The following is a 114,294-nucleotide window of genomic DNA, read 5'->3' on the forward strand; positions in this document are numbered from 1 at the left end:
CCCGGACGGGCGCCCGGGGGCCACCCCGCAGTCCGTCGCGCACGCACGGCAGCTGGGCCTCTCCTGAGAGTCCGGCCCCGCCGGGTCCGCGCGGCGGTCCGGCACGGCGGCACACCTCACGGCACGGCACCACCGCAGGGCTGAGCACCACCGCAGGACCACGCACCACTGCAGGACCACGCACCACTGCACGGCATCGACGCGAAGGAGAACCACCCATGGCAAGCGAGTCGTCGTTCGACATCGTCAGCAAGGTCGACCGGCAGGAGGTCGACAACGCGCTCAACCAGGCCGCCAAGGAGATCATCCAGCGGTACGACTTCAAGAACGTCGGTGCCTCGATCGCCTGGAGCGGCGAGAAGATCGTCATGGTCGCCAACTCCGAGGAGCGGGTGAAGGCGATCCTCGACGTCTTCCAGACCAAGCTCATCAAGCGGGGGATCTCGCTCAAGTCCTTCGACACGGGCGACGGCGAACCCCACGCGTCGGGCAAGGAGTACCGCCTCGAGGGCACGATCGTCGAGGGCCTCAGCAGCGAGAACGCGAAGAAGATCGGCAAGATCATCCGCGACGAGGGCCCGAAGGGCGTCAAGTCCCAGATCACCGGGGACGAGCTCCGCGTCTCGGCGAAGTCGCGCGACGACCTCCAGGAGGTCATCGCGCTGCTCAAGGCCGCCGACCTGGACGTCGCCCTGCAGTTCACGAACTACCGCTGAGCTCGACCGCGACTGGGCCGGGGCGCAGCCGCCCCGGCCTGCGCCGTCCGGACGAGACGGTCAGGCGAGCGGGCGCCCGGCCATCGACTCGAGCCGCGAGATCCGCTGCGCCATCGGCGGGTGCGTCTGGAACAGCATCGCCATGCCCGCGCCTCGGAACGGGTTCGCGATCATCAGGTGCGAGACGTCCACGAGGCGCTGGTCCTGCGGCAGCGGCGCGCGCTTCACGCCGTACTCGAGCTTGCGCAACGCCGACGCGAGGGCGAGCGGGTCGCCGGTCAGCTTCGCCCCGTCCTCGTCGGCGTCGTACTCGCGCGTGCGGCTGATCGCCATCTGGATGACCATCGCGGCGACCGGTGCGAGCAGCGCGAAACCGATCGCGGCGATCGGGTTCGCGTTCCGGTCGCGACTCCCACCCCCGCCGAAGAACATCAGGAACTGTGCCAGCGACGTGATGAGACCGGCCACCGCAGCAGCGACCGAGGACGTGAGGATGTCGCGGTTGTACACGTGCATCAGCTCGTGCCCGAGCACGCCGCGCAGCTCTCGCTCGTCGAGGAGCTGCAGGATCCCCTCGGTGCAGCAGACGGCGGCGTTCCGCGGGTTGCGGCCCGTCGCGAAGGCGTTGGGCGCCGCGGTGGGCGAGACGTACAGGCGGGGCATCGGCTGACGAGCGGACGTCGACAGCTCGCGCACGATCCGGTACATCGCCGGGTACTCGATCTCGCTGACCGGCCGCGCCTGCATGGCCCGGATCGCGATCTTGTCCGAGTTCCAGTAGCCGTACGCCGTCGACACGAGGCCGAAGCCGACGAACAGCAGCAGCATCGTCGAGCTGCCGCGCCCGAAGATCGCCCAGACGCCCAGGAGCACGGCCCAGAGCACCCCGAACAGGGCTGCGGTCTTCAGACCGTTGAAGTGCTGGTGACCCATCGCGTGCTCTCTCTCCTCCTGCCCGCGGTGCTCACCGGTGGTGAGCTCGACGCTGCGGGCCCTCTCCTGCTCAACGCCCGCCCGTCCGGGCCGGTTCCCCACCGGCCGACGGATCAGCCGCCCACGGTCTCCCCGAGCTCGATCGCGACCATCTCCTCACGAGGCACGACCTTGATCCGCTCCCGCCCGTGCGGCGCCCCGAGGTTGCGCTCGTGCGCGTCCAGCAGCTCCCAGGCCGACCACTCGACCGGCCTCACCCCACGAGCGCGCAGCGCGTCCACGATCGCACCCGGGTCCCGCTCGGGTGCGGTGAGGACGACACCGCCGTCCGCGTCGGTGACGTCCTCGACGAGGTGCTTGATGGTCTCCGACGCGTCGGACTTCGTGTGCCCGATCAGCCCGACCGGTCCGCGCTTGATCCAGCCCGTGGTGTAGACGGCGGCGAGGTGCTCACCGCCGGGATCGACCACGCGACCCTCCCGGTTCGTGATCACCCCCGCGGCGTGGTCGAACGGGAGATCCGGCAGCGGGGACCCGAAGTACCCGACGGCGCGGTACACCGCCTGCACCGGCCAGTCGTGGAACTCGCCGGTGCCGGTCACCGAGCCGTCGCCGGTCAGCACCGTGCGCTCGGTGCGCAGACCGACCACGTGGCCGTCCTCGCCGAGGACCTCGGCGGGTCGGTGCAGGAAGTGCAGGTGGATGCGCCGGCTCGCGGTGCAGTCCTCCGGCTCCTTGAGCGTCCAGTCCGTGAGGGTCTTGACGACCTGCTTCGTCTGGTTCGACGAGTGGATCGCCGACATCGACCCCTCGTCGAAGTCGAAGTCCTCGGGGTAGACGAGGACGTCGACGTCCGGCACGTGGCCGAGCTCGCGCAGCTCGAGCGGGGAGAACTTGACCTGCGCGGGCCCGCGCCTCGCGAAGACGTGGACGTCGGTGACGGGAGAACGCTTGAGGATCTCGTAGACGTTGCCCGGCACATCGGTCGGCAGGAGGTCGTCCGCATGCTTGGCCAGGATGCGCGCGACGTCGAGCGCCACGTTGCCGGCGCCGAGGACGGCGACCTCGCGCGCCTCGAGGGGCCAGGTGCGCGGGACGTCGGGGTGCCCGTCGTACCAGGACACGAAGTCCGCGGCACCGTACGAGCCCTCGAGGTCGATGCCCGGGATCGGCAGCGCCGCGTCCCGGATCGCCCCCGTCGAGAAGATCACGGCGTCGTAGTACCGGCGCAGCTCGGCGAGCGTGATGTCCGTGCCGTAGTCGACGTTGGCCAGCAGCCGGATGTCCCCCCGCTCGAGGATCTTGTGCAGCGCGACGATGATCTGCTTGATCCGCGGGTGGTCCGGGGCCACGCCGTACCGTACGAGTCCGAACGGGGCGGGGAGCCGCTCGAACAGGTCGATGCTGACGTCGACGCCGGCCTTCGAGAGGATGTCGGCGGCGTAGATGCCCGCCGGGCCGGCTCCGACGATGGCGACGCGCAGAGGACCGAGGGTGCTCACGTGGGAGAGTGCCTTCCAGTTCCGGGAGACAGCCACGACGCGCAGTCGCGCGGTGGCCGTGCGGGCCCCGGTCCGGGTGCCTGTCGATGTGCGCAGTCGGCGAACCGAACGCCCGCAGCGGGTGCTGCAGCCCAGTGTACGGCTGTGCGCACGGCGTACCCGGGGAACGCCCATCTGACGGAACGGGTACCGGGAACGTCCGACACGATGCGGACAACATTCCGGACCGCGCCACCCGGACCGTACCGTCAGCGCATGAGCGCAAGCGGGTCGACCCCGCGACGGACCCCCGGTCGGACCGGACTCGCCCTCGGCCTGAGCGCTTACCTCATGTGGGGCGGGTTCCCGCTCTACTTCCCGCTCCTCGCTCCGGCGGGTTCGGTCGAGATCATCGCGCACCGGGTCGTCTGGTCCCTCGTGGTGTGCGCGGTCCTGCTCACGGCCACCCGTGGCTGGGGCCCGTTCGTCGCCGCGGTGCGTCACCGCCGCACCCTCGCGCTGCTCTCGCTCGGCGCGGCCCTGATCGCCGTGAACTGGCTCGTGTACGTCTACGCCGTGCTCTCCGACCAGGTCGTCGACGCCTCCCTCGGGTACTTCCTCAACCCGCTCGTCACGGTCCTCCTCGCCGTCTTCGTGCTCGGCGAGCGCGTGCGACCGGTGCAGTGGGTCGCCCTCGGTTTCGGCGCGCTCGCGGTGGTCGTGATCGTGATCGGCGTCGCCCGCCTGCCGTGGGTCGCCCTCACCCTGGCCACCTCGTTCGGCCTGTACGGGCTGATCAAGAACCGGGTGGGACGGACGGTGAATGCGCTCGCGGGGCTCGGTGTCGAGACCGCCGTCCTGTTCCCGCTGGCGCTCGCCTACCTCGTGTGGTTGCAGGCGACGGGGACCGGGCACTTCACCGGGTACGGGTCCTGGCACGCCGTCGCCCTCATGTGCGCCGGGGTCCTGACGGCGACTCCGCTGCTGCTCTTCAGCGGCGCGGCCCGCCGCCTCCCGCTGCGCACGATCGGCATGCTGCAGTACCTCACCCCGATGCTGCAGTTCATCCTCGGGCTCGTCGTCTTCCACGAGCAGATGCCGGCCGCGCGGTGGGCCGGCTTCGCGCTGGTCTGGGTAGCGCTCGTGATCCTCACGGTCGACGGGTTGCGCACCTCGCGGCTCGACCTGCTCGCGCAGCGCGCGGCGAACGGAGCACGGATCGAGGACTCTCCGGCTCTCGACCGCACGACCGGGAACGTCCCGCCCATCGACACCTCGACCGGCATCACGACCGGGGACGGCCCCGGGCCTGCGGTCGGTCCGTCCGTCAGGAGATGACCGCACTCGCCAGGATCGTGCGGATCTCGTCGAGAACCTCGTCCGCCTGAGCCGCGGAGCACGTCCCGGTGAGCTGGATCGCGTCGGTCGCACCGTCGTGCTCGACGAGCACGACCCGGACCGACTGGACGAGCGTGCCGACCTCTGGATCGGTGAACCGGCCGTCGATCCACGACGACGGCCACCCGCCCAGCTCCCCGGAGCCCCGCGCCGACTCCACGTAGCCCGGCAACCCGGCGAAGGATCGCGACAGGGCCTCGTCCACCGGGGCAAGCGTGCTCCCGGGGTCGAGGCGGGCGATCGCCAGCACGATGTTCGCCCGGAAGGCACCCGGTCCGGAGTCCCGCACGAGCGCGAGCGGTGTCGTCGGGGTCCGCAACGGCGACCACCGGTCGGCGTAGTGCAGCGAGATCGTCGGGTACCCCGGGAACTCCGGGCTCGGGTACGTCGCCTGACCGGCCACGGTGCTCCTCGTCTCGACGGTTCGGGGGCAGCGCCCGGCTGTCAGGCCGAGCGATCGACGAGCGACTCGGCGAACGCGGCGAGCGCGTCCTTCACCGAGCCGGCCGGCAGCGGGGCGAGCAGCTCCACGGCCTCGTTCGCCCACCGCACGGCCTGTTCCCGGGTCTCGTCGACGACCGGGTGCGTCCGCAGCGCCGCGACTGCCTCGTCGAGAGCGGCGTCGGTCGAGAGGTCCGACTCGAGCAGCGCGACGAGGTCACGGTCGGCGGTGCTCGCGCCATCGGCACCGGCCCGCGCGCGCAGCAGCAGCGCCGGCATCGTGGGGACCCGTTCCCGCAGGTCGGTGCCGGGCGTCTTGCCGGTCATCGAGCCGGTGGAGGTCAGGTCGATCACGTCGTCGGCGAGCTGGAACGCCACGCCGATCTTCTCCCCGTACCCCGTCACGGTGCGGACGACCGATGACGGGCAGCCGGAGAACATCGCACCGAACATCGCCGAGGTGGCGATGAGCGAGGCCGTCTTGTCCGCGAGGACCTGCAGGTAGTGCGCGACGGCGTCCTCGCCGGGCCGGGGACCGACCGTCTCGTGGAGCTGACCGAGGCAGAGCCGCTCGAACGTGCTCGCCTGGATCCGCACCGCCTCCGGCCCGAGACCGGCGACCGTCGCGGACGCGCGCGCGAACAGCAGGTCACCGGTGAGGATCGCCACCGAGTTGCCCCACACCTCGTGTGCCGCCGGTGCCCCGCGCCGCAACGGCGCCGAGTCCATGACGTCGTCGTGGTACAGCGTCGCCAGGTGCGTGAGCTCGACGACGACCGCAGCGTCGAGCACCTCCGGCCGTTGACCGTCACCGAGCTGCGCCGTGAGCAACGTGATGAGCGGGCGCAGGCGCTTGCCACCGGCGTTGACCAGGTGGCGCGACGCCTCGTCGGCCAGGGCGTCCGCGTGACTCACCGAGTCGCGCAGCCGCTCCTCCACCAGCTGGAGCTTGGTGGTGAGCAGCTCGGCGAGCTCGGGGTCGGCGAGCGGGATGGCTGTCGGGGACGTCACGAGATGAACTTCGCCGCCTGCTGCACCAGCTCGAGCACCGGCGACGGGAACACACCGAGCAGCACGGTGAGCGCCGCGCAGACCCCGATGACGACCCCGGTGAGGCGGCCCTTGACCACCGTCGTCCCGGCCGCGGCCGAGGCCTCCACGTCGTCCGTGAAGTACATCAGCACGATGATCCGCACGTAGAAGAACACCGATGCCGCCGAGACGAGCACACCGACGACCGCCAGCGGGGCCGCACCACCGGACACCGCCGCCGAGAACACCGTGAACTTCCCGATGAAGCCGGCCGTGAGCGGGATGCCCGCGAACGAGAGCAGGAACAGCGAGAAGGTCCCGGCGATCCACGGGTGCCGCCGCCCGAGCCCGGCCCACTGCGAGACATGGGTGGCCTCGCCGAGGACGGACTCGGTCTCGCCGGCGCCGGAGTCCCCGGCCGCACCGACCAGCACCGGCGCCGCCGCCTTCTCCCGCACGAGGGTCACGACGGCGAACCCGCCGACCGTCGCCGCCCCGTAGGCGAGCAGGTAGAACAGCACGCCCGAGATGCCCTTCTGGTCGAGGGACACGACGCCTGTCAGCACGAACCCGGCGTGCGCGATCGACGAGTACGCCAGGATCCGCTTGACGTCCGTCTGCACGAGGGCGATCACGGTTCCGACGACCATCGTGAGGATCGCGACGCCCCACAGGGCCGGCCGCAGGTCCCAGACCAGGCCGGGCAGCACGACGTACACGATGCGGAGCATCGCCCCGAACGCCGCGATCTTGGTGCACGCAGCCATGAAGCCCGTGATGGGCGTCGGCGCGCCCTGGTACACGTCGGGGGTCCAGGAGTGGAACGGCACGGCGCCGACCTTGAAGAACAGCCCGACGAGGACGAGGGCGGCACCGGCATAGAGCAGAGGGTCCATGCCGGTGACGGTCCCGATCGCCGTCGCGATGTCCGACAGCCGGATCGACCCGGCGAACCCGTACAGCAGGGCGGTGCCGAACAGGAAGAACGCCGACGCGTACGCCCCGAGCAGGAAGTACTTCATCGACGCCTCCTGCGACAGCAGACGACGCCGACGCGCCAACCCGGTCAGCAGGTAGAGCGGGAGCGACAGGACCTCGAGCGCGACGAACAGCGTGAGCAGGTCACCCGCCGCGGGGAAGATCATCATGCCGCCGGTGGCGAAGAGCACCAGGGGGAAGACCTCGGTCTGGATGAGCCCCTTGCGCCGCGCCAGCTCCTCGTAGTCGGAACCGGGGACGCCTGCGGCCTGCGGGGAGAACGCGTCCTCGCCGTTGGTGCGGTCGGCGATGACGAGCAGCGACAGCAGCGCGAGCGCGGCGACCGCCCCCTGGATCACGAGGGCCGGTCCGTCGAGGATCATCGAGCCGCCGAGGACGACCGTGCCGCCCGTCGTCCGCACACCGTGCCACAGGAGGACGGTGGCGATCAGGGCGCCGACCAGTGCGACCAGCGAGAGCGAGAGCTGCACGGGCCGGCGCAGCCGCGCCGGGACGAACGCCTCGACGAGAACGCCGATCACGGCGGCACCGAGCACGAAGATGACCGGCGACAGCTGCGCCCAGTCGACGTGCGGGGCGGTGAAGGTCCCGGTCACTTCGCGCTCCCTTCCGAGGCGGTGGCATGGGAGGCAGGGACGTCGGTCATGCCGACCTGGACGAGCGACACCTTCGCCGGTTCACGGACCAGGTCGAGCGCCGGGGCCGGGTAGAACCCGAACACCAGCATCAGCGCGATCAGCGGGGCGACCACCCAGATCTCACGACCGGAGAGGTCCGGTGTCGACGCGAGCTCGTCACGCACCGGCCCGGTGAACACCCGCTGGTAGGTCAGCAGGATGTACAGCGCCGCGAGCACCACACCGACCGAGGCCACGATCGCGGCCGGGTGCGAGCGACCGAAGCTGCCGACCAGCACCATGAACTCGGAGATGAACGGTGACAGCCCCGGCAGCGCGAGCGCGGAGAGCCCGACGGTGAGGAACGTGCCGGCCAGCACCGGGGTGACCTTCTGCAGCCCGCCGAAGTCCGCGACGGACCGCGACCCACCACGCCGGACGATCAGGAACCCGGCGAGCAGGAACAGCGCCCCGGTCGACAGCCCGTGGTTGACCATGTAGAACGACGACCCGGCGATCCCGACCGACGTGAACGTGAAGATGCCCAGCACGATGAAGCCGAAGTGCGAGACCGACGTGTAGGCGATCAGCCGCAGGAGGTCCTTCTGACCGATCGCGAGGAGTGCGCCGTACACGATCGACACGACGGCGAGGACCACCACGAACGGCGCCGCCCAGCGGGAGGCGTGCGGGAACAGCGGCAGGCAGAGCGTGAGCATCCCGAACGTGCCGACCTTGTCGAGCACGCCGACGAGCAGCACCGACGTCCCGACGGGTGCCTGCTCCGCCGCGTCGGGCAACCAGGTGTGCACCGGGAACATCGGAGCCTTGATCGCGAACGCCAGGAAGAACCCGGCGAAGAGCAGCCGTTCCGTGGTCGTGGACATCGTCAGCCCGACGAGGTGGTCCGTCAGGAAGCCCTGAGGTCCGCCCGGACCCTGGTAGTACAGGCCGATCACGGCCGCCAGCATGACCAGGCCACCGGTGAGGGAGAAGATCAGGAACTTGACCGCGGCGTAGCGTCGCTGGGCGCCGCCGAAGGACCCGATCATGAAGTACACCGGGATCAGCATCGCCTCGAACAGCAGGTAGAAGAAGAACACGTCACGCGCGGCGAACACGGCCACGATGAACGCCTCGAGCACGAGCACGAGCGCGAGGTAGCTCGGCAGCCGCGGTCCCGGGCCGGAGCCGTCGGCCCCGTGCTCCTTCCACGCCGCGAGCACGACGACGGGCACGAGCACGAGGGACATGAGGATCAGCGCGAGACCGACACCGTCGACACCGACCGCGTAGCTCACGCCGATCGCCGGGATCCACGAGTGCGTCTCGACCAGCTGGTGGACACCTGCCGTGCTCATGTCGAAGTGCGTCAACGTCACGACACCGAGCGCGAGCTCGAGCAGCGTGAAGCCCAGCGCCACCTGTCGCGCCTTGCTGCGCACCGAGGCGGGCAGCAGCGCGACGGTCACGGCCCCGAGCAACGGGAACACGATGAGCGCCGTCAGCCACGGAAAGCTAGAGGGTTGCATGGTTCGGGGTTCTCCCTCAGATCCGTGCGGCCAGGACAGCGCCGACGAGGACGATGAGACCGATGAGCATGGTGGCGGCGTACGAGCGTACGTACCCGTTCTGGACTCGGCGGAGCAGGGAACCTGCACCGACCGTGAGGCGGGCGAGGCCGGTGGCCCCGCCGTCGACGACCTGGTGGTCCCCGAACACGAGCGAGCGGGTGAGGTACGTCCCGGGCGCGACCAGGAGCGCGTCGTTGACGTCGTCCTGGTAGAGGTCCTTCCGTGCCGCGCGCGTCAGCACGGAGCCGCGCGGCGGGACGACGGGGACGAGCACCGCGGCGTACTGGCGCCAGGCGAGCAGGATGCCCAGGGCGACGAGCGTCAGGGTGATGGTCATGAGGACCGGGACCGGCAGCACCGGGTCCGCCTCGTGGGCGACGTGACCGGTCACCGGCTCGAGCCAGCCGACGATCCCGCTGCCGAGGCTGAGCAGCCACCCGATCGCGACCGACCCGATCGACAGGATGATCATCGGCACCGTCATCAGCCGAGGCGACTCGTGCGGGTGCTGGTGGCTGAGCTCGGCCGTCGTCCCGGCGGCCAGGGCGGGCGGCGTGCCGGAGCCGTCGTCCCAGCGGCGGGTCCCGTGGAAGGTCATGAAGAAGAGACGGGACATGTAGAAGGACGTGATCCCGGCACCGAGCAGGGCCACGCTCCCGAAGACCCAGGCCTGCCACGGCGATCCGGCGACCGGCACGAACGCCGACTCGATGATCTTGTCCTTGCTCCAGAACCCGGCGAACGGCGGGACGCCGAGGATCGCGAGCCAGCCGAGGCCGAACGTGATCCAGGTGACCTTCATGTACTTGGAGAGCGCACCGAAGCCGCGCATGTCCACCTGGTCGCCCATCCCGTGCATGACGGAACCGGCGCCGAGGAACATCCCCGCCTTGAAGAAGCCGTGCGTCACGAGATGGAAGATCGCGAACGCGTACCCGATGGGCCCGAGACCCGCGGCGAGGATCATGTAGCCGATCTGCGACATCGTCGAGGCCGCGAGGGCCTTCTTGAGGTCGTCCTTCGCCGACCCGACCACGGCCCCGAAGACGAGCGTGATCGCGCCCACGATCACCACCACGAGGCGGGCCGTCGGCGCGGCGTCGAACAGCGGTGCCGACCGGACGACGAGGTACACGCCGGCGGTCACCATCGTGGCCGCGTGGATGAGAGCCGACACGGGCGTCGGGCCGGCCATCGCGTCACCGAGCCACGACTGCAGCGGGAACTGCGCGGACTTGCCGGTCGCGGCCAGGAGCAGCATCAGCCCGATGGCCGTCAGGGTGCCCGGCGCGGTCCCGGCGACGTGGCCGTGCACGGTCGCGAAGTCGACACCGCCGTAGGTCGCGAACATCAGCATGATCGCGATGATCATGCCCAGGTCGCCGATGCGGTTCGCGATGAATGCCTTCTTCGCCGCGACGGCGTTCGGCGTCTGGTGGTTCCAGAACCCGATCAGCAGGTACGACGCCAGGCCGACGCCCTCCCAGCCGAAGAACAGCAGCAGATAGCTGTCGGCGAGCACGAGCAGCAGCATCGCGGCGACGAACAGGTTCAGGTAGGCGAAGAACCGGCGCCGGTCGCGGTCGTGCTCCATGTACGCGACCGAGTACACGTGGATGAGCGACCCGACGAAGGTCACCAGCAGCACGAAGGTGAGCGAGAGCGGGTCCAGCCGGAAGCCGGCGTCGACCGTCAGGTTCCCGGCCGAGAGCCAGCTGAACAGGTGCAGGTCACGGACCCGCTCCGCGGCCGGCAGGGACGTCAGCGAGAGCATGATGCCGAGGCCCAGCAGGAACGAGAAGGACGACGCCGCCACGCCGAGCCAGTGGCCCCAGCGGTCCGCACGCCGACCCGCGAGCAGCAGGATCGCCGCGCTGGCGAGCGGCACGGCGACGAGCAGCCAGGCGCCCGACTGGAACGCGCCGGTGGCAGGGGCGGTCTGGACCGCCAGGGAGAAGAGGGGGTGCACCGTCGTCCTCTCAGCTCTTCAGCAGGTTGACGTCATCGACCGAGGCCGAGCGGCGGGTACGGAAGATCGAGACGATGATCGCGAGACCGATCACGACCTCGGCCGCGGCGACGACCATCACGAAGAAGGCCATCACCTGCCCGGTCAGGTTCCCGTGCATCCGGGAGAACGTGACGAGCACGAGGTTGGTCGCGTTGAGCATCAGCTCGATGCCCATGAACACGATGATGGCGTTGCGGCGCAGCAGCACCGTCGTCGCGCCGATCGTGAACAGGATGCTCGCGAGGACCAGGTAGTTGGTCAGGCTCATGCCTGATCCTCCGTCCCGGGTTCGAGGGTGGGTGTCGGGGTCGCGGACGGGAGCGCAGGTGCCTGGAACTGCTCGATCCCGAGCTCCTGCCCGCGGATGCGCAGGACGCGCGAGACCGACTCCTCGAGCGGCTGCCCGAGGTGGTCCAGCGCGGGGACGTCGAGGGCGTTGTGCCGGGCGTACACACCCGGTGCGGGCAACGGCGTGAGCGAGCCGCCCGCCGCGACCCGGGCGTCGGCACGCTCCTTCTGGCCGATGCGCGGGGTGAGCCGCTGACGGTGCGTGAGCACGAGGGCGCCGAGGGCGGCCGTGACGAGCAGCGCGCCGACGACCTCGAACGTGAACACGTAGTGCCCGAAGATCATCTTGGCGACGGCGACCGGGTTGCTGTCGGCGTTCGCCGACGTGAGGCCGGTCATCGACGGGAGGGTCGCCCGGGTCACGACACCGACGAGCACGATGCCCAGGCCGATGCCCGCGAGCCAGCCGATCCACCGCTGGGCCTTGATCGTCTCGACCAGGGAGTCGGACGCGTCGACGCCGATCAGCATGAGCACGAAGACGAACAGCATCATGACCGCACCGGTGTAGACGACCACCTGGACGACCCCGAGGAACGGGGCGTCCTGGGCGACGTACAGGAACGCGAGCGAGATCATCACGACGATCACGCTCATCGCCGCGTGGACCGCCTTGCGGGCGAAGATCAGCCCGAGCGCCGCGATCACCATCACGGGTGCGAGGCACCAGAACAGGACGGCCTCGGCGCCCGACGTCGTCACCGTCTGGGCGGCGGCGGAGAGCAGTGCGGCACTCATCGGGCGGTTCCTCCTGCCGTGCGCGACGCGGCTGCGCGGTCCGCCCCCGCCAGCGTCGGGTCGTCGGGTCGGTTCTCCCGGACCCACGCGATCTGGTCCGCGACCGGACCGAGCACGTCACCCCGGTAGTACTCGGTGTCGGTCGTGCCCGGCACCATCGGGTGCGGCGAGGCGAGCATGCCCTCCCCCATCGGGGCGAGCAGGTCGGACTTCTCGTAGATCATCCCGGCGCGCGTCGGACCGGCGAGCTCGTAGTCGTTGGTCATCGTGAGCGCACGCGTCGGGCAGGCCTCGATGCACAGCCCGCAGAAGATGCAGCGCAGGTAGTTGATCTGGTAGACGCGGCCGTAGCGCTCGCCCGGCGAGAACTGGGCGTCCGGCGTGTTGCTCGCACCCTCGACGTAGATCGCGTCGGCCGGGCAGGCCCACGCGCACAGCTCGCAGCCGATGCACTTCTCGAGACCGTCCGGGTACCGGTTGAGCTGGTGCCGCCCGTGGTAGCGCGGCTTCGTCGGGACCTTCTCGAACGGGTACTGCTCGGTCACGATCGGCTTGAACATCGACGAGAACGTCACGCCGAACCCGGCGACCGGCGCCAGCACCTCGGCCAGCCCTCGGCGCGGCGGGATCAGGGACTGGTACTCGGCGTCGGCGGCGTCGAAGGTGACCTCCCCCGCCGCCGGACGCGTCGCGGGAGCCTTGCGGGCACCTGCCGACGGCGTCGCGGGCCGCGGCTTCCGCGGCGCCTGCGGCTTGCCCTTGCGCTGCTCAGCCACGCTGCACCTCCTGGGCGTCTGTTCCGGGATCGATCGCCGGTGCGACCGCCGCAGCGGCACGCGCCCTGCGCGGGGACGGCGGCAGGACCTGGCCGGGGAGCGGCGGCACCGGGTAGCCGTCCGCGAAGGCGTCGAACTCGACGGGTTCGGACGGCCGGCCGCTCGCCGGTGGTTCCTTCTTCTCCGGTATCAGGTAGGACACCGCGACCGCGACGAGCACCACCACGCCGAGACCGACGAGGATCGTCTGCAGGTTGAGGCTGCTGAACTGGCGCACGCCCTGCACGGCCGCGACGCACACGACCCAGCCGAGCGAGACCGGGATCAGGAGCTTCCAGCCGAACTTCATGAACTGGTCGTACCGGAGCCGCAGCAGCGTCCCGCGCAGCCAGACGAAGAAGAAGATCAACGCCCAGAGCTTGACGAGGAACCAGAGCACGGGCCACCAGCCCGTGTTGAACATGCCGTGGTTGATCGCCGAGATCGGCCACGGTGCGCGCCAGCCACCCAGGAACAACGTCGTGGCGACCGCCGAGACGTTGATCATGTTGATGTACTCCGCGAGGAAGAACCACGCGAACTTCATCGACGAGTACTCCGTCGCGTAGCCGCCGACGAGCTCACCCTCCGCCTCCGGGAGGTCGAACGGGAGCCGGTTCGTCTCGCCGACCATCGAGATCACGTAGATCACGAAGGCCGGGAGCAGCGGGAACGCCCACCACAGCGAGCGCTGCGAGCTGACGATCTCCGAGGTCGACATCGAGCCGGCCATCACGAACACGCTGACCAGCGACAGGCTCATCGACAGCTCGTAGCTGATGACCTGTGCGGTCGAGCGGACCGAGCCGAGGAGCGGGTAGGTCGAGTTCGAGGACCAGCCACCGAGGACGATGCCGTACACCCCGACCGAGGCGGCCGCGAGGATGTAGAGCACGGCCACCGGGAAGTCGGTGAGCTGCAGCGGGGTGAGGATCCCGAAGATGTGCACCGACGGTCCGAACGGGATCACGGCGAACGTGAGCAACGAGCAGAACACCGCGATCATCGGCGCGACGATGTAGACGACCTTGTCGGCCGCCTTGACGGTGATGTCCTCCTTGAGCAGGAGCTTCATCGCGTCGGCGAGGGACTGCAGCAGACCGAAGGGTCCGTGCACGTTGGGGCCCGGGCGCAGCTGCATGCGACCGACCACGCGGCGCTCGAACCAGATCGCGATCAGCACGCTCGTGAGCATGAAGATGACGATCACGACCGCCTTGAGCAGCCAGATCCAGAAGTTGTCGTGACTGAAGTCGGCGGCGACGCCCGCCTGGGCGCCCGACGGGTCCGCGGCAGCGACCAGGTTCAGCCCGGTCAGGTGCTGTGCGGCGAGAGCCACCACGCTCATGCCCGCCCCTCCTCGTTCTCGTCGTCCGACGTCGTCGATCCGGAGCCTGCCTGGCCCTCGGTCGCCGTGGCCTTCTCGGCGTCCGCGACCTCCTCCGGCACGGTGACTCCGGCTGCGGCCGGCGCGAGCCGGACGATCGCCCCGGCGTCGACCCCGAGGTCGGACCGTACCGCGCACCCGGGTGATCGCGTCGGCAGCCACACCACGTGGTCCGGCATGTCCGTCACGACGAGGGGCACGACGACCGCGCCGGCCTCGGTGCTGACCTCGACCGCGGCACCGTCGGCGACCCCGATCGCCGCAGCCGTGGCCGCCGACGTCCGGGCGACCGCACGCCGTGCCGTCCCGGCGAGGTACGGCTCGCCGTCCTGGAGCCGTCCCGCGTCGAGCATCAGGTGCCAGGTGGCGAGGACCGCATGACCGGGCTCCACCGGGGCCGGCGACCCGCCGGCGACCTGCGGGGCCGGGGTGCGCGCGCCGTCCCACGCACCGAGCTGGTCGAGCTCGGCGTGCACCTGGGTCAGCGTGCGGAGCCCGAGCGAGGTCCCCATGACGTCCGCGAGCTGGTCCAGCACCCGGTGGTCCGGCATCGCGGCCGAGGCGAGGGCTGCCGGGAACGGCCGCCGCCGCCCCTCCCAGTTCATGAACGTGCCCGCCTTCTCGACGGGCGGGGCGACCGGGAGCACGACGTCGGCGAGCTCGGTCACGGCCGAGGCTCGCACCTCGAGCGACACGACGAACCCGACGCTGTCGAGCGCGGCGAGCGCACCGACAGGATCCGCCAGGTCGGCCGGGTCGACACCACCGACGACGAGCGCCCCGAGCGACCCGTCGCGTGCGGCGGCGAGGATCGCCGACGTGTCACGTCCCGGTTCGGCCGGGATCGTCGGGACGTCCCAGACCGCGGCGATGTCGACGCGAGCAGCCGGCTCGGCGACCGGACGCCCGCCCGGGAGCAGCCCGGGGAGGGCGCCCATCTCCACGCCACCACGCTCGCCCGCACGCCGCGGGACCCATGCCAGCCGTGCACCGGTGCGCTCGACGAGCCGCAGCGCGGCCGACAGACCACCGGGGACGGTCGCCAGACGCTCGCCCACGAGCACGACCGCTCCCGGCGCGGCGAGAGCACCCGCGGCGGACACCAGGGTGTCGTCCGGGGCGCCGTCGACGATCGCGTCGAGCACCTCGGCCTCGGTCCCGGGGGCGGCGGCGAGCAGCGTGCCGTTCATCCGCTCGAGCCCGCGCGAGGCGAAGGGAGCGATCGACAGCACCCGGGTCCGCTTGGCGAGCACACCCTTGCGCAGGCGCAGGAACGTGACGCCGGCCTCCTCCTCGGCCTCGAGCCCGACCAGCAGGACCGCCGGCGCGTGCTCGAGGTCGTGGAACGTGACTCCCAGGACGTTCCCGGCGACGGCGTGCCCGAGGAACGCGTCCTCTTCGGCCGAGTGCGGGCGCGCGCGCAGGTCGACGTCGTTCGTGCCGAGCACCACGCGGGCGAACTTCCCGTACGCGTAGGCATCCTCGATCGTCAGGCGCCCACCGGGCAGGACACCGACCCCGGCACCACCACCGGCGACGGACGCGGCACGAAGGCCGTCGGCCGCGACCTCCAGCGCCTCGACCCAGCTCGCCGGCCGCAGCTCGCCCCGGGTGCCGTCCGGTGCGACGTCACGCACGAGCGGGCCCGTGAGACGGTCCGGTGCGGACTGCCAGGCGAACGCGAAGCGGTCCTTGTCGGTGATCCACTCCTCGTTGACGACCGGGTCGTCACCGGAGAGGCGGCGCAGCACCACGCCACGACGGTGGTCGATCCGGATCGCCGAGCCGCTCGCGTCGTGCTCGCCGACACCGGGCGTGGACACCAGGTCGAAGGGCCGCGAGCGGAACCGGTACGCCGCGCTCGTCAGGGCACCGACCGGGCAGATCTGCACGGTGTTGCCCGAGAAGTAGGACGCGAAGGGCCGCCCCGACTCGTCCTCGGTCGCCGCGCCTGCCGGTCGGTCGGCCCCGGCGTAGCCGAGGACCTCGGGCGCGAATGTGCCGATCTGCTGCTGGGCGCCGCGCTTCTGCAGGTCGATGAACGGGTCACCGGCGATCTGCTTCGAGAACCGGGTGCACCGCTGGCACAGGACGCACCGCTCCCGGTCGAGCAGGATCTGCGTCGAGATCGAGATCGGCTTCGGGAACGTCCGCTTGACGTCGACGAACCGGCTGGTCGCGCGGCCGTTGCTCATCGCCTGGTTCTGCAGCGGGCACTCGCCGCCCTTGTCGCACACCGGGCAGTCGAGCGGGTGGTTGATGAGCAGCAGCTCCATCACGCCGTGCTGAGCCTTGTCGGCGACGGCCGAGCTGCGCTGCGTCTTGACGACCATGCCCGGCGCGACGGTCATCGTGCACGACGCCTGGGGCTTCGGCATCGGGCGGAGCGACCCGTCGGGGCCCGGCATCGCGACCTCGACGAGGCACTGCCGGCACGCACCGGCCGGCTCGAGCAGCGGGTGGTCGCAGAACCGCGGGATCTGGATGCCGACCTGCTCGGCGGCACGGATCACGAGGGTGCCCTTGGGCACCGAGACCTCGAGCTCGTCCAGGTAGAACGTCACCAGGTCGGCCGGTGGCGTCACGTCCGAGCCGCCTGCCCCGGGCGCGGCGCCCGGCTGCTGCTTCGGCGTCGTGATGGTCATGCGTGCACCGTCCCTGCCATGCGGTCCGCCTCGTGGCGTGGGGTGTAGTCGAACAACGACGTGCGCTCCGGCGGGAAGAGCACAGAGGCCGGGGTGTGGAGCCCCGCCTCGAACTCCTCCCGGAAGTACTTGATCGCCGAGGTCACCGGTGACGTGGCACCGTCGCCCAGGGCGCAGAACGCCTTGCCGAGGATGTTGTCGCACGTGTCCAGCAGCAGGTCGATGTCGTCCGGGGTGCCCTTGCCGTGCTCGAGTCGGGTGAGCACCTGCTTCATCCAGTAGGTGCCCTCACGGCACGGCGTGCACTTGCCGCAGGACTCGTGCGCGTAGAAGTCGGTCCAGCGCGCGACGCAGCGCACCACCGAGGTCGTCTCGTCGAAGATCTGCAGCGCGCGGGTCCCGAGCATCGACCCTGCCGCGCCGACGGACTCGTAGTCGAGCGGGACGTCGAGGTGCTCGGCGGTGAAGATCGGCGTCGACGAGCCTCCCGGCGTCCAGAACTTCAGCTCGTGGCCCGCACGGATGCCGCCGGCCATCTCCAGCAGCTCGCGCAGCGTGATCCCCAGCGGGGCCTCGTACTGACCGGGGCGGGCGACGTGACCCGACAGCGAGAACAGGCCGTGACCGGACGACTTCTCGGTCCCCATGGACCGGAACCACTCGACACCGCGCGTGACGATCGCCGGGACGGACGCGATGGACTCGACGTTGTTCACGACCGTGGGCCGCGCGTACAGGCCGGCGACGGCTGGGAACGGCGGCTTGAGTCGCGGCTGGCCGCGCAGCCCCTCGAGGGAGTCGAGCAGTGCCGTCTCCTCGCCGCAGATGTAGGCACCGGCGCCGGCATGCACCGTGACCTCGAGGTCGTACCCCGTGCCGAGGATGTTCGTGCCGAGGTAGCCGGCGGCGTACGCCTCCTCGACGGCCGCGAGCAGCCGTCGGTAGACGTGCAGCACCTCGCCGCGCACGTAGATGAACGCGTGGTGGCAGCCGATCGCGTACGAGGTGATCGCCACGCCCTCGATCAGGTGCTGCGGGCTCGCGAGCATGAGCGGGACGTCCTTGCAGGTCCCGGGCTCGGACTCGTCGGCGTTGACCACCAGGTAGCGCGGTCCGCCGTCGGGCGCGGGCAGGAAGCTCCACTTCAGGCCGGTCGGGAACCCGGCACCACCACGTCCGCGCAGGCCCGAGTCCTTGACCATGCTGACGATCTCGGCCGGGTCGCGCGTGACCGCGGCGCGCAGTCCCGCGTACCCGCCATTCGCCTCGTACGCGGCCAGGGTCCAGGACCGGTCGGCGTCCCAGTGCGCGCTGAGGACGGGGGTGAGTGTCGTCGCCATCAGGACTCCTTCGCCTTCGTCGTCCTGGTCGAGGGCTTCTTCGCCGTCGGCGCGGTCTCACCCGGAGCGACCCAGGCGTTCTCGCGCGCGACCTCGAGGCCGGCGAGCGTCGCAGCACCGGCACCGACGCCCTCGTCGGCCCGTCCGTCCGAGAAGCCGGCGAGCACCCGTGACATCGCCTTGAACGAGCAGACACTCGAGGCGCCGCGCGTGGGGGCCACCTTCTCGCCGGCGCGGAGCCGGTCGACGGTCTCGACCGCGCTCGCCGGGGTCTGGTTGTCGAAGAACTCCCAGTTGACCATCATCACCGGCGCGTAGTCGCACGCCGCGTTGCACTCGACGCGCTCGAGGGTGATCGCGCCGTCCTCGGTGGTCTCGTCGTGGTCGATGCCCAGGTGGTCGCTGAGCTCCTCGAAGATCGCGTCCCCGCCCATGACCGCGCACAGCGTGTTGGTGCACACACCGACCGTGTACTCGCCGTTGGGGTGCCGCTTGTACTGCGAGTAGAAGGTCGCGACCGCGGACACCTCCGCCTTGCTGAGGTCGAGCACGTCGGCGCAGAACTGGATGCCCGCCGGGCTGACGTACGCGTCCTCGCTCTGCACGAGGTGCAGCAACGGCAGGAGTGCCGAGCGGGGCTCCGGGTACCGCGCGATGATCACGGCGGCGTCGGCGCGCAGGCGCTCGACCGTCGCCTCGTCGTAGCCGATCGCGTTCTCGGTCGACATCAGCGGTCCACCCCTCCCAGCACAGGGTCGAGCGAAGCCACGGCGACGACGACGTCGGCCAGCTGACCGCCCTCGCACATCAGGGACATGGCCTGCAGGTTGTTGAACGACGGGTCGCGGAAGTGCACCCGGTACGGCTTGGTCCCGCCGTCGGAGACGACGTGCACACCCTGCTCGCCGCGCGGGTGCTCGACCGTCTGCCAGGCCTGGCCGGCCGGCACCCGGAAGCCCTCGGTGACGAGCTTGAAGTGGTGGATCAGGGCCTCCATCGAGGTGCCCATGATCTCGCGGATGTGGTCGAGGGAGTTGCCCATCCCGTCGGTGCCGATCGCGAGCTGCGCGGGCCACGCGATCTTCTTGTCCGCGACCATCACCGGGCTGCTCCCCCGCTGGCCCATCGCCTGCAGCCGGTCGGCGGCCTGCTCGACGATCCGCATCGACTGGTAGCACTCCTCGATGCGGAGCACGACCCGGCTGTACGCGTCGGCCTCCGTCGAGGTCGGGACGTCGAAGTCGTAGGTCTCGTAGCCGCAGTACGGGTCGGTCTTGCGGACGTCGTACGGCAGGCCGGCCGAGCGCAGCACCGGGCCGGTGATCCCGAGCGCCGTGCACGCCGCGAGGTTGAGGTGCCCGACGCCGACCATGCGGCCCTTGAAGATCGGGTTCGCCAGCATGAGGTCCTCGAGCTGGCGCAGGTAGTGCCGCACCGTGACGAGCGTCTCGCGGATCGTGTCCAGCGCGCCCGGCGGGATGTCCTGCGCGACGCCACCCGGCCGGATGTACGCGTGGTTCATGCGCAGGCCGGTGATCATCTCGAAGACCTTGAGGATCTCCTCGCGGGCCGTGAAGGCCAGGATCATGATCGTCGTCGCGCCGAGCTCGTTCCCGCCGGTCCCGAGGCACACGAGGTGCGACGAGATCCGGTTGAGCTCCATCATGAGGACCCGGATGACCGATGCCCGCTCGGGGATGTCGTCCGTGATGCCGAGCAGCTTCTCGACCGCCAGGCAGTACGCGGTCTCCTGGAAGATCGGCGCGAGGTAGTCCATGCGCGTGCAGAAGGTCACGCCCTGGGTCCAGGTGCGGAACTCCATGTTCTTCTCGATGCCGGTGTGCAGGTAGCCGATGCCGCACCGGGCCTCGGTGACCGTCTCGCCGTCGATCTCGAGCATGAGGCGGAGCACACCATGCGTGGACGGGTGCTGCGGGCCCATGTTGACGACGATGCGCTCCTCGCCGAGGCGAGCGGCCTCCTCGGCGATCTCGGACCAGTCGCCGCCGGTGGCCTCGAACGAGGGGACGTCCTGCGTCGAGCCGTGCGAGAGGCCAGGGGTGGCGTGGGGGGTGGCAGCCATCAGTTGTACGACCTCCTCTGGTCCGCCGGCGGAACCGTCGCACCCTTGTACTCGACCGGGATCCCGCCGAGCGGGTAGTCCTTGCGCTGCGGGTGCCCCGGCCAGTCGTCGGGCATCTCGATCCGCGCGAGCGCCGGGTGACCGTCGAAGACGATCCCGAAGAAGTCCCACGTCTCGCGCTCGTGCCAGTCGTTCGTGGGGTACACCGCGACCGTCGAGGGGACGTGCGGGTCGGCGTCGGGCACGGCGACCTCGAGGCGGAGCCGACGGCCGTGCGTGATCGACGTCAGGTGGTACACGGCGTGCAGCTCGCGACCGACCTCGTGCGGGTAGTGCACGCCCGAGACCCCCAGGCTCATCTCGAAGCGGAGGTCCTGGTCGTCGCGAAGGTGCCGGCAGACCTCGACGAGGTGGTCGCGGACCACGTAGACCGTCAGCTCGCCGCGGTCCACCACGATCTTCTCGATCGCGGCGCCGAACCCGGTGGCCGGGCCGCCGTCGGCCGGTGGCTCGTCGAGGAGCTCGGCGAGGATGTCGACGACCTCGTCGAACCAGCCGCCGTACGGCCTCTCGCTCGGTGCGGCCACCGCGATCTCGCGCACGAGCCCGCCGTAGCCGGAGGTGTCGCCCGAGCCGCGCGCACCGAACATCCCGGTCCGGGTGTCGACGACGTCGAGGGTCTCCCGGCTGCCGCGCACCGGAGCCTGGAGCTGCTGGGACTGGTCGGTCTCCGTGCTCGCCGTCTCGGGGGTCTGCTCGGGGGTGGGCGTGTTGTCCTCGGTCACCGCAGGAGGCCCTTCATGTGCGACGTCGGGGTGGCCTCGAGCGCGGCGGCCTCGGCGGCTGCGGCGGCGTCCTTCCGGTTCACGCCGAGCGGCGAGGCCTGGATCTGGGCGTGGAGCTCGAGGATGGCGTTGATCAGCATCTCCGGGCGCGGCGGACAGCCCGGCAGGTAGATGTCCACCGGCACGATGTGGTCGACGCCCTGGACGATCGCGTAGTTGTTGAACATCCCGCCGGACGACGCGCAGACGCCCATCGACAGGACCCACTTGGGCTCGGGCATCTGGTCGTAGACCTGCCGCACGACGGGGGCCATCTTCTGGCTGACCCGACCGGCGACGATCATGAGGTCGGCCTGGCGCGGTGAGGCGCGGAAGACCTCCATCCCGAACCGTGAGAGGTCGAACCGCGACGTGCCCGCAGCCATCATCTCGATGGCGCAGCAGGCCAGACCGAAGGTCACGGGCCACAGCGATCCCTTGCGGAAGTACCCCGCGAGGGATTCGACACTCGTCAGCAGGAACCCCGAGGGGGCCTCTTCGATACCCATGTCAGCGCTCCGCTCTCATCGGCTGTCGGGCGTCCCGCAGGTCCGGCAGGTTCTGGTGGTCAGGGGTGCTCACCGGGGTCAGTCCCACTCGAAACCGCCTCGGCGCCACTCGTACACGAACGGCACGGTGATGAGCACGAGGAAGCCGATCATCGCGACCAGGCCGAACACGGCGAGGTCCGCGAAGCTCACGGCCCACGGGTACAGGAACACGACCTCGATGTCGAACACGATGAACGTCATCGCGACGAGGTAGTACTTGATCGGGAACCGCCCACCGCCCACCGCGTGCGGGGTGGGCTGGATGCCGCACTCGTAGGCCTCGAGCTTGGCGCGGTTGTAGCGACGGGGCCCGATGATCGCGCTCGCGCCGACGCCGCCGAGAGCAAGGACGGCGGCGACACCCATCAGGACCAGCAGGGGGACGTAAGGGTTCATCGGTGGGCTCTCCCGAGGGCGGCTGGAGTGCATCGTGCGGTGGTGCAGGGGTCGAGGACGTCGCGTGGTGCGGGCCCGGCGCGTCGGATCATGCCGGGGCCAGCTTCGTGAGCCCCGAGATGACCCGGTCGACCATATCCCCACCGCGCGGTTCGTAGCAGTCCGACAACAGCTTCAGCGTGAACCGCATGATGAGAGGCCGCGGCAGACCGTACCGCGTGCAGACGCGCATGACCTGAGGGTGCTCGATCAGCTTGACGAACGTCCGGCCCAGCGAGTAGTACCCGGCGAGCTCGTCACGCATGGCCTGAGGGTAGGTCGCGAGGGCACGTTCGCGGGCCGCCGCGGTCCCGCGCGCCGCCGCCTGGGCGACCGCCTGCGCCGCGAGCCGTCCGGCCATGATCCCGTAGGCGATCCCCTCGCCGTTGAACGGGCTCACCATGCCGCCCGCGTCGCCGACGAGCATGAGTCCGCGCGCGTAGAGCGGCAGCCGGTTGAACCCCATCGGGAGCGCGGCCCCACGGACGGGACCGAGCTGGTTCTCGGGGGTGAACTCCCACTCGGCCGGCGCGTTGGCCATCCAGGTCGCGAACAACGACTTGTAGTCGATCTTCGTGGCTGCTGCCGTCGAGCTCACCGAACCGAGGCCGACGTTGGCGGTCCCGTCGCCGAGGGCGAAGATCCAGCCGTAGCCGGGCATGAGGTTCGACCGTCCGGGCGGACCGTCCCAGAGCTCGAGGTGGCTCTCCATCCACGGGTCCTGGTGCCGGGGCGTCGTGAAGTACGTCCGGACCGCGACCCCCATCGGGCGGTCGTGGCGCTTCTCGATGCCGAGGGCCGTCGCAAGCCGTGAGGAGACACCGTCGGCCGCGATGACCACCGGGGCACGGTACGTCACCTCGTCACCGGTGCGTCGGCCGTCGTCGTCGACGGGACGGGCGGTGACGCCGACCACGCGGCCGGTGCGGTCGTCGACCAGCGGACCCGTCACGTTGGTGCGCTCGATCAGCTTGGCGCCGGCAGCGCGCGCGTGCTCGGCGAGCAGGTGGTCGAAGGTCATCCGGGTCTTCGCCAGCCCGAACGAGGGGTAGCTCGACAGCTCGGGCCACGGCAGCTCGAGGCGGTGCCCTCCGCCGATCACCCGGAGGCCGGCGTTGCGGATCCAGCCGTCCTCCTCGCGGATGGGCAGACCCATCGCGACGAGCTCCTTGACGGCGCGCGGCGTCAGCCCGTCACCGCAGACCTTGTCCCGGGGGAACGCGGCCTTGTCGAGCAGGAGGACGTTCAGGCCCGCCGAGGCGCAGTAGTAGGCGGCAGCAGACCCAGCGGGTCCCGCGCCGACGACGATGACGTCCGCGTCATCGCTTCCTGCTCGCACCACGGTGTCGCCTCACTTGTGAAGACGTTCACGTACTAACCCCACGAGAGTCTAGCTGCGCCCTCAGACCATGTCTGCGAAGGCTTACCTACTTTGACACGGCCTTCTGCCGTGACTATGCGGTGGCGCTCGGCGACGGACCGCGGATCACTCCGGACGGACACCCCGGTGGAGCGCGACGATCCCGCCCGAGAGGTTCCGGTACTCGACATGTCCCCAGCCCGCCGCCTTGATGAGGCGACCCAGCGCCTGCTGGTCGGGCCAGTCGCGGATCGACTCCGCGAGGTACACGTACGAGTCCGACTGACGTGCGACCGCTCGCGCGACCCTCGGCAACGCCCGCATCAGGTAGCCCGAGTACACGGTGCGCCACGGCGCCCAGGACGGCGTCGAGAACTCGCACACCACGATCCGTCCGCCCGGCCGGGTGACGCGCAGCATCTCCGCCAGCGCCGTCGGGGTGTCGACGACGTTGCGCAGCCCGAACGAGATCGTGACCGCGTCGAAGGACTCGTCGGCGAACGGCAGACGGGTGGCGTCACCCGCGGTGAACGCGAGGTCCGGCCGCCGGCGCTTGCCGACCTGGAGCATCCCGAACGAGAAGTCGCAGGGCACGACCTCGACGCCCGCATCGGCCAACGGTTCGCTCGACGTCCCGGTACCGGCGGCGAGGTCGAGGACCCGCTCACCCGGCGACGCGCCGATCGCGTCGAGGGTCGCTCGCCGCCAGGCGCGGTCCTGGCCGAGCGAGAGGACGTCGTTGGTCAGGTCGTAGCGCCGCGCGATCCCGTCGAACATCGACGCGACCTCGTGCGGCTTCTTCTCCAGGCTGGCGCGGCTCACCGACAGATTGTCTCAGCCCCCGCACCCACCCCACGCCCACCCCCACCCACCCGACACCCACCCATCCGCCGAGATCGCACATGGCGGCCGAGATCGTGACGTCTGATGTCCGATCTCGGCCGCCATGTGCGATCTCGCGGGGTGTGACAGGGGGCTGGCGGGTGGGGGGCATGGTGGGGGGTCGGGGGAATTAGCATGGGGACCGATGAACGCGCAGCCCACCTGGTCGTCCGACGACGTACCGCGCCCGCTCCTGGTGCGGACCGTGGCGATCGACACCCTTCCGCTCGGCCCGGCCGGACTGCTCGACCTCCTCCCGGCCGACGCTCCGCTCGCCTGGGTGCGGCGAGGGGACGGGCTCGTCGGCTGGGGCGAGGCGCTGCGCATCACGACGAGCGGCGCAGGACGGTTCGCCGACGCCGAGCGCGCCTGGCACGGGGTGCTCGCCCACTCGGTGGTCCGGGACGAGATCGGGCTCCCCGGCACCGGACCCGTCGCCTTCGGCTCGTTCGCGTTCGACCCCACGTCGGACTCCGGCGGGGTGCTCGTCGTCCCGCGCGTCGTCGTCGGCCGCCGCGGCGACCGCACCTGGCTCACGACGATCGAGAGCGGTGCGACGCTCTCCCCCGGACCCACCCTCGACACCGTGGTCGGTCGCCGCACCCCGGTGACGGCCCCCGGTGACGTCAGCTACAGCGACGGTGCCGTCCCCGCAGCGGGCTGGACGGACGTCGTGGCTCGCGGGGTCGCGGCCATCCGCGCCGGAGCGGTGGACAAGGTCGTGCTCGCACGCGACGTCGTCGCGACCGCAGCCGAACCGGTGGACGTGCGCTGGGTGCTCGGCAGGCTCGCGGCCGACTACCCGTCCTGCTGGACGTTCTCGGTCGACGGGATGCTCGGCGCGACGCCCGAGCTGCTCGTGCGCTCCGAGAAGGGGCTCGTCACCTCACGCGTGCTCGCCGGCACGATCCGCCGGACCGGTGACGACGACGCGGACCTCGGCCGGGCGGCGATCCTCGCCCACTCCTCGAAGGACCTCGAGGAGCACGAGTACGCCGTCGCATCCGTCGCGGACGCGCTCGCGCCGTTCTGCTCCTCGACGAACGTGCCCGACGTGCCGTTCGTGCTCACGCTCCCCAACGTGCTGCACCTGGCGTCGGACGTCACCGGCGTCCTCGCGACCGGCCGTCCCGGTGAGCCGGCGCCGTCGAGCCTGAGCCTCGCCGCGGCGCTGCACCCCACCGCGGCGGTCTGCGGCACGCCCACGGCTGCCGCACGCGAGCTGATCCGGCAGATCGAAGGCATGGAGCGGGCCCGGTACGCCGGACCGGTCGGCTGGTTCGGTGCCGACGGCGACGGCGAGTGGGGCATCGCGCTCCGTTCCGCCGAGATCGACCCGACCGATCCGCGCCGGCTCCGGCTGTTCGCCGGGTGCGGCATCGTCGCTGCCTCCGACCCTGCCGCCGAGCTCGCCGAGTCCGAGGCCAAGCTGGTGCCCATGCGGCACGCGCTCGCGAGCGACTGACCTCACCGCAGACGCGTCCGCCGGCAAGGACCGCCGCGATCGCGCGCAGCACCGTGCGCGACCTACACGCACGATCCGCGTGCACGAACGTGATCACGACCGGACGACGGTACGACCCGGCGACGGCATGACCGACCTGATCGCCGCACAGCGACCGGCCCCACCGCACGGCGACCGGCCCCACCGCACGGCGAAGGCCGGCACCCGTGACGGGTGCCGGCCTGCCGAGCCGGGAGTGCGTGGCGGGGGACGGCCCTGCACTCCCGGGCCACGAACCTCGCGGGTGGCGGTCTCACGCCGCGAGGGAGGCCGTCAGTGCCGATGCACTAGCCCTGGCCGAAGAAGCCGAACGGGTCGAAGAACCCCTGCCCGCCCTGCTGCGTGCTCCCGTTCTGGTTGCTGCTCCCACCGTTCTGACTGCCCGATGACGACGCCGCGGTCTCGGCCTTCACGGCCAGCGTGACCTTGACGTCGAGCGCCTTCCCGCCTCGTACGACCGTCAGGTCTGCCTGCTGGCCTGCCGACATCGCCCGCACGTAGCCGGTCAACGACTCGGCACCGGCCACCACCTTCCCGTCGATCGCGACGACCACGTCGTTGACCTGGAGACCCGCGTTGGCAGCCGGGGAGCCGGAGCTCACCTCCTTGATCACGGCGCCCTGACGGGTCACGCCGTCAGCCGTCGCGGTGCCGTCCTGGAGCGAGACCCCGAGGAACGCGTGCTTGGCCGTTCCAGAGTCGATCAGCTGGGACGCGATGTTCTTCGCGAGGTTCACCGGGATCGCGAACCCGAGCCCGATGGATCCCGACTGCCCGCTCGTCTGCGACAGCGTCGCGATCGACGACGTGATGCCGATGACCCGACCCTGTGCGTCGAACAGCGGACCGCCGCTGTTGCCCGGGTTGATCGCCGCGTCGATCTGGATCGCGTTCGTCACGACGGCGGACTGGGGGCTTCCGCTCTCGGAGGCGGAGACGGGGCGGTCGATCGCGGAGACGATGCCCGTGGTCGCCGTGTTCGCCAGGCCCAGCGGGTTGCCGACCGCCATGACCGGGTCGCCGACGACGACCGTGCTCGAGTCACCGAGCGCCGCGGGCGAGAGGTCGCTCGGCGGGTTCTTGAGGAGGATCACCGCGAGGTCGGTCGTCGGGTCCGTGCCGACGATCGTCGCCGGGTAGATGCGGCCGTCGTTGAGCGTGACCGAGACCGTGTTGTTCTGCGCACCGGAGACGACGTGGTTGTTGGTGAGGATGTGTCCCTTGGCGTCGAGGATGATCCCCGAGCCCTCGGCCTCGCCCTGCTGCGTCGTGACCTTGATCGCCACGACGGACGCCGACACCGCCGCGGAGACCTTCTGCCAGTCGGGGTTGCTCGACGTCGACCCGGCGACCGGGACCGTCTGCGTGCTCGTCTGGCCGATCGAGGCGATCGAGGCCGGGCTCGTGTTGCTCGAGTGGTCGAACGCGCCGACCAGCCCGGCGGTCGCCAGGCTGGCCACGAGCGCCGTGGCCGCCGCGGTCCCGATCAGCGGCATCCAGAACCGGCGCTGACGCGCGGTCGTCGGCGAGGCCGGCGCACCACCGGCGCCTGCGAGCGCCGAGTCGGCCGCGGCTGCGCTGCCCTCGGTCGACGGGACACCGAACGGGCCGAAGCTGCCGGGCGCGTGCTGCTGACCGCCGGGCAGGGCGAACGGGTTGTGCGGCGGCGTCGCGGGGGCGGGCTGCGGGTAGGGGTACGGCGCCTGCTGCGCCGGCGGGTACGAGGCGACCGGCTGCGGGTACGGGGTCGGCTGCTGCGCCTGGTGCGCCACCGGCATCGGCTGGGTCGGCTGCACCGGTGGGGCGACCGGCGCGTGCGGTGCGACGGGCTCCGTCGGCTGGCTGACGGGGTGGGCCTGCTGCTCGACGGGTCGACTCACGCCGTCGGTGTGCGCCTGCGGAGTCGACGGCTGCTCGGGCTGGCCTGCGGTGTTCGAGTTCTCTTCGGTCATGGTGTCCTCCTTGGTGCCTCCATCAGACCCCGTCGCTCTGAACGAGCACCTCAGGTTTCCTGAGAGCCTGCTGCGAATTTCGTTGTCGGCACCTCGACGATCGCCGCCCGTATGCCGTCCGCGAGCATCGCTCCGAGCTCGCGACGGCCGGATCGGTCGACCCTCACCTCGACGACGCCGATCCCCGGCCCGGGTACCGCGAGCGCGACGGCGAGGTCCTCGGCGTCCCGCGCGAGCTGGTGCCGGATCCCGTACCCGGCGCAGAGTGCCGCCAGGTCGGCGCCGTGCGGAGTGCCGAACACGCGCTCGAAGCTCGCCGCGTGCTCGGCAGCTCCGTGCTCGAGCGTGGTGAAGATCGATCCGCCGTCGTCGTTCGCGACCACCACCTGGAGGTCGGGCTCGCGCTCGAGCGGCCCGCGGAGCAGCCCACCGACGTCGTGCAGGAAGGTCAGGTCGCCCATGAGGGCCCGCACGCGACGACCCGGCAGGCCGAGAGCGACCCCGACGGCGGTCGAGACCGTCCCGTCGATGCCCGCGAGGCCACGGTTCGCGAGCACGACCGGCGAGGCCGACCAGTCGGCGACCAGGTCGAGATCGCGCACGGGGTTGCTCGAGCCGACGACGAGGACGTCGTCGGGCCTCGTCGCCTGAGCCACCGCTCGCGCCACCCCCGGCCCGGTGAGCCGCGGCGCCGACCGCGTGCCGTCACGGGCCTCCGCGCCGTCGAGCACGCGCGCGACCGCGGCCAGCGCCGCGACGGACGCCTGCTGCCACGCGTCGAGCCAGCCGTCCGACGCCGGAGTCGCTCCCCCGCCGCCTGCCGGACGATGATCCGCTCGGAGCCAGGCCGCCGGCACCGCGGGGAGGACCAGCGCGGCACGCCGGGACGGATCCGTCCACGGTCCACCGCCCGGTGCGACGACGACGACCTCGACGTCGTCGCGCGCGAGCAGTGCCTGGACGGGGCGCGACAGCGTCGGTCGACCGAGGACGACGACGCGGCGGACCGTCCGGCCGAGTGCGGAGTCGAGCAGCGCGCGGTAGGCGCCGATCGCCGGCGCGGAGCCGCGCGCACCTGAGGACGGCTCGGCGAGGAGCGGCCAGCCCTGCGCCTCGGCGAGCGCCCGCGCCACCGGGCCGGCACCGTCCCCGGCGACGACGACCGTCCGGTCACGACCACGCTGGAGGATGTCGAGAACGGGATCGACGGCCACGGGCTCGTCACGCACGGCGACGCCCGCCGTGACGACTGTCGGGCGCCCAACAGGGGGCTCGTCGGGCCACGGCGTGCCGTCGGGCACGAGCGGGTCGCGGAACGCGAGGTTGAGGTGGACCGGTCCCGGGTGCCCCGTCCGCGTCCCGAGCGCCTCGGCCATCGCACGGCCGACGAGCTGCCGCAGGTCGCGGGACTCGCCGGCCCGGCCGGACGGTGCGGGGACGTCCACCGCGAAGCGCGTCGCCGTGCCGAAGATCCCCACCTGGTCCGTCGTCTGGTTCGCACCGGTGCCACGGAGCTCGTGCGGGCGGTCGGCCGAGAGCACGACGAGCGGGAGCCCGCTGTGGTGCGCCTCGAGGACGGCCGGGTGCAGGTTCGCGACTGCGGTCCCCGAGGTCGTCACCACCGCGACGGCACGCGGTGCGCCCGTCGCGACCGCCGCCTTCGCCAGACCGAGGGCGAGGAAACCCGCGCTCCGCTCGTCGATGCGGACGTGCAGCGCGAGGTGCGGCGCACCGGGCGGCGGGACGGCGGAGGCTGCTGCGGCGAGTGCGTGCGCCAACGGCGCACTGCGGGAGCCCGGGGACAGCACGACGTCGGTGACGCCGTGCGCGGCGAGCTCCTGGAGCAGCACCCGCGCTGCCTGCATGGCCGGGTGGGACGTGGCGCTCACGCGTCCACCGTGCCCTGCACCGCGTCGAGCCGTGCCGACCACCGGGCGATCAGGTCGACGTCGGCAGCCGCCGCGGCGGCACGGTCGGGGGCGAGGTCCGGCCGCCGCACCGGGATCGCACCGTCCACCGGGAGCAGCGGGTCGTCGACCACGTCGGCGGTGAAGAGCTGTGCGGTGGCCAGCCCGCACGCGTACGGGAGGTCGGGCAGGGCGGCGGCGAGAGCCACCCCGGCAGCGAGCCCGACCGACGTCTCGAGCGCCGAGGACACCACGACGGGCAGCCCGACCTGCTCGGCGAGCGCCAGGCACGCACGGACCCCGCCGAGCGGCTGCACCTTGAGGACGACGACGTCGGCCGCCTCGGCCCGGACGACCGCCATCGGGTCCTCGGCCCGGCGGATCGACTCGTCGGCGGCGATCGGGATCTCCAGCCGTCGGCGCAGCACCGCGAGATCCCCCACGGCCGCGACCGGCTGCTCGGCGTACTCGAGCCCCCCGGCCGCACGGTCGAGGACCGGGAGCCGGGCGAGCGCCGTCTCGAGGTCCCAGCCGCCGTTGGCGTCGACCCGGATCGCACCGTCCGCCCCCAGGGCGTCCCGCACCGCCTCGAGCCGTGCGATCTCCTGGCCGATGTCCTGCCCGCGCTCGGCGACCTTGACCTTGGCCGTCCGGCAGCCGCCCGACGCCGTCACGAGGCGATGGGCGTCCGCGGCGCCGACGGCGGGGATCGTGACGTTGACGGGCACGCGGTCACGCACCGGCGCCGGCCAGCCCTCGTCGGCCGCCTCGAGCGCCGCACGCAGCCACGCGGCCGACTCGTCGTCGTCGTAGTCCCAGAACGGCGAGAACTCGCCCCAGCCGGCCGGCCCACGCAGCAGCACGCCGTCACGCACGGTCAGACCGCGGAACCGCGTGCGCAGGGGGATCGCGTAGGTCAGCACCTCACGGGCAGGACGGGCTCCGATCACGGACCCAGGCTATGCGCTCCCGGACGGGCCCGATGCCGTACCTACTGGTTAGGGTGGGCGGCGTGAGCGACGTCCCGCCTCCGGTGTCCCAGACCTTCGACCCGAGCCGCTGGCGTGCCGTCGCCGGTTTCGAGGACCTCACCGACCTCACGTACCACCGGGGCGTCGACCGCACGGGCGACGAGCGCGACCTGCCCGTCGTGCGCGTGGCCTTCGACCGGCCCGAGGTGCGCAACGCGTTCCGGCCCCACACGGTCGACGAGCTGTACCGCGTCCTCGACCACGCGCGGATGACCTCCGACGTCGGCACCGTGCTGCTGACCGGGAACGGCCCGAGCCCCAAGGACGGCGGCTGGGCGTTCTGCTCGGGCGGGGACCAGCGCATCCGCGGTCGCGACGGCTACCGCTACACGGACTCCCCTGCGGCGGAGACCGCCGACCACGTCGACCCCGCACGTGCGGGGCGGTTGCACATCCTCGAGGTGCAGCGCCTGATCCGCACGATGCCCAAGGTCGTCGTCGCCGTCGTCGGCGGCTGGGCGGCAGGCGGGGGGCACTCGTTGCACGTCGTCGCCGATCTCACGATCGCGAGCCGCCAGCACGCGCGGTTCATGCAGACCGATGCAAATGTCGGGTCCTTCGACGCCGGCTACGGCTCCGCGTACCTCGCCCGGCAGGTCGGCCAGAAGCGGGCACGGGAGATCTTCTTCCTCGCCCGGGAGTACTCCGCGCAGCAGGCCCTCGAGTGGGGCGCGGTCAACGACGTCGTCGACCACGACCAGCTCGAGGAGACCGCGCTCGAGTACGCCCGCATCATCGCGACCAAGTCGCCGCAGGCGATCCGCATGCTCAAGTTCGCCTTCAACCTGGCGGACGACGGCCTCGCGGGCCAGCAGGTGTTCGCCGGTGAGGCGACGAGGCTCGCCTACATGACCGATGAGGCGGTCGAGGGCCGGGACGCGTTCCTCGAGCACCGCGACCCGGACTGGTCGGGCTTCCCCTACGCGTTCTGACCCGGCGGTCAGCGCGCGGCGACCAGCCAGCCCAGGACGCCGACGAGCTGGCTCGCACCCCAGGCCAGACCGACCACCAGACCCAGCAGGATGACCAGGGCGACCACGAGGGGGACGGCCTCCCGCAGGTCGTGCTCGATCGGTTCGTGATCCGGGTGGTGCGTGATCGTGGACATGGCTCCAGGCTCGCGCGCTGGGGCCCGTCAGCGGATCGGCCCGCGGGCTGGACCTCCGGCCGCGCGCGTCATCCTCCGGGTGGGTGCTCCGGGTCCGGCCTCATCCCGTGGGGCGAGGGGTACCGAGGGCGCGTCGACCGAGCCGCGTCGGACGGCTGCTGGCGATCACCGACGACCACTGCCGGCTACTGCCGGCGAACTCCGGCTACTGCTGGCCACTGACAGCTCAGGACACGCTGACCGATCCCGACGAGCGAGGCACGAGCTCGATCCAGGTGTTGCCGGGCGCGAGGGTGATGGGCGCTCCATCGACACCGGTCAGGACGACCGGCTTCGCGACCGACTCCTTGGACCACTTCGCGGCGATCTGCTTGCCGCCACTGAACACGAGCGCCTCACCGGTGTCGTTCATGACCGTCTCCGGCACCGGGTTGCCCGCGGGGTCCCGCGTGCCGGTGTCGGCGAGCCGGACCCGCAGCACGACGACGTTCGTCGCGGACAGGCGGGTGCCGGTGGACGTCACGGCCGGAGCAGTGCCCTCCGAGCGCAGGAACGCGTTCTGCGCCGCCGACCAGGTCCAGATGGGGTGCTCGACCCCGGACATGTGGATGTCGATCGTCACCGCGGGTGTGCCCGACGCGACGGCGGACGCCTGCTCGGCGGTGGCCGCGAACGCGAACTGCGGACCCGGTGACGCCGAGTGGTTGGCGTCGGCGAGCGACCAGAACGTGCTCGGCGTGCCGAGGACGTTGTGCGGGGCGCGCCGGGTGCTGGTCCGTGCGAACCCCTTCGCCCCGAGGTCCATGCTGATGATCTGCACACCGGCGGCCTTGATCTCGTTCACGAACGAGGGCTGCCCGCCCGAGAACGCGATCAGGCCGTGCATCGGGGCGCTGATGCCGGCGTCCATCGGTCGGACCGAACGGATCGGACCGACCTTGTCGGGCACGACCGACTGGTAGACGGCCGCGTACCGGGTGATGCCCCCCTCGACGACCTCCTCCCAGACCATGTCGGCCTGGTCGAGTCCGGTCTGCGGGCGGGCCTCGGTCGAGTTCTCGATCTTCACCGTGAGCGCCGGACGGGTCACGACGTCGGCCGACGCGACACCGGTGAGCGGCCACGTCGGCGGGACGACGGGGGTCGGCGGTGCGCTCTTGTCCGGGGAGATCGACGGGCCGACCGTCTGGTCGACCGTCGACGGCGCCGTGGGCGTCGAGCCGCACGCGGCGAGGGCGACGGCCACGCCGACCGTCAGCAGGGCCGCCACCGGACGACGTGACGGGCTGACTGCGCGGGTCGCGGAGAAGAGCACGAGCGGACTCCTAGAGGGTGCAGCCGAACGGCACGGATGTCACGGTCACTCTACGTCGCGACCTAGGCTGGACCGGTGAGTCGCGCGCTGATCCCCGTGCCGGTGTCGGCATCCCGAGCGCTCGACCTGCTCCCGATGCTCGCCTCGGCGCTCGACGGGGCCGGGCCCGCCGTCGCTCCGACGGACCCGGCAATGCCCGGCACGTCGCTCACCGGCCTCGAGGTCCCGGACGACGTCGCCGTTGTCCTGCGCACCTCCGGGTCGACCGGCGCGAGCCGAGCGGTCATGCTCGGTGCGCGCGCGCTGCGCGCCTCGGCGGAGGCGACCGCAGAAGCGCTCGGCGCGACGTCCGCCGGGAGCACCCAGTGGCTGCTCGCCCTGCCGCCGGTGCACGTCGCCGGGGTGCAGGTCCTGGTGCGCTCGGCGCTCGCCGGCACCGTCCCGGTCGTGATGGATCTGTCGGACGGGTTCCGCGGTGCCGCGTTCGTCGCGGCCGTCGCGGCGATGACCGGGGACCGGCGGCACACCTCGCTCGTGCCCACCCAGCTCGTCCGGCTGCTCGACGACCCTGACGGTCTGGCCGCCCTGCGCTCGTTCGACGCGGTCCTGCTCGGCGGTGCCGCGACGCCACCGGCCCTGCTCACCCGCGCGCGGGCGGCCGGCGTGCGCGCCGTCACGACCTACGGGATGACCGAGACCTGCGGGGGCTGCGTGTACGACGGCCGCCCGCTCGACGGCGTGCGCGTCGACCTCGAGCCCGACGGCCGGGTGCTGCTCGGCGGCCCCGTGCTCGCCACGGGGTACCTCGGCCGTCCGGATCTCGACGCCGAGGCGTTCGTCATGAGACGTGGCGAACGCTGGATGCGCACCTCCGACCTCGGCGAGCTCGACGACGCCGGGACGCTGCGGGTGACCGGGCGTGCCGACGACGTGATCATCACCGGTGGCCTGAAGATCTCTCCCGCCGCGGTCGAGCAGGTGCTCTCCGACCTCGACGACGTGGCCGAGGTGTGCGTCGTCGGGCTCCCCGACGACGAGTGGGGCCAGGCCGTGACCGCGGTCCTGGTGCTCCGACCGCGTGCGACCGCACCGACGCTCGCCACCGTCCGCGCGGTGACCACCGAGCGGCTCGGTGCACCGTCCGCCCCGCGCGACGTCGTCGTCGTCGACCACCTCCCGCTGCGCGGCCCCGGCAAGACCGACCGGCAGGCGACGGCACGCCTCGCGCGCGAACTGCTGGCACACTGACACACCGCGGGCCCCCTTCGGCGCCCCGGACACGACGACCTGGCTGACGAACGGAGCCCGATGGCCACCTCTGGCGAGTGGGTCGCCGGTGCGCGCCCCCGCACCCTCCCGGCAGCGGCCGCGCCGATCCTCGTCGGGACCGGTGCGGCGTCGCAGCTCGGCGGCGCCCGTCCGGTGCTGGCGCTCCTCGCCCTGGGCGTCGCGCTCGCGATGCAGGTCGGCGTGAACTACGCGAACGACTACTCCGACGGTGTCCGCGGGACCGACCTGGACCGGGTCGGTCCGCTCCGGCTGACCGCCGCCGGTCTGGCCTCCCCCGCTCATGTGCGACTCGCCGCGTTCGCCGCGTTCGGGGTCTCTGCCGTGTTCGGTGTCGCGCTCGTCGCGTTGTCGGGCTCGTGGTGGCTGCTCGCGGTCGGAGTGGCGGCGATCGCCGCGGGGTGGTTCTACACCGGGGGTCGGAGCCCGTACGGGTACCGCGGGCTGGGTGAGGTCGGGGTGTTCGTGTTCTTCGGCCTGGTCGCCGTGCTCGGGACGACGTACACCCAGGCTGACCGGATCTCCTGGCCGGCGCTCGCCGGCGCCACGGGCGTCGGGATGCTCGCGTGCGCGCTCCTGATGATCAACAACCTGCGCGACATCCCGACCGATGCGGTGGTCGGCAAGCGCACGGTGGCGGTCCGGATCGGTGACCGCCGGGCCAGGTGGACCTACGCCGCTCTGCTCTCGGTGCCGATCCTGCTGGGGGTGGCGTGCGCGCCGGCGGCACCGTGGGCGCTGCTGGTGCTCCTGCTGTCAGCGCCGGTCGTCCTGCTCAGCACCGCCGTCGTCGCCGGGGCGCACGGCCGCCTGCTGATCAAGATCCTCGGGTTCACCGGCATGCTCGAGCTCGCCTACGGTGCGCTCCTCGGTCTCGGCCTCGCGCTCTGACGCCCTGATCTCAGCGGTGGGCTCGGCCTCGACCTCAGCGGTGGGCTCGGCCTCGGGGTCGGGCTCGGCGGCGTCGACGATCGCGTCCTCGACGGCCGCGTCCTCCTCGACGTTCGCCGGGAACCGGTGGCCGGCGGCCCGCGCCTCGGCACGTGCCTGCACCTGCTCGGCGATCCGCAGCGCCGCACGGTCGCGGGGACCGGCCAGCAGGACGTAGGACAACGCCCACGCCAGGAACGCCGCGAGCAGGATCGACAGCCACGAGCCGAAGCCCAGGGACCAGAGCAGCCAGACGCAGAGCCCGAAGAGTCCCAGGCGGAGCAGCGAGTAGATCACGATCGGCACGGAGCCAGCGTACGTCGAGCCCCGGTGACCGATGCGTACGCTGTGACGATGAAGAACCTCGGTGCGCTCCTGCTGATCGGGCTCGTCGTGTACTCGGTCGTGGACGTCCTGAGCAGCGACGAGCACGAGCGGATCGGACTGCCCCGGTGGGCGTGGGTCGTGCTCCTGCTCCTCGTCCCGCTGGCCGGGTCGATCGTCTGGATCGTCGTGAGCCGGACCCAGCGCGCGAGGCATCAAGACGATGGCCAGGGCGGCCGAGTGCTGCCGTCAGCCCCGGTGGCCCCTGACGACGACCCCGAGTTCCTCTGGAAGCTCGAGCAGCAGCGACGTGAGGCGGAACGGACGCAGCACCGTGGTCTTCTCGACCAGGAGGGCGGCGACCGCGGCACCGACGAGACCGGCAACCGCGAGACCGGGAACCGGGAGGCGGGGCCCGACGCCGGCGACCGACCGCGCAGCTGAACCGGTCACGATCCGCGCCCGGCCGCGGCCGGTCACGGCCCCGAGCGCTGCCCCGCCGGTTGGCCGGTCAGAGCCCGGAGCGACCCGTCGGTCAGATCCCCGAGTAGGAGTGCCGTCCCGTCACGAACAGGTTGATGACCGTGAAGTTCGCGATCACCGCGGTGAAACCGACGAGGACGAAGTACGCCGCCCGGCTGCCCGCCCAGCCGCGGGTGGTCCGAGCGTGCAGGTACGCGGCGTAGACGACCCAGACGACGAACGTGCCGATCTCCTTGGGGTCCCAGCCCCAGTACCGACCCCAGGCGTGCTCGGCCCAGATCGAACCGGCGATCAACGTGAACGTCCACAGGACGAAGCCGATCGCGTTGAGCCGGAAGGACAGCGCCTCGAGCGACCGCGAGTCGGGGACGGTGTCGATCCAGCCCCAGCGGCGCCCGGCGAGCCGCGTGGAGCCGGCCTCACGCCGGGCGCGCATGAGCTGGAGGACGCTCGTCGCGGCGGCGACGGCGAAGATGCCCGAGGACGTGATCGCCACGCCGACGTGGATGATCAGCCAGTAGCTCTGCAGCGCGGGCTGCACGCCCTCCGCCCGGATGTAGAAGACGTTGACGCCGAGGAACAGGGCGAGGGCGGCGGCACCGGTCACGAGCACCCCGAGGAACGGGATCTGGTTGCGTCGCTGCACGAGGACGAGCACGGCGATCGCCATCGTCGAGCCGACGAGGGTGAACTCGTACATGTTGGCCGTCGGCCAGCGCCCGGCGGCGATCCCCCGGAGCACGACTGCCACGACGCCGAAGAGCAGCCCGAGGTACGTCATCGACCGCGCGATCCCGGCAGCCCGGCGGCCGGTGGCCGGCACGACGACCGCGCCGTCGGGCGTCGAACCGGTGCCGCTCCCCGCTGCGGGGGGCGCCACCGACGGGGCGTTCGAGCACGGCGGTGCGTCCGACGCCGACGGCGATCGGTGCCGCCGCCGGGGTGACGGCGGCCACGGCCGTCTTCGCCGCGCGTGGCCTGGCCTCCGCGATGCGCGCCAGCACGGTCGTGTAGGCCACCAGTGCGATCGTGTACGTCAGGCCGGCGGCCCAGACGAGCAGCGTGCTCAGCTCACCCACGTTCATCGGTCTTCCTCCGGGTGCTCGTTCTCGTGCGCGGTGCGTGCGTTGCGCACCGCGTCCGCGTCGTCGCCCACCGCGACGTCGCGTGTCGTGTCGTCCTCGGCGATCCCCAGGCCCTTGCCCACCACGGTGAGGACCCGGTCGAGCTCCGGCTGCAGGCCGATGTCGTCCCCCTCGCGCCAGCGCCGCAGCGGTCACCACTGTACGACCCTCTCCGGCGGCGCTGGCGCGGAGCCAGATGCGACGACGGGGCGTGAACAGCGACGTGGCGAGCCCGGCCAGTGCGAGCAGCGCGAACACCAGGACCTCTGCGAGCGCGGGGTCGTACCGCAGGTCGAGCGCCACGTAGCGCGGCAGCGCCTTGAACGTCAGCGTGCCGAGCCCGTTCGGCAGGTCGACCGTCTCGCCGGGCTGCACCTTGAGCGACACCGCCTGCCCGTCGGCGCCCATGACCTGCTTGAGGTGGCTCGTGTCGAGCTTGTAGACGTTCTGGGGCACGCCGGTGTCGAGCCCGAGGTTCCCGGTCCAGACCGTCAGCACGAGGAGCGGGTTGGCCGGCTGGGGCGCGACGGACTGCCACACGCCGTCGGTGTCCTGCTGCGCCGTCGGCAGCAGTGCGGCACGGAACCCGATCTGGTCGCCGCTCGTCACGTCGGGGACCTTGATCACGCCGAGCGAGGTGTAGACCGCGTTCTGCGGCAGGAACGGCACGGGTCCGGAGAAGGCCACGTTGCCGGCGGAGTCGCGGACGACCACGTCGGGCGCGTACCCGTTGCCCTGGAGGTAGATGTTCGCACCCGCGACGTTGAGCGGGTGGTTGACCTTGATCTGCTGGGCGCTCGCCGAGCCGTCGGGCTGCGTGACGGTGACGTCCGCGGTGAAGTCCCGCGGCTGCAGGCTGGTCGGGGAGAACCGGGCCGAGAACGAGTCGAGGCGCAGGGTGAACGGCACCAGGCTCGACGGGTTGAAGGCGGTACCGCGCTCGAACGTGTCGTAGTCGACCACCGCGTTGGCGAACCCGTGCCCCTGCACCACGAGCGCCTGCCCGCGGTAGTGCAGCATCTGGCCGACGGCGATCGCGATGAGCAGCCCGATGAGCGACAGGTGGAAGACGAGGTTGCCGGTCTCCCGCAGGTAGCCGCGCTCCGCGGAGACGGTGGCGTCGCCGCCGTCGACGGCGACGTCGACGCGGAACCGGGGCAGCAGGCGCCAGGGGCCCCTCAGCGCAGCGGCCGCGGCCTCGGCGACCTGCTGCGGCGTCGCCGTGGTCGTCAGCCCACCCTGCGCGGGGAACCGGTCGAAGCGGCGCGGCACCCGCGGCGGGCGTGCCCGCAGCGCCGCGAGGTGGACCCGGGTGCGGGGCACGATGCACGCGATGAGCGAGACGAACAGCAGCAGGTAGATCGCCGAGAACCAGACCGAGCTGTACACGTCGAACAGCTGGAGGCGTTCGAGCCACGGACCGAGCGCCGGGTGGTCCGTCAGGTAGGTGGCGACCTTCGCGGGGTCCTGCGCGTGCTGCGGGAAGATCGTCCCCGGCACGGAGGCGACCGCGAGCAGCATGAGCAGCATCAACGCCACCCGCATGCTGCTGAGCTGACGCCAGATCCACCGCAACCAGCCGACGACGCCGATCCGGGGCACCTGGACGTCCTGCGTCGCGTCCGGGTCCGGGGACGCGAGGTCGTCCGCGGCGTCCCGTGCCGCGACGTGCGGCGCACCCGCGCCGCTGCCCGCGGCGTCGGTGGACTCGAGGCCACCGTCGGGACCGGCGCCAGGAGCCGGCGATGACGCGGCGACGCCGGGATCGGCGCCCGCAGCCGCCTCCTGGGTCTGGTCGCCGATGCCGGTCGTGAACGCGTCCTCGAGCCCGTCCGGCCGGTAGCCGCTCATCGCACTCCCCTCGATCGTGTCGTCATCATCGCCTGCCCACCCGTGACACCACCGCACACCCTGCCGTCCGGACCTGTGCGTCCCGGCCGGCGGGCAGGTGCCGGTACCGGTCACACCACCGGGACGAAACCACTCTGACCTGTGACGATGCTCTGGAGCCAGTGGGCCCAGCTCCCCCAGAGACCGGTCACGAGCGCGACTCCGAGGATGACCAGCATCACACCGCCGGCACGCATCACCGCGAGCCGGTGGCGCCGCAGGAACCCGAGCACCCGCGCGCTGCGCTCGAAGCCGAGCGCGATCGCGACGAAGGGGAGCCCGAGCCCCACGCAGAACGCGACGGAGAGAAGCGCTCCTCGGCCGGCCGATCCGCCGTCGAGGGACAGCGCGGTGATCGCCGTGAGCGTCGGGCCGATGCACGGCGCCCAGCCGAGCCCGAACACCAGGCCGAGGAGCGGTGCACCCCAGATGCCCGCGCGAGGGCTGACGTGGACCCGGCGGTCCTGCTGCAGGAACGGCACGAACCCCATGAACGCGACGCCCATCAGGATCACGACGACGCCCAGCACCCGGCTGATCGGGTCCTGCCACTCCTTGAGCAGACCACCGAGCGAACCGGCGAGCGCCCCGAAGACCACGAACACCAGCGAGAAGCCTGCGACGAACAGCGCGACGCCGGCGAGCAGGCGCCGACGTCCCGGGCGGGCACGGTCGACGGCACCACCGCCGAGCGGACGGGTACCGACGGTCGCCCCGGACATCCCCCCGAGGTACCCCAGGTAGCCGGGGACCAGCGGGAGCACGCACGGCGACGCGAACGAGACGAGGCCGGCGAGGAGGGCGACCGGCACGGCGAGCAGGAGCGACCCGGAGAACGCGGTGCTCGCGAAGCTCGACCCGAGGTCACCCCAGAAGTCTCCGGGAAGGACGAGGCCCGGCAGCGGGGACGACAAGGCGTAGGCCACGCCGGAACCGACGATCATGGGGTCGCGCTCGCCCCGGGCGACTCGGCGAGGGCACCGTCGACCAGCACCTTGAGGGTGCTCTCGTCCGCCTGACCGAGCACGCGAGCGGCGACGCGCCCCTGGCGGTCGAGCACGACGGTCGTGGGGACGGCCTGGATGGGCACCGAGCCCTGCAGGGCGGCGACCGCCCGGCCGTCCGTGTCCTGGATGCTCGGGTACGGCACGGAGAACGTGCGCTGGAAGGCCTGTGCGGCTCCGGCGTCGTCGACCCCGTTGATGCCGATCCAGTGCACACCGGCCGCGGACTCCTGGTTCGCGAGGCGCACCAGTCCCGGGGCCTCGGCACGGCACGGCGGGCACCCCGCGTACCAGTTGTTGATGACGACGACGTCGCCTCGCCACTGGGCGATGTCGACGGCCGCGCCCTCGAAGTCCGTCCCCTTCAGGTCCACCGGTGCGCCCCGGTCGGCCACAGCCCAGGTCTTCACGCTGCCGTCGCCGGACTGGTAGTTCTGGCCGATGACGTCGCTCGGATGCGCTGTCGGCGAGGCGATCGGCCCGGACTCCGAGCACGCGGCGACCGATCCCACGAGGGCGGCCGCGAGCGCGGCTGCGACACCGACGCGCGCCAGCGGGATCCGGATCATCCGTGCGCGCCTCATGCGCCGGCCACCGTGGCCGCGCCCGGCAGCAGCTCCGCGGCCGGCTCGCTGTACCGCACCTGGACGAGGCGGTCGCCGTCGAAGTCCAGCGAGGTCATCGACGCGAGCGAGCACTCGCGACGCCGGGGGTCGTGCCAGAGCCTGCGGTGCTCGACCGAGAGCCGGGTGACCCAGATCGGGAGCTGGTGGCTCACCAGCACCGCCTCGTGACCGTCCGCGAGCTCGCGTGCGGCGTCCACTGCGGCCAGGACGCGGTCGGCCTGCTCGCGGTAGGGCTCGCCCCAGGACGGGCGGAAGGGGTTGACGAGGTGGCGCCAGTGCTGCGGGTGCCGGAGCGAGCCGTCACCGACGCCGAAGGTCAGCCCCTGGAAGTAGTTGGCGGCCTCGATCAGGCGGTCGTCGGACCGGACCGCCAGGCCGAACGCCTCCGCGATGGGGGCGGCGGTCTGCTGGGCACGCTCGAGCGGCGACGCGACGACGACGGTGACGTCGGCGCGGTTGCGGTCGGCGCCGGCGAGGTGCTCGGCGACCTTCCGGGCCATCGCCTGGCCACGATCGGAGAGCCGGTAGCCCGGTAGCCGGCCGTAGAGCACGCCTTCAGGGTTGTGGACCTCGCCATGACGGATGAGGTGGACGGTGGTCGCAGCCATGCCTCAAGTCTCGCAAACGTCGAGGGGTGCTCGGCGCCGTCAGCGTCCGAGTGCCGCCGCGACGGCCGCCATGGCCTCTCCGAGGGTGCGGAACTGGTCGTCGTCGAGCACGTCGACGAGGCTCTCGCGCACCTGCGCGACGTGCCCCGGTGCGGCCGCCTCGAGCCGCGCGAAGCCGACGTCGGTGAGGCGGCAGTTCACGCCGCGACCGTCGGCGCTGCAGGTCTGCCGCTCGACGAGGCCGCGCTTCTCCATCCTCGCGACCGTGTGGGTGACCCGGCTGCGGGAGTGCGCGAGAGAGTCGGCGAGCACGGACATGCGCATGGTGCGGTCCTCGGCCTCCGAGAGCCGCACCAGCACCTCATACTCGGCGAGCGACAGACCGGACTCCGCCTCGAGCTGGCGCCCGAGCGCCTCGGACAGGCGCGCGGTGCCCTCGAGGTAGGCCCGCCAGCACCTCTGCTGCTCGGGGGTCAGCCAGCGGACCTGATCCACCCCGGTCACTTCGCGGTCCTCGGTCACGGCGTGCGGGGTCATCGGTTCCTCTTCGTCTCCTCGGTCGGCGCCCAGGTGGCGTCGGGCGGCCTCACACGATCCGTCCATCTTGGTGGACGGATCGGCTTGCGCGACGCACCTTAGTGTAGTAGAAATATCAACTATCCGGTGGTTGAGTCTTCAAGTATACGCCCGGGACTCGACCCACCGCCCGCATCGCACCCACGACCCGAGGAGAACGCCATGACCACCCTGACCACCACCGAGCTCCCTGCCGGCCTCACCTCCGGCACCTGGAACATCGACCCGTCCCACACCGAGGCAGGCTTCACCGTCCGCCACGCCGGCATCTCGAAGGTCCGCGGCTCCGTCGCGGTCACCTCCGGCGCGATCACGGTCGGCGCGACGCTTCCCGAGTCCACCGTCTCCGTGACCCTCGACCCGGCCACGATCAGCACCGGCGACGCCGGCCGCGACGGCCACCTGAAGAGCGGCGACTTCTTCGAGGTCGAGACCTACCCGACCTGGACGTTCACGTCGACCGCCGTGCGCGTCGAGGGCAGCGCGCTCGTCGTCGTCGGCGACCTCACGATCCACGGCGTGACGCAGTCCGTCGAGCTGACGACCGAGTTCAACGGCACCGCGACCGACCCGTTCGGCAACCTGCGCGCCGGCTTCTCGGCCGAGACCGAGATCTCCCGCAAGGAGTTCGGCCTGACCTGGAACGCCGCGCTCGAGGCCGGTGGCGTCCTCGTCGCGGACAAGGTCAAGATCGTGATCGACGGCTCCGCGATCAAGGCGGCCTGACCCCCGCAGCGCCCACGACAGGGCCCGGACGGTCAGTGACCGTCCGGGCCCTGTCGCGTCCCGGCCTCACGAGTCATGCGTCGGGCAGCTGCCGTCGGCGCCCGTGGAACGCGAGGATCTGCAGCTCCGCCCCCACGTCGACCGTGCGCAGGTCCACCCCGTCCGGGACCACGAGGTCCCGCGACGAGAACGACAGCACTCCCCCGACCCCGGCCCGCACGACCAGGTCGCAGACCCGTTGCGCCGCCGACGTCGGGACGGCCAGGACCGCGATCGTCGCACCGAGCGTGCCCACCAGGTCGTCGAGGTCGTCCAGGTGCCGGACGGTCATCCCCGCGACCTGGGTGCCGACCACCGCCGGGTCGACGTCGACGAGGGCCACGACCGTGAACCCGCGGTCACCGAAGCCCGCGTAGTTCGCGAGGGCGTGACCCAGGTTGCCGATGCCGACGATCACGACGCGCTGCCGGCTCGTCACCCCGAGCGCCGCCGCGATCCGCCCGCGCAGGTGCGTGACGTCGTAGCCGACCCCACGCCGGCCGTGCGACCCGAGGAACGACAGGTCCTTGCGGAGCTGCGCGGATCCGACACCGGCCACCACGGCCAACGTCGCCGAGGAGGTCGTGACCACGCCCTGCGCGTCGAGCCCGTCCAGCGCGCGCAGGTACCGCGGGAGGCGGTCGACCGTGGCACGCGGCAACGGCCGTGCGATCTCCACCCGGGCGCTGTGCACCGGTGCGCTCATCTCGACCCCCTTGTCGTGGCGCCTGAGACGCCCACCACCCACCCGTCGATGTCGGTCGCCCGACGCCGGCCACCCGATGTCAGGCGCCCGATTTCAGGCGCCCGGCCCGCCCGCCGCGAGGGCCCGCCGCACCCGGTCGGCGTCGAGCCTCCAGTAGCCGCGCCGGACGCCGTCGACGACCACCACCGGAACCAGGTCCGCGTACTCCTCCGCGAGCGCCCGACCGGCGGGGCCGGTCTCCCGGATCGCGTCGATGTCGATCGTGACCCAGTCGGTGGTGCTCTCCTCGCAGACCGACCGGACCACCTCGACCGCGGCCTCGCACAGGTGGCAGCCGTCGCGGACGTACAGGACGACGCGACTGTCCGCCTGCGGGCTCCGGGTCTCACTCGTCGGCACACGGCAAGAGTACGCAGCCTCGATACAGTGGACCGTGTGCCCGCCGATCAGGTCGACCCGCGACGCGGTGCCGACACGCCCGATGCCGACCTGACCGAGGTCGGGCCCGGGAGGACCGCCGCGTTCTTCGACGTCGACAACACGATCATCCGTGGCGCGAGCGCCTTCCACCTGGCCGTCGGACTGTACCGGCGGGGCTTCTTCACCCCGCTGGACATCGTCGAGTTCTCGGTGCACCAGGCGCGGTACCTGATCTTCGGGGAGAACAAGCAGCAGATCGACCAGGTCCGGTCACGCGGCCTGTCGATCATGGCTGGCCGGTCGGTCGCCGAGGTCGCCGCGATCGGCGAGGAGGTCTACGACGAGGTCCTGTGCCTGCGGATCTTCCCGGGCACGCAGAAGCTCCTGGACGACCACCTCGCCGCCGGGCACCAGGTCTGGCTCGTGACCGCGAGCCCCGTGGAGATCGGCGAGCTGATCGCCCGGCGTCTCGGCGCGACGGGTGCGCTGGGCACGGTCGCCGAGCACGAGGACGGCTTCTACACCGGCCGACTGGTGGGCGACCTCCTCCACGGCGAGGCCAAGGCGCGCGCGGTGCGGACCCTCGCCGAACGCGACGGCCTGGAGCTGGCGGACAGCTACGCGTACGGGGACTCGATCAACGACGTCCCGATCCTCTCCGCGGTCGGTCACCCCTGCGCGATCAACCCCGAGCCTCGCCTCCGGCGCTACGCACGGACGGTCGGGTGGCCGGTGCGGGAGTTCCGAGGTCGACGTCGCACCGCACGCCGCAGCGCGAACGCGGCGAGCCTCGCCGGCCTCGCGTGGGTGGCCGGCCTGATCCTCCGCTCGCTGCGACGGACGTTCCGCCGATGAGCGTCGCCCGTGTCCGACCCGCCTCGGTGCCCGATGCCGAGGACCTCGCGGAGCTCGCCGCGCTGACCTTCCCGCTCGCGTGCCCGCCACACACCACGCAGGCCGCGAAGAGCGCCTTCATCCAGGACGTGCTGTCGGCGGCGAGGTTCCGCGAGTACCTCACGGATCCGGCGCGCGTGGTCCTGGTCGCGCAGGTCGCCGACGGACCCGGCACCGCACCGGTCCCGCTCACCGACAACGCTGACCTCGCGGGGTACGCGATGCTCGTCGACGCCGAGCCCGGCGACCCCGACGTGCGCGCCGTCGTCACGGTGCGACCGACCATCGAGCTCAGCAAGTTCTACGTGCACCCGGACCACCACGGCCAGGGCGTCGCGAACGCGCTGATGCGCGCCGCGCTCGACGTCGCGCGCCGTCGCGACCGGGCCGGCATCTGGCTCGGCGTGAACAACGAGAACGTGCGCGCCCAGCGCTTCTACGCGCGGCACGGGTTCGCCGTCGTCGGCACCAAGCACTTCCAGGTCGGGGGGCGCCTCGAGGACGACTTCGTCCTCGAGCGGCCCCTCGCCGACCTCGGCTGACCCGCAGGGTCCACCTCGGGAACGACGACGCAGGCCCGGCCGGAGCCGGGCCTGCGTCGTCGTTCGTCCGCCGGAGCGGTCAGATCACTTCTTGTTGCGGCGCTGGTGGCGCGTCTTGCGGAGAAGCTTGCGGTGCTTCTTCTTGGCCATCCGCTTGCGGCGCTTCTTGATGACGGAGCCCATGGGTCCTCACAATGCTGGGTCTGGTGCGGGTCGGGACGTTGAGCGGCAGGAAGCAACGCCCACGCCCAGGAAAGTCCTGGTGCATCTTACCTGCTGCGCTGCGTGCGCGGCCACGGCACCGGCCGGGCTCAGGACGTCAGCCGGTCGCCCTCGACGTGCGAGCTCGCCAGGTACATGTCGAGCGCGTCCTGCGGGACCCGGAACGAACGTCCGACACGCACCGCCGGCATCTCACCCGAGTGGACGAGCCGGTACACGGTCATCTTGGAGACCCGCATGACGTCGGCGACCTCGGCGACCGTCAGGTACCGCACCCGCGGCATGTCGCTCGTCATGCTCCAGCGCTCCTGTGCTCCGCTCGCCAGCTGTCGGTCGCCACGTGGCGAGAGCAGCGCACCTGCCCGACGGGCCGTGCAGCGCTCACCCTAGGGCCTCGTGGGGCTGGAGTGAAAGGGGTGAACTCATGTGACAGTCAGTCGTGGTCGACGTTCAGTCCGAGCGCGGGGAACGCCGCCTGGCGCGTGGCACGGACGGCCCGGTCCAGCGGGTCCGCCGGGTCGTACCCGGAGGACCACGGACGGAAGCTCGCGGGGACCCCGTCGGTCATGAACGGCGGCGCGCTCCGCCCCCACCGCTCCTGGACGTGGTCGAGCCACGAGGACGGCACCGGCGTGGACGGGTCGAGCGGCCCATGGGTCGCGATCGCGATGACGTGGGCCCACGCACGCGGCACCACCTCGACCACGGCGTACCCTCCACCGCCGAGCGCGACCCAGCGTCCACCGGCGACCTCGTGCGCGAGGTCGTGCACCCACGACGCGGCGAGCCGCTGCGCGTCGACCGAGATGTCGAGGTTCGACAACGGGTCCGTCCCGTGCGCGTCGCACCCGTGCTGCGACACGACGATCTCGGGCCGGAACTCCCGCACGACCGCAGGGACCACCGCATCGATGGCCCGCAACCAGCCCGCATCGGAGGTGCGGGCCGGCAGAGGCAGGTTCACGACGGACCCGGCCGCCTCCCCGAGCCCGGCGTCCCCGGCGGGACCGGTGCCCGGGAACAACGTGATGCCGCTCTCGTGGACCGAGACCGTGAGAACCCGCGGGTCGTCGTAGAAGACCGCCTGCACCCCGTCCCCGTGGTGGGCGTCCAGGTCGACGTAGGCGACGCGTTCGGCGCCGTCCGCGAGCAGGGCGCGGATCGCCACCGCGGCGTCGTTGTACACGCAGAAGCCCGAGGCGGCACCGGGCATCGCGTGGTGCATCCCGCCGGCGATGTTCACGGCGTGCTCGACCTCACCGGACCACACCGCGCGAGCCGCCCCCAGCGAGCCGCCGACGATCCGTGCCGCGGCCTCGTGCATGCCCGTGAAGACCGGGTCGTCCTCGGTCCCCAGACCCCGGGCCGGATCGATCACCCCGCCGTCGGACGCGGCGTGAACGGCACGGATGTAGTCGGGCGTGTGCACGGTGGCGAGCGTGGCGTCGTCGACCGGCTCGGCTCCCACGACCTCGACGCCGGGGCGGTCGAGGAGACCGAGGTCCGCAGCGAGCCGCATCGTCAACGCGAGCCGTTCCGGCGCCATCGGGTGGATCGCGCCGAAGTCGTAGCCGAGCAGCGCGGGGGACCAGACGACTCTCACGTGACCGGCCATCCTGCCACGGTAGTGCGGCGGCCCGACGCTCGTGCACTCCTCGGGCTGGTGGCTCCCGGAGGATCTCGAGAGCGGCCTCCCGACGAGGGCGCCCGCTACCTTCGCCGCACCGTGACGAGGCGTTGCATGACGACGAAGACCAGCAGCAGCACGCCGATGAAGATCTTCGTCCACCACGAGCTCAACGTCCCCTGGAACGTGATGATCGTCTGGATGAGCCCGAGCACGACCACCCCGAGGACCGACCCGAGCACGAACCCGCTCCCGCCGGTCAGCAGCGTGCCACCGATGACGACGGCCGCGATCGCGTCGAGCTCCATGCCGACCCCGGTCAACGAGTATCCCGAACGGGAGAAGACCGTGAACAGGAATCCGCCGATGCCGGCACACGTCCCGCTGATGACGTACACGAGGATCTTCGTACGGGCGACCGGCAGACCCATGAGCACGGCAGAGCTCTCGCTGCCTCCGATCGCGTAGACGGTGCGTCCGAACCGTGTGAAGTGCAGGACGTAGAAGGCAACGACGACGACGAGCAGGGCGATGAGGCCGCTCGGGGTGACCGTCCACGTGTCCCCGATCGGGATGCGGGCGCTCGAGAGCCACACGATCGTCGGGTCGGAGATCGGGATCGACGAGAGGCTGATGACGTAGCAGAGCCCGCGCGCGAGGAACATCGCGGCGAGCGTCGCGATGAACGGTTGGATCTCGAACACGTGGACCATCACGCCCACGACGAGTCCGAGCGCCGAGCCGATCAGGATCACGAGCGGGATCACGACGAACGCCGGCCAGCCGCTCTGGAACAGCGACGCCGCCGAGATCCCGGAGAGGGCGACCACGGCCCCGACGGACAGGTCGATGCCGCCCGTGACGATCACGAAGGTCATCCCGACGGCGAGCACGATCATGTACGAGTTGTTGATGAACAGGTTGGACACGACACGGCCCGAGAGGAAGTTCTCGTAGCGCGCACCCCCGATCACGAACATCAGGATCAGGACGAGGAGGGCGCCGAGGACCGGCAGGAACCGGCGGTCGACGTGCACCCGGCGCACCACGCGGGCCAGAAGTGAACCGTCGCCCCTGACCGCCTCGGCGCGGTTCTCGTCGGTCGTCGGCAGGACATCGGGAACGGCCATCAGACACCCACCTTCACGGGCACAGGAGCAGTCGCGGGAGCGCGCCGCCTCGAGGCGATCCGGTTCCGGACCACCGGGGCCTGCATGATGCACACGGCGATGACGACGACCGCCTTGAACAGCGGCGTCACGGCCGGCGGGACGCCCAGGATCGTCACCGTGAGCGTGAGGGTCTGGATCACGAGGACCCCGACGAGCGTCCCGGAGAGGGAGAACTTGCCGCCTGCGAGGGAGGTCCCGCCGATCACGACCGCGAGGATCGCGTCGAGCTCGATGAACAGCCCGGCGTTGTTCGCGTCGGCCGCCATGACGTTCGAGCTGATCATCAGCCCGGCGATGCCCGCGAACACCCCGGAGAGCGCGTACACGGTCCAGATGATCGTCCGCGACCGGACGCCCGCCAGGCGGCTCGCCTGCGGGTTGATGCCGACGGACTCGATGAGCATGCCGAGCGCGGTGCGCCGGGTCAGGATCGCGACGATCGCGAACAGCCCGCCCGAGATCAGCACGGCGACCGGGACCGCCAGCCAGTAGCCCGATCCGATCATCTTGTACGGCGGGCTGTTGATCGTGGTGATCTGCCCGCCGGTGATGAGCATCGCGATGCCCCGGCCGGCCGTCATGAGGACGAGGGTCGCGATGATCGGCTGAATCCCGACGACCGAGACGAGGAACCCGTTCCAGACCCCGAGCACGAGCGCGAGGAGCGTAGCGATCACGACCGCGGTGAGCACGGTGACGACGCTGGTCGGGTCCCCCGACGACGCGATGAAGCTGCACGCGACGGCACCCGAGATCGCGACGACCGCGCCGACGGACAGGTCGATGCCACGCGTCGCGATGACGAGCGTCATGCCGACGGCGACGAGGAGCAGCGGCGAGCTGTTGCGCAGGATGTCGATGAGCGCACCGAACAGGTGACCGTCCTGGAGCCGGATGTTCACGAAGTTCGTCGTCTTGATCGTGTTGGCCACGAGCAGCGCGACAAGAGCCACCACCGGCCAGAAGATCTTGCTCGCGGCGAACCTCTTCCACCCGGTCATGAGGCCTGCCCTCCGGTCGCGATGAGCTCGACGATGTCATCGACCCCGGTGCCCGAGCCCTCGACCTCGGCGATCTTGTGGTGGTCGCGCAGGACCGCGATCCGATGGCTCACGCGGAGCACCTCTTCGAGCTCCGAGGAGATGAACACCACGGACATGCCGTCGCGCGCGAGCTCGGTCACGAGTCGTTGGATCTCCGCCTTCGTCCCGACGTCGATGCCGCGCGTCGGCTCGTCGAGCACCAGGAGCTTCGGGGCGGTGGCGAGCCACCGCGCGAGCAGCACCTTCTGCTGGTTGCCGCCGGACAGGTTCCGCGCAGGGAGGTCCGGGTTCGGCGGGCGGATGTCCAGTGCCGCGATGTACTGCTGCACGATCTCGTCGGCGCGTCGCGCCGGGATGCGCCGGGTCCACCCGCGCTCGGCCTGCAGGCCCAGCAGGATGTTCTCGCTCATGGTGAGGTCCGCGACGATCCCCTCGGCCTTCCTGTCCTCCGAGGAGTACGCGACGTGCCGGTCGAGTGCGGCCCGCGGCGTGCGCAGGTGCACGGTCGCGTCGCCCATCCGGATCTGGCCGTGGTCGGACCGGTCCGCGCCGGTCAGCAGCCTCGCGAGCTCGGTGCGCCCCGACCCGAGCAGACCGGCGAGCCCCACGACCTCGCCCTCGTAGAGGTCGAGGTCGAACGGCTCGATGGCGCCGCGCCGCCCGAGACCGATCGCCCGGAGGATGGGAGCGGTGTGCGTCATCGCGGCGACCGAGTGCTTGGGGGCTCCCTCGAGCCGTTCGAGGTCTTCGAGCGACGTGCCGATCATCTTCGAGATCAGGTCGAGCCGGGGCAGCTCGCTCGTGACGTACTCACCGACGAGCTGTCCGTTGCGCAGGATCGTCATGCGGTCGGAGATCTCGTAGACCTGCTCGAGGAAGTGGGACACGAAGAGGATCGCGACGCCCTCGTCGCGCAGCGCGCGCATCACCGTGAACAGCTGCACGACCTCGCCGACGTCGAGGCTCGAGGTCGGCTCGTCGAGGATGAGGACCTTGGCGTCGACCACCATGGCCCGGCAGATGGCGACGAGCTGCTGCACGGCCAGCGAGTGCGTCGAGAGCGACGACCGGGGATCGATGGTGAGGTTGAGGCGCGCGAGATGAGCTGCCGCGGCGGTCCGGGTCGCGCGCCAGTCGATCGAGCCACCGCGCCTCGGCTCGCGCCCGAGCATGATGTTCTCCGCGACCGTGAGGTTCGCGCAGAGGTTGACCTCTTGGTAGACGGTGCTGATGCCGGCGTTCTGAGCAGCGGCGGGGCCGGCGAAAGACGTTGCAGCGCCGGCGACGACGATCGTGCCGGCGTCGATCGCGTACACCCCGGTGAGGGCCTTGATGAGGGTCGACTTCCCGGCACCGTTCTCCCCCATGAGCGCATGGATCTCCCCCGGTCGGAGGGTGAAGTCGACGTCCTGGAGTGCCTTGACGCCGGGGAACTCGATCGAGATGCCGCGCATCTCGACGACAGCTGGTGTGGTGGTCATGCGACGGCCTTCCGGACGACGGGTACCGCGTCGTGCGGCGGGATGGCTCGTGGCCGCCCCGCCGCACGACCGTGGCGCTCAGGATCAACAGAGCTGATGCTCCGGGCGCTCAGTACTTGCGGGTCGGGAGAGCCTCCTTGGCCTGCTCCTGCGTGAACGTGGTCTCCGTCGTGATGATCCGCTTCTCAGGGGTCTGGCCTGCCATGACCTGCTTCACGACGTCGGCCAGCTGCTGACCGAGCAACGGGGAGCACTCCGCGATGAAGTTGATCTTGCCGTCCGCCAGAGCCTGCATGCCGTCATGGACCGCGTCGACGGTGACGATCTTGATGTCCTTGCCCGGGACCTTGCCCGCAGCCTCGATGGCCTCGATCGCGCCGAGGCCCATGTCGTCGTTGTGCGCGAAGACCAGGTCGATGCTCGGGTTGGCCTGCAGGAAGCCCTCCATGACCGTCTTGCCCTCGGACCGCGTGAAGTTGCCGGTCTGCGACGCGATGATCTTGAGGTTCGAGTGGCTGGCGATCGCGTCCTTGAAGCCTGCCATGCGGTCGTTCGCCGGGGCAGAACCGGTGGTGCCCTGGAGCTCGACGATGTTCGTCGGCTTGTCACCGAACTCGGTGACGACCCAGTCGCCGGCCGCCTTCCCCTCCTTCACGAAGTCGGAGCCGAGGAACGTCACGTAGAGCGAGGTGTCCTTGGAGTCGACCGCGCGGTCGGTGAGCACGACGGGGATCTTGGCGGCCTTGGCCTCCTCGAGCACCGCGTCCCAGCCCGACTCGACGACGGGCGAGAACGCGATGACGTCGGCGCCCTGCGCGATGTAGGAGCGGATCGCCTGGATCTGGTTCTCCTGCTTCTGCTGCGCGTCGGAGAACTTCAGGTCGAAGCCGTTGGCCTTGGTGAGGGTCTCCTGGATGTCCTTGGTGTTGGCCGCCCGCCAGCCACTCTCGGAGCCGACCTGTGAGAAGCCGACAGTGATCAGCTTGCCGCTGCCCCCCTCGCTTCCCGATGTGCTGCCCGCTGTGGTGCCGCTGCTGCTGCAGGCAGCCAGAGCGAGGACAGAGGCAACGGCGACAGCTCCCGCTGCGTGACGGCGTGCATTCTTCCTGCTGAACATGCTCTCTCCTTTGAGATGCGCGCCCGGCAACGCCGCCGGGGTGTTCGCTGGTGATGCGCTGGTTGACCGGACCCCCCTCGATCGATCAATCCGATCGTCCACATGTTAGCGCTAACACCCACAGGTTCAACCTAGTTCCGTCACATTTGGGTCACAGATTGGGCACAGCGCACACAGGTCGGCGCACGTACTGACGCAACAATCGCGTCGGTACGTGCGCCGACCAGTGGGGGTACCCCGCGGTACCCGTTCGACGGTGACTCAGCAGCGCATCAGCGCGAGGCGCCCGCCCGCCGCTTGTTGTAGACGTCGAACGCGACGGCCAGCAGCAGGACGAGACCCTTGATGGCCTGCTGGTAGTCGATGCCGATGCCCATGATCGACATGCCGTTGTTCATGACACCCATGATCAGACCACCGACGATGGCGCCGATGACCGTGCCGACACCACCGGTGACGGCAGCGCCACCGATGAAGCAGGCGGCGATCGCGTCGAGCTCGAAGTTCTGGCCGGCCTTCGGGTTCGCCAGGTTGAGGCGTGCCGTGAACACGACGCCGGCGAGAGCCGCGAGCATCCCCATGTTGATGAAGATCCGGAAGTTGACCCACTTGACCTTGATGCCCGAGAGCGTCGCGGCGTTGAGGTTGCCACCGATCGAGTACACGTGGCGTCCGAAGACGCTGCGCTTGGTGACGGCGCTGTACGCGAAGATCAGCACGCCGAGGATGAGCAGCACGATCGGCAGGCCCTTGTAGCTCGCGAGCTCATAGGCGAATGCCATGACGACGGCGCCGACGACCACGATGCGGGCGACGAAGAACCCCATGCCCTCGACGGCCTGCTGGTACTGGATGCGCGCACGCCGGCTGCGGAACTGGCCGATGGCGAAGCCGACGATCGCGAGACCACCGAGCACGAGCGTGAACACGTCGATCCCGTTGCCACCCAAGACCCCGTTGAGATAGCCGGACGCGATGTTGCGGAAGGCGTCCGGGAACGGGGAGATCTGGGTGTTGCCGAGCGTGACCATGGTCGCGCCGCGGAAGATCAGCATGCCGGCCAGCGTGACGATGAACGCCGGGATGCCGACGAACGCGACCCAGTAGCCCTGCCACACCCCGACAAGGGCGCCGGTGGCGAGCGCGGCGATCAGACCCACCCACCAGGGAAGACCCATGCGGACGGTGAAGACACCGGACACCGCACCCGTGAAGCCGACGACCGACCCGACCGAAAGGTCGATGTGCCCGGCGATGATGACGATCACCATGCCGATCGCCAGGATGAGGATGTAGGAGTTCTGAACCACGATGTTCGTCACGTTCTGCGGCGTCAGGAGGATGCCGTCCGTGAGGAAGTAGAACAGCACGACGATCGCCACGAAAGCGAGGTAGATGCCGCTCTGGCGGATGTTCTTGGTGAAGACGTCCTTCACCGACTCGAGGGCGCCCATCAGGCTCAGTCCTTTACCTTGGTCATGTACTGCATGAGTTTCTCCTGGGTCGCCTCGTCGCGCGGGACCTCGCCCGTGATCCGGCCGGCGCTCATCGCGTAGATCCGGTCGCAGACGCCGAGCAGCTCAGGCAGCTCGGACGAGATGAACAGCACCGCCTTCCCGGCGTCGGCCAGGCGGTTGATGATCGTGTAGATCTCGTACTTGGCGCCGACGTCGATACCGCGCGTCGGCTCGTCGAGGATCAGCACATCCGGGTCGGCGTAGATCCACTTGCTCAGCACGACCTTCTGCTGGTTACCACCGGACAGCTTCCCCGCGAGCGCGAGCACCGACGGGGTCTTGATGTTCATGCTGACCCGGTACTCCTGCGCGATCTTCGTCTCTTCGTTGTCGTTGACCCAGCCACGCTTCGAGAGCTTGTGCAGGGACGCGACCGAGATGTTGCGCTTGATGTCCTCGATCAGGTTGAGGCCGTACCGCTTGCGGTCCTCGGTCGCGTACGCGATGCCGTGCTCGATCGCGTCCGAGATCGTCCGCAGGTGGATCTCCTCGCCGTTCTTGAAGACCCGACCGGAGATGCCCGACCCGTACGATCGGCCGAACACGCTCATCGCGAGCTCGGTGCGGCCCGCACCCATGAGACCGGCCAGTCCGACGATCTCGCCGCGCCGCACCATGAGGTTCGCGCCGTCGACGACCTTGCGCTCGTGCTGGATCTGGTGGTGGACGGTCCAGTCCTCGATCCGCAGGACCTCCTCGCCGATGCTCGACGTGTGATGCTCGGGGAACCGGTGCTCGAGGTCACGTCCGACCATCCCGCGGATGATCCGTTCCTCGGTGACCGCGTCCTTCTTCATGTCGAGGGTCTCGATCGTCAGACCGTCCCGGATGATCGTCGTGGAGTCGGCGATCTCGGCGATCTCGTTGAGCTTGTGGGAGATCATGATCGAGGTGATGCCCTGCTCCTTGAGGTGGCGCAGGAGGTTCAGCAGGTGCTCGGAGTCGTCGTCGTTCAGCGCGGACGTGGGCTCGTCGAGGATGAGCAGCTTGACGCGCTTGGACAGCGCCTTGGCGATCTCCACGAGCTGCTGCTTGCCGACACCGATGTCGGCGATCCGGGTGGCAGGGTTCTCGTCCAGACCGACGCGTGCGAGCAGCTTCGACGCCTCGGCGTTGGTCTTGTTCCAGTCGATGAAGCCCCGCTTCGAGACCTCGTTGCCCATGAAGATGTTCTCGGCGATCGACAGGAGCGGCGTGAGGGCGAGCTCCTGGTGGATGATGACGATCCCGCGGTCCTCGCTCGCCCGGATGTCGGCGAACTCGCAGACCTCTCCTTCGAAGTAGATCTCGCCGTCGTAGGTGCCGTGCGGGTAGACCCCGGAGAGCACCTTCATCAGCGTGGACTTGCCGGCGCCGTTCTCCCCGCAGATCGCGTGGATCTCACCGCGTTCGACGGAGAGGCTGACGTCCTGCAGGGCCTTCACGCCGGGGAATGTCTTGGTGATGCTGCGCATCTCCAGGATGGTGTTGCTCATGTCCCAGCCGTCCTCGGTAGTTCGGAGTGGTGCCCTGCCGGCAGGCTCCCTGCCGGCAGGGCACCACGGAGCGAGTGGACCTCGGTGAGGATCAGGCCAGGTCGGCTGCGGTGTAGTAGCCGCCGTCGATCAGGATCTTCTTGTAGTTGTCCTTCGTCACGATCTGGGACTCGAGCAGGTAGGACGGGACGACCTTGACGCCGTTGTCGTACGTGGTGGTGTCGTTCGTCTCCGGCGTCTTGCCCTTGAGGATCGCGTCGGTCATGGCGACCGTCACCTTGGCGAGCTCACGGGTGTCCTTGTAGATCGTCGAGTACTGCTCGTCGGCGATGATCGACTTGACCGACGCCGCCTCGGCGTCCTGGCCGGTCACGATCGGGTACGGCTGGTTGGCCGTGCCGTAGCCGACACCCTTGAGGGCGCCGAGGATGCCGATCGACAGACCGTCGTACGGGGAGAGCACGCCCGCGACCTTGGAGCCGTCGGCGTAGGTCGAGGTCAGCAGGTTCTCCATGCGGGACTGGGCGGTCGCCGGGTCCCACCGCAGCGTCGCGACCTTGTCGAAGTCCGTCTGGCCGCTCTTGACGACGAGGACGCCCTTGTCGATGTACGGCTGCAGGATGCTCATCGCGCCCTTGAAGAAGAACGTCGCGTTGTTGTCGTCCGGCGAGCCGGCGAAGAGCTCGATGTTGAGCGGGCCCGTGAGACCGGTGTCCTTGCCGTCGGCGTCGAGGACCTTGAGGCCCGTCAGCAGCGAGGTGGCCTGCTGCACGCCGACCTTGAAGTTGTCGAAGGTCGTGTAGTAGTCGACGTTCGGCGAGTTCCGGATCAGGCGGTCGTACGCGATGACCGGGATGCCGTTGGACTTGGCCTGCTCGAGCTGGCTCGTGAGCGCCGTGCCGTCGATCGACGCGATGATCAGGAGCTTCTCGCCCTTGGTGATCATGGTGTCGATCTGGTTCACCTGGGTCGGGATGTCGTCCTCGGCGTACTGCAGGTCGACCTTGTAGCCGAGCGCCTCGAGCTGGGTCTTGACGTTGTTGCCGTCAGCGATCCACCGCTCCGACGACTTGGTGGGCATGGCCACACCGACCGTGATGTCACCGGCCGGGACGGCCTTGGTGCCGGAGCTCGTCTCGGCCGTGGTTCCTGCGCCACCACCGCTGCAGGCCGCCATGGCCAGCGTGAGGGTGATGGCTGCCGCGGCTGCGGCGACGTTCTTGATGCGCATGGTTTCTCCTCGTTGAGATGCAGGTCCGGCTGCGTCGCCGGGATCGTGCGGTGGTGCTGCGCTGCGTGAACCCCCGCCGGGGGTTCGTTCAATAAGTGAATGTTAGCGCTCACATCGGCTCTGTCACGCGATCTGAGGTCACATTTGCGTCACATTCAGATACCGGCTGCGAGACGGAAGTACGCCGAGTTCCACCGGATCTCGTCACGGAACCGACGACGCGTCGTGTCCTCGTCGATCACCAGCAGCTCGGTGCGCGCGATGTCCGCGAAGTCCTCGAAGACGTCGATCCCGACGGCCGTCGACAGCACCGTGTGATGCGCACCTCCCGCCGTCAACCACGCCTCCGCCGAGGTGGCGAAGTCCGGCCGGGGCTTCCACACCGCGCGTGCGACCGGCAGGCGCGGCAGGTCTTCGTCCGGCGCCACGATGTCGACCACGTTGGCCGTCAGGCGGAACCGGTCGCGCATGTCCGACAGCGCCACGACGACACCGGGGCCGGCATCGGTGTCGAAGACGAGCCGGACCGGGTCCTCGCGTCCGCCGATGCCCAGCGGGTGCACCTCGAGCGACGGCCTGGCCGTCGTCAGGGACGGGCAGATCTCGAGCATGTGCGCGCCGAGGATCTTCTCGTCGCCCGGCACGAGGTCGTAGGTGTAGTCCTCCATGAGCGAGGCACCACCGGGCAGACCGGCACCCATGACCTTGGCGGCGCGGACGAGGACGGCCGTCTTCCAGTCGCCCTCGGCACCGAAGCCGAAGCCCTTCGCCATGAGCCGCTGGACAGCGAGGCCCGGGAGCTGGCGCAGCGCGCCGAGGTCCTCGAAGTTCGTCGTGAACGCGGTCGCCCCGAGGTCGCCGAGGAGCTGGAGGAGAGCGAGCTCCTGCCGGGCGCCGTACCGCAGCGACTCGTGCCGGTCGCCACCCTTGCGGAGCTCGGGGGCGACGTCGTAGAGGTCCTCGTACTCCGCCACGAGCGGGTCGACGTCGCTGTCCGGCACGTCGGCGACGGCAGCCACCAGGTCGTTGACCCCCCAGGTGTTCACCGACACCCCGAACCTCAGCTCCGCCTCGGTCTTGTCCCCCTCGGTGACGGCGACGTTGCGCATGTTGTCGCCGAAGCGCGCGAGCTTGAGCTCGTGGGTCGCCGCCCAGGCCGCAGCCGCGCGGACCCAGGTGCCGATCGACGTGGTCACCGCCGGGTTCGACACGTGCCCGACGACCGTCTTGCGCGCGACGCCGAGCCGGGTCTGGATGTACCCGAACTCGCGGTCGCCGTGCGCGGCCTGGTTGAGGTTCATGAAGTCCATGTCGATCGTCGACCACGGCAGGTCGACGTTCGCCTGGGTGTGCAGGTGGAGCAGCGGCGTGCGGAGCGCGTCGAGACCGGCGATCCACATCTTGGCGGGCGAGAACGTGTGCATCCACGCGATCACGCCGATCACCGCGTCGTCGGAGTTGGCGTCGAGCGCCGCACGCCGGATCGACGCCGAGTCCTTGAGCACGGGCTTCCAGACGATGCGCACCGGGACGTCGGACGAGGCGTCCAGCGTGCGGGCGATCTCCTGCGACTGCGCGGCGACCTGCCGGAGGGTGTCCTCGCCGTACAGGTCCTGGCTGCCGGTGAGGAACCAGACCTCGCGGTCGGCGTACGGCTTGGTCATGACGGGTCCTCCTGGTCGGTGGTGGCGGCCGATGCCTGGCCGTAGACGTTCTGGTAGCGGTCGTACAGCGAGTCGATGTGGACCTGGTCGATCGGGAGCGGCTCGCCGAGCTGGCGCGAGATGTGCACCGTCCGTGCGACCTCCTCGACCATCACCGCCGCCTTGACCGCGTCGGTCCCGTCCTTGCCGATCGTGAACGGCCCGTGGTTGCGCATGAGCACGGCGCGGCTGCGGGAGCCGCGCAGGGTCTCGACGATGCCCTGGCCGATCGAGTCGTCCCCGATCAGCGCGAACGGTCCGATCGGGATGTCCCCACCGAACTCGTCGGCCATCATCGTGAGCACGCACGGCACCGGTTCGCCCCGGGCGGCCCAGGCGGTCGCGTACGTCGAGTGGGTGTGGACCACGCCGCCGACCTCGGGCATGTGCCGGTAGACGTACGCGTGGGCGGCGGTGTCCGACGACGGCGACCGGTCGCCGTCCACGAGGTTCCCGTCCAGGTCGCAGACGACCATCGACTCCGCGGTGAGCGCGTCGTACGTCACCCCGGACGGTTTGATCACGAAGAGGTCCGCACCGCGCAGCCGCTGCGAGACGTTGCCCGCCGTCCACACCACGAGGCCCCACCGTGGGAGCTCGCCGTGCAGCCGCGCGACGATCTCGCGAACGCTCGCGATCTCGGCCTGGACCGCCGGGGAGAACTGGTCGAGTGCCATCAGGCCTGCACCCCCGCTCCGGCGCGCGCGTCCCGGCGGATCGCCTTGAGCCGATGCATGACGCCGTTCGAGCCCGGACGGTCGAGCCGACCGAAGTAGTCGTGCAGCAGCGTGTACTCGGCGAACAGCGCGTCGTACCGCACCGAGTTCTCCTCGATGGGCGTGTAGGCCGCCGCCGTGCGCTTCCCCATCACGCGGGCGGCCGCGCGGACGTCGGGGTAGGCGCCGGCGGCGACGGCTGCGTGGATCGCCGAACCGAGCGCGGGGCCCTGGTCCGAGGCGATCGTGCTGAGCGGGAGGCGGGTGACGTCGGCATAGATCTGCATCAGCAGGGCGTTCTTGAGCAGCCCGCCGGCCACCACGAGCTCGGTGACCGGGACGCCCGACGCGACGAACGACTCGACGATCGTGCGGGTGCCGAACGCCGTCGCCTCCAGGAGCGCCCGGTAGGTGTCCTCGGGCTTCGTGGCGAGCGTCTGCCCGACGACGAGGCCCGAGAGCTCGTGGTCCACGAGCACCGAGCGGTTGCCCGAGTGCCAGTCGAGCGCGACCAGCCCGTGCTCACCGATCGCCTGCTGCGCGGCCAGCTCGGTCAGGTACTCGTGCACCGAGAGGCCTCGCGCTGCGGCCGCGTCGACGTAGGACGGCGGGACGCACGTGTCGACGAACCAGCCGAAGATGTCGCCCACGCCGCTCTGCCCGGCCTCGTAGCCCCACAGCTGGTCGACGATCCCGCCGTCGACCGCGCCGCACATCCCGGGTACCTCGTGCAGCTCGGGCCCGTTCATCACGTGGCACGTCGAGGTCCCCATGATCGCCGTCATCTGCCCTGGTTCGACCGCGTTCGCGGCCGGCGCGGTGACGTGCGCGTCGACGTTCCCGACCGCGACCGCGATGCCCTCGGGGAGACCCGTCCACGCCGCGGCCTCGGCGGTGAGCCTGCCGGCTGCGCTGCCGAGCGCGCCGATCTCGTGCTCGACCTTGGTGCTCACGAAGTCCGCGAACTCGGGGTTGAGCGCCGCGAGGAACTCGCTGCTCGGGTAGTGGCCGTCCTGGTAGATCCCCTTGTAGCCCGCGGTGCAGGCGTTGCGCACGTAGGTGCCGCTGAGGCGCCAGACGATCCAGTCCGCGGCCTCGACCCAGTGATCGATCGCGCGGTACACCTCGGGGTCCTCCTCGAGGACCTGCAACCCCTTGGCGAACTCCCACTCGCTCGAGATCAGGCCGCCGTAGCGGGTGATCCACTCCTCGCCGCGCGCATGGGCGAGCGTGTTGATGCGATCCGCGTGCCCCTGGGCGGCGTGGTGCTTCCAGAGCTTGACGTAGGCGTGCGGTCGGTCGGCGAACTCCGGCAGCTCGTTGAGCGGCGTGCCGTCCTCGGTGGTCGGCACCATCGTGCAGGCCGTGAAGTCCGTGCCGATGCCGATGACGTCCGACGGGTCGATGCCGTGGTCACGTCGGGCCGCCTCGAGCGCGGCCGGCACCGCGACCTTGAGCACGTCGACGTAGTCCTGCGGCACCTGGAGCGCCCAGTCGGGCGCGAGCCTGACCGGTGAGGAGGTCTCGGAGGCAGGACCGGCCGTGAGCGTGTGGTCCATCACGGCGTGCGGGTACGCATGCACCCCCGACCCGAGCTCCGCACCGTCGGACACCCGGACGACCACCGCCCGACCCGACAGGGTGCCGTAGTCGACACCGACGACCAGCGCGCGATCAGGGTTCACCGTCATCGGTGCCACTCCGCTCCATGACCTGGGTCACGGTGCGCCTGCCGCCACGGGCGGCGCACCGGCCGCGGCGGACGCCTGCGACCGATGTTCATGTTAGCGCTAACATCGCGCGTGTCAAGTGCTCAGCGACCACGTCCGACAGGCACGGGACCGGTGCTCGACCGCACCACCAGATGCGGCACCACCGGCGTGTGGTCGAGCTCTTCGTTGGCCATCGCCGAGTGCAGCATCTCCAGGCAACGGCGCCCGAGCGCGGTGAAGTCCTGCCGCACCGTCGTCAGCGGCGGGATGAAGTGCGCCGACCCCATGATGTCGTCGAAGCCGACGACCGAGACGTCCCCCGGGACCGAGACGCCGGCCTCGTGGAACGCCCGCAGGAGACCGAGGGCGAGCTGGTCGTTCGCCGCGAACACCGCCGTCGGCGCACCGCGTTCGACCAGCGCCTGGCCGACGAGGTACCCGCAGTCGGCGCCCCAGTCGCCCTGGATCAGCTCACCCTCCGGCGCACCCGCGGCGTGGAGCTCGGCACGCCAGCCCTCGACGCGCGCCCGTGCGTCGAGCCAGTCCTGGGGACCCGCCAGATGCGTGACCGTCCGGTGGCCCAGGTCCAGGAGATGACGCGTCGCGAGCCGGGCGCCGAGCTCCTGGTCGACGCTCATGGTGTGCACGCCGAGGCCCTCCGCGAATCCGGCGGCGATCGTCACGAGCGGGACCTCGTCGACGTAGGGCGCGAGCGCGTCCCGCACCTCGGCGTGCGGCGCGATCACGATCACGCCCTCGACCGACTGCGAGAGGAAGTGCTCGACGGCGCGTGAGACGCCGTCCTGGTCGAACACCGCCAGGGTCGCGACGCTCACGAAGTACCCGTACTCGCGCGCGGCCTCCTCGACGGCGATCAAGGTCGACGACGGACCGAAGTACGGCGACCCCGTGGTCATGACCCCGATCGTCCCCGAGCGCCGGGTGACCAGCGCGCGTGCGGCGGTGTTCCGGCGATAGCCGAGCTCGGCGATCGCCGCGAGCACCCGGTCCCGGGTCTCCGGGCGGACGCTCGGGTGGTCGTTGAGGACGCGCGAGACCGTCTGGTGCGACACCCCGGCGCGCGCCGCGACATCACTCATCGCCGGCGGACGCGGGCGACCCGGTGCCGCGACAGGGACGCCTTGCCTGCCGGGACTCAGCGGCATCTCAGCCCCTCGGGGTCGCGACGGCGTCGGCCGCGACCTCGCGGGACCTGTCGTACGCGGCCTCGGCCGCCGCGAGCACGGCCGCACGCACACCGTGGGCATCGAGCTGCCGCAGGGCCGCGACCGTCGTACCCCCGGGTGAGGACACCCGCTCCCGCAGCACGACGGGGTGCTCGCCGGTCCGGTCGAGCATGGTCGCTGCTCCCAGGAAGGTCGCGACCGCGAGCTCGCGTGCGCGGTCCCGCGTGAGCCCGAGCAGCACGCCGGCCTCCGCGAGCGCGTCGACCAGGTAGAAGACGTAGGCAGGGCCGGAGCCCGAGATCGCCGTGACCGCGTCGAGGTCCTTCTCCGCGACCCGCACCACGAGGCCGGTGCCGGCCAGGAGACGCTCGGTCAGCCCCAGGTGCTCGTCCGTCGCGTGGCTGCCCGCGCTGATGGCGCTCGCACCCATCCCGATCACCGCCGGCGTGTTCGGCATGACGCGGACGACGGGCGTCCCGGCGGGCAGCCGGTCCTCGTAGAACGAGCACGGCAGTCCCGCCGCGACGCTCACCACCAGCGCACCGGCCCGGAGCCGGGGGGCGATCTCGACGAGCACCGCACCGACGTCCTTGGGCTTGAGGGCGACCAGGACGACGTCGGCGCGCGAGACCGTCGTCGGGCCGTCGTCGGCCGCGCGCACCCCGTACCGCTCGGAGATCTCGTTCGCGCGGACCGCGCTCGGCTCGGTGACCGCGACCTCGTCGATGTCCCAGCCCGCGGACAGGATGCCGGCGAGGATGGCCTCGCCCATCACGCCCCCGCCCAGGATCGCGACCTTCGGCCTGCTCTCGAACCGACCCTCACCCATGCTGTGCCCTCGTGTCCGTCGTCCCGCCCGTGGGACGGAGCGTATCGAGCCGCCACGGTGTTCCGTGCGGCCTTGGTGCGCCGGTACCCCGGACGGGCCTGCGGTGGAGACCGCTCACGTCCGCGGGACGGCGCCGCGACCCGGTCGTCCCGACGCGGTCAGAGCGGGAACGCCGCGTAGAGATCGGCCAGCTCGGACGCGGGCCCGCTCGCCTCGAAGAGCGTCGTGCCGTTGGACCACACGACGGTTCCCGCACCGTCGGCCTGGGGCACGATCGTCCACGTCCCGACCGTCACCCCACCGACGGTCACGTCACCGGTGCTGGTCGCGGGTCCCACGGCCGTCGTCGAGCCCGCGGTCGCTGTCGAGCCCGCGGTCGGCGATCCGGCCGCCGCGGTGAGCTGGCCGGTGAGCGTGGTCTGGTACGCGGTGACCTCCGCCGCCGTCCGCCACTGACCCGCACGTACCGTGACCGTCCCCGACCCGCCGTCGGTGTACGTGACGTCGTAGGCCTCGAGCGCCCCGGCCGTGCGCCACGCCTCGTCGGGCGCGACCGACGCCCAGGCGTACTGGAGCACCGAGCTCGGCAGCGCGTCGAGGAACGCGCTGCCCTTCTCCCGGGCCGCCGGGGCGACCGTCGGGGTCGGCGACGGCAGCTGCGTCGTGCTGGTGACCGTCGCGGACGGGGTGCTGCTGCGGTTCATGGTCAGCACGAGCGCCGTCACGGCCCCACCGAGCACGAGCACCCCGACGACGATCCCGACGATCACCAAGGTGCGACGACGGTTCGACCCCGACGCGCCCGACCGGGGCCCGGTGCCCGACGGCGGCACGACCGGCGGGGGGGACCGACGCAGACGTCCCCCCGGGCGTCGGCGGAACACCCGGGAACAACGCGGGTCCGGACCCGGCGCCCGGCTGAGGGGCAGGTCCTGACTGAGGGGCAGGTCCTGACTGAGGGGCGGGACCCGGCTGGGGACCGGGGCCGGGCTGCGACGCACCACCGGAGACGGGGTCGAAGGGCCAGCCGCCGCGCGCCGGGCCACCTGTCGAGCTGTCGGTCATCCACGCCTCCCTGCCGCACCTGCGGGTCGGTTCCTCGTCGAAGCCTACGCACCGCCGTCGATCCTGCGGCTCATCCGGCCGGCGCGGGTCCCCTCCGGACCTCGCACCGGGCCAGCGCACCCGTGTGGGTGCCGACGGATACCGTTCCCGACGTGACGTCTCCTGCCACCACCAAGCAGTCCCCCGCGCGCTCCGCCACGGCACGCCGAGCCGAACGTCCGGCGTACCGCTGCGTCGAGTGCGGATGGACCGCGGCGAAGTGGGTCGGCCGGTGCGGCGAGTGCCAGGCCTGGGGCAGCGTCGCGGAGGACGTCGGTCCGGGCGGTGGAGCGCCCCGGACCGTCGCCCAGCTCCCGACCCGGGCACCGGCCCGGGCGATCGGCGAGATCGACGTCGAGGCGAGCCGCGCCCGCGCGACCGGGATCGCCGAGCTCGACCGCGTGCTCGGGGGTGGCCTCGTCCCCGGAGCCGTCATCCTCCTGGCGGGCGAGCCCGGTGTCGGCAAGTCGACGCTCCTTCTCGACGTCGCGGCGCGGGTCGCCCGTACGAGCCGTCGCGACGACCCCGCTGCGCGCGTGCTGTACGTGACCGGGGAGGAGTCGACCGGGCAGGTGCGTCTGCGCGCCGAGCGGGTCGAGGCGCTCGACCCCGGGCTGTACCTCGCCGCGGAGACGGACCTCGCGACCGTCCTCGGGCACGTCGAGCAGGTGGACCCGGTGCTGCTGGTGCTGGACTCGGTGCAGACGATCGCCTCGGCGCAGGTCGACGGGAGCCCCGGTGGCGTCAGCCAGGTGCGTGAGGTCGCCGCCGCGCTCATCGCGACGGCGAAGGAGCGGGACCTCCCGGTGGTCCTCGTCGGTCACGTCACCAAGGACGGCAGCGTCGCGGGGCCACGCACGCTCGAGCACCTCGTCGACGTCGTGTGCCAGTTCGAGGGGGACCGCCACTCGCGGCTGCGCATGCTGCGCGCGGTCAAGAACCGCTACGGCCCCACCGACGAGGTCGGCTGCTTCGACCTCTCGGAGACCGGCATCGTCGGCGTCGCGGACCCGAGCGGGCTGTTCCTCTCGCACGCACCGACGCAGGTGCCCGGCACGTGCGTGACGATCACGCTCGAGGGACGCCGCCCGCTCGCGGCCGAGGTGCAGGCTCTGGTCGCACCTTCGGCGCTCTCGAACCCGCGACGGACCACCAGTGGCGTCGACTCGAGCCGGCTCGCCATGGTGCTCGCGGTGCTCCAGCGACGCGTCGGGGTGCGCCTCGCCGACCAGGACGTCTACGTGTCGACCGTCGGCGGCGCTCGCGTGATCGAGCCGGCCGCCGACCTGGCGATCGCGATGGCCACCGTCAGCGCCGGCCAGAACCTCCCGCTCGCCCCCGGCCTGATCGCCCTCGGCGAGGTCGGGCTCGCGGGAGAGATCCGTCAGGTCGCCGGGGTCGGGCGTCGACTCTCCGAGGCGGCACGCTGGGGGTTCACCCGCGCGGTCGTCCCCGTGGGCTCCCTCCCGAGCGGTACCGGACCCGACGGCATGCAGGTGCTCGAGGTCGAGGATCTCGCCCAGGCCATGGCCGCCTGCGTCCGCCCTCGATCTGCGCGCGACGCGTAGGATTCGGGCGTGGCCACGCTCCCCTTCTCGCCCGATGACCTGCTGCGCACCACGCTCGCAGCCGTCGCGCCGGGAGGTGCGCTCCGAGACGGGCTCGAACGGATCCTGCGCGGGCGGACCGGTGCGCTGATCGTCCTGGGTCATGACGAGACCGTCGAGCAGATCTGCTCCGGTGGGTTCGTCCTCGACGTCGAGTTCTCGTCGACCCGGCTTCGCGAGCTCGCGAAGATGGACGGCGCGATCGTCGTCGACCAAGGCGTGACCCGGATCCTGCGCGCCGCCGTGCAGCTGCTGCCCGACCCCTCGATCGAGACTTCCGAGTCGGGCACGAGGCACCGCACCGCCGAGCGCGTCGCGAAGCAGACGGGCTACCCGGTCATCTCGGTGAGCCAGTCCATGCGCATCGTCGCCCTGTACGTGGGCGGCACCCGCTACGTGCTCGAGGACACGGACTCGATCCTGTCCCGGGCCAACCAGGCCCTCGCGACGCTCGAGCGCTACCGGTCACGTCTCGACGAGGTCGCCGGCACGCTGTCCGCGCTGGAGATCGAGGACCTCGTGACGGTGCGGGACGTCACGGCCGTGGTCCAGCGCCTCGACATGGTGCGACGCATCTCCGAGGAGATCGCCGGCTACGTGATCGAGCTCGGGTCCGACGGCCGGCTGCTCGCGCTGCAGCTCGACGAGCTCACCGGCGGGGTGGACTCGGACCGCGAGCTCGTGATCCGCGACTACGTCGAGTCGGCGCGCAACAGCCGCGAGGACGCCGCCGCCGTTCAGGCCGCCCTCGGCGACCTGGACGCGACCGAGCTCCTCGACCTCGCGCACATCGCCATGGTCCTGGGCCTGCCCGGAGGCGGCGACGCTCTCGACGCTGCCGTCGGTCCGCGTGGGTACCGGCTGCTGTCCCGGGTCCCCCGGATCCCCCGATGATCGTCGACCGGCTCGTCGGGCACTTCGGTGGCCTGCAGAAGCTCCTGGCGGCCGGGGTCGACGAGCTCATGGCCGTCGACGGCGTCGGCGAGCAGCGCGCCCGCGCCGTCCGGGAAGGACTCTCCCGCCTCGCGGAGTCGTCGATCCTCGAACGGTACGTGTAGCCCCGAGGCAGATCCCGGGTGCACCGCGGCCGGTCGGCCTCGCGGCGCGGGCCCGGCACCGCACCGCTCCGACTACTTGAGGATCATCACCAACGGCGAGCTCGTCTTGCCGGCCAGGCTGGCGGTCACCTGGTAGGTACCCGGTCGCGGCGTCGGCAGCCCGGTCGGGCAGCCCGTGGCCGACCGGACCCGGTCCCACGGCACCGCCGCCACGTACGGCTGCCCGGCGGTGAGGAGAAGGAGCTTCTTGGCCGCTGCCGGGTCGGGGCAGTCCGCGCTGGACCAGATCCGGTCCGCCCCGGAGGTGATCAGCACCTCGCGCGCGGCATCCCCCGCGTCGAGGGTGCACGGCTCGGTCCCGGTATTGGTCACGGTGACGGTGAACGTCGGGTTCACCCCCGCCCCGTACGTGGTCGCGTCCGCCGTGACCGCCAGGCCGACCGACGAGGCCGGGCAGGGCTGGGGCGTCCCGGTCGTGGGCCCTGCCGAGGTCGACGTCACCGTGGGTCTGACGCTCGCCCCGGGCTTGTCGGCCGCCCCGGCGAGCCGGACGAGCGTGACGACCGCCGCGACCACGGCGACCAGCACGACGGCCACCACGATCCGACGCGTCCAGTAGACGCGCGACGGGCGGGGACCGACGGGGTGCAGGATGTTGCTCATCACCCCTCCAGGAGTGGGTCGGGACGACCCGCCGTCGGTCGACGGCGGACGGGCGGGGACCTGCACACGGACCGCGTCATCGCCACGGTAGGACGACCGGGCCCGGGCGCGGGCGGGGCACGCCGTCCGTCCGCGATCCGGGAGAGGATGCCGTCATGGCCCCCGCTCACGACGACTCGACCACCTCGGCGCTCGCCGAGGCCGACGCGCTGACCGACGCCGTGCTCACCTGGTTCGGGTCGCACGCCCGTGACCTCCCGTGGCGCGCGGCCGGGTGCACCGCGTGGGGCGTGCTCGTGAGCGAGATCATGCTCCAGCAGACGCCGGTGGTCCGCGTCGAGCCGGCCTGGCGGGCCTGGATCGCGCGGTGGCCGAGGCCCGTCGACCTCGCGGAGGCCTCGACCGCCGACGTCCTGCGCGCGTGGGACCGTCTCGGCTACCCACGGCGCGCGCTGCGGCTCCAGGAGTGCGCGCGGGCGATCGTCGACGTGCATGCGGGGCGGGTGCCCGACACCGAGGAGGCCCTCGTGGCACTCCCGGGGATCGGTCCGTACACCGCCGCTGCTGTCGTCGCGTTCGCGTACCGTCGCCGTTCCGTCGTCCTGGACACCAACGTGCGCCGGGTGATCGCCCGGGCGGTCGACGGCGAGGCACTGCCGACGCCGACGCTGACGGCGGGCGAGCGCAGGCGGGCCGACGCCCTCACCCCCCGCGACGACGCCCGCTCCGCCGCCTGGGCCGCGGCGTCGATGGAGCTCGGGGCGCTGGTGTGCACCGCTCGGTCACCGCGGTGCGACGCGTGCCCGGTCGCCGACCTGTGCCGGTGGCGGGCGGACGGGTACCCCGGTGATGCGCACGCCCACCGCCGACGCACGCAGCCGTGGACGGGCACGGACCGGCAGGCGCGGGGTCGGATCATGGCCGAGCTCCGCGCGGCGGACCACCCGGTCCCCGAGCCCGAGCTCGCACGGGTGTGGCCGGACCACGAGCAGCGTGCGCGGGCCCTCGACGGACTCGTCGACGACGGCCTGGTCCGGCGCGAGGTCGCCGTGGTGCCCGACGGCGACCCCACCCCTCCGCTGGTGAGCCTCCCTCGCTGACCCGGCCCGGCGGCGGGCGCAGGGGTCCGTCAGTCGAGCTCGAGAAGCATCCGCGTGTTGCCGAGCGTGTTCGGCTTGACGTGCGCAAGGTCGAGGAACTCCGCGACACCGTCGTCGTGCGACCGCAGCAGCTCCGCGTAGACGTCGGGCGACACGGGCGTGCCCTCGATCACCGCGAAGCCGTGCGCGGCGAAGAAGTCGACCTCGAAGGTCAGGCAGAACAGCCGGCGGAGCCCGAGGTCCCGGGCCCGGTCGATCAGGGCGGCCAGGAGGGCGTGCCCGACGCCCCGGGAACGCCAGGACCGGTCGACCGCGAGCGTCCGGATCTCGGCGAGGTCCTGCCACATCACGTGCAGCGCACCGCAACCGATCACCTGGGCGCGCCCGTCGGGGTCGACCGCCGACTCCGCTACCACGAACTCCTGGACGGCCTCGTAGTACCCGACCCACTCCTTGGCCAGCAGGATGCGCTCGTTCGCGTAGGGAGAGACCAGTGCGCCGATCGCGCGGACGTCGGCCGGACGGGCGGAACGGATGTGCAGGTCGTCGAGGGACACGGCCTCACCGTACGGCGATCCGGTCGCGACGCGAAGAGCGGTCCACGTCAGCGTGCGCCGTCGCGACCGACCGGGCCGGGTCGCACCGCCGCTCCCGCGGTCGACGGCCCGACGAGCGCCCCGCCCCGCGGCCGGCCGCGCGAAGCGACGTCGTAGGCCGGTCCGGCGATCGACAGGAGGGCGGTGGCGGTGACCTCGTCCACGACCAGATCGGTGACGACGTCCGCGTGCAGGGCGGCGAGGAGCGGAACCGCCTTGTTGTCGCCGGCGACGACGCACACCCGTCGAGGGATCCGTTGGAGCTCCGCCGGGGTCGGGCCGGTCGCGCGCGCGTTCAGGTGCACGTCCCGGTAGCTCCCGTCGGCGCGGAGGAACACGGTGCACACGTCCCCGACGACGCCCTCGTCGTGGAGCATGCGGATGTCGTCCTCGTCGAGGTAGCCGGCGGAGTACACGTGGCTCGGCACCGCCCCGGCGACGGCACCGACCGAGAACAGCGCGATGTCGGCACGGTGCTGCACGTCGAGCACCCGCTGCACCGACCGTTCACGCCACATCGCGGCCTTGGTCTCGGGGTAGTCGAAGAACGCCGGAACCGAGAATTGGTGCATAGCGGCACCGAACGCCGCCCCGAAGCTCGAGATCAGGTCGCCCGCGTACTCGATGCCGCTGGTGCGGGTGTTGGCCGCTCCGTTGAGCTGGACGACGGCCGCGCCCCGGGTCGGTTTGGGGGTCAGGTGCCTGCTGATCGCCGCGAGCGTCGTCCCCCAGGCGATCCCGAGCACCATGTCGGAGTCGAACCAGGAGGCGAGCAGCCGGGCCGACGCCATCGCGGCCTGCTCGAGGCGTTCGACCTCGTTCGCATGGTCCGGGACAGGCACGACGTATGCGTCGATGCCGAATCTCGCCGCGATCGCGCGGCCGAGCCCGGGGGCCCGCGTGCTCGCCGGACGGAGCGTGATCTCGACCAGACCGGTCTCCCTCGCGCGCTTGATCAGTCGGGACACCGTCGAGCGTGAGGTGTTGAGCTGCCGGGCGATGACCTCCATCTTCATGTCCTGGAGGTAGTACATGGACGCAGCCCGCAAGACGTCCTGCTCCCGCTCTGCCATGACCCCTCCCGATTTTGCACGTTTGTGCACCTTGGTTGCGCATCCGTTCGTCCCGTGATGACCATAGCGACTGAACCCCGAGGAGGCACACGATGACGGTGACCGGACTGACCGCACAGGCGCGGTCCAACGCGTTGGACGCTCTGCGTGCAAGCAGCGCCGCAGGCCACGAGCTGGACGTCCTGGTCGTCGGAGGCGGAGTCACCGGAGCCGGCATCGCGCTCGACGCGATCACCCGCGGTCTGACCGTCGGCATCGTCGAGGCGCAGGACTGGGCGAGCGGCACGTCGAGCCGGTCGAGCAAGCTCGTGCACGGCGGCCTGCGCTACCTCCAGATGCTCGACTTCCACCTGGTCCGCGAGGCCCTGACCGAGCGCGACCTCCTGATCACGCGGCTGGCACCGCACCTCGTCAAGCCGGTCTCGTTCCTCTACCCGCTCGAGCACCGCGTCTGGGAACGCGCGTACGTCGGCGCCGGCGTCGCCCTCTACGACACGCTCGCCAGCGTCAACGGGCGGCGGCGCGCGCTCCCGATCCACCGCCACCTCACTCGTGGCGGCATGGAGAAGCTCTTCCCCGACCTCAAGCACGACGCCGCGATCGGCGCGGTCCGGTACTGGGACGCCTCGGTCGACGACGCGCGTCTCACCTCGACCCTGATCCGCACCGCCGTGCACTACGGCGCCCACGCCGCGTCCCGGACCCAGGTCGTCGCGATGTCCACCAACGCGATCGGAACCGTCACCGGCGCCACGATCAAGGACCTCGAGTCCGGCGAGCAGATGGAGGTCCGCGCCCACTCCGTCATCAACGCGACCGGCGTGTGGACCGAGCAGACCGAGGCGCTCGCCGGCAGCGAGGGCGGCCTGCGCGTGCTCGCCTCGAAGGGCATCCACATCGTGGTGCCGCGGGACCGGATCGCCGGCGACGTCGGGCTGATCCTGCAGACCGAGAAGAGCGTGCTGTTCATCATCCCGTGGTCCCGCTACTGGGTGATCGGCACGACCGACACCCCGTGGACGCAGGAGCTCCAGCACCCGGTCGCGACGTCTGCGGACATCGACTACGTGATCGACCACGCCAACGCGGTCCTGTCGCGTCCGATCACCCGCGCCGACGTCATCGGGCACTGGGCCGGGCTCCGCCCGCTGCTGCAGCCGGGCACCAAGGAGGGGACCTCGTCCGCGAAGGTCTCCCGCGAGCACACCGTGGCATCGCCCGCCCCGGGCCTGGTCGTGATCGCCGGCGGCAAGCTCACCACGTACCGGGTGATGGCCAAGGACGCCGTCGACTTCGCCCTGGGCGAGCGGGCGGCGACCTCGCCGTCGATCACCGACCGGGTCCCGCTCCTCGGGGCCGAGGGGCTCACGGTGCTCCAGCGCAAGTCGCGGTCGATCGCCAAGCAGTACGGGTGGAACCAGTTCCGCATGGACCACCTGCTGCACCGCTACGGATCACTGCTCCCGGAGCTGCTCGCGATGGTCGACGCCGACCCGTCGCTCGGCGAGCCCCTCGAGGGTGCGCCGGCCTACCTCGCCGTCGAGGTCGCCTACGCCGCCACGCACGAGGGCGCCCTGCACCTCGACGACGTCATGATGCACCGGACCCGCCTGAACTACGAGCAGGCCGACCGTGGGCTCGCGGCGGTCGAGCAGATCGCCGACATCCTCACCCCCCTGCTCGGCTGGGACAAGGCCCAGCGCGCGAAGGAGATCTCCATCTACCGCGAGCGTGCCGAGGCCGAGGAGGCCGCGGAGCACGAGCTCGACGACGAGAGTGCCGAGATCGTCAGGCTGCGGGCCGCCGAGCTCGCGCCTATGGTCAGCATTGCGGCAGGTTCGTCGGTCGGCGGTCACAGCTAGCTCTCAGGCGCTCTGCGCCCCCCGAACTCCTCGTGCCTGCGCGCGAGGTGCACGTGACAACGACGTCCGTCAAGAAATGAGGCTCATCGTGGATCCATCGCTTGGCCAGGTATTCATCTCAGAGGTCCTGGGAACGGGGATGCTGCTGCTGCTCGGTGGCGGCGTGGTGGCGAACGTCATCCTCCCGAAGAACAAGGGCTTCGACAGCGGCTGGGTCGTCATCACCTTCGGGTGGGGACTCGCAGTCTTCTCCGGCGTCTACGTCGCGTTCCGCTCGGGTGCGCACCTGAACCCGGCCGTGACCATCGGGCTCCTCGCGGACGGCGCGAAGAACTACGCGACCGGCGTCCCCGTGTCGTTCAGCAGCACCATGGTGTATCTCGCAGGTGAGATGGTCGGTGCCTTCCTCGGTGCCGTCCTCGTCTTCCTCGCCTACAAGAAGCACTTCGACGAGAATGCCGACCCGGCCACCAAGCTGGGCGTCTTCTCCACCGGGCCCGCCATCCGCTCGTACGGCTGGAACTTCGTGACCGAGCTCATCGGCACCTTCGTCCTGGTCTTCGTCATCCTCGTCTTCGGCAAGACCCCGTCGGGTCTCGGCCCGCTCGCCGTGGCGCTCCTCGTGGTCGCGATCGGCATGAGCCTCGGTGGCCCGACCGGTTACGCCATCAACCCTGCCCGTGACCTCGGTCCGCGCATCGCGCACGCCCTCCTCCCGATCAAGGGCAAGGGCTCCAGCGACTGGGCGTACTCCTGGGTGCCGGTCTTCGGCCCGCTCGCCGGTGCCGTGATCGCCGGCCTCCTCGCCCGCGTCTACGTCTGATCCTCCGCCGCAGTACTCTCACCGTCGAGAAGGAACACCACTCATGGCTGACTATGTCATTGCGATCGACCAGGGAACGACCAGCTCACGCGCCATCATCTTCAACCACTCGGGCACCATCGTGGAGACGGGCCAGCTCGAGCACGAGCAGATCTTCCCCCGCGCAGGCTGGGTCGAGCACAACCCCGTAGAGATCTGGAACAACGTCCGCGAGGTCGTCGGGCTGGCGCTCACCCGCGCCAACCTGACCCACCGGGACATCGCTGCCGTCGGCATCACCAACCAGCGTGAGACCACGGTGGTCTGGGACAAGACGACCGGCGAACCCGTCTACAACGCGATCGTCTGGCAGGACACGCGTACCCAGAAGATCGCCGAGGAGCTCGGTGCCCTCGGTGGCGGGGCCGACCGCTACAAGGCCAAGGTCGGTCTGCCGCTCGCGACGTACTTCTCCGGGCCGAAGGTGAAGTGGATCCTCGACAACGTCGAGGGCGCACGTGAGAAGGCCGAGCGGGGCGACCTCCTGTTCGGCAACACCGACGCATGGGTGCTGTGGAACATGACCGGCGGTGTCGACGGCGGCGTGCACGTCACCGACCCGACGAACGCGTCGCGCACGATGCTCATGGACCTGGCGACGCTGACGTGGGACGCGGACATCGCGGCGGACATGACGATCCCGCTGTCGATGCTGCCGACCATCAAGTCCTCGTCCGAGGTCTACGGCTACGGCCGTGAGGGCGGGATGGTCCCGGGGGTGCCGATCTCCGGCATCCTCGGCGACCAGCAGGCGGCGACGTTCGGCCAGGCGTGCTTCGAGGTCGGTACCGCGAAGAACACGTACGGCACGGGCAACTTCATGCTCCTCAACACGGGCACGACGCCCATCCCGTCGAAGAACGGCCTGCTCACCACCGTCTGCTACAAGATCGGCGACCAGCCGACGGTGTACGCCCTCGAGGGCTCGATCGCGGTGTCGGGCTCGCTGGTCCAGTGGCTGCGCGACAACCTGGGGCTGATCTCCTCGGCCCCGGAGATCGAGGCGCTGGCCGGAACGGTCGAGAACAACGGTGGCGCGTACTTCGTGCCGGCGTTCTCGGGCCTCTTCGCACCGTACTGGCGGGCGGACGCACGCGGTGCGCTCGTCGGCCTGACGCGGTACGTCAACAAGGGTCACATCGCCCGCGCCGTCCTGGAGGCCACCGCCTTCCAGACGCGCGAGGTCCTGGATGCCATGAACGCCGACTCCGGCGTCGACCTGACCGAGCTCAAGGTCGACGGTGGCATGGTCCAGAACGAGACCCTCATGCAGTTCCAGGCGGACATCCTCGGTGTCCCGGTGATCCGGCCGCAGGTGGCCGAGACCACGGCCCTCGGTGCGGCCTACGCGGCCGGCATCGCGGTCGGGTTCTGGAGCGGCGAGCAGGACGTGATCGACAACTGGGCCGAGGACAAGCGCTGGACGCCGGCGATGGCCGACGACGAGCGCGACCGTCAGTACCGGCTCTGGAAGAAGGCCGTCACCAAGACCTTCGACTGGATGGACGACGACGTGGTGTGAGCCGACCCGTCGCCGACGGTGGCCCGTCCTGCATCTGCGGGGCGGGCCACCGCCATGTCTGCGCCCGTGCCCACCCGTGCCCACCCCTGCCCGCCCGTGCCCACCGGTTCCCATCGTGCCTGCCGCGCCTCGTCTCGCCTTCCCGCGCCGGACCCGGCGCTCGGCGCTAGCCTGACGCCAGGAGGATGCGATGACGCACGAGCCGACGCTGATCGCCTCGGTGCAGCGGGCGCTGCACCTGCTCGACGCCGTCGGTGCGGCCGACCGTCCGCTGCCGGCCAAGGCGTTGGCCCGTCGGACCGGCCAGCCTCTCGGCACGACCTACCACCTGCTCCGCACGCTCGTTCACGAGGGCTACCTGACCCGGGTCGAGGGGCTCGGGTACGTGCTCGGGGACCGGATCCCCGCTCTGTCCGCCGGACCGGGCCGGGCGGCGACCGCCGTGGCCCAGGCGCACGAGGTGCTCCAGGCGCTGCACGTGGAGACGTCCGCCGCGGCGTACCTCACGACGATGGAGGACGGGGAGATCCACCTCACGGACGTCGTCGACAGCGCAGCCGCACCGCGCGTCGACCTGTGGGTGGACTTCCACGACGCGGCGCACGCGACCGCCGTCGGCAAGGCCATCCTGGCGGCCCTCGACGAGTCGCGGCGGCGCGACTACCTCGGCGACCACGCCCTGACCGACCTGACCCCGCACACGGTGACCGACCGCCGGGTGCTGCTGCGCCAGCTCACCACGGCGGGCGAGTTCTCCGTCGACCGTGAGGAGTACGCCCTCGGCACCGCCTGTCTGGCGGTCGCGGTGCCGTCGACCTCCTGGACCGGGGCGGTCGCGATGTCGGTGCCGGTGCGGCACGCCGACCGGCTCCTGGTGCACCGGGCGTCGCTGCGGCGCGCGGCCCGAGAGATCGCCGTCGGCGCCGTGAGCGTCTGAGATCGCCTTCGGCGCTGTCCTCGTCTGAGATCGCCTTCGGCGCTGTCCTCGTCTGAGATCGCCGTCGGCGCCGTCGCTGCCCGAGGTCGCCTCCGGCTCTGTCACCATCTGAACGACCCACCGTTGCCGCGCGGGCAGCACCGTCGCAGAGTCGTGATGAGGACAACGACGTCTGGAGGCGTGCCATGACCACCACGACACCTGGCCGACCGCACCCGATGCAGGCCGGTCTGGACGGCCCGGCGAGAGTCGACCTGTACCGCACGATGGTGCTGATCCGCACCTTCGAAGAGGCGATCCGGCGCGAGTACTACGCCGACAAGGGCCCGGGCTTCGACATCGGCAAGGGACTGGTCCCGGGCGAGATGCACCTCGCGGCGGGTCAGGAGCCCGTCGCCGTGGGTGTGTGCGCCCACCTCACGACCGACGACGCGGTCACCGCGACGCACCGTCCGCACCACTTCGCGATCGCCCACGGCATGGACCTCAAGGCGATGGCGGCGGAGATCTTCGGACGGGAGACGGGGCTCGGCCACGGCCGTGGCGGTCACATGCACCTGTTCGACCCCGCGACGCACTTCTCCTGCTCGGGGATCATCGCCGAGGGGTACCCACCGGCCCTCGGGCAGGCCTTCGCGTTCCGGCACCAGGGCACCGACCGGGTCGTCGTCGCGGTGACCGGCGAGGGCGCCGCCAACCAGGGCGCCTTCCACGAGTCGCTCAACCTGGCGGCGCTCTGGAAGCTGCCGGTGGTCTTCGTCGTCGAGGACAACGAGTGGGGCATCTCGGTGCCGCGGTCGGCGTCGACCAGCGTGCACTCGAACGCGACGCGCGGCGTCTCCTACGGCATCCCCGCGGAACGGATCCGCGAGAACGACGTCGAGGCCGTCCACCTCGCCGCGTCGCAGGCGGTGGCGCGGGCCCGCGCGGGCGAGGGCCCGACGCTGCTCGAGGTCCACACCCTGCGCCTGTGGGGTCACTTCGAGGGCGACGCGCAGGGCTACCGCGGCGACCTCGACGACGTCCCGGCGCGCGACCCGATCCCGGCGTACCGCGCGACCCTCGGAGCGGCCGGACTGCTGGACGACGCCGCCGCGCAGCAGATCGCCGAGGAGGCGAGCACCCGGGTGGAGGACGCGGTCACCTTCGCCAAGGACAGCCCGCTGCCCGACCCGGCCGACGCCGGCTCGTACGTGTTCGCGTGAGGAGGAGATCATGACCATCATCGAGCAGCCGGTCGACACGGCTCCGCAGAGCAGCCACCGCCTCACCACGTCGAAGGCGATGGTCGAGGGCATCGAGATCGAGATGGCGCGCGACCCGTCCGTCATCTACCTCGGCGAGGACGTCGGGGCGTACGGCGGGATCTTCAGCTCGACGACCGGCCTGCTGGACAGGTTCGGCCCCGAGCGGGTGATCGACACCCCGATCTCCGAGACCGCGTTCATCGGTCTCGGCATCGGCGCGGCGGTCGAGGGCATGCGGCCGATCGTCGAGCTCATGTTCGCCGACTTCATGGGCGTGTGCCTGGACCAGATCTACAACCACATGGCCAAGATCCACTACGAGTCCGGCGGGAACGTGAAGGTCCCGATGGTCCTCACGACGGCCGTCGGCGGCGGCTACTCCGACGGCGCGCAGCACTCGCAGTGCCTGTGGGGCACGTTCGCGCACCTGCCCGGCATGAAGGTCGTCGTCCCGAGCAACCCGTACGACGCCAAGGGCCTGATGATCTCGGCGATCCGCGACGACAACCCCGTGGTGTACATGTTCCACAAGGGCGTCATGGGTCTGCCGTGGATGGTCAAGAACGCCCGGGCGACGGCGGACGTGCCGGAGGGCGAGTACACCGTGCCGATCGGCGAGGCGAAGGTCGTCCGGCCCGGCAGCGACGTCACGGTCGTGACGCTCTCGCTCTCGGTGCACCACACGCTCGACGTCGCCGAGACGCTCGCGGCGGACGGGATCGACGTCGAGGTGATCGACCTGCGGAGCCTGGTCCCGCTCGACCGCGAGACGATCCTGCGGTCGGTCGGCAAGACGGGCCACCTGGTCGTCGTCGACGAGGACTACCAGTCGTTCGGGCTCTCGGGCGAGATCGCGGCCACCATCACCGACGTCGACCCCGGGATGCTGCGGGCCCCGGTCGCACGGGTCGCGAACCCGGACACCCCGATCCCGTACTCCCACCCGCTCGAGTACGCGATCCTGCCCCGGCAGGACCGTATCGAAGCGGCGATCCGACGGACGGTGAGCCGATGACCGACGTCGTCTTCCCTCCGCTCTCGGCCGAGAGGCCGGACGCGGAGGGAGTCCTCGCGACGTGGTTCGTCGCGGACGGCGAGCACGTGCGCGAGGACCAGCTCATCGCCGAGGTGCAGGTCGACAAGGTCTCCGCGGAGGTCCCGGCGCCCGTCGCCGGGACCATCCACCTGCTCGTCGGCGAGGACGAGGCAGTCGTGCAGGGGACGCCGATCGCGCGCATCGACGCCTGACGCGGCGGCCCGGTCGCGGCGGACTGGTCGCGGCGGACTGGTCGCTGAGGCTCGTTCGCTGAGGCTCGTTCGCTGAGGTCGTCGCTCAGGGCGTCCAGCACCTCGGTGGACGCTGCGTAGACTCTCGCGTCGTGACCGGCACCGGAGGCCAGCCCGACGCGGCGATCGACGACGACGCCCGCCGACACCTCGCCGACGTCTCCACCTGGGCCGCGGCCGCCCCGGACCGGGCGATCGACGCGATCGGCTACCTCGACCCGCAGCTGGCGGTCGACCGTGCGTCCGGGCAGCTCGCGGACTGGGCGCGCTCGACCGTCGTGGACGAGAACACCGGCGAACCCGTCCTCGCCGCGACGGTCCTCCGCGCCCTCGGCGACCGCGCCGGGATCGAGGTCCGCTACCCCACCGCCAACGCCGGGCTCGTCCACGTCTACGGCTACCTGCTCTCCCCCGCCCCCACGCCGTACGGCCCCAAGCGGGCGCGATGGACCGACGGCGACCTGGCCCGGGCGCTCGGCCACCACCCGCACCACTTCCAGCCATGGCGGATCCCCGCGGGCGAGAGCCTGCTCGGGCGCGTGACCGCGAGCGCCCTCCCGATCGCGCGCGGTGACGTGACGGAGCACGGGCTGCTCGCGCGCGAGGACCCCGACGGTCACGGCGGGCTGCTGCGCACCGTGGTCTGGCGCGCCCCGGGGAGCGAGTCCGGTGCGCTCGTCTACGCGCACGTCACCACCCGGTGCCGGCTCGTCACCACGTTCCCGGTGGCGGCCACCCCCGCATGGCTGGCCGCCCTGGAGGCGCAGCCACCCACGCCGCGCTACAACGTGGTGGTCGCGGACTCCTGAGCGAGCCGACGTGTGAGGGCCGCGCCCTCGATGTCGACGTTCGGGAGCACCCGGTCGAGCCACCGCGGGAGCCACCAGGCGCTGTCGCCGAGCAGCGTCATGACCGCCGGGATCAACACCATCCGCACGACCAGTGCGTCGACCAGGATCCCGGCCCCGAGCGCGAACGCCATCGGCGCGACCGTCGTGCTCCCGCCGAACACGAAGGCCACGAACACGGAGACCATGATCACCGCCGCGGCGAGGACCACGCGCGACCCGTGCTCGAACCCGACCAGGACCGCGCGCCGCGCCTCGGCGCCGTGCACGTGCTCCTCCCGCATCCGGGACACCAGGAACACCTCGTAGTCCATCGCGAGCCCGAACAGCACGCCGATGAGGATCACCGGCATGAAGCTGAGCAACGGGCCGGTGGCATTCACGTGGAACACGGAGGCCAGCCACCCCCACTGGTAGACCGCGACCGTCGCCCCGAACGACGCCCCGACCGAGAGCAGGAACCCGATCGCCGCCGTGACCGGGACGAGGATCGACCGGAACGCGACGAGCAGAAGGACCAGCGCGAGCCCGATGACGAGCAGCAGGAAGACCGGGAGCGCCGCAGCGAGCTTGGCCGAGATGTCGATGTTCGCGGCTGCCGTCCCGGTGACCCAGATGACCGTGCCGGTCGAGGTCTCCAGACCCGGGCGCTCGGCGCGAATCGCGTTCACGAGGTCCGCGGTCTCGACGCTCGTGGGGCCGCCCGTGGGGATGACGGTCACGATCGCGGCGGTGTCACCGTCGTTCGGCGTGGGCGGTGCGACCAGGGCGACGTCGGGGAGCTCTCCGAGCTTCCCGGCGATCGTGGCCGCAGCTGCGGACGCACCACCTGACGGGGCATCGACCAGGACGACGAGGGGCCCGTTGAACCCCGGTCCGAAGGTCGTCGCCTGGAGGTCGTAGGCCTGGCGCGCGTGGGACGTCGTCGGCGACTGCCCGTCGGTGGGCAGTCCGAGCCGCAGGCTGAGGGTCGGGACCGCCACCAGTGCGACGCCCGCGATCCCGAGGAGGAGCACGACGACCGGATGACCCGTCACGAGCCTGCCCCATCGGCTCGCGACGAACGTCGCGTCATCCTCGGAGTCCGCTGCACGCGCGTGCCGCGGCGTCAGCCGTGACCCGGCGAAGCCGAGCAGCGCGGGGAGCAGCGTGATCGCGATGAGGACGGCGACTGCGACGGTCACAGCCGCCGCGACGCCCATCACCCCCAGGAACGGGATGCCGACGACGGCGAGCCCGGCGGAGGCGATGACGACGGTCGTCCCGGCGAAGACCACCGCGCTCCCGGCCGTCCCGACCGCGCGCCCGACGGCGTCGAGCGGAGTCTTCCCCTCGGCGAGGAGCGATCGGTAGCGGGACAGGATGAACAACGCGTAGTCGATCCCGACCGCGAGACCGAGCATGAGCGCGAGCGCGAGGGTCGCCGAGGACACCGACGTCCAGGCGGATATCGCGAAGATCCCGGCCGCACCGATGCCGACGCCCAGCAGCGCAGTGAGGATCGGCATCCCGGCAGCGAGCAACGAGCCGAGGGTGATGACGAGGACGACGAGCGCGGCGATCACACCGATCGACTCGGCTCCCGAGAGGATCTCCAGCTTGTCGGCGAACGGGCCGCCGCTGATCGCCGCCTGCCAGCCTGCCTGCTGGGCTGCCGTCACGACGGCCTCGAGGTCGTGGACCGTCGAGGCGGGGACGTCCGCCGCCGGCACCGCCAGCTGGATGTCGGCGTACAGCGCGGAGGCGTTGGGGGCGATGGTCTTCTGGGTGAACGGGTCGCTGACGCCGGTGACACCCGGCACCGCGGCGGCCTGCGCCAGGAACACGCCCGCGGCTTGTGCGGTGGCCGGGTCCGCGACGGTGCTCCCGGCGGGTGCGGCGAGGATGATGCGCGCTGTCGCCGGCGTGGAGGTGGTGTCGGAGCCTCCGAGGGGCCCCTGCGCCGAGGCGTCAGAGAACGCGGCCCCGAAGCGTGCGGCGAGGACCTCCTGCGCGCGGGCGGACTCCGTCCCGGGGATCGAGAACGACTCCTGGAGGTGGGCACCGCTGGTCGCGGCGAGGGTGCCGACAGCGCTGAGCACCACGAGCCATCCCACCAGGACGAACCGGCGACGACGCATCGACCAGCGGCCGAGTCGATACAGAAGCGTGGCCATGACTCTCCTTCTCGGATTCTCGGACATCTGTAGGATAACCGACAGTCGTCGGAATTCTTGCTCGGGCGGATCGTCGGCATACCGTGACCCGGAGGGTCGGCTCGACCGAGCCACCGGCGTGCGGGCCGGGCGGGGCTCGCCCGGGCGGGGAGATGCAGGGGACGGGAGGTCGGGCATGAGCACGCAGGCGGACCCTCGCGTCGTACGCACCCGTCGGTTGCTCCAGGACGCCCTGCTCGAGCTCGCACGCGAGAAGTCCCTCGACGAGATCACGATCGCGGACATCGCCGATCGCGCCGCCGTCAACCGGAGCACCTTCTACCAGCACTACGCCGACAAGGAGACCCTGCTCGCCGACGCTCTCGACGAGCAGGCGGCCGCGGCGGGCGCCGACCTCACTTCACCGGACCTCGTCCTGACCCCCGGCGGAACGACCTCACCCGACCTCGTGCTGCGCTACATCCGACACGTCACGGCGCACGCCGATCTCTACCGCCGCGCCCTCGGCGAGCACGGCTCGCCGATCGTCACCGCGCGGCTGCGGCGCCGCATCACGGCGCTCACCATGACCGGGTACGCGCTGTACGGCCTGGACGAGACCGAGCTCAAGATTCCGGTGGACATCGCCGCGGCAGCGACGGTCGGCTCGTTGCTCGGGATGCTCCTCGCCTGCCTCGAGTCCGAGCCGCCACCCCCGCCGGAGCAGATCGCGGCGTGGATCTGGAGCGAGCTCCCGCGACCGCACGGCTGACCCTGCGCGTCAGTCGGGCACGGTCGCACGGCGGCCGACGTCGGTGGACAACGATCCCGGCGTCGGTGGCGGATCGTAGGGTGGGGACGTGCAGCCTCCTCCCCCGACGGTCGATGACGTGCGCGCCGTCGACCCGGTGACCGACGGCGCACCCGCTGCTCCTCTCGACGTCCTGCGTCGCGTGTTCGGCTACGAGGCGTTCCGTGGCGACCAGGCCGAGATCATCGACACCGTCGTCGCCGGCGGTGACGCGCTCGTCCTGATGCCGACCGGCGGGGGAAGTCCCTGTGCTACCAGGTCCCTGCGCTGGTCCGGCCCGGCACCGGCGTCGTCGTCTCCCCCCTGATCGCCCTCATGCAGGACCAGGTCGACGCGTTGTCGGCCCTCGGTGTCCGCGCCGGGTTCCTCAACTCGACGCAGGACCTCACCGAGCGCCGCCGCGTCGAACGGGCCTTCCTCGACGGCGAGCTCGACCTGCTCTACCTCGCACCCGAGCGGCTGCGGGTCCCGGACACCCTCGACCTGCTCGATCGTGGGACCATCGCGCTGTTCGCGATCGACGAGGCCCACTGCGTCTCCCAGTGGGGCCACGACTTCCGCCCCGACTACCTGCAGCTCTCGGTGCTGCACGAGCGCTGGCCAACGGTCCCGCGCATCGCCCTGACGGCGACCGCGACCGAGGCGACCCACACCGAGATCGCCCAGCGCCTGCAGCTCACCGACGCCCGGCACTTCGTGGCGAGCTTCGACCGCCCCAACATCCAGTACCGGATCGTCGGGAAGGACAAGCCACGCGCACAGCTCGTCGACCTGCTACGCGCCGAGCACCCGGGTGACGCCGGGATCGTCTACTGCCTCTCCCGCGCATCGGTCGAGCAGACCGCGCAGCACCTGGTCGACCACGGCATCCCGGCCCTGCCGTACCACGCCGGCCTCGACGCGCGGGTCCGCGCGGCGCACCAGTCACGGTTCCTGCGCGAGGACGGCCTCGTCATGGTCGCGACGATCGCGTTCGGCATGGGCATCGACAAGCCCGACGTGCGGTTCGTCGCCCACCTGGACCTCCCGAAGTCGGTCGAGGGCTACTACCAGGAGACCGGTCGCGCGGGCCGGGACGGTCTGCCGGCGACGGCCTGGCTCGCCTACGGCCTGCAGGACGTCGTCCAGCAGCGCCGCATGATCGACACCTCCGAGGGCGACGCGACCCACCGTCGGCGCCTCGCCGCGCACCTGGACGCGATGCTCGCGCTGTGCGAGACCGTCACCTGCCGCCGGGTCCAGCTCCTCGCGTACTTCGGCCAGTCCGGGGAGCCGTGCGGGAACTGCGACACGTGCCTGGCACCGCCCGAGTCGTGGGACGGAACCCTCGCCGCCCAGAAGCTGCTCTCGGCCGTCGTGCGCCTCGACCAACGGGGCCAGCGCTACGGCGCCGGTCACGTCGTCGACATCCTGCTCGGACGCACGACCCCCCGGGTCGGTCAGCTCGGTCACGCGTCGCTGAGCGTCTTCGGCATCGGCGCCGACGTCTCGGAAGGCGAGTGGCGGGGCGTCGTGCGGCAGCTGCTCGCGCAGGGGTTGCTCGCCGTCGACGCCGACGGCTACGGCACCCTCCGCCTCACCGAGGCGAGCGCGGACGTGCTCCGTGGCGACCGGTCGGTGCTGCTCCGACGCGAGGCCCCGCGTGCGGCGCGCCCCACGCGGCAGGCCAGGCGCACCGCCGCGACGGACCTCGACGCCGACGCGCTGACCGTGTTCGAGCGGCTGCGGGCCTGGCGCGCCTCGACCGCGAAGACGAAGGGCGTCCCGGCGTACGTCGTCTTCCACGACGCGACGCTGCGCGAGATCGCGACGCGGCTCCCGACCACCCTCGACGAGCTCGGCACCGTCAGCGGTGTCGGCGCCGCCAAGCTCGACACCTACGGAGCCGAGCTCCTCGAGGCGCTCCGCAGCTGATCCCGAGGGATCGTCAGCGCGCAGTCCCGTCAGCGCGCAGTCCCGTCGGCGCGCAGTCCCGTCGGCGCGCAGTCCCGTCAGCGCGAGGTGCGGTCAGCGCGAGGTGCGGTCAGCGCGCAGTCCCGTCCACCGCATACGGCTCGATCGCGGCGAGCTCGTCCGCGGTCAACGGCGGGGCCGCGAGCGCGGCGACGTTGTCCTCGAGCTGGGCGACACTGCTCGCGCCGATGAGCGCCGACGTGACCCGCCGGTCCCGCAGCACCCAGGACAGCGCCAGCTGCGCGAGGGACTGCCCCCGACCGGCCGCGACCTCGTTCAGCGCTCGCGCCCGGGTCAGGTAGGGCTCCGTGATCCGCTCCGGCTTGAGGAAGTGACCGACCGACGCACGCGATCCCGCGGGCACCTCACCGGACAGGTATCGGCTGGTGAGCAGCCCCTGGTGCAGCGGGGAGAACACGATCGCCCCGATCCCCAGGTCACCGACCACGTCGAGCAGGGTCTCCCCCGCGTCATCCGCCTCCGGGATCTCCACGTGCCGGTTGAACATCGAGTACGACGGCTGGTGGATCAGCAGCGGGGTACCGAGGTCCGCCAGCACCCGGGCCGCGGTCCGGGTCTGCGACGGGGAGTAGTTGGAGATCCCGGCGTACAGCGCCCGCCCGCTCGTCACGGCGGTGTGCAGCGCCCCCATGGTCTCCTCGATCGGCACCGACGGGTCGGGGCGGTGGGAGTAGAAGATGTCCACGTAGTCCAGGCCGAGTCGCGCGAGCGACTGGTCGAGAGACGAGAGCAGGTACTTGCGCGAGCCGCCGTCGCCGTAGGGCCCGGGCCACATGTCGTAGCCCGCCTTCGACGAGATGACGAGCTCGTCGCGGTACGGCCGCAGGTCTGCGGCCAGGTGGCGGCCGAAGTTCTCCTCGGCCGAGCCGTACGGCGGGCCGTAGTTGTTCGCCAGGTCGAGGTGCGTCACACCCAGGTCGAACGCGCGACGCAGAACGGCCCGCTGGGTCTCGAACGGCGTCGTGTGACCGAAGTTGTGCCACAGGCCGAGCGACAGCGCCGGCAGGTCGAGCCCGCTGCGACCGCAGCGGCGGTAGGTCATCGTGTCGTAGCGGTCGGCGGCGGCGCTGTACAGGCTCATGCGTCGATCCTATTTGCACCGGAGGACGTGGCAGGATCGCGGCGTGCTGCGCATCGTCTTCTTCGAGCCCCGGATCGCCGGCAACACCGGGAACGCGATCCGGCTGGCCGCCGTGACCGGGCGGAGCTGCACCTCGTCGAGCCGCTCGGCTTCGACCTGTCCGAGCCGAAGCTGCGCCGCGCGGGGCTCGACTACCACGACCTCGCGCACGTCGTCGTGCACCCGGACCTCGCTGCAGCCCTGGCGGCCATGCCCGAGGCGCGGGTCTTCGCCTTCACGACGCAGGCCACGACCCGGTTCACCGACGTCGCGTACCGCGGCGACGACGCCCTGATGTTCGGTCCCGAGCCCACCGGTCTGCCGCCCGAGGTCCTCGAGAACCCCCGGGTGACAGCGCAGCTGAGGATCCCGATGCTGGCCGGTCGGCGGTCGCTGAACCTGTCGAACTCCGCCGCGATCGCCACCTACGAGGCCTGGCGCCAGCTCGGGTTCGACGCCGCTCGATGAGGGCGTCCCGGGCCGACCCGGGTGGACGAGCAGTGCGCGTGGCGGATGGTGCCGGCGACCCCGGTTCGGGGGCCGATCCGGCCCCTCGGCTACCCTGAACGACGAGACGAGCCTCGATCACGGGTTGAGGCGACAGCACGGGCCCTGGTCGCCGCCCCGTTCCGGGGAGGTGAGCCCTGGCCGACGTTACCGACGAGGGAGCTTGTTGATGGACGGCATGTCGAGCTGGTTCGGGTATGTCGTCGATCACTGGGGGGACATCCTTCAGGCCTCTCTGCAGCACGCCCGGCTGGTGCTCGTCGTCATCGTGGTCGCGACCGTGTTCTCGGTCGTCGCCGGCGTCATGGTCCAGCGCCACGCGCTCGCCCGGACCGCGGCGCTGAGCATCGCGGGGATCTTCCTCACCATCCCGTCGCTCGCCCTGTTCGCGCTCTTCATCCCGATCCTCGGGATCGGGAACCCACCGGCGATGCTGGCGCTCTTCCTCTACGCGATCCTGCCGATCCTCCGGAACACCGTCACCGGCCTGGAGGAGGTCGACCCGGCCGTGGTCGAGTCGGCCCGCGGGATGGGCATGGGCACCGTCCGGCAGCTCATGCAGGTCCGGCTCCCGTTGGCGTGGCCCGTCATCATGGCCGGGGTCCGGGTGTCCAGCCTGCTGGTCGTCGGCATCGCTGCGATCGCGGTGCTCGTCGGCGGCGACGGGCTCGGCACGTTCATCCAGGGCGGCCTGACCCGCCTCGGCCTACCCGGGAGCGTGGAGTCGGTCTGGGTCGGGACCGTGTTCACGGTCATGCTCGGACTCCTGCTCGACCTGGTGTTCGCCTTCGTGCAGCGCCTCACCACCTCATCCGGCCTGCGGAACTGAAGGAGAGACCCATGGACGACACCTCGATGATCCGCCTCGACCGAGTCACCAAGATCTACCCGGGCAGCGACGTGCCCGCCGTCGAAGAGCTCACCCTGGACGTGCGGAAGGGCGAGATCCTCGTCCTCGTCGGCCCGTCCGGGTGCGGCAAGAGCACCACGCTGCGACTCATCAACCGGATGATCGAGCCCTCCGGCGGGCACCTGTACTTCGACGGCGAGGACGTCACGAAGGTCAACCCCGATCACCTGCGCCGCCGGATCGGTTACGTCATCCAGCAGATCGGGCTGTTCCCCCACCACACGATCGCCGAGAACATCGCCACGGTCCCGAAGATGCTGGGCTGGGAGAAGAAGCGGATCAGTGCCCGCGTCGACGAGCTGCTCGACATCATGGGCCTCGAGCCGTCCGAGTACCGCAACCGCTATCCCAAGGAGCTCTCCGGCGGGCAGGCCCAGCGGGTCGGGGTGGCGCGGGCCCTGGGAGCGGACCCGGACGTCATGCTGATGGACGAGCCCTTCGGGGCGATCGACCCGATCACCCGGGACCGGCTCCAGAACGAGTTCCTGCGGCTGCAGGGCGTGCTGGGCAAGACGATCGTCTTCGTCACGCACGACATCGACGAGGCCATCAAGATGGGCGACCGCATCGCGATCCTCGGCGAGCGCAGCGCCATCCGCCAGATCGACACCCCGGAGCGGATCCTCGCCCTGCCGGTCGACGACTTCGTGGACGACTTCATCGGCTCCGGCTCCACCCTGAAGGGCCTGCACTTCGAGCGGGTGAGCGGCCTGGACCTCAAGCCGTACCCGACGATGACGCTCTCCGACCCGGTCGAGGTCGGCCAGTCGACGCTGCGCGCCTCCGGGCGCGAGTGGCTCCTGCTGCTGGACGGCGAGCGACGCCCGGTGCGCTGGTTGCGGGCCGGCGACCTGAGCCGGGGCGGCGGTGGGCGCGACCTGCTCACCCGCGGACAGCACGTCCGCAGCCGGGTCGAGGAGAACGCGACGCTGCACGACACCCTCGAGGAGATGCTCAAGTCCTCCACCGGGCGGGCTTGCGTGGTCGACCCCCGGGGTCGGTTCGTGGGCGCCGTGGAGATCAACCACCTCACCGAGGTCATCCGCAGGCTCCGCGACGAGGCCCAGGCCCACTACGACGCGCTGGAGGCGTCCTCGTGAGCGGCCCCAGGGCCGTCGGGCGAACGGGCGCGCCGCCGCTCGAGGCCGATCGGTCGCGCTCGGCAGACGACGACGGCACCGATCTCGCGGTCGCGACAGCACGCACCCGGTCGACCCGGAACCGCCCGATCGGACTGGCGCTCGCCCCGGTCGGCATCCTCGTCCTCGCCGCCGGGCTCTGGTTCTACTACCGCGGCCTCCACCTCGACTCGGGGGACAACTTCCAGCAGGCCAGTGCGCTCGACTGGGGCGTCAAGCTCTGGCCAGAGACGGTGGAGCAGGTCACCATCGCGTTCTGGTCGACCGTCATCGTCGTCCTCATCGCCGTCCCCGCCGGCGTGGCACTCACCCGACCCGCGCTGCGACGGTTCGGCCCGGCCGTGCTGAGCGTGGCCAACGCCGGACAGGCGCTGCCCGCCTACGGGCTGCTCGTCATCTTCCTCGTGATGCTCGGCCAGGGCCTCACCACGGTCATCTGGGCGCTCGTGCTGTTCGCGCTGCTGCCCGTGCTGCGCAACACCATGGTCGGGCTGGACGGCGTCGACCGGCCGACGATCGAGGCCGGCCGCGGGATGGGAATGACGAGGTGGCAGGCGCTCGTGCACATCGAGCTCCCGCTGGCGGTGCCCGTCATCATCGCCGGGGTGCGCACGGCCATGATCATCAACATCGGGATGGCGACGCTGGCGTTCCTGGTCGGCGGTGGCGGGCTCGGGATCACGATCAACTCGGGTCTGAAGCTCCAGCAGGACCCCGTCCTCCTCGTCGGGGCCGGTCTGGTCGCGATCATCGCGCTCAGCTTCGACTGGCTCGGCGCCGTCGCCGAGCGCTACCTGAAGCCTCGGGGTCTCTAGGGCCTGCACGCACCTGGCTCACACGCACGAGGGCCCCTCACCGCAACGGTGAGGGGCCCTCGTCGTGCGCGTGCCGGGCGGCTAGAGCAGCCCGATCTCCTTGAGGTAACCGGCTGCGACGTCCTTGGCCTTCTTGCCGTCGACGTCGACCTTCGCGTTGAGCTCGGCCATCTTCTTCTGGTCGAGCGGCTTGAGGATCTCGTCGGCCAGCTTCGTGTACGTCGCGGCGTGCTTCTCGAAGACCGCGTCCTTCCACGTGTAGGAGACGTTGTAGAGGATGAAGACCCCGGGGTCCTTCACCAGGCTGAGGTTCAGCGCGGTGATGCGGCCGTCGGTCGTGAAGATCTCACCGAACTGGCACGAGCCCTTCGCGGTCTCCGTGTAGATCAGGCCGGTGTCGAGGATCTGGATCTGGCTCTGCGGCACCTGGTACCCGGTGGCCTTCGTGAAGAGCGTCAGACCGTCGGGACGATCCGGGAACTCCGTCTCCATGCACAGCTTGGCCTCGGGGTGGGCCTTGAGGTAGTCCGCCATCGACTGCAGGTCGAACCCGCCCTGGGCCTTCGCCAGGTCACCGTTCGCGGCGAAGCCGTACGTGTCGTTGAACGGCGAGAGCCCGACCCACGTGATCTTGTTCTTCGTCAGGTCCATCGCGGACGTCGCGTCGAAGAGGGCCTGCGGGGTCTTGCTCGGGTCCTGCTGGCCGAGGTGGACGGTCCACCCGGTGCCGTCGTACTCGGGGTAGACGTCGATGTCGCCGGACAGCAGCGCCTTGCGGTTCACCGACGTGCCGCCGAGGTCGGTCCGGTCGGTGACGTTGGCGCCCTCGGCCGTCATGGCCTGGGCGAGCATCTCGCCGACCAGGATGTTCTCGGTGAAGTCCTTCGACCCCACCGTCACGTTCACGCCGTCAAGCGCCTTGGGGCTACCCCCGGCGGTCGGGGTGCTGCTGTTGCCGCTACAGGCGGCGAGCAGACCGACCGACAGGACTGCGGTCGCGGTTCCGAGAAAGCGGATTCTGGCGGAAAACAAGGTCAACTCCATCAGTTGGGGATACGAGTCACACAACGGGGCCCCGCCTGAACGGGGCCTGTGCATCCCCCCAGACTGTCACACGGGGTCCGGCGTACCCCGGTCTCGGGGCGGCTCTCGGCGCCCCGCCACCATGTCGCGAGCTGCATCGGTGCAGGTCAGAGGCGTCTTCGACGAATGCGGGATGTGTTCGAGGTCGACGCCCCCTCCCTCGCCGCCACCGTGACCGGTCACCGTGCGTCTCGAGCGCCGGCACGAACGCGTGAGGGGCCCGGATCCGTGCGGATCCGAGCCCCTCACCTGTCGCGTCCCGACGCGGCCGCGTCGGACGTCCCTCAGTTGGCCGCCGGCATGACCCCGCTGGCCGGTCCGTCCGAGGAGGACGGTCCCGCCGGTACGTCGATCCCCGACTTCGGGGTGCCCGTCTCGGCGGCCACGCCGACCGGGACCGGTTCGACGAGTGCCTGGTCGCCCTTCGGGACACCCTCGAAGGTGAACTCTCCGAGGAGACCCTCGCCGTGCCCGTCGACGCGGATCAGCTGACCGGCCTTGAGCTCGCCGAACAGGATCTTCTCGGACAGTGCGTCCTCGATCTCCCGCTGGATCGCCCGGCGCAGCGGGCGCGCCCCAAGGACCGGGTCGTACCCCTTCTCCGAGAGCAGGATCTTCGCGGCGGGCGTGAGCTCGATCGCCATGTCCTTGTCGCGCAGACGTGCGTCGAGCTTGGCGATCATGAGGTCCACGATCGCGACGATCTCCGGCTGCGACAGCTGCGGGAACACGACCACGTCGTCCACGCGGTTGAGGAACTCCGGGCGGAAGTGCTGCTTGAGCTCGTCGAGGACCTTGAACTTCATCCGGTCGTAGGACGTCGACAGGTCGCCGCCCACCTGGAAGCCGGTCTGGAGGCCCTTCGCGATGTCCCGCGTGCCGAGGTTCGTCGTCATGATGATGACGGTGTTCTTGAAGTCGACGACCCGACCCTGCGAGTCGGTCAGACGGCCGTCCTCGAGGATCTGCAGCAGCGAGTTGAAGATGTCCGCGTGCGCCTTCTCGACCTCGTCGAACAGCACGACCGAGAACGGCTTGCGCCGCACCTTCTCGGTGAGCTGACCGCCCTCGTCGTACCCGACGTAGCCGGGGGGCGAGCCGAACAGACGCGAGACGGTGTGCTTCTCCGAGAACTCGCTCATGTCGAGCTGGATCAGCGCGTCCTCGTCGCCGAACAGGAACTCCGCGAGCGCCTTGGCGAGCTCGGTCTTCCCGACACCGGTCGGCCCGGCGAAGATGAACGAGCCACCCGGGCGCTTGGGGTCCTTGAGCCCCGCACGCGTGCGGCGGATCGCCTGGGAGAGCGCCTTGATGGCGGCCTCCTGACCGACGACGCGCTTGTGCAGCTCGGCCTCCATGTGGAGCAGCCGGCTCGACTCCTCCTCGGTGAGCTTGAACACCGGGATGCCGGTCGCGATCGCCAGCACCTCCGCGATGAGCTCCTCGTCGACCTCGGCCACCGCGTCCAGGTCCCCGGACTTCCAGGCCTTCTCCTTGTCGACGCGCCGCAGACCGAGCTGCTTCTCGGTGTCGCGCAGGCGCGCCGCCTTCTCGAAGTCCTGCTCGTCGATCGCCGACTCCTTGTCGCGACGCGTCTCGGCGATCTGCTCGTCGAGCTCGCGCAGCTCGGGCGGGGCCGTCATCCGGCGGATGCGCAGGCGCGCGCCGGCCTCGTCGACCAGGTCGATCGCCTTGTCGGGCAGGAACCGGTCGTTGACGTACCGGTCGGCCAGCGTCGCGGCCGCGACGAGCGCGCCGTCGGTGATGGACACCCGGTGGTGCGCCTCGTAGCGGTCCCGCAGGCCCTTGAGGATCTCGATCGTGTGCTTGAGCGTCGGCTCCGCCACCTGGATCGGCTGGAAGCGGCGCTCCAGGGCCGGGTCCTTCTCGACGTACTTGCGGTACTCGTCGAGCGTCGTGGCCCCGATCGTCTGGAGCTCGCCGCGCGCGAGCATCGGCTTGAGGATGCTCGCGGCGTCGATCGCACCCTCGGCGGCACCCGCACCGACGAGCGTGTGGATCTCGTCGATGAACAGGATGATGTCGCCGCGCGTGCGGATCTCCTTGAGGACCTTCTTCAGGCGCTCCTCGAAGTCACCGCGGTAGCGGCTGCCGGCGACGAGCGCACCGAGGTCGAGCGTGTAGAGCTGCTTGTCCTTCAGGGTCTCGGGCACGTCGCCGCGCACGATGTCCTGGGCCAGCCCCTCGACGACGGCCGTCTTGCCGACGCCGGGCTCGCCGATCAGCACCGGGTTGTTCTTGGTGCGGCGGGACAGCACCTGCATGACCCGCTCGATCTCCTTGCCACGACCGATGACCGGGTCGAGCTTGCCCTCGCGGGCGGCCTGCGTGAGGTTGCGCCCGAACTGGTCGAGCACGGCCGAGCCCGACGGCTGACCCTCGGCGGGGCCGCCGGCCGCGACCGGCTCCTTGCCCTGGTAGCCCGAGAGCAGCTGGATGACCTGCTGGCGCACACGGTTGAGGTCCGCGCCGAGCTTGTTCAGCACCTGGGCGGCAACACCCTCACCCTCGCGGATGAGGCCGAGGAGGATGTGCTCGGTGCCGATGTAGTTGTGGCCGAGCTGCAGCGCCTCGCGCAGGGAGAGCTCGAGAACCTTCTTGGCCCGGGGCGTGAAGGGGATGTGACCCGACGGGGCCTGCTGGCCCTCGCCGATGATCTCCTGCACCTGGGCGCGCACGGCGTCGAGAGAGATCCCGAGGGACTCGAGCGACTTCGCAGCGACGCCTTCGCCCTCGTGGATGAGACCCAGGAGGATGTGCTCGGTGCCGATGTAGTTGTGGTTCAGCATCCGTGCCTCTTCTTGGGCAAGGACGACGACCCGGCGGGCTCGGTCTGTGAATCTCTCGAACATGTGCACTCCTCACGAGCGGCGTGCGGCCTGGGCACAGAGCCCCGGCGTGGGCGTTGTTCGATGCTAACGGGGGTACGGGGGCAAACCTGCCCGTGTTCGCCGCAGGCGTGACTGTCGGCCGGGCACGACCCACCGGACCGCTTCGCCTCACCAGCCGTGCAGCTCCGGTGCCACGCCCTCGTACGCCTCGAACGCGGCCCGTTCCTCCGTGGTGAACGCGCGCGGGGCATGGGTCGCGGCGTCGAGCTGGACCATCCGTGAACGGGCCCGCAGGAACACCGTGCTGGAGCTCGCGGCGTCGAGGATCTCGTACGCGAAGTCCACCGACGAGCGACCGATCCTCGGGACCCACACCTCGACCGCGAACGGCGCGGGGCGGTAGGTGAGCGCTGCGAGGTACTCGATCTCGTGCTTGACCACGACCAGCATCGACGCCGTGAGCGCCCCGGTCTCGTCGACCCCCATCGACGGGAAGAGCGTGAACCGGGCGTCGTCGAGGTACCCCAGGTACGCGGCGTTGTTCACATGCCCGAAGAGGTCGACGTCCGACCACCTGACCTGCATCACCACGCGTCCACGACGCGTGCCCGGTGCTCCCACGTTGTCCACCCGGTCACCCTAGCCGCGACACGCACGACATCTCCGCGTCACACGGAACGGCTACCGTCTCGCGCGTGCCCACGCTCGCGCCGCACGTGCAGACCATCCCCGCCTCCGGCATCCGCCGCATCACCGAGCTCGCCTGGGCCACTCCGGGGACGATCGTGCTCAGCGTCGGTGAGCCGGACCTCCCCACGTCGCAGCACATCCTGCGTGCCGCGGTCGACACGCTCGTGCGGGACGACACGCGCTACACGCCGAACGGCGGCATCCCGCCGCTCCGCGCCGCCCTCGCCGCCCACCTGACGTACGACGGCGTGACCGTGGACCCCGACCAGGTGTGGGTGACCGCCGGCGGCGCCCAGGCGCTGCACCTGGGGCTGAGCCTCACGGTCGCGGCGGGCGACGAGGTGCTGGTGCCCGACCCCGGCTACCCGCCGTTCTCGATGGCGAGCCACCTGCTCCAGGCCGTCCCGGTGCCGTACCCGCTGCGGGCGGAGGACGGGTTCCTGCCGGACCCCGCCGCGATCGAGGCCGCGATCACCCCGCGCACGCGCGTCCTGCTCCTCAACTCGCCGTCCAACCCGCTCGGCACAGCGCTGCCGGCCGGCCTGCTCGAGGACCTCGTCGACCTCGCGCGACGGCACGACCTCTGGGTGCTGTCCGACGAGTGCTACGAGGCGTTCACGTATGACGTCCCGCACGTCCCGGCGGCACGGTTCGACACGGACGGCCGGGTCCTCACCCTGCACACGTTCTCCAAGACCCATGCGATGACCGGGCTGCGCGTCGGCGCCCTCGTCGTCCCGCGGTCGGTGATCCCCGTCATGGCTTCGGTGCAGGAGTCGATCGTCTCGTGCGTCAACACCCCGGCCCAGTACGCGGCGTTGGCCGCGCTCACCGGGCCGCAGAACGACGTCGCCGAGGCGGCACGCACCTACCGGGCGCACCGTGATCTCGCGTCGGCGGTGCTCGACGCGCACGGCATCCCGTACCTGCCCGCGACCGGGGGGCTGTACCTCTGGGCTGACGTCTCGCGACTGTGCGGGGACGACGTCGCCGCGTGGGCCGAGCACCTCGTGCTCACGGCCGGGGTCGCGGTGGCTCCGGGGTCGGCCTTCGGCCGCGGCGGCGAGGGGTGGATCCGGATCTCCCTGACCGCGACGGTCGACGACCTCACGACGGGGTTGAACCGCCTGACCCGCGGGTGAGGGCTGACCGGAAAGCCTCGAGCGCGGTTTCGGAGAACAGCACGAACCGCACCAGCGTGACCGCGTGCTCGCGGCCCGACGCGTCGACCGGGTGCTGCTCGGCCCAGGACCGGACCGTGTCGACCGCGATCTGAGCGACGTCGTCCACCGCCCAGCCGTACACCCCCGCGCTCACGGCCGGGAACGCGACCGAACACGCACCGAGCGCGGCCGCGACGTCGAGGGACCGCGCGAAGCACGACGCGAGCAGCCCGGGGTCGGTCTGACCCCGGTGGCGGTCGGGACCGACGGTGTGGATCACCCAGCGTGCGGGCAGGTCGCCGGCGCCGGTGGCGACCGCGTCGCCCGTCGGCAACCCGTCCGGGAGGGTCGTCCGGCGCAGCTCACGGCACTCGGCCAGCAGCGCGGGCCCCGCAGCGACGTGGATCGCGCCGTCCACCCCGCCGCCACCCAGCAGCGACGAGTTCGCCGCGTTGACGATCGCGTCCACGTGCTCGCGGGTCAGGTCGCCACACACCGCCTCAATCAGCATGGGCCCATCGTGACCCCGGTCGGGGCCCGGACGCACGGCGGCACGGCGCGGTGGGCCGCTACCGCGACGGGTCGGACTCGAGCAGGATCGTCACGGGTCCGTCGTTGACGAGCTCGACCGCCATGTCGGCGCCGAACACCCCCGTCGCGACCTCGAGCCCGCGGGCCCGCAGCGCGGCGACGACGTCGGCGACCAGTGGCTCCGCGACCGGGCCCGGCGCGGCCGCATTCCACGTCGGGCGTCGGCCCTTGCGGGTGTCCGCGTACAGCGTGAACTGGCTGACGACCAGCACCGGTGCCCCGACGTCGACCGCGCACTGCTCGTCACGAAGGATCCTCAGCTCGGCGATCTTCCGCGCGACGAGCTCGACCTGGGCCGGACCGTCACCGGGGGTCACCCCGATCAGTGCGACGAGACCCGGCCGGTCGATCCGCCCGACGACCTCGCCGCCGACGGCCACCGAGGCATGCGTCACGCGCTGGACGACGGCTCTCATCCGGCCTCTCCTCCTGTCACGTGCCGGTACCTGCGCAGGTCGCCCCTCATGCGCCAGCCGGGGTGCCGAGCGTCGCCACGACCTCGCCCACCGGCTCGCCGTGGCCGAGGACCGGGGTGTGGCCGACGGCCCGCAGCGCATCGAGGTCGACCGCGGGGTCCAGGCCGGCGAGCAGGAGCGCGGCGACGAGCACCGCCGGCCGTGGCCGCGCGCCGCCGTCGGTGATCTTGAACGCGATCGCCCGGCCGTCGGGGAGCCCCGCGGCGTACACGCCATCGGCCCCGTCCTTCGCGACGAGGCCAGGCACCGCGCGCATGACCTGGGTCGCGTCGCGACCCGTCCCGGCGACGAGCCAGGGGTTCGCGGTCATCGCCGCCGCGACACGTGCCTGCGGGGTGCCGGGGGCGTCGCGCGGTGCGGCGGCGATCGCGCCGAACGCACGCGCGAGACCGGTGAGGGTCGTCGAGAACAGCGGGGCGCCGCAGCCGTCGACGGTCGCGTGCTGCACCGGGACGCCGGTGAGGTCCTCGAGCGTGCGACGGATCGCGACCTGCAGCGGGTGCCCGGGGTCGAGGTACGACGCGAGGTCCCAGCCGTTCACGACGCACGTCGCGAGCATCGCCGCATGCTTGCCGGAGCAGTTCTGCGTCAGGGCGCACGCGACGTGCCCCGAGGACTGCCATGCGAGGGCCGCAGCCGGGTCGAGCGGCAGGTCCGGCGTGTTCCGCAGCGCGTCCTCCGTGAGGCCGGCGCCCGCGAGCACCGTCCGCACACGTTCGAGGTGGGCCGGCTCGGCGTTGTGGCTCGAGCACGCGATCGCCAGCTCCGGGCCGTCGAGCGCCAGACCGTGCCGCAGCATCGCGATCGCCTGGAGCGGCTTGAGCGAGGACCTCGCCAGGATGGTGACGTCCGGGTCGCCGAAGGCGTGCTCGACCGTGCCGTCAGTGCCGTGGGTGCCGAGGACGACGAGGTGGCCGGTGTGCACCGACTCGACGAGGTCACCACGGACCACGCGTGCGAGCGGGACCGCGCGGGTCCCGACGTCGATCCCCATCGACATGCCCCGGTTCACCAGCCGCCGCGCGAGGTCGGGCCACGACGTCCACCGCGACCCGACGGCCCCTGGACGGCAGGGCGGACGTCGACGAGGTACACGATCGCCGCCACGGCCGCGATGAGCGCGATGAACCCGAGATAGCCGTTCCCGAGCGGCGGCGGCAGGGCGACGAAGGCCACCGCCGTGGAGGCCGCGAGCACGATGACCCAGAAGTTCTTGGTGCGCTTGCCGGCCGACACGAACGCCTGCGGCGTGCGGATGAGGGCGTCGACGAGCCCCCACACGCTCAACCCGAAGATCGCGACGAACAGGATGAGGTACACGAGGTTCTGCAGCGAGGCGAAGATCACCCTGCGGAGCCTACGAGACGTCAGGCGGTCGGGACCACGGTCAGCCCCTCGGCGCGCGCCGCGGCGGCAAGGTGCTCGTCCCAGACCGCGACCACGAGGTCCGGCGAGGCGACGGCGAGCGCGCTCGCGAGGTGCACCGCGTCGGCTCCGCGGACGGGGTGCCGTGCGATCAACCGCGCGGCGGTCGCCATGATCTCCGCGGTGACCTCGACCAGGTAGACGCTCGGCGCGAGCCGGTCCCAGATCCGCACCGCCGCGCCATGGTCCTCGGGCTCCAGCAGCCCGGCCCGTTGCGCAGCCGCGAGGGTCGCCCGGACCTCGGCATCGCACAGCCGCGACGTCACCACCGCGTCGGCACCGTCCCACAGCCGCGACGCGAGGGGAGATCCCGGCTCGTGCACGCAGAGCTTGAGCACCGCGCTCGCGTCGACGTAGACGAGCGCCATCGTCAGCGCCGGAGCCGACGCACGAGGCCGGTCACACCCGTCGCGCTGCGCGCACCGGGCCGCTCGTCGCCCTCGACCACCGGCCGCGGCGCATCGGGTGCGGTGAGCAGGCCGTCGTGCAGGAGCTGCGTGAGGAGGTCGGCCGACGCGACCCCGGTGAGACGGGCGACCGGCACGCCCCGCTCGGTGATGACGACGTCCTCACCGCCTCGCGCGGCCTCGATCCACTGCTTGAGCTCGGCGCGCAACGTGCTGACCGGAACGTCCATCTTCAGACGGTACAGCCGATCGTCGTGCGCGTGTACGCCTCAGAGCTCCGGCAGGGCGTCCCGCGCCGCGCCGGGGTCCTCGCCGGTCGCCTCGAGGAGGTCGACCACGAGCGAGCGGCACAGCAGCACGAGGCTCTGCACGTGCCAGTCGTCGGGAGCGAGCACGAACGGGTCCAGCCGGCCCGCGAGCACCAGGAGCTCCTCGCGCGCACGGACCGGTTCACGGCCTGTCGCGAGCGCGATCCCCAGGTCGTCGCACGCGACCGCGAACCCGTCGACGACCGTCGCCACGTCGGCACGGTCGTGGACGTGACCGTCCTCGATCGTCGCGAGCGCGCGCCTGACCAGCACCCGGGCGTTGCGCATCGCCCGGTCCACCCGCACCGCCGAGTTCCCGAGGGCGGTCAGCTCGTCGCGGTGGCGGCGCCCCGCCGGCGACACCCGGGCGAGGTCACGGGCGTTGCGTGCACCCTCCCGCCAGTCGTCGAGAGCCGGCTGCGAGGCCCGTCCCCGGATCAGCGCGTCCTCGACGTCGTGCGCCGACCCGTTCCGGAGGCCCCGGGCGAGCAGGTGCAGCATCCCGGCGAGCTCGCCGACGGCGTTCTTCGCCTGCATCCGCGGCCGGCGCCGCGGGTCGCTCGGGGTCAGCGCGGCGACTGCGAGCGCCACCGCGCCGCCGACGAGCGCATCGGTCCACCGGCCGAGCGGGCCGCCGTTCGCCCCGAGCGCCGGCAGGCCCACGATCACCAGCGCCTGCACCCCGGCCTGGGTCGCGAGCACGACGCCACGGTCGATGAACCGCGCCAGCAGCGCCGAGACCGCCAGGACGAGCGCGACCTGCCACCACCCGCTGCCGATCACGTGCACCACGAGGTCACCCAGACCGACGCCGACCGCGACACCGATCGCGAGCTCCGCGACCCGTCGGACCTGCCGGTCCATCGAGAACCCGAGCGCGACCCAGGCGGACACCGGCGCGAAGAACGGGAACTCGTGCCCGAGGACGTGCCGCCCGATGGCGTACGACGCCCCGGCGGCGACCGACGCCTGCAGCACCGGGAAGAACGACGCACGGACCCGGCCCCAGCCCTGCCGCACGCGCGCCTCGCCGAGGACCCGTGCGGACCGACGCCCCCGCAGGTCGACGGCCGTGCGCCCGACGTCCCGACCGCTGCGACCCTCGGAGCCGACCGCTCCGCCGGTGCCGCCCGTCTCCCCGGCGCCGGTCTCGGCGCCACCCGCAGAGTCACCCGCGGGGCCGCCCGCACCTGCCACGTCCGCAGGGTCGCCGGTGCCCGCGGGCTCGCTCACAGGCGCGGTGGGTGACCGAGCCCGCGCGCGACAGGGCCGCGCTGCGGTGGCCGGTCGACGGAGACGCCGTCCGCGGCGATCACGACCTCCTGGGCCGCGGACACCGCGCCGCCGTCGCAGTCGACGACCAGCACCGCGTCCTCGGGCAGACTCCGCTTGACCAGCGCGAGGGCCACCGGTCCGAGCTCGTGGTGCCGGGCCACCGAACCGACCTCGCCGACCACCCGGTCACCGCCGCCCTGCACCCGGATCGCCGCGCCGTGGGCGGGGAGCAGGTGGCCGGAGCCGTCGAGCAGCAGCATCACGAGCCGGCGCGGCGGGCGACCGAGGTTGTGCACCCGTGCCACGGTCTCCTGCCCCCGGTAGCAGCCCTTGTGCAGGTGGACCGCGGTCCGCAGCCAGTCGAGCTCGTGCGGGATCGTCCGGTGGTCGACGTCCAGGGCCAGGCGCGGACGCCAGGCCTCGATCCGCAGCGCCTCGCTCGCCCAGGTCCCTGCGATCCGCCACCCGCTCGCCTCGCGTGCCGCGACCTCGTCCACCAGGGTGGCCCGCGGGACGAGGACGTGACGCCACGGCCGGTCCCCACCGGGGTGCTCCTCCTCCGGGCGCCCGTACCGCGTGCCACCGGGTGCGACCCTCGGCCACGGGTCGCGCCACGTGACCGGTTCCCCGTCGCCCCCCTCGGAGTCGAGCGGCTCGCCGAGCGTCGCCCACTCGTCGCTGACGTCCGCGACCTCCACCCGGAGCATGAACCTCATCCGGTCGAGCCACGCCGCGAGCGCGGGGGCGTCGGAGCCGTCGGTCAGGAGCCAGGTCGCGTCGCCGTCGTCCACGACACCGGCGGCGTGCTCGACGTGCCCCTGCGGGCTGAGCACCAACGTCTCGGTCGAGGTGCGCGGCGCGAGCTCGGTGAGGTCCTGCGACGTGATCGAGTTCAGCCACGAGAGCCGGTCCGGCCCGGTCACCCGGACGACGCCGTGGTGGGACAGGTCCACGACCGCGCCACCTTGCGCCAGGGCGCGCTGCTCGGCCGTCGGGTCCCCGTAGTGCCACGCGACGCCGTCGTCCGCACCGGCGGCCGCCACCGCGCCCCGCCGTGCGAGCAGCGGGCTCCGGAACCTCGCTTCGGGCCAGACGCGCGCCCCTGCCTCCGAGGTCGTGATCGGTGTCGCGCCGGGGTCCGTCGTCATCGCCTGCTCACGCGTCCTGTCCGTCGTCGTCCACGTCGACCCTGCTCAGCCGTGCGGACACGTAGGACTGCAGACCCTGCCCGAAGGCCGCCAGGTCCCACGCCCACATCAGCTCGCCCTGGACGTAGCCGTACATCCGGGTGGCCGCCGTGATCTCCGCCGCGCTCGACGTGCGCGCGATCAGGTCGCTCACGAGGTCGACGCGGCCGTTGCCGGTGGAGCCGACGTACAGCGACAGGTGGCCCGCCGGGTCGGTGAGCAGCACCTCGAGCGGGTGCCGGTCGGCGGGCAGCGAGGGTTCCCGTTCCGGCGAGACGCGCCAGTACCCCGTCTCGGTGGACCACACGGGTCCCGGTGCGGGGCCGTCGACCGCCTGGACCTCACCGTCGGGCCCCGGCACGAGCGCCGAGCCGTCGTCCGGTGCGACGACCAGCCGGAGCGTCGACTCGTACCGCAGGTACGGACCCCCGTCGTGGTCGAAGACGACGTCCTGGGTGACCACGGTCTCCTCGATCCCCGGGTACGCGACGACGCCCTCGCCGTGCCAGCGGCCCAGCAACCAGGCGAGCGGGTACGCCTCGGGGGCGAGGTCGTCCGGGATCACGAACGCCATGTCAGCACCTCTCTCGACGCGACCGCTCCGGCCGGGGCGTTCCCCGACGGGTACGGGCCCGACGTGGGCAGGTTCAGTGCTGTCCCTTGTAGAGCCGGTAGACGACGAACCCCGCGAACCACGCGATCGCGATCGTCGTCAGCAGCAGCAGACCGATGAAGAAGCCTTCGAGCGCGCTCATGGGGCGATCCTAACGACGACCGGCGGCAGATGCGCCGACGTGTCCACGCCGCGCGCGCCTACCCTGACGACGTGAGCCGACCCGAACGCCCCCTCGTCGTCAAGACCACCGCCGGCGCCGACCGCCTCGAGGCCTGCAACCAGGCGTTCACCGTCGCCGCGACCGCCGTCGCCGCGGGGGCCGACGTGAGCCTGTGGCTCACCGGCGAGGCGAGCTGGCTCGCGCTGCCCGGACGGGCCGAGCAGCTCGCGCTCGAGCACGCCGCTCCCCTCGGCGACCTCCTGGCCGCGGTGCTGGCCGGCGGTCGCGTGACGGTCTGCACCCAGTGCGCCGCCCGGCGGGAGATCGGCCCCGACGACGTCCTCCCCGGCATCCGCATCGCGGGGGCCGCGGTGTTCGTCGAAGAGGTGCTGTCCCCGACCGCGCAGGCGCTCGTCTACTGAGCGACAGGGGCCCGGCTCAGGCCTCGCGAGAGCGCAGGCGCAGGCCGAGCAGGTACAGCTCGCACCCGAGGCACAACCCGAACACGGAGTTCAGGAACGCCGCGACGAGGGCGAACGCCGCCGCCGTCGGGATCGCGGCACCGACCCCCACCGCGCCGAGCAGCACGCCGAGGCCGGTGATCACGAGGCCGACCCCTTGAGCGAAGCGCGGCGGACGCGGGTCCTCGAGCTCGGTGGGCGGCGCGAGACGCGGCTGCACGAACGCGCGGAACAGGCGTCCCTGGACGGAGCCCTGGGCGCCGCGCACCGTTCCGACGAGGAACAGCGCGGCGATCACGGCGAGCAGGACGAGCGCGGCGGTGCCGGTGCCGAGGAGCAGGGTGGTCGCGAGGAGCAACGCGGTGATCGCGGCACCGACGCGCGGCCCGCGCGGGTCGATCCCGGTGGGAGGGTGCGGGGTCGTGCGGGAGTGGTCGGGCAGTACGTGGTCGGGCAATGCGTGGTCGGGCACGGTCTGGTCAGGCGTGGTCTGGTCAGGCATGGGTGTCTCCGGTCTCGTTCGAGGGTCGAGCAGTGCCGGGGCCGGTGACCGCGCTCAGTGCGCGCGGGCACCGTCAGGACACTGCCCGAGCGACTCGAGCGAGGCGATGGCGTGGTGGTGGCTGACCGCACCGCTCATGCGGCCGCAGACGGTCCCGTCCGGACCGAGCACGAGGACGGTCGGGGTGCGCAGCACGTGGAAGCGCCGCACGAGCTCGAGGTGCTCCTCGACGTCGAGCTCGACGTGCACGACTCCGGGGTGGTCCGCCGCGACGGAGGACAGCACGACGGCGGTCCGCCGGCAGGGTGCGCACACCTCCGAGGACAGCTGCACGAACGTCGCCCGCGCGCCTGGGGCGACGCCCAGCTCCGCCGGTGTCACCTGGGGAGAGGCGGCGGAGGGCACGTCGTCGCTCTCGTGGGCGACCGCCGCGACCCGCTCGGACACTGCCGTGAAGCGGCCGTTGCGCCACGACCACCACCAGCCGAGCGCGCCGGCCAGCACCAGTACCGCGAGCAGCAGCTCGATCCTCGTCTGCATCGCTCAGCCCACCAGGACCCGGCCGACGACGTACACGAGGATCCCCGTGACCGTCACCGGGAGGACCAGGGCGGCGAGAGCGGCAGGCAGCTTCCGCAGTGCCCGGAGCCGGTCGAAGAGCACGTGCAGCGACGCGACCAGCACACCGACGGCGAGGCCCAGCAGCGCACCGGCGACCACATCCATGCCCGGGACGAGCGCACCGGCCCCCGCACCGGCCCCCGCGGCGACCCCCACCGTGACGAACGCACCGATCCAGCCGGAGATCGGCAGGACCACCACCGCGGACCCGACCGCGAGCGCGAGCGCCCCGGTGATGACCAGGCCGGTGCCGCCCGACGTCCGACCGGATGCGACCCACCCGGCGACCGAGGCCACGACGAGGGTGCCCGCGACGACCCCGGAGACCGACTCCAGCAGCCGCTCACGCCCGTCGGTGCGCAGCAGCTCGCTGACGAACGCCAGCAGGATCGACAGCGCGACGACTGCGGGGAGCTCACGCAGGAACGGCTCGCCGCGGGTGAAGGTGATGGCGGCGACCGCGCCCACGCCACCGACGCCGATGACCACGGAGGCCCCCGGTCTGCTCGGCAGCCCGAGCAGCACCGGCCACCCGAACGCGACGACGACGGCCAGGACGGCGCAGAACGCGGCCAGGGGCGTCTCGCCGACGTACGCCGCGACCGCGATGAGCGTCGCGACGAACGCCGTCCACACCGCCCGCGTGGTCAGGCTCATCGGGGCCACCGCCCGTTCACCGGTGCCGCGGGCGCACCGTGGCGGCCGCGGCGGACGCGGTCGTCCGGGCGCGCGGCGGCGCGGGCGGGGGTGGGCACGCGGACGATTGTCGCAGATGCGCCGGCGCGGGCCGGTTGCGGCCGCCCGTCGGACGGCCGCACGGCGAGCGGCGATCACCCGGCTCAGGCGCTGGAACGCCGCGTGTGGGACACGCCACGCGTTGTAGCGTGTCCCACACGGCAAGCAAGGAGGTTCTTCCGGTGGCAGACCTGCTGCTGCTCACTCCCTCGTCCGGTGGCCCGGCCCAGGTGCTCCCCGCTCTCGGTCTGCTGACCCACCGGATCCGGGTGCTGCCCGTCGAGCCCTCGGCCCTGCTGGAGGCCCCGGAGGCCGATGTCGTCCTGATGGACGCACGGCGTGACCTCGCCACCGCACGGACCACCTGCCGCATGCTCCGCGCGACCGGGCTCACGGTCCCGGTCATCCTGATCCTCACCGAGGGCGGCCTGACGGTGCTCACCGCCGAGTGGGGGGTCGACGACCTCGTCCTCGCGAACGCCGGCCCCGCCGAGGTCGAGACCCGGATCCGCCTCGTCATCGAGCGCTTCGCGACCCCCGCGGTCGACTCGGCGCCCGAGGAGATCTCCGCCGGCGAGCTCACGATCGACGCGAGCGGCTACTCGGCGCGGCTGCGTGGGCGCCACCTCGACCTCACCTACAAGGAGTTCGAGCTGCTGAAGTACCTGGTGCAGCACCCCGGCCGGGTGTTCACCCGGGCGCAGCTCCTCCAGGAGGTCTGGGGCTACGACTACTACGGAGGCACCCGGACCGTCGACGTCCACGTCCGGCGTCTGCGCGCCAAGCTCGGTCCGGAGCACGAACAGCTGATCGGCACGGTCCGCAACGTCGGCTACCGGTTCGACATGCCGAAGGACCGACGCTCGTCGCTCGACAGCGGGCGCGGGACGGATGCGGACGCACCCGACGACGCGGAGCCCGGCCCCGCGACCACGACGACACCCTCGAGGTCCGGGGATACCGGCACACCTCGTGAGACCGTCGCCCGCTGACCGGTCACGCGCGCCATGGCCCCGCACGTTCCGCATCCCCCGCGAGCACGGAACGAGGTAGGTTCGCCCAAGTGAGCGTCGACTCGACCGCCGTCCTGATCGAGGGCCCATGGCGGCACCAGTTCGTCCCGGCCAACGGGGCGCGCTTCCACGTCGCCGCCGCCGGACCGGACGACCGTGAGGCCCCGCTCGTCGTCCTCCTGCACGGGTTCCCCGAGTTCTGGTGGGCGTGGCGGCACCAGATCCCGGCGTTGGCCGACGCCGGTTACCGGGTCGTGGCGATGGACCTTCGCGGGACGGGCGCCTCGGACAAGCCCCCGATCGGGTACGACGTCCCGACGCTCTGCCGGGACGTCGCCGGGCTCGTGCGCTCGCTGGGCGTCGACCGCGCCGTCGTCGTCGGCCACGGCGTCGGTGGCTCCGTGGCCTGGGCGATGACGGCGCTCGAGCCGTCCGTCACAGCGGCCGTCGGGTCGTTCGGCATGCCGCACCCGGTGCATGCGCGCGCCCTCGGCCGAGCGGCCCTGACGCCGACCGCGCTGCGTCACCTGCTCTACTTCCAGCTGCCGACGCTCCCGGAGCGGTCGATGACACGAGGCGACCTCGTCACCCGCCTGCTGCGCGAGTGGGGTGCCGACGGGTGGATCACCGACGACGACGCCGAGACGTACCGGGTCGCCGCCCAGGTGCCGTTCGCCGCGCACAGCGCGATGGAACGCCTCCGCTGGCTGGTCCGCTCGACACCACGTACCGACGGCCGGCGCTACCTGGCACGCTTGCGCGCCCCCGTCACGGTGCCGGTGCTCCAGGTCCACGGCTCCGGCGACCGCTGCCGGCCCGCCGCCACCGCGTCGACCCCGGTCTCGCTCAGCGGGTCCCGCTACCGGTTCGAGCTCGTGGCGGGCGCCGGGCACTTCGTCCCCGAGGAGGCGCCGGACGTCGTCGGCGCCCTCCTGCTGGACTGGCTCGCCGACGTGGCACCGCTCGCCGGCTGACCGCACCAGTCGACCGACCCCGGGCGACCGCTGCGGCCCGGGTCAGTCCTTGACCAGGTCGGCGGCCCGCGCGGGGTCGATCTCCCCGATCCCGAACGACGGGCAGTCGGAGGCGATCGGGCACGCACCGCACGCGGGGCGACGGGCGAAGCACACGCGTCGCCCGTGGAAGATCAGCCGATGCGACAGCAGGGTCCACTCGCGCTTCTCGATCAGGTCCGCGATGTCCTGCTCGACCCGGACCGGGTCCTCGCTCGTCGTCCACCCCAGGCGCCGAGCCAGGCGCCCGACGTGCGTGTCGACCGTGATCCCCGGTGTCGCGAACGCGTTGCCCAGCACGACGTTGGCCGTCTTGCGTCCGACCCCAGGGAGGGTCACCAGGTCGTCCAGCCGAGACGGGACGCGCCCGTCGAACCGTTCGACGAGCTCCCGCCCGATGCCCATGAGCGACTCGGCCTTCGCCCGGAAGAAGCCCGTGGACCGGATCAGGTCCTGCAGCTCCGCGCGGTCCGCACCGGCGTAGGCCTGCGCGTCCGGGTACCGGTCGAACAGCTCGGGGGTGACCATGTTCACCCGCTTGTCGGTGCACTGGGCCGAGAGCACCGTCGCGACGAGGAGCTCGAGCGGCGAGCCGAAGTCGAGCTCGCACGCGGCCTCGGGGTGCCGCTCCGCGAGGGCCCGGTTGATGCGCCGGGCCCGCCGGACGAGCGCGAGGTGGGACTCTCCGGCTGAGGACGGCGCTGTGGTCGAGGTCACGCCGGAAGCGTACGTCCGATGCGTCGTCCCTGGTCCGCACGGGTGATCCTGGCCTTCGTTGCGCGTGCTCGGCTCAAGTGCGCGCTCGATCGGGTCGAGAAGCGGTGGAACGAGCCGACGTGACGAGCACGGCGGCGCGGCGCACGGTGAGGGAGCACGGTGGACGCCACAGCGGCGGCAGGGCCGACGGACGCCCTGCGCGAGCCGGAGCCCGGTCTGCGGAGACTCCGTCATTCGCGCCGTGATCTTCGGCTCGAGCTCCTCCGGGTCAACCGGTGGCGTCGCCTCGTGAGGGCGCGCATCGAGGTCGCCGTCGCCGCTGCGACGATGCCCGACCCGCTGGGCCAGGACCCCCTCCCCTACCTGGGTGTCGACGTCCAGGCCCTTCTGCCGATGCAGGTCGAGCTCGAGACGGCGCTGCGCAGCGGCCTGCCGATCGGCGAGCTCGACCGTCTCGACCTGCTCCGCGACCTCGACCGACGGCTCTGCGCGTACCAGCAGTCCGTGGCGACCGCTCTCGAGCTCGCGACGGAGGACTTCATCGCCCACCTGGCGCTCCACCCGGCGGCGGCGCTCGACCTCCCCGCGCTGCAGAGTGCTCGCGAATCAGCCTGATACGGCAGACTGGGCCCGATCCCAGACGTCGCACAACAGGTTGAGAAGGTCGGTGAAGGACATCGTGGACGACGCCGTCGTGCTCTCTGCTCCCTTGTTCTCCCACATGGAGCCCGAGGCGTCGCGAGCCCTCCTGTCGTCCATGACACCCTTGGAGTTCGCTCGCGGCGCGGCCATCTTCCACGAGGGCGACCCGGGCGACCGGCTCTACGTGATCGCCAGCGGGAAGATCAAGCTCGGGCGCCGCTCGAACGATGGCCGCGAGAACCTTCTCGCGGTGATCGGCCCGGGCGAGATGTTCGGCGAGCTCTCGCTGTTCGACCCGGGTCCGCGGACCGCGTCCGCGACGGTCGTCGCCGACGCTGTGGTGCTCGAGCTCGACCACGCCGAGCTGAACACCTGGCTCGCCGACCACCCGAAGGTCGCGATCCACCTGCTCCAGGCCCTCGGCCACCGGCTTCGCCGCACCAACGAGACGCTCGCCGACCTGGTCTTCTCCGACGTCCCCGGTCGGGTCGCCAAGGCCCTGCTCGACCTCTCGACGCGGTTCGGCGAGCCGGTCGACGACGGTCTGCGCGTCGCGCACGACCTCACCCAGGAGGAGCTCGCCCAGCTCGTCGGTGCCTCGCGGGAGACGGTCAACAAGGCCCTCGCAGACTTCGCCGCCCGCGGCTGGGTCCGCCGCGACGGCCGAGCCGTCGTCCTCCTCGACCTCCCCCGCCTCGAACGCCGAGCCCGCTAACCCCGCCCCCGCCCCTGACGCCCCTCGCCCCTGACGCCGAGATCGTGAGTGCGCGCCGAGATCGGGGGTTCCACCGTGCGATCTCGGCGCGCCGTCACGATCTCGGCGGGCGGTTGGCGGCTGGCGGCGGCGGTTGGCGGGGTGAGGCGTCCACAAGTGGGGCGGCGCGCGGGTGGCGCACTGAGGCGGGTGGCGCGCCGAGGGTGACGGGTCTCGATCTGCGACTACTGGGGCATGTTCGTCACGTTGAACGGGTACCTGTCGCCATCGGCACCGAACGCCGACGCAGGACCGCTGCCCTCGTCGTCCGTCGTGCTCGCGCGCGAGATCGACCCGTCCGACCTGCGGCACGCCGTGCGGTCCGGCGCGCTGGTGCGCATCCGCCGCGGGGCGTACCACTCGCGTGCGGAGCCGACGGCGTCTGATCCGATGATCGGCGCGCGGCGGCGCATCGCGGCAGTCGCGCACCAGCTGACGGCCGACTTCTGGTTCAGTCACGAGTCGGCCGCACTCGTCTGGGGGCTGTGGCTCTCCACACCACCGGCCCAGACGCACCTGATCCAGACGGTGAACCCGAACCGTCACACGGACCGAGGCATCCGTCGCCACTGCTCCGAGCTCCCGCTGCGCGACCGCGACCAGCACGCCGGCGTCCCCGTGACCTCGCTCCTCCGCACCGCGGTCGACTGCGCGATGTCACTGCCTGGACCACAAGGGCTCGCCGTCGTCGACTCAGCTCTCCGGCTCGACGCATCGGTGGTCGACACATCACCGTGCGGGACCGCGCTGGACCGAGCCGGTCAGGGTACGTCGAGACGTCCGTCGACGTGCCAGGCGGTGCGAGACGAGCTGGAGGCACGCCTCCGCCGGTCCGCCGGTCGTCGAGGTGTCCGACGAGCACGGGTCGTCGCCGCCTGGGCGGACGAGGGGTCCGAGTCGCCCGGCGAGTCGATGACACGGCATGCCCTGCTCAGCGGTGGGTTCCCCCGACCGACGACCCAGGTCCTGGTCGCAACGAGGATCGGCGTCTTCCGCGTCGACCTCGGCTGGCCGCAGTGGAAGGTCGGGATCGAGTTCGACGGGTTCGTGAAGTACGCGGACCCCCGAGCGGGCAGCGCTGCCGATGCCGTGTTCGCCGAGAAGAGACGGCAGGACGCCCTCGAGGAGGCCGGCTGGATCATCGTCCGCGTGACGTGGGCCGACCTGAAGGACCCGTGTGCACTGGCCCCTCGCATCGCGGCTACCGTCCGCCGACGCCGCCCCACGTTCCCCGCGATGCCGTGACCCGCGGCGAACCCCCCGCCCCAACGCGCGAACTCGTGACGGCGCGTCGATCTCGTACATCAGAACGTGCGAGATCGACGCGCAGTCACGAGTTCGCGGGAAGGCCCGGGTGAGGGCTGAGGGGAGGGAGCCGGGGTGGGGACGAGGGTCAGGGGTGGGTGAGCTCGACGATGAGCTCGACCTCGACGGGAGAGTCGAGCGGGAGGACCGCGACGCCGACGGCGCTCCGCGCGTGGATGCCTGCCTCGCCCATGACCTCACCGAGGAGCTCGCTCGCGCCGTTCACCACACCGGGCTGACCGGTGAAGTCGGGGGCGCTCGAGACGAATCCGACGACCTTGACCACACGCAGACGGACGTCCTCGTCGACGACGGAGAGGACCGCCGCCAGCGCGTTCAGCGCCGCCGTGCGCGCAAGTCCCTTCGCCACTGCCGGATCCACCAGGTCGGCACCCACTCCGACCTTGCCGGTCGTCGACAGCGCACCCGCCACGAACGGCAGCTGGCCCGAGGTGTAGACGTAGTCACCCGACCGCACCGCAGGGACGTACGCCGCGACAGGTGCAGCGACCGGGGGCAGAGTCAGCCCGAGCTCGGCGAGTCGTGCGAGCAGCGCGGCGCGGTTCATCGTGCGCCCTCGGGCTGCCCACCGGTCGGGCGCTTGAGGTACGCGACGAGCCCGGCATCGGGCCCCTGCACGACCTGGACGAGCTCCCACCCGTCGGCGCCCCACTGGTCGAGGATCGCCTTGGTGGCATGGATGATCAACGGGACGGTCGCGTACTCCCAGGTGGTGGCCATGGGCTCAGCCTAGCGACGGCCTCCCGCATACACGTCGAGCAGCGCGTCGGGAGACGTCAGTACCTCGCGCCACGACGTCACGTCGGGTTGTCGCCTGAGCAGTGCGCGCCGTTCACGTTCGGTCATGCCCCCCCACACACCGAACTGCATCCCCGAGTCGAGGGCGTCGGCCAAGCAGTCGAGCTTGACCGTGCACCCCATGCAGACCGCGCGCGCCTCACGTTGGGCCGCGCCCTGGACGAACAGCTCATCCGGAGACCTCCCGGCACACGCCGCCTCCGCCGCCCAATGCTGATCCTGGAGCACTGCCACGACGTCCCCCCCTTTCGCCGGGCCGCAAAGCGGTCCCACTGTGGAGCGACCCTCGCGTCTCGCGAGCGCCATCGCTCTGAACGGAGCATTCCCCGCCCCCATACGGACGCTATCTGGTCCCCCCCGGTCCCTGCATAGGCCATTCGGCTCAGGAAAGCGCACGCATGCACCCGAGCGGTGCAGCGTGATGCCCCGATCGGGTGCCCTGTGCAGGAACCGTGCAGGTGCCGCGATCACGCTGCACAGCGCGGTCCACCCGGCGTGACCTCCCGTACCCTGAGGGACTATGGCTTCCTCTGCACGCCCGCGCGGCCGTCAGGTCAACGTCCTGCAGGCGCTCGCGCTCCTCCTTGCGTTCCTGCTCGTCGCGGGTATCGGTGGCGTGCTGGCCGCCGGGCTCGCACTGCCGGCAGCAGCGACGGTGAGCTCGCTGACCAACGGGACCGCCCAGGTCTTCGAGGACCTCCCGACCGCTCTGGAGGAGCTCCCGCTCTCGCAGAAGTCGACGATCTACGCGGCCGACGGCACGGTGCTCGCGACGTTCTACTACGAGAACCGGATCGTCGTCCCGCTCACGGACATCTCTCCGCTGATGCAGCGTGCTGTGATCGACACCGAGGACAAGCGCTTCTACGAGCACGGCGGCGTCGACCCCACCGGAATCCTGCGGGCCGCTGTCAAGAATGCGACGACGAGCGGCCTCCAGGGCGCCTCGACCCTCACGCAGCAGTACGTGAAGAACGTCCTGATCGAGGACGCGTTGGCGAAGAACGACCAGGCGGCCGTCAATGCCGCCCGCGACGACTCGATCAGCCGCAAGCTCCGTGAGGCGAAGCTCGCGATCGCACTGGAGCAGAAGTACACCAAGGACGAGATCCTCGGCCGGTACCTCAACATCGCCCAGTTCGGCATCAACGTCTGGGGCGTCGAGGCCGCGTGCGAGTACTACTTCGGCCACTCGGCGAAGGAGATGACGCCGGCCGAGGCGGCGACCCTGGCGGGGGTGACCAACGGCCCGAGCATCTACGACCCGGAGCACAGCACGGCGAAGTCGCAGGAGCGCCGCAACATCGTCCTCGGTCTCATGCTCGCGGAGCACGACATCACCGAGGCCGAGTACCAGACCGCGATCGCGACTCCTCTCAAGGACATGCTGCACATCACGCCCACCGCCCAAGGGTGCATGTCCGCCAACGTGATCGGCGGGGTCACGTACAACGCCGGGTTCTTCTGCGACTACGTGACCTGGGTCATCAAGAACGACCCGGCGTTCGGCAAGACCGTCGAGGACCGCAAGCAGCTGCTCGAGCGTGGCGGCCTCGACATCCACACGTCGATCGACCTGCACCTCCAGCAGATCGCCAACACCGAGGTCAACAACGGCGTCCCGCAGAACGACCCCTCAGGGGTCGCGTCCTCGATCGTGACGGTCGAGCCCGGGACGGGCCTGATCAAGGCGATGGCGGAGAACCGGACGTTCAACAACACCAGTGCGCCGGGCGACCGCGAGACGGCGGTGAACTTCAACACCGGCACGGCCTACGGGTCATCGACGGGCTTCCAACCGGGATCGTCGTTCAAGCCCTTCACGCTTCTCGCGTGGCTCCAGGACGGCCACAGCCTGTACGAGACCGTCAACGGCGCCAAGGTGTCGTACAACGGCAACGCGTTCAAGGCGTCGTGCCTCGACGGCGGCGCGTACCGCCTGTACTCGCCGTGGACCCCGTCCAACTCCGAGGGCGGCGGGACGGGCAACGTCACCGCGCTCCAGGCCACGACGAACTCGATCAACACCGCGTACGTCGCGATGGCCAGCAAGATCGATCTCTGCGACACGTTCACGAACGCGAAGAACCTCGGCGTGACCGCCGCCAACGGCGGCCCGCTCCAGATCGCGCCATCCGGAGTCATCGGCGGTGCGAGCAACGTCTCCCCGCTGAGCATGGCGGCGGCCTACGCCGCGCTCGCGGCCAACGGGAACTTCTGCGAGCCGGTCGCGATCACGAGCATGACCGACGCGAGCGGCAAGTCACTGGCGGTCCCGCAGCCGAACTGCCGTCAGGCGATCGACCCGAAGGTCGCCGCGACGGCCGTCTACGCGATGAGCACGGTCATCAAGTCCGGCACCGCGTCCGGGATCCACTGGCCGTCGTCGCGGCCGGCGGCCGGCAAGACCGGGACGACGGACCACAGCGTCGAGACCTGGTTCGTCGGGTTCACCCCGCAGCTGTCGACCGCCGTGTGGACAGGGTATTCCGAGGGCAACCACCCGCTCGAGCGCATGACGATCAACGGCGTCTACAAGAGCGCGTTCTACGGCGCGACGATCTCCGCCCCGACCTGGAAGCGGTTCATGCTGCAAGCGCTCGCGAACGCACCGGCGACGCCCTTCCCGGCCCCGGACCCGACCCTCCTCTATGGCGCCAAGGTCACCGTGCCGAACGTGGTCGGCCAGTCGCCGGCCGCAGCGACGGCCACGCTCCAGGCCGCCGGCTTCACCGTCACGACGGCCCCGGCACCGGTGTACTCGGATCAGCCGGCCGGCACCGTAGCCTCGACGAACCCCGCCGCGGGCTCGAGCGTGACCCGGGGCAGCAGCGTCGAGCTGACCGTGTCGAACGGACCGGCTCCGGTCGTCGTCTCGCCGCCCATCGGGCTGCCGACGGGCCCGCCCAACGGGAAGTCGAACCCCCTGCGGTCGGCCATTGAGGCACGCCGGCACAGCTGTCGGCAGCCTCGCGGCGGCTGGGGCAGCGGCGCTCGCCTACGCCTCGCTCGTCGAGCGCAACTGGTATGCGCTGCGTGAGGTCACTGTCCCGGTGCTGCCGCCAGGCGCGTCGCCGTTGCGGGTCCTGCACCTGTCGGACCTGCACCTGACGCCGTCGCAGCGGCGGAAGCGCGACTGGGTCCGCGATCTTGCGAGCCTGCGGCCGGACCTCGTCGTGGACACCGGGGACAACATCGCGCACGCTGACGGCCTGCGCCCGGTGCTGGATGCGCTGGATCCCCTGCTCGGTACCCCCGGCGCCTTCGTGATGGGGTCGAACGACTACTACGCGCCCCGGCTGAAGAACCCGGCCCGATACCTACGCGCGGATGCCCGGGACACGCATCACGTCCTCCCCGTTCGCCTACCGGCCGGAGAGCTCGCGGCAGAGCTCGTCCGCGCGGGCTGGCGCGACCTGACGAATACCCGCGACTCGGTCGAGGCCGGGGGCCGCACGGTCGACCTCGTCGGTGTCGACGACCCTCATCTCGACCGCGACCGGTTCCCGATCCGTCCCCCCGAGGCCGCCTCCGCACCCGGCACGACCGGCACGGAACGCGCACTCAGGATCGGCGTCGCGCATGCCCCGTACGTCCGGGTGCTCGACGCGATGCTCGCCGACGGCAGCGACCTGATCCTCGCGGGACACACGCACGGCGGCCAGCTCGCGGTCCCGTTCTACGGCGCCCTGGTGACCAACTGCGACCTCGACCCCGGACGGGCCAAGGGTCTGCACGGGTGGCCAGGAGCCCGGCCCGACACTCCCGCGGGGCAAGCGGTCCACTCGACCTGGCTGCACGTCTCGGCGGGCCTCGGGACGTCCCCGTACGCGCCGGTCCGGTTCGCCTGCCGACCTGAGGCGACGCTGCTGACGCTCGTCGGTCGCTGATCCGTGGACCGGTTTCGTGGCACTGCCCAACCTCGGCTATCCTGAGCAGGCTTCACCGGGGTGTGGCGCAGCTTGGTAGCGCGCTTCGTTCGGGACGAAGAGGTCGCAGGTTCAAATCCTGTCACCCCGACCGGTGGATGAGGGCTCGTCAGAGGGATCTGACGGGCCCTCTGTCGTCCCTGGAGCAGGCGCCATCACCGCACCCGGGCACGCGCCATCGATCCCCCCACCCGGGTCAGGGCAGGAGCTCGTAGTCGTCCAGGTCGACCGACTCGGTGACGTCCCAGTACTCCGCATTCGTGAACGGCCAGATCTGCGAGACGCGACCGAACCGGTTCTGGTACCAGCTGTGGACGTACGGCTGTCCCCAGGACATCTTCCGGTTCTCGGCGTCGACCCAGGCGACGAACCGGTCGAGCGCCTCCTGCCGGACGTCCAGCGCGCGAACCCCGCGGACCAGCAGCTCGTGCACGGCCTCGAGCGCGTACTCGGAGGCACGTTCGAGCATGAAGTGCAGGCTGCCGGCGACGACGCCGCCGACGTTCGGGCCGTAGATCATGAAGAAGTTCGGGAACCCCGGGACCGTCACTCCGTTGTAGGCGCGGGCGTCGGCGGCCCAGTAGTCGTGGATCTCGCGGCCGTCACGTCCGCGCACGACGACCCCGTCGAGGAAGTCGGCGGCCCGGAACCCCGTCGCGTAGACCACGATGTCGACCTCGTGGTGCACGCCGTCCGCGGTGACGATGCCGTTCTCGGTGAACCGGTCGATCCCTGAGGTCACGAGGGTCGTCCGGGGAGAGCGCAGGGCGGCCGCCCAGACCCCGTTGTCGCGCAGCATCCGCTTCGCGCCCGGCGGGTACCCGGGGATCGCGTGCTCGAGCAGGTCGGGTCGGCCGTCGAGCTGCTCGGCGAGCCGTGCGACGAGGACGTCGCGCACCCGCTGGTTCGTCGGGGAGACGCTCAGCGGCGCACCGTCCCAGCCCTCCTCGGCGGTGACCGTGTGGATCCGGCCGGGAATGCCGAGGAGGGTCACCCACAGCCGGTGCCACTGGGCGTAGTGCGGCACCTTGCGCACGAGCCACGCGAACGTGTCGGTCATCGGCTCGTGGTAGTTGTCGGCCGGGAGCATCCACGGTGCGCTGCGCTGGAACACGACGAGCTCCGCAACCTCGTCGACGATCGCCGGGACGATCTGGTAGGCGCTCGCGCCCGTGCCGATCACGGCGACCCGCGCGCCCCGCCAGTCGACGGAGTCGTCCCACTCCTGCGAGTGCATCGTGACCCCGGTGAAGGTGTCGCGGCCCGGGAGGTCGGGGATGTTCGGGCGGTCGAGCTGGCCGAGGGCGCTGACGACGACGGCGAAGCGGCGGACCTGCTCGACGCCGTCGGCGGTGCGCGTCGTGGCGAGCCAGACCCGCTCGTCGTCGTCCCACTCGGCCCGCACGAGCGCGGTCGAGAACTCGATCCGGTCGGTGAGCCCGGCCCGGTCCGCGACGGTCTCGAGGTAGTCGAGGATCTCCCCGCCCTCGGCGAACTGGTGCGGCCAGTCGGGGCGCTGCGCGAACGAGTAGGAGTAGCCGAACGTCGGGGTGTCGAGGCGGACGCCCGGGTAGTGGTTCTTCCACCAGGTGCCGCCGATGCGGTGCGAGGCCTCGACGATCGTCACGGGCAGGTGCGCCTGCGAGAAGCGGTGGGCGGCGGCGATCCCGGCGACGCCGGCGCCGACGACGAGCACCTCGACGGGACGGTCGCCGGCGAGGTCCTCGTAGCGCCA

At 71.4% G+C, this 114,294-nt stretch carries 107 protein-coding genes, 1 tRNA gene and 5 pseudogenes (2 of these 113 running past the window's edge); 38 read left to right on the forward strand and 75 right to left on the reverse strand.

All coding sequences use genetic code 11. The features are described 5' to 3' along the window. Positions 1–67: the end of a YbjQ family protein gene (locus LJB74_RS07535; RefSeq protein ID WP_259307950.1), read on the forward strand. It extends 317 nt beyond the left edge of the window; only the last 67 of its 384 coding nucleotides appear in the window; its start codon lies beyond the left edge, outside the window; the stop codon is at positions 65–67. 151 nt (positions 68–218) lie between these two features. Beyond that, complete coding sequence (locus LJB74_RS07540) at positions 219–716, forward strand: YajQ family cyclic di-GMP-binding protein (protein WP_259307951.1); 498 nt, start codon at positions 219–221, stop codon at positions 714–716. 60 nt (positions 717–776) lie between these two features. Here the strand turns inward: LJB74_RS07540 and htpX are convergent, their stop codons facing one another. Both htpX and LJB74_RS07550 read right to left on the reverse strand, forming a co-directional pair. Beyond that, positions 777–1,649: a zinc metalloprotease HtpX gene (gene htpX / locus LJB74_RS07545; protein WP_259307952.1), complete on the reverse strand. Its 873-nt coding sequence runs from the start codon at positions 1,647–1,649 to the stop codon at positions 777–779. 113 nt (positions 1,650–1,762) lie between these two features. Next, positions 1,763–3,187, reverse strand: coding sequence for an FAD-dependent oxidoreductase (locus LJB74_RS07550; RefSeq protein ID WP_396125136.1), 1,425 nt, complete (start codon positions 3,185–3,187; stop codon positions 1,763–1,765). A gap of 219 nt (positions 3,188–3,406) precedes the next feature. On the opposite strand from LJB74_RS07550, the gene rarD reads away from it, so the two are divergent. Beyond that, entirely contained in the window at positions 3,407–4,468 is a 1,062-nt protein-coding gene (rarD, locus tag LJB74_RS07555) for an EamA family transporter RarD (RefSeq protein ID WP_259307953.1), read from the forward strand. On the opposite strand, the gene LJB74_RS07560 is transcribed toward rarD, so the two are convergent. The 18 genes from LJB74_RS07560 to LJB74_RS07645 all read right to left on the reverse strand — a co-directional run bounded on the left by LJB74_RS07560 (position 4,458) and on the right by LJB74_RS07645 (position 24,550). Further along, positions 4,458–4,931: an LpqN/LpqT family lipoprotein gene (locus tag LJB74_RS07560; protein ID WP_259307954.1), complete on the reverse strand. Its 474-nt coding sequence runs from the start codon at positions 4,929–4,931 to the stop codon at positions 4,458–4,460. The two genes, rarD and LJB74_RS07560, sit on opposite strands and share 11 nt — an antisense overlap. Positions 4,932–4,972: 41 nt before the next feature. Beyond that, positions 4,973–5,980: a polyprenyl synthetase family protein gene (locus LJB74_RS07565; RefSeq protein WP_259307955.1), complete on the reverse strand. Its 1,008-nt coding sequence runs from the start codon at positions 5,978–5,980 to the stop codon at positions 4,973–4,975. Then, positions 5,977–7,596 carry an NADH-quinone oxidoreductase subunit NuoN gene (gene nuoN / locus LJB74_RS07570; protein WP_259307956.1) on the reverse strand — a complete coding sequence of 540 codons (1,620 nt, stop codon included), beginning with the start codon at positions 7,594–7,596 and terminating at the stop codon, positions 5,977–5,979. Before nuoN ends, LJB74_RS07565 begins: the two co-directional genes overlap by 4 nt. Continuing rightward, a complete protein-coding gene (locus LJB74_RS07575) occupies positions 7,593–9,149 on the reverse strand; it encodes an NADH-quinone oxidoreductase subunit M (RefSeq protein ID WP_259307957.1) in 1,557 nt (518 codons plus the stop codon). The genes nuoN and LJB74_RS07575 overlap by 4 nt, the downstream gene beginning before the upstream one ends. A 16-nt stretch (positions 9,150–9,165) precedes the next feature. Beyond that, positions 9,166–11,160, reverse strand: a complete 1,995-nt coding sequence (gene nuoL / locus LJB74_RS07580; RefSeq protein ID WP_259307958.1) for an NADH-quinone oxidoreductase subunit L — start codon at positions 11,158–11,160, stop codon at positions 9,166–9,168. Positions 11,161–11,170: 10 nt separating this feature from the next. Next, positions 11,171–11,470: an NADH-quinone oxidoreductase subunit NuoK gene (gene nuoK, locus LJB74_RS07585; RefSeq protein ID WP_259307959.1), complete on the reverse strand. Its 300-nt coding sequence runs from the start codon at positions 11,468–11,470 to the stop codon at positions 11,171–11,173. Beyond that, on the reverse strand, positions 11,467–12,288 hold the full coding sequence (locus LJB74_RS07590; protein ID WP_259307960.1) for an NADH-quinone oxidoreductase subunit J: 822 nt from the start codon (positions 12,286–12,288) through the stop codon (positions 11,467–11,469). Before LJB74_RS07590 ends, nuoK begins: the two co-directional genes overlap by 4 nt. Beyond that, positions 12,285–13,064: an NADH-quinone oxidoreductase subunit NuoI gene (nuoI, locus tag LJB74_RS07595; RefSeq protein WP_396125137.1), complete on the reverse strand. Its 780-nt coding sequence runs from the start codon at positions 13,062–13,064 to the stop codon at positions 12,285–12,287. Before nuoI ends, LJB74_RS07590 begins: the two co-directional genes overlap by 4 nt. Beyond that, on the reverse strand, positions 13,057–14,451 hold the full coding sequence (gene nuoH / locus LJB74_RS07600; protein ID WP_259307961.1) for an NADH-quinone oxidoreductase subunit NuoH: 1,395 nt from the start codon (positions 14,449–14,451) through the stop codon (positions 13,057–13,059). The genes nuoI and nuoH overlap by 8 nt, the downstream gene beginning before the upstream one ends. Next, complete coding sequence (locus tag LJB74_RS07605; RefSeq protein WP_259307962.1) at positions 14,448–17,135, reverse strand: NADH-quinone oxidoreductase subunit G; 2,688 nt, start codon at positions 17,133–17,135, stop codon at positions 14,448–14,450. The genes nuoH and LJB74_RS07605 overlap by 4 nt, the downstream gene beginning before the upstream one ends. After that, positions 17,132–18,475, reverse strand: a complete 1,344-nt coding sequence (nuoF, locus tag LJB74_RS07610; RefSeq protein WP_259307963.1) for an NADH-quinone oxidoreductase subunit NuoF — start codon at positions 18,473–18,475, stop codon at positions 17,132–17,134. Before nuoF ends, LJB74_RS07605 begins: the two co-directional genes overlap by 4 nt. Further along, on the reverse strand, positions 18,475–19,203 hold the full coding sequence (gene nuoE, locus LJB74_RS07615) for an NADH-quinone oxidoreductase subunit NuoE (protein ID WP_259307964.1): 729 nt from the start codon (positions 19,201–19,203) through the stop codon (positions 18,475–18,477). The genes nuoF and nuoE overlap by 1 nt, the downstream gene beginning before the upstream one ends. Beyond that, positions 19,203–20,558, reverse strand: coding sequence for an NADH-quinone oxidoreductase subunit D (locus LJB74_RS07620; RefSeq protein ID WP_259307965.1), 1,356 nt, complete (start codon positions 20,556–20,558; stop codon positions 19,203–19,205). Before LJB74_RS07620 ends, nuoE begins: the two co-directional genes overlap by 1 nt. Further along, positions 20,558–21,343 carry an NADH-quinone oxidoreductase subunit C gene (locus LJB74_RS07625; protein WP_259307966.1) on the reverse strand — a complete coding sequence of 262 codons (786 nt, stop codon included), beginning with the start codon at positions 21,341–21,343 and terminating at the stop codon, positions 20,558–20,560. Before LJB74_RS07625 ends, LJB74_RS07620 begins: the two co-directional genes overlap by 1 nt. Beyond that, a complete protein-coding gene (locus tag LJB74_RS07630; RefSeq protein WP_259307967.1) occupies positions 21,340–21,891 on the reverse strand; it encodes an NADH-quinone oxidoreductase subunit B family protein in 552 nt (183 codons plus the stop codon). Before LJB74_RS07630 ends, LJB74_RS07625 begins: the two co-directional genes overlap by 4 nt. 78 nt (positions 21,892–21,969) lie before the next feature. Continuing rightward, positions 21,970–22,329, reverse strand: a complete 360-nt coding sequence (locus tag LJB74_RS07635) for an NADH-quinone oxidoreductase subunit A (protein WP_259307968.1) — start codon at positions 22,327–22,329, stop codon at positions 21,970–21,972. 88 nt (positions 22,330–22,417) lie between these two features. After that, on the reverse strand, positions 22,418–23,707 hold the full coding sequence (locus LJB74_RS07640; protein WP_396125219.1) for a geranylgeranyl reductase family protein: 1,290 nt from the start codon (positions 23,705–23,707) through the stop codon (positions 22,418–22,420). Between the two features lie 147 nt (positions 23,708–23,854). After that, entirely contained in the window at positions 23,855–24,550 is a 696-nt protein-coding gene (locus LJB74_RS07645; RefSeq protein ID WP_259307970.1) for a demethylmenaquinone methyltransferase, read from the reverse strand. A gap of 205 nt (positions 24,551–24,755) precedes the next feature. Here LJB74_RS07645 and LJB74_RS07650 point away from each other — a divergent pair, with 205 nt between their 5' ends. After that, positions 24,756–26,075: an isochorismate synthase MenF gene (locus LJB74_RS07650; RefSeq protein ID WP_259307971.1), complete on the forward strand. Its 1,320-nt coding sequence runs from the start codon at positions 24,756–24,758 to the stop codon at positions 26,073–26,075. Between the two features lie 326 nt (positions 26,076–26,401). On the opposite strand, the gene LJB74_RS07655 is transcribed toward LJB74_RS07650, so the two are convergent. From LJB74_RS07655 to LJB74_RS07665, 3 genes are read right to left on the reverse strand one after another with little or no spacing between them, the layout of a single operon-like run. Then, positions 26,402–28,066 carry a S1C family serine protease gene (locus LJB74_RS07655; RefSeq protein WP_259307972.1) on the reverse strand — a complete coding sequence of 555 codons (1,665 nt, stop codon included), beginning with the start codon at positions 28,064–28,066 and terminating at the stop codon, positions 26,402–26,404. Between the two features lie 50 nt (positions 28,067–28,116). Beyond that, a complete protein-coding gene (gene menD / locus LJB74_RS07660) occupies positions 28,117–29,931 on the reverse strand; it encodes a 2-succinyl-5-enolpyruvyl-6-hydroxy-3-cyclohexene-1-carboxylic-acid synthase (protein WP_259310309.1) in 1,815 nt (604 codons plus the stop codon). Between the two features lie 20 nt (positions 29,932–29,951). Then, positions 29,952–30,923 (reverse strand): o-succinylbenzoate synthase, encoded by a 972-nt coding sequence (locus tag LJB74_RS07665; RefSeq protein ID WP_396125138.1) that lies wholly within the window; start codon positions 30,921–30,923, stop codon positions 29,952–29,954. A 32-nt stretch (positions 30,924–30,955) separates the two neighbouring features. On the opposite strand from LJB74_RS07665, the gene LJB74_RS07670 reads away from it, so the two are divergent. Continuing rightward, positions 30,956–31,936: a 1,4-dihydroxy-2-naphthoyl-CoA synthase gene (locus LJB74_RS07670; RefSeq protein ID WP_259307973.1), complete on the forward strand. Its 981-nt coding sequence runs from the start codon at positions 30,956–30,958 to the stop codon at positions 31,934–31,936. Between the two features lie 8 nt (positions 31,937–31,944). Here LJB74_RS07670 and LJB74_RS07675 read toward each other — a convergent pair whose 3' ends face one another. After that, complete coding sequence (locus LJB74_RS07675; RefSeq protein ID WP_259307974.1) at positions 31,945–32,112, reverse strand: hypothetical protein; 168 nt, start codon at positions 32,110–32,112, stop codon at positions 31,945–31,947. Positions 32,113–32,338: 226 nt separating this feature from the next. Continuing rightward, the gene (locus LJB74_RS07680) at positions 32,339–33,427 is read right to left on the reverse strand and encodes a DUF3048 domain-containing protein (protein WP_259307975.1); all 1,089 of its coding nucleotides are present in this window, start codon (positions 33,425–33,427) and stop codon (positions 32,339–32,341) included. Between the two features lie 75 nt (positions 33,428–33,502). Between LJB74_RS07680 and menE the strand changes: the two genes are divergently transcribed. After that, positions 33,503–34,675, forward strand: coding sequence for an o-succinylbenzoate--CoA ligase (gene menE, locus LJB74_RS07685; RefSeq protein WP_259307976.1), 1,173 nt, complete (start codon positions 33,503–33,505; stop codon positions 34,673–34,675). Between the two features lie 60 nt (positions 34,676–34,735). Beyond that, positions 34,736–35,605 (forward strand): 1,4-dihydroxy-2-naphthoate polyprenyltransferase, encoded by an 870-nt coding sequence (locus tag LJB74_RS07690; protein ID WP_259307977.1) that lies wholly within the window; start codon positions 34,736–34,738, stop codon positions 35,603–35,605. Between the two features lie 162 nt (positions 35,606–35,767). Here the strand turns inward: LJB74_RS07690 and LJB74_RS07695 are convergent. Then, a pseudogene (locus LJB74_RS07695) lies at positions 35,768–36,076 on the reverse strand (DUF4229 domain-containing protein); the annotation flags it as partial. On the opposite strand from LJB74_RS07695, the gene LJB74_RS07700 reads away from it, so the two are divergent. Next, complete coding sequence (locus LJB74_RS07700; protein WP_259307978.1) at positions 35,999–36,412, forward strand: PLDc N-terminal domain-containing protein; 414 nt, start codon at positions 35,999–36,001, stop codon at positions 36,410–36,412. The pseudogene LJB74_RS07695 and the gene LJB74_RS07700 overlap by 78 nt on opposite strands. Before the next feature lie 91 nt (positions 36,413–36,503). Here the strand turns inward: LJB74_RS07700 and ccsB are convergent, their stop codons facing one another. The 6 genes and pseudogenes from ccsB to LJB74_RS07730 form a co-directional block, all read right to left on the reverse strand. Beyond that, on the reverse strand, positions 36,504–37,232 hold the full coding sequence (gene ccsB, locus LJB74_RS07705) for a c-type cytochrome biogenesis protein CcsB (RefSeq protein ID WP_310650830.1): 729 nt from the start codon (positions 37,230–37,232) through the stop codon (positions 36,504–36,506). Positions 37,233–37,761: 529 nt separating this feature from the next. After that, positions 37,762–39,426: pseudogene (locus LJB74_RS07710) on the reverse strand (cytochrome c biogenesis protein ResB); the annotation flags it as partial. Positions 39,427–39,536: 110 nt separating this feature from the next. Then, positions 39,537–40,409, reverse strand: a complete 873-nt coding sequence (locus LJB74_RS07715; protein ID WP_259307979.1) for a cytochrome c biogenesis CcdA family protein — start codon at positions 40,407–40,409, stop codon at positions 39,537–39,539. After that, the gene (locus LJB74_RS07720) at positions 40,406–41,053 is read right to left on the reverse strand and encodes a TlpA disulfide reductase family protein (protein WP_259307980.1); all 648 of its coding nucleotides are present in this window, start codon (positions 41,051–41,053) and stop codon (positions 40,406–40,408) included. Before LJB74_RS07720 ends, LJB74_RS07715 begins: the two co-directional genes overlap by 4 nt. Further along, positions 41,050–41,703, reverse strand: coding sequence for a histidine phosphatase family protein (locus LJB74_RS07725; RefSeq protein ID WP_259307981.1), 654 nt, complete (start codon positions 41,701–41,703; stop codon positions 41,050–41,052). Before LJB74_RS07725 ends, LJB74_RS07720 begins: the two co-directional genes overlap by 4 nt. Before the next feature lie 39 nt (positions 41,704–41,742). Further along, positions 41,743–42,240: a MarR family winged helix-turn-helix transcriptional regulator gene (locus LJB74_RS07730; protein ID WP_259307982.1), complete on the reverse strand. Its 498-nt coding sequence runs from the start codon at positions 42,238–42,240 to the stop codon at positions 41,743–41,745. 201 nt (positions 42,241–42,441) lie between these two features. Between LJB74_RS07730 and LJB74_RS07735 the strand changes: the two genes are divergently transcribed. Next, on the forward strand, positions 42,442–43,005 hold the full coding sequence (locus tag LJB74_RS07735; RefSeq protein WP_259307983.1) for a YceI family protein: 564 nt from the start codon (positions 42,442–42,444) through the stop codon (positions 43,003–43,005). Positions 43,006–43,078: 73 nt separating this feature from the next. Here the strand turns inward: LJB74_RS07735 and LJB74_RS07740 are convergent, their stop codons facing one another. Both LJB74_RS07740 and LJB74_RS07745 read right to left on the reverse strand, forming a co-directional pair. After that, entirely contained in the window at positions 43,079–43,750 is a 672-nt protein-coding gene (locus tag LJB74_RS07740; RefSeq protein WP_259307984.1) for a redox-sensing transcriptional repressor Rex, read from the reverse strand. Between the two features lie 93 nt (positions 43,751–43,843). Then, positions 43,844–44,149 carry a glutaredoxin family protein gene (locus LJB74_RS07745; RefSeq protein ID WP_259307985.1) on the reverse strand — a complete coding sequence of 102 codons (306 nt, stop codon included), beginning with the start codon at positions 44,147–44,149 and terminating at the stop codon, positions 43,844–43,846. Between the two features lie 90 nt (positions 44,150–44,239). Here LJB74_RS07745 and LJB74_RS07750 point away from each other — a divergent pair, with 90 nt between their 5' ends. Together LJB74_RS07750 and LJB74_RS07755 are read left to right on the forward strand one after the other, a co-directional pair. Next, the gene (locus LJB74_RS07750; RefSeq protein WP_259310311.1) at positions 44,240–45,025 is read left to right on the forward strand and encodes an HAD family phosphatase; all 786 of its coding nucleotides are present in this window, start codon (positions 44,240–44,242) and stop codon (positions 45,023–45,025) included. Beyond that, positions 45,022–45,606 (forward strand): N-acetyltransferase, encoded by a 585-nt coding sequence (locus LJB74_RS07755; RefSeq protein WP_259307986.1) that lies wholly within the window; start codon positions 45,022–45,024, stop codon positions 45,604–45,606. Before LJB74_RS07750 ends, LJB74_RS07755 begins: the two co-directional genes overlap by 4 nt. An 84-nt stretch (positions 45,607–45,690) precedes the next feature. Here the strand turns inward: LJB74_RS07755 and LJB74_RS07760 are convergent, their stop codons facing one another. From LJB74_RS07760 to LJB74_RS07835, 16 genes are all read right to left on the reverse strand, one after another. Continuing rightward, entirely contained in the window at positions 45,691–45,789 is a 99-nt protein-coding gene (locus tag LJB74_RS07760; RefSeq protein ID WP_003792170.1) for a 30S ribosomal protein bS22, read from the reverse strand. A gap of 128 nt (positions 45,790–45,917) precedes the next feature. After that, on the reverse strand, positions 45,918–46,124 hold the full coding sequence (locus LJB74_RS07765) for a helix-turn-helix domain-containing protein (protein WP_259307987.1): 207 nt from the start codon (positions 46,122–46,124) through the stop codon (positions 45,918–45,920). Positions 46,125–46,261: 137 nt separating this feature from the next. After that, positions 46,262–47,443 (reverse strand): acetoin utilization protein AcuC, encoded by a 1,182-nt coding sequence (locus tag LJB74_RS07770; RefSeq protein ID WP_259307988.1) that lies wholly within the window; start codon positions 47,441–47,443, stop codon positions 46,262–46,264. A 95-nt stretch (positions 47,444–47,538) separates the two neighbouring features. Next, positions 47,539–48,585 (reverse strand): galactofuranose ABC transporter, permease protein YjfF, encoded by a 1,047-nt coding sequence (gene yjfF / locus LJB74_RS07775; protein ID WP_259307989.1) that lies wholly within the window; start codon positions 48,583–48,585, stop codon positions 47,539–47,541. After that, on the reverse strand, positions 48,585–49,628 hold the full coding sequence (locus LJB74_RS07780; protein WP_259307990.1) for an ABC transporter permease: 1,044 nt from the start codon (positions 49,626–49,628) through the stop codon (positions 48,585–48,587). Before LJB74_RS07780 ends, yjfF begins: the two co-directional genes overlap by 1 nt. Then, complete coding sequence (locus LJB74_RS07785; protein WP_259307991.1) at positions 49,625–51,151, reverse strand: sugar ABC transporter ATP-binding protein; 1,527 nt, start codon at positions 51,149–51,151, stop codon at positions 49,625–49,627. The genes LJB74_RS07780 and LJB74_RS07785 overlap by 4 nt, the downstream gene beginning before the upstream one ends. A 109-nt stretch (positions 51,152–51,260) precedes the next feature. Then, positions 51,261–52,268 carry an ABC transporter substrate-binding protein gene (locus LJB74_RS07790; RefSeq protein ID WP_259307992.1) on the reverse strand — a complete coding sequence of 336 codons (1,008 nt, stop codon included), beginning with the start codon at positions 52,266–52,268 and terminating at the stop codon, positions 51,261–51,263. A gap of 272 nt (positions 52,269–52,540) precedes the next feature. After that, a complete protein-coding gene (gene mmsB, locus LJB74_RS07795) occupies positions 52,541–53,722 on the reverse strand; it encodes a multiple monosaccharide ABC transporter permease (RefSeq protein WP_259307993.1) in 1,182 nt (393 codons plus the stop codon). Between the two features lie 5 nt (positions 53,723–53,727). Then, entirely contained in the window at positions 53,728–55,260 is a 1,533-nt protein-coding gene (gene mmsA, locus LJB74_RS07800; protein WP_259307994.1) for a multiple monosaccharide ABC transporter ATP-binding protein, read from the reverse strand. Positions 55,261–55,351: 91 nt separating this feature from the next. Next, positions 55,352–56,491: a multiple monosaccharide ABC transporter substrate-binding protein gene (gene chvE / locus LJB74_RS07805; protein ID WP_259307995.1), complete on the reverse strand. Its 1,140-nt coding sequence runs from the start codon at positions 56,489–56,491 to the stop codon at positions 55,352–55,354. Between the two features lie 155 nt (positions 56,492–56,646). Then, on the reverse strand, positions 56,647–58,155 hold the full coding sequence (gene araA, locus LJB74_RS07810) for an L-arabinose isomerase (RefSeq protein WP_259307996.1): 1,509 nt from the start codon (positions 58,153–58,155) through the stop codon (positions 56,647–56,649). Further along, positions 58,152–58,871 carry an L-ribulose-5-phosphate 4-epimerase gene (locus LJB74_RS07815; protein ID WP_259307997.1) on the reverse strand — a complete coding sequence of 240 codons (720 nt, stop codon included), beginning with the start codon at positions 58,869–58,871 and terminating at the stop codon, positions 58,152–58,154. Before LJB74_RS07815 ends, araA begins: the two co-directional genes overlap by 4 nt. Beyond that, positions 58,871–60,601 (reverse strand): ribulokinase, encoded by a 1,731-nt coding sequence (gene araB, locus LJB74_RS07820; RefSeq protein ID WP_259307998.1) that lies wholly within the window; start codon positions 60,599–60,601, stop codon positions 58,871–58,873. The genes LJB74_RS07815 and araB overlap by 1 nt, the downstream gene beginning before the upstream one ends. Before the next feature lie 122 nt (positions 60,602–60,723). Then, entirely contained in the window at positions 60,724–61,722 is a 999-nt protein-coding gene (locus tag LJB74_RS07825) for a LacI family DNA-binding transcriptional regulator (protein WP_259307999.1), read from the reverse strand. A gap of 67 nt (positions 61,723–61,789) precedes the next feature. Further along, a complete protein-coding gene (gene proC / locus LJB74_RS07830; RefSeq protein WP_259308000.1) occupies positions 61,790–62,638 on the reverse strand; it encodes a pyrroline-5-carboxylate reductase in 849 nt (282 codons plus the stop codon). 158 nt (positions 62,639–62,796) lie between these two features. Next, complete coding sequence (locus tag LJB74_RS07835; protein ID WP_259308001.1) at positions 62,797–63,411, reverse strand: hypothetical protein; 615 nt, start codon at positions 63,409–63,411, stop codon at positions 62,797–62,799. Positions 63,412–63,855: 444 nt separating this feature from the next. Here LJB74_RS07835 and radA point away from each other — a divergent pair, with 444 nt between their 5' ends. After that, positions 63,856–65,310, forward strand: coding sequence for a DNA repair protein RadA (gene radA, locus LJB74_RS07840; protein WP_259308002.1), 1,455 nt, complete (start codon positions 63,856–63,858; stop codon positions 65,308–65,310). Positions 65,311–65,319: 9 nt separating this feature from the next. Beyond that, positions 65,320–66,407: pseudogene (gene disA / locus LJB74_RS07845) on the forward strand (DNA integrity scanning diadenylate cyclase DisA). A gap of 72 nt (positions 66,408–66,479) precedes the next feature. Here disA and LJB74_RS07850 read toward each other — a convergent pair. Next, on the reverse strand, positions 66,480–67,070 hold the full coding sequence (locus LJB74_RS07850) for a hypothetical protein (protein WP_259308003.1): 591 nt from the start codon (positions 67,068–67,070) through the stop codon (positions 66,480–66,482). Positions 67,071–67,225: 155 nt separating this feature from the next. Between LJB74_RS07850 and LJB74_RS07855 the strand changes: the two genes are divergently transcribed. Further along, positions 67,226–68,170 carry an A/G-specific adenine glycosylase gene (locus LJB74_RS07855; protein ID WP_259308004.1) on the forward strand — a complete coding sequence of 315 codons (945 nt, stop codon included), beginning with the start codon at positions 67,226–67,228 and terminating at the stop codon, positions 68,168–68,170. A 29-nt stretch (positions 68,171–68,199) separates the two neighbouring features. Here LJB74_RS07855 and LJB74_RS07860 read toward each other — a convergent pair whose 3' ends face one another. Both LJB74_RS07860 and LJB74_RS07865 read right to left on the reverse strand, forming a co-directional pair. Next, entirely contained in the window at positions 68,200–68,727 is a 528-nt protein-coding gene (locus tag LJB74_RS07860; RefSeq protein WP_259308005.1) for an amino-acid N-acetyltransferase, read from the reverse strand. 47 nt (positions 68,728–68,774) lie between these two features. After that, complete coding sequence (locus tag LJB74_RS07865; protein ID WP_259308006.1) at positions 68,775–69,839, reverse strand: sugar-binding transcriptional regulator; 1,065 nt, start codon at positions 69,837–69,839, stop codon at positions 68,775–68,777. Between the two features lie 92 nt (positions 69,840–69,931). On the opposite strand from LJB74_RS07865, the gene LJB74_RS07870 reads away from it, so the two are divergent. The 8 genes from LJB74_RS07870 to LJB74_RS07905 all read left to right on the forward strand — a co-directional run bounded on the left by LJB74_RS07870 (position 69,932) and on the right by LJB74_RS07905 (position 78,365). Then, positions 69,932–71,701, forward strand: coding sequence for a glycerol-3-phosphate dehydrogenase/oxidase (locus LJB74_RS07870; RefSeq protein ID WP_259308007.1), 1,770 nt, complete (start codon positions 69,932–69,934; stop codon positions 71,699–71,701). Between the two features lie 88 nt (positions 71,702–71,789). Further along, positions 71,790–72,524 (forward strand): MIP/aquaporin family protein, encoded by a 735-nt coding sequence (locus LJB74_RS07875; RefSeq protein ID WP_259308008.1) that lies wholly within the window; start codon positions 71,790–71,792, stop codon positions 72,522–72,524. A gap of 43 nt (positions 72,525–72,567) precedes the next feature. Then, positions 72,568–74,085, forward strand: coding sequence for a glycerol kinase GlpK (gene glpK, locus LJB74_RS07880; RefSeq protein WP_259308009.1), 1,518 nt, complete (start codon positions 72,568–72,570; stop codon positions 74,083–74,085). A gap of 190 nt (positions 74,086–74,275) precedes the next feature. Beyond that, entirely contained in the window at positions 74,276–75,022 is a 747-nt protein-coding gene (locus tag LJB74_RS07885; RefSeq protein WP_259308010.1) for an IclR family transcriptional regulator, read from the forward strand. A gap of 185 nt (positions 75,023–75,207) precedes the next feature. Beyond that, positions 75,208–76,227, forward strand: coding sequence for a thiamine pyrophosphate-dependent dehydrogenase E1 component subunit alpha (locus tag LJB74_RS07890; protein WP_259308011.1), 1,020 nt, complete (start codon positions 75,208–75,210; stop codon positions 76,225–76,227). A gap of 10 nt (positions 76,228–76,237) precedes the next feature. Further along, positions 76,238–77,284 carry an alpha-ketoacid dehydrogenase subunit beta gene (locus LJB74_RS07895; RefSeq protein ID WP_259308012.1) on the forward strand — a complete coding sequence of 349 codons (1,047 nt, stop codon included), beginning with the start codon at positions 76,238–76,240 and terminating at the stop codon, positions 77,282–77,284. Next, a complete protein-coding gene (locus tag LJB74_RS07900) occupies positions 77,281–77,517 on the forward strand; it encodes a lipoyl domain-containing protein (RefSeq protein WP_259308013.1) in 237 nt (78 codons plus the stop codon). Before LJB74_RS07895 ends, LJB74_RS07900 begins: the two co-directional genes overlap by 4 nt. A gap of 131 nt (positions 77,518–77,648) precedes the next feature. Beyond that, positions 77,649–78,365, forward strand: coding sequence for an amino acid deaminase (locus tag LJB74_RS07905; RefSeq protein WP_259308014.1), 717 nt, complete (start codon positions 77,649–77,651; stop codon positions 78,363–78,365). On the opposite strand, the gene LJB74_RS07910 is transcribed toward LJB74_RS07905, so the two are convergent. Next, positions 78,338–80,560, reverse strand: a complete 2,223-nt coding sequence (locus LJB74_RS07910; protein ID WP_259308015.1) for an MMPL family transporter — start codon at positions 80,558–80,560, stop codon at positions 78,338–78,340. The genes LJB74_RS07905 and LJB74_RS07910 overlap by 28 nt on opposite strands. Before the next feature lie 175 nt (positions 80,561–80,735). Here LJB74_RS07910 and LJB74_RS07915 point away from each other — a divergent pair, with 175 nt between their 5' ends. Continuing rightward, complete coding sequence (locus tag LJB74_RS07915; RefSeq protein WP_259308016.1) at positions 80,736–81,311, forward strand: TetR/AcrR family transcriptional regulator; 576 nt, start codon at positions 80,736–80,738, stop codon at positions 81,309–81,311. Positions 81,312–81,429: 118 nt separating this feature from the next. Beyond that, a pseudogene (recQ, locus tag LJB74_RS07920) lies at positions 81,430–83,264 on the forward strand (DNA helicase RecQ). Positions 83,265–83,373: 109 nt separating this feature from the next. Here the strand turns inward: recQ and LJB74_RS07925 are convergent. Then, a complete protein-coding gene (locus LJB74_RS07925) occupies positions 83,374–84,405 on the reverse strand; it encodes an aldo/keto reductase (RefSeq protein ID WP_259308017.1) in 1,032 nt (343 codons plus the stop codon). Positions 84,406–84,448: 43 nt separating this feature from the next. Here LJB74_RS07925 and LJB74_RS07930 point away from each other — a divergent pair. The 4 genes and pseudogenes from LJB74_RS07930 (at position 84,449) to LJB74_RS07945 (ending at position 87,815) form a co-directional block, all read left to right on the forward strand. Then, positions 84,449–84,912, forward strand: a pseudogene (locus LJB74_RS07930) (tRNA (cytidine(34)-2'-O)-methyltransferase). A gap of 208 nt (positions 84,913–85,120) precedes the next feature. Further along, complete coding sequence (locus LJB74_RS07935) at positions 85,121–85,780, forward strand: ABC transporter permease (protein ID WP_259308018.1); 660 nt, start codon at positions 85,121–85,123, stop codon at positions 85,778–85,780. 11 nt (positions 85,781–85,791) lie between these two features. After that, positions 85,792–86,961, forward strand: coding sequence for an ATP-binding cassette domain-containing protein (locus LJB74_RS07940; protein WP_259308019.1), 1,170 nt, complete (start codon positions 85,792–85,794; stop codon positions 86,959–86,961). Beyond that, entirely contained in the window at positions 86,958–87,815 is an 858-nt protein-coding gene (locus LJB74_RS07945; protein ID WP_259308020.1) for an ABC transporter permease, read from the forward strand. Before LJB74_RS07940 ends, LJB74_RS07945 begins: the two co-directional genes overlap by 4 nt. A gap of 81 nt (positions 87,816–87,896) precedes the next feature. On the opposite strand, the gene LJB74_RS07950 is transcribed toward LJB74_RS07945, so the two are convergent. The 3 genes from LJB74_RS07950 to LJB74_RS07960 form a co-directional block, all read right to left on the reverse strand. Next, the gene (locus LJB74_RS07950) at positions 87,897–88,721 is read right to left on the reverse strand and encodes a glycine betaine ABC transporter substrate-binding protein (RefSeq protein WP_259308021.1); all 825 of its coding nucleotides are present in this window, start codon (positions 88,719–88,721) and stop codon (positions 87,897–87,899) included. A 461-nt stretch (positions 88,722–89,182) separates the two neighbouring features. Continuing rightward, complete coding sequence (locus tag LJB74_RS07955) at positions 89,183–91,771, reverse strand: ATP-dependent Clp protease ATP-binding subunit (protein WP_259308022.1); 2,589 nt, start codon at positions 91,769–91,771, stop codon at positions 89,183–89,185. Positions 91,772–91,918: 147 nt separating this feature from the next. Next, positions 91,919–92,380, reverse strand: coding sequence for a thioesterase family protein (locus tag LJB74_RS07960; protein WP_259308023.1), 462 nt, complete (start codon positions 92,378–92,380; stop codon positions 91,919–91,921). A gap of 65 nt (positions 92,381–92,445) precedes the next feature. On the opposite strand from LJB74_RS07960, the gene LJB74_RS07965 reads away from it, so the two are divergent. After that, on the forward strand, positions 92,446–93,582 hold the full coding sequence (locus LJB74_RS07965; RefSeq protein WP_259308024.1) for a pyridoxal phosphate-dependent aminotransferase: 1,137 nt from the start codon (positions 92,446–92,448) through the stop codon (positions 93,580–93,582). Here LJB74_RS07965 and LJB74_RS07970 read toward each other — a convergent pair. The 9 genes from LJB74_RS07970 to LJB74_RS08010 are packed head-to-tail and all read right to left on the reverse strand — an operon-like array spanning position 93,548 to position 99,846. Beyond that, the gene (locus LJB74_RS07970) at positions 93,548–94,114 is read right to left on the reverse strand and encodes an O-acetyl-ADP-ribose deacetylase (protein WP_259308025.1); all 567 of its coding nucleotides are present in this window, start codon (positions 94,112–94,114) and stop codon (positions 93,548–93,550) included. The genes LJB74_RS07965 and LJB74_RS07970 overlap by 35 nt on opposite strands. A 58-nt stretch (positions 94,115–94,172) precedes the next feature. Then, positions 94,173–94,610: a D-aminoacyl-tRNA deacylase gene (gene dtd / locus LJB74_RS07975; RefSeq protein WP_259308026.1), complete on the reverse strand. Its 438-nt coding sequence runs from the start codon at positions 94,608–94,610 to the stop codon at positions 94,173–94,175. Between the two features lie 46 nt (positions 94,611–94,656). Beyond that, positions 94,657–95,664, reverse strand: coding sequence for an asparaginase (locus LJB74_RS07980; RefSeq protein WP_396125220.1), 1,008 nt, complete (start codon positions 95,662–95,664; stop codon positions 94,657–94,659). Between the two features lie 14 nt (positions 95,665–95,678). After that, entirely contained in the window at positions 95,679–96,017 is a 339-nt protein-coding gene (locus tag LJB74_RS07985; protein WP_259308028.1) for a DUF2516 family protein, read from the reverse strand. A 20-nt stretch (positions 96,018–96,037) separates the two neighbouring features. Beyond that, positions 96,038–96,463 (reverse strand): type II toxin-antitoxin system VapC family toxin, encoded by a 426-nt coding sequence (locus LJB74_RS07990; RefSeq protein ID WP_259308029.1) that lies wholly within the window; start codon positions 96,461–96,463, stop codon positions 96,038–96,040. Positions 96,464–96,465: 2 nt separating this feature from the next. Then, positions 96,466–96,732 carry a type II toxin-antitoxin system prevent-host-death family antitoxin gene (locus tag LJB74_RS07995; RefSeq protein ID WP_259308030.1) on the reverse strand — a complete coding sequence of 89 codons (267 nt, stop codon included), beginning with the start codon at positions 96,730–96,732 and terminating at the stop codon, positions 96,466–96,468. Positions 96,733–96,771: 39 nt separating this feature from the next. Then, positions 96,772–98,007 carry an FUSC family protein gene (locus LJB74_RS08000; RefSeq protein WP_310650831.1) on the reverse strand — a complete coding sequence of 412 codons (1,236 nt, stop codon included), beginning with the start codon at positions 98,005–98,007 and terminating at the stop codon, positions 96,772–96,774. Positions 98,008–98,039: 32 nt separating this feature from the next. Further along, complete coding sequence (locus LJB74_RS08005) at positions 98,040–99,233, reverse strand: folate-binding protein YgfZ (protein WP_259308031.1); 1,194 nt, start codon at positions 99,231–99,233, stop codon at positions 98,040–98,042. A 7-nt stretch (positions 99,234–99,240) separates the two neighbouring features. Beyond that, positions 99,241–99,846 carry an FABP family protein gene (locus LJB74_RS08010; RefSeq protein ID WP_259308032.1) on the reverse strand — a complete coding sequence of 202 codons (606 nt, stop codon included), beginning with the start codon at positions 99,844–99,846 and terminating at the stop codon, positions 99,241–99,243. 252 nt (positions 99,847–100,098) lie between these two features. Between LJB74_RS08010 and LJB74_RS08015 the strand changes: the two genes are divergently transcribed. Continuing rightward, a complete protein-coding gene (locus tag LJB74_RS08015; RefSeq protein ID WP_259308033.1) occupies positions 100,099–100,470 on the forward strand; it encodes a DsrE family protein in 372 nt (123 codons plus the stop codon). Between the two features lie 16 nt (positions 100,471–100,486). Here LJB74_RS08015 and LJB74_RS08020 read toward each other — a convergent pair whose 3' ends face one another. The 3 genes from LJB74_RS08020 to LJB74_RS08030 are packed head-to-tail and all read right to left on the reverse strand — an operon-like array spanning position 100,487 to position 102,289. Further along, on the reverse strand, positions 100,487–101,011 hold the full coding sequence (locus LJB74_RS08020; protein WP_259308034.1) for a DUF4395 domain-containing protein: 525 nt from the start codon (positions 101,009–101,011) through the stop codon (positions 100,487–100,489). A 54-nt stretch (positions 101,012–101,065) separates the two neighbouring features. Next, positions 101,066–101,551 (reverse strand): thioredoxin family protein, encoded by a 486-nt coding sequence (locus LJB74_RS08025; protein ID WP_259308035.1) that lies wholly within the window; start codon positions 101,549–101,551, stop codon positions 101,066–101,068. Between the two features lie 3 nt (positions 101,552–101,554). Beyond that, entirely contained in the window at positions 101,555–102,289 is a 735-nt protein-coding gene (locus LJB74_RS08030) for a hypothetical protein (RefSeq protein WP_259308036.1), read from the reverse strand. 260 nt (positions 102,290–102,549) lie between these two features. On the opposite strand from LJB74_RS08030, the gene LJB74_RS08035 reads away from it, so the two are divergent. Both LJB74_RS08035 and LJB74_RS08040 read left to right on the forward strand, forming a co-directional pair. Then, complete coding sequence (locus LJB74_RS08035) at positions 102,550–103,359, forward strand: response regulator transcription factor (protein ID WP_259308037.1); 810 nt, start codon at positions 102,550–102,552, stop codon at positions 103,357–103,359. Between the two features lie 71 nt (positions 103,360–103,430). Further along, positions 103,431–104,354, forward strand: a complete 924-nt coding sequence (locus tag LJB74_RS08040; protein WP_259308038.1) for an alpha/beta fold hydrolase — start codon at positions 103,431–103,433, stop codon at positions 104,352–104,354. Between the two features lie 42 nt (positions 104,355–104,396). Here the strand turns inward: LJB74_RS08040 and nth are convergent, their stop codons facing one another. Next, on the reverse strand, positions 104,397–105,110 hold the full coding sequence (gene nth, locus LJB74_RS08045) for an endonuclease III (protein ID WP_259308039.1): 714 nt from the start codon (positions 105,108–105,110) through the stop codon (positions 104,397–104,399). A 159-nt stretch (positions 105,111–105,269) separates the two neighbouring features. Here nth and LJB74_RS08050 point away from each other — a divergent pair, with 159 nt between their 5' ends. The 3 genes from LJB74_RS08050 to LJB74_RS08060 all read left to right on the forward strand — a co-directional run bounded on the left by LJB74_RS08050 (position 105,270) and on the right by LJB74_RS08060 (position 107,751). Beyond that, on the forward strand, positions 105,270–105,725 hold the full coding sequence (locus tag LJB74_RS08050; protein WP_259308040.1) for a hypothetical protein: 456 nt from the start codon (positions 105,270–105,272) through the stop codon (positions 105,723–105,725). 64 nt (positions 105,726–105,789) lie between these two features. Continuing rightward, on the forward strand, positions 105,790–106,467 hold the full coding sequence (locus LJB74_RS08055) for a Crp/Fnr family transcriptional regulator (RefSeq protein ID WP_310650888.1): 678 nt from the start codon (positions 105,790–105,792) through the stop codon (positions 106,465–106,467). A gap of 234 nt (positions 106,468–106,701) precedes the next feature. After that, a complete protein-coding gene (locus LJB74_RS08060) occupies positions 106,702–107,751 on the forward strand; it encodes a type IV toxin-antitoxin system AbiEi family antitoxin domain-containing protein (RefSeq protein ID WP_259308041.1) in 1,050 nt (349 codons plus the stop codon). Positions 107,752–107,899: 148 nt separating this feature from the next. Here LJB74_RS08060 and LJB74_RS08065 read toward each other — a convergent pair whose 3' ends face one another. The 3 genes from LJB74_RS08065 to LJB74_RS08075 are packed head-to-tail and all read right to left on the reverse strand — an operon-like array spanning position 107,900 to position 108,858. Beyond that, positions 107,900–108,379, reverse strand: coding sequence for a RidA family protein (locus tag LJB74_RS08065; RefSeq protein WP_259308042.1), 480 nt, complete (start codon positions 108,377–108,379; stop codon positions 107,900–107,902). After that, positions 108,376–108,552, reverse strand: a complete 177-nt coding sequence (locus LJB74_RS08070; RefSeq protein ID WP_259308043.1) for a DUF4177 domain-containing protein — start codon at positions 108,550–108,552, stop codon at positions 108,376–108,378. The genes LJB74_RS08065 and LJB74_RS08070 overlap by 4 nt, the downstream gene beginning before the upstream one ends. Positions 108,553–108,561: 9 nt before the next feature. After that, entirely contained in the window at positions 108,562–108,858 is a 297-nt protein-coding gene (locus LJB74_RS08075; protein ID WP_259310314.1) for a WhiB family transcriptional regulator, read from the reverse strand. 292 nt (positions 108,859–109,150) lie between these two features. On the opposite strand from LJB74_RS08075, the gene LJB74_RS08080 reads away from it, so the two are divergent. The 3 genes from LJB74_RS08080 (at position 109,151) to LJB74_RS08090 (ending at position 112,650) form a co-directional block, all read left to right on the forward strand. After that, on the forward strand, positions 109,151–111,670 hold the full coding sequence (locus tag LJB74_RS08080; RefSeq protein ID WP_259308044.1) for a transglycosylase domain-containing protein: 2,520 nt from the start codon (positions 109,151–109,153) through the stop codon (positions 111,668–111,670). Then, a complete protein-coding gene (locus tag LJB74_RS08085; RefSeq protein WP_259308045.1) occupies positions 111,570–112,520 on the forward strand; it encodes a metallophosphoesterase in 951 nt (316 codons plus the stop codon). Before LJB74_RS08080 ends, LJB74_RS08085 begins: the two co-directional genes overlap by 101 nt. A 56-nt stretch (positions 112,521–112,576) precedes the next feature. Continuing rightward, positions 112,577–112,650, forward strand: a tRNA-Pro gene (locus LJB74_RS08090). 105 nt (positions 112,651–112,755) lie between these two features. On the opposite strand, the gene LJB74_RS08095 is transcribed toward LJB74_RS08090, so the two are convergent. Then, positions 112,756–114,294 carry the 3' portion of an NAD(P)/FAD-dependent oxidoreductase gene (locus LJB74_RS08095; RefSeq protein WP_259308046.1) on the reverse strand. It continues 429 nt past the right edge of the window, so the window shows 1,539 of its 1,968 coding nt (coding positions 430–1,968); its start codon lies off the right edge, out of view; the stop codon is at positions 112,756–112,758.

This window comes from Cellulomonas sp. P24, from assembly GCF_024704385.1.
Taxonomy (GTDB): Bacteria; Actinomycetota; Actinomycetes; order Actinomycetales; family Cellulomonadaceae; genus JAJDFX01.

Coding starts and splice junctions, on each gene's coding strand:
- LJB74_RS08005 (WP_259308031.1), bottom strand. CDS start 99,233: ATGACGACGGACCCCGGCGCGACACCGATCACGACCTCGGAGGCAGGG.
- LJB74_RS07850 (WP_259308003.1), bottom strand. CDS start 67,070: ATGAGCAACATCCTGCACCCCGTCGGTCCCCGCCCGTCGCGCGTCTAC.
- LJB74_RS07760 (WP_003792170.1), bottom strand. CDS start 45,789: ATGGGCTCCGTCATCAAGAAGCGCCGCAAGCGGATGGCCAAGAAGAAG.
- LJB74_RS07970 (WP_259308025.1), bottom strand. CDS start 94,114: ATGCTGATTGAGGCGGTGTGTGGCGACCTGACCCGCGAGCACGTGGAC.
- araA (WP_259307996.1), bottom strand. CDS start 58,155: ATGACCAAGCCGTACGCCGACCGCGAGGTCTGGTTCCTCACCGGCAGC.
- LJB74_RS07870 (WP_259308007.1), top strand. CDS start 69,932: ATGACGGTGACCGGACTGACCGCACAGGCGCGGTCCAACGCGTTGGAC.
- LJB74_RS07725 (WP_259307981.1), bottom strand. CDS start 41,703: ATGGCTGCGACCACCGTCCACCTCATCCGTCATGGCGAGGTCCACAAC.
- rarD (WP_259307953.1), top strand. CDS start 3,407: ATGAGCGCAAGCGGGTCGACCCCGCGACGGACCCCCGGTCGGACCGGA.
- LJB74_RS07815 (WP_259307997.1), bottom strand. CDS start 58,871: ATGGCACTCGACCAGTTCTCCCCGGCGGTCCAGGCCGAGATCGCGAGC.
- mmsB (WP_259307993.1), bottom strand. CDS start 53,722: ATGGGCGCCCTCGAGTCGGTGAAGGACGTCTTCACCAAGAACATCCGC.
- LJB74_RS07865 (WP_259308006.1), bottom strand. CDS start 69,839: ATGGCAGAGCGGGAGCAGGACGTCTTGCGGGCTGCGTCCATGTACTAC.
- LJB74_RS08025 (WP_259308035.1), bottom strand. CDS start 101,551: ATGCAGACGAGGATCGAGCTGCTGCTCGCGGTACTGGTGCTGGCCGGC.
- LJB74_RS07785 (WP_259307991.1), bottom strand. CDS start 51,151: ATGACCACCACACCAGCTGTCGTCGAGATGCGCGGCATCTCGATCGAG.
- LJB74_RS07650 (WP_259307971.1), top strand. CDS start 24,756: ATGAACGCGCAGCCCACCTGGTCGTCCGACGACGTACCGCGCCCGCTC.
- dtd (WP_259308026.1), bottom strand. CDS start 94,610: ATGAGAGCCGTCGTCCAGCGCGTGACGCATGCCTCGGTGGCCGTCGGC.
- LJB74_RS07700 (WP_259307978.1), top strand. CDS start 35,999: ATGAAGAACCTCGGTGCGCTCCTGCTGATCGGGCTCGTCGTGTACTCG.
- LJB74_RS07590 (WP_259307960.1), bottom strand. CDS start 12,288: ATGAGTGCCGCACTGCTCTCCGCCGCCGCCCAGACGGTGACGACGTCG.
- LJB74_RS07895 (WP_259308012.1), top strand. CDS start 76,238: ATGACCATCATCGAGCAGCCGGTCGACACGGCTCCGCAGAGCAGCCAC.
- LJB74_RS07915 (WP_259308016.1), top strand. CDS start 80,736: ATGAGCACGCAGGCGGACCCTCGCGTCGTACGCACCCGTCGGTTGCTC.
- chvE (WP_259307995.1), bottom strand. CDS start 56,491: ATGCGCATCAAGAACGTCGCCGCAGCCGCGGCAGCCATCACCCTCACG.
- LJB74_RS07940 (WP_259308019.1), top strand. CDS start 85,792: ATGGACGACACCTCGATGATCCGCCTCGACCGAGTCACCAAGATCTAC.
- LJB74_RS07990 (WP_259308029.1), bottom strand. CDS start 96,463: ATGGCGCTCGTCTACGTCGACGCGAGCGCGGTGCTCAAGCTCTGCGTG.
- LJB74_RS07575 (WP_259307957.1), bottom strand. CDS start 9,149: ATGCAACCCTCTAGCTTTCCGTGGCTGACGGCGCTCATCGTGTTCCCG.
- LJB74_RS07690 (WP_259307977.1), top strand. CDS start 34,736: ATGGCCACCTCTGGCGAGTGGGTCGCCGGTGCGCGCCCCCGCACCCTC.
- nuoE (WP_259307964.1), bottom strand. CDS start 19,203: ATGTCGACCGAGAACGCGATCGGCTACGACGAGGCGACGGTCGAGCGC.
- LJB74_RS07955 (WP_259308022.1), bottom strand. CDS start 91,771: ATGTTCGAGAGATTCACAGACCGAGCCCGCCGGGTCGTCGTCCTTGCC.
- htpX (WP_259307952.1), bottom strand. CDS start 1,649: ATGGGTCACCAGCACTTCAACGGTCTGAAGACCGCAGCCCTGTTCGGG.
- LJB74_RS08070 (WP_259308043.1), bottom strand. CDS start 108,552: ATGGCCACCACCTGGGAGTACGCGACCGTCCCGTTGATCATCCATGCC.
- LJB74_RS07900 (WP_259308013.1), top strand. CDS start 77,281: ATGACCGACGTCGTCTTCCCTCCGCTCTCGGCCGAGAGGCCGGACGCG.
- LJB74_RS07715 (WP_259307979.1), bottom strand. CDS start 40,409: ATGATCGTCGGTTCCGGCGTGGCCTACGCCTTGTCGTCCCCGCTGCCG.
- LJB74_RS08020 (WP_259308034.1), bottom strand. CDS start 101,011: ATGCCTGACCAGACCACGCCTGACCAGACCGTGCCCGACCACGCATTG.
- mmsA (WP_259307994.1), bottom strand. CDS start 55,260: ATGAGCAACACCATCCTGGAGATGCGCAGCATCACCAAGACATTCCCC.
- LJB74_RS07540 (WP_259307951.1), top strand. CDS start 219: ATGGCAAGCGAGTCGTCGTTCGACATCGTCAGCAAGGTCGACCGGCAG.
- LJB74_RS07910 (WP_259308015.1), bottom strand. CDS start 80,560: ATGGCCACGCTTCTGTATCGACTCGGCCGCTGGTCGATGCGTCGTCGC.
- LJB74_RS07885 (WP_259308010.1), top strand. CDS start 74,276: ATGACGCACGAGCCGACGCTGATCGCCTCGGTGCAGCGGGCGCTGCAC.
- nuoF (WP_259307963.1), bottom strand. CDS start 18,475: ATGGCGACGACACTCACCCCCGTCCTCAGCGCGCACTGGGACGCCGAC.
- LJB74_RS07605 (WP_259307962.1), bottom strand. CDS start 17,135: ATGACCATCACGACGCCGAAGCAGCAGCCGGGCGCCGCGCCCGGGGCA.
- LJB74_RS07765 (WP_259307987.1), bottom strand. CDS start 46,124: ATGACGAGCGACATGCCGCGGGTGCGGTACCTGACGGTCGCCGAGGTC.
- LJB74_RS07740 (WP_259307984.1), bottom strand. CDS start 43,750: ATGAGCGCACCGGTGCACAGCGCCCGGGTGGAGATCGCACGGCCGTTG.
- LJB74_RS07675 (WP_259307974.1), bottom strand. CDS start 32,112: ATGTCCACGATCACGCACCACCCGGATCACGAACCGATCGAGCACGAC.
- LJB74_RS07720 (WP_259307980.1), bottom strand. CDS start 41,053: ATGAGGCGCGCACGGATGATCCGGATCCCGCTGGCGCGCGTCGGTGTC.
- LJB74_RS08060 (WP_259308041.1), top strand. CDS start 106,702: ATGTTCGTCACGTTGAACGGGTACCTGTCGCCATCGGCACCGAACGCC.
- LJB74_RS07995 (WP_259308030.1), bottom strand. CDS start 96,732: ATGGACGTTCCGGTCAGCACGTTGCGCGCCGAGCTCAAGCAGTGGATC.
- glpK (WP_259308009.1), top strand. CDS start 72,568: ATGGCTGACTATGTCATTGCGATCGACCAGGGAACGACCAGCTCACGC.
- LJB74_RS07790 (WP_259307992.1), bottom strand. CDS start 52,268: ATGTTCAGCAGGAAGAATGCACGCCGTCACGCAGCGGGAGCTGTCGCC.
- LJB74_RS07655 (WP_259307972.1), bottom strand. CDS start 28,066: ATGACCGAAGAGAACTCGAACACCGCAGGCCAGCCCGAGCAGCCGTCG.
- LJB74_RS07755 (WP_259307986.1), top strand. CDS start 45,022: ATGAGCGTCGCCCGTGTCCGACCCGCCTCGGTGCCCGATGCCGAGGAC.
- proC (WP_259308000.1), bottom strand. CDS start 62,638: ATGGGTGAGGGTCGGTTCGAGAGCAGGCCGAAGGTCGCGATCCTGGGC.
- LJB74_RS08080 (WP_259308044.1), top strand. CDS start 109,151: ATGGCTTCCTCTGCACGCCCGCGCGGCCGTCAGGTCAACGTCCTGCAG.
- yjfF (WP_259307989.1), bottom strand. CDS start 48,585: ATGGCCGTTCCCGATGTCCTGCCGACGACCGACGAGAACCGCGCCGAG.
- menD (WP_259310309.1), bottom strand. CDS start 29,931: ATGCAGGCAGCGCGGGTGCTGCTCCAGGAGCTCGCCGCGCACGGCGTC.
- ccsB (WP_310650830.1), bottom strand. CDS start 37,232: ATGACGTACCTCGGGCTGCTCTTCGGCGTCGTGGCAGTCGTGCTCCGG.
- LJB74_RS07890 (WP_259308011.1), top strand. CDS start 75,208: ATGACCACCACGACACCTGGCCGACCGCACCCGATGCAGGCCGGTCTG.
- LJB74_RS07925 (WP_259308017.1), bottom strand. CDS start 84,405: ATGAGCCTGTACAGCGCCGCCGCCGACCGCTACGACACGATGACCTAC.
- nuoK (WP_259307959.1), bottom strand. CDS start 11,470: ATGAGCCTGACCAACTACCTGGTCCTCGCGAGCATCCTGTTCACGATC.
- LJB74_RS07735 (WP_259307983.1), top strand. CDS start 42,442: ATGACCACCCTGACCACCACCGAGCTCCCTGCCGGCCTCACCTCCGGC.
- LJB74_RS07770 (WP_259307988.1), bottom strand. CDS start 47,443: ATGGCCGGTCACGTGAGAGTCGTCTGGTCCCCCGCGCTGCTCGGCTAC.
- nuoH (WP_259307961.1), bottom strand. CDS start 14,451: ATGAGCGTGGTGGCTCTCGCCGCACAGCACCTGACCGGGCTGAACCTG.
- LJB74_RS08010 (WP_259308032.1), bottom strand. CDS start 99,846: ATGGCGTTCGTGATCCCGGACGACCTCGCCCCCGAGGCGTACCCGCTC.
- LJB74_RS07620 (WP_259307965.1), bottom strand. CDS start 20,558: ATGGCTGCCACCCCCCACGCCACCCCTGGCCTCTCGCACGGCTCGACG.
- LJB74_RS07780 (WP_259307990.1), bottom strand. CDS start 49,628: ATGACCGGGTGGAAGAGGTTCGCCGCGAGCAAGATCTTCTGGCCGGTG.
- LJB74_RS07855 (WP_259308004.1), top strand. CDS start 67,226: ATGGCCCCCGCTCACGACGACTCGACCACCTCGGCGCTCGCCGAGGCC.
- LJB74_RS07825 (WP_259307999.1), bottom strand. CDS start 61,722: ATGAGTGATGTCGCGGCGCGCGCCGGGGTGTCGCACCAGACGGTCTCG.
- LJB74_RS07980 (WP_396125220.1), bottom strand. CDS start 95,664: ATGGGGATCGACGTCGGGACCCGCGCGGTCCCGCTCGCACGCGTGGTC.
- araB (WP_259307998.1), bottom strand. CDS start 60,601: ATGACGGTGAACCCTGATCGCGCGCTGGTCGTCGGTGTCGACTACGGC.
- LJB74_RS08030 (WP_259308036.1), bottom strand. CDS start 102,289: ATGAGCCTGACCACGCGGGCGGTGTGGACGGCGTTCGTCGCGACGCTC.
- LJB74_RS07635 (WP_259307968.1), bottom strand. CDS start 22,329: ATGAACCCTTACGTCCCCCTGCTGGTCCTGATGGGTGTCGCCGCCGTC.
- LJB74_RS07670 (WP_259307973.1), top strand. CDS start 30,956: ATGCCGTACCTACTGGTTAGGGTGGGCGGCGTGAGCGACGTCCCGCCT.
- LJB74_RS07935 (WP_259308018.1), top strand. CDS start 85,121: ATGGACGGCATGTCGAGCTGGTTCGGGTATGTCGTCGATCACTGGGGG.
- LJB74_RS08065 (WP_259308042.1), bottom strand. CDS start 108,379: ATGAACCGCGCCGCGCTGCTCGCACGACTCGCCGAGCTCGGGCTGACT.
- LJB74_RS07630 (WP_259307967.1), bottom strand. CDS start 21,891: ATGGGTATCGAAGAGGCCCCCTCGGGGTTCCTGCTGACGAGTGTCGAA.
- LJB74_RS07730 (WP_259307982.1), bottom strand. CDS start 42,240: ATGACCCCGCACGCCGTGACCGAGGACCGCGAAGTGACCGGGGTGGAT.